This window comes from Undibacterium sp. RuTC16W, assembly GCF_049339445.1.
GTDB lineage: Bacteria > Pseudomonadota > Gammaproteobacteria > Burkholderiales > Burkholderiaceae_D > Undibacterium.
Genome location: NZ_JBMPPE010000012.1, coordinates 1 through 115,343 on the forward strand (window position 1 = coordinate 1; position 115,343 = coordinate 115,343).

The window sequence follows — 115,343 nt, forward strand, 5'->3', positions numbered from 1 at the left end:
TGCCCCGGATTATCGCGGACAAAATCGCCGAGCGCGATGCCTCAATTGTGATACAGGTGAAGAAAACGACGACCGAAATCGATGCGGACGATCCGTATGCCGCCTTCCAGATCCCCGATGACTTTACTTGGTAGCGTCCGACTGAGCTTCTCCTGAAATGTAGCAATTCAGCAGACACCCATATCATTAGAGTGCTTAAATTCATCCCTGAATTTCATATGTTGGCATGAGGTTTATGTCGGACTTAAAAAGTATTACGACGGTGATCCGTTTAGTTCTCCGACTTTGGGAACGATCCATTTGGACGGGTGTCAGCAAGTGTAATTAGTGGCCCCTATGGCCTATAGTCGTTATTTTTCGTTCGATGTTTACGTAGTAGCGGCGACAGAATCTGAAGCATTTCAGTATCAAGCAGGCTACGTTCCCTTTTGCCGGCAATTAGTTGAATTCGATTGAGGGTAAATGCAGCGAAATCGGCGAGTTGGATCGGGTAAATACTTGAGGATTGCGCAAAACATTGTTGGCGCGCAAACAGGGACGCTTCCTGAATAGTTCTGCCAGCCGCTCACTTATGTCTTCGTCGATCAGCACCATGCCCTTGCCGCAAGCGTCGCACTGGCAAGACGCCGGTTCATGACAGTGCGCCGCTTGCGGCAGTTCCGCCGGCAGTGGCTGGCGGCTTGCGCCGCTGCGCTTGCGCTTTGGTGTCTCGCCGTCCTGTGCATTGTCCTGTGGTCTCAGTTCGACCTAGATCACCAATAGATCGGCATCAACAGTCTCTTCAAATAGTTCGCGCTGCTCGCCGCTGAACTCTTCGCTCTTGTTGCCGAAGCGGATACGGCGGTAGTGCGCCAGTTCCAGCATGAGCACCACAATTTTGAAGTCCTTCTCTGCCAGCTTGGTATCGTTCTGCGCCTGCAGTTGTTTGGCTTTCTCGGCTTGCTCGAGCAATGCCCATACTTGTTATATCACGGCGGGATCGTGTTGGGGGTGAGTCAGTTCGCTGAGCAAACCCATTGGCAATATTAGCCAAGCTGAGCGACGTTTACAACTGCCAATACGCCGGAGGTTCTGCCGACAACCGCTGCCAATCGACCCCTGCGATCACGTTTGCCAACTACGTGCGTCGGGTTCCCGGCAACGGACTCGCTCTGGAGTTTCTTGCAGGCGCTATAACTATGCGTAGATAATTCTGGCTCCAACGGCTACCGCAATAGGGGCCGGCGCCAAAATTCAAATGTCACCTGAGCATAGTTGCGATCTGGACATCAGGGGGCAGACACGCCGATGCAGCCGAGTGTCCGGTCTGCGGCATTTATCGCCGATTAGCAAATGGCGCCCGGATTGTGGGCGCGCGTCCGCTTTGAAGACCAACACGACTGCCGCAAACTCGAACCGACAGCTGTCAGCGTGGCGAATCGCGTTTCAGGATGTCTGGGCAGCGTTCGAGATACTCGAACTAAAGCGCACGGATCACCTTGCCCTCGCCGCGAGCATGCCTGATCCGAGGAGAAGTTGGCTCGAAGACCGCAGCACTTACTTGATCCAAGGCGCCAAGAATGGCTTCTTGCAATCCTTCTGAGAGGGTAGGCAGCGCCTTGATCATTGTCATTTCTCAAGGATCTACCGGTGGCTGCGGCGCATTTACGGAGCTTTTCCAGCAAAAGCTTTTAGCTAAGATGTTGCGTTCGACCGGGCACCAATGACTAGCGAGGGGCAAGTTTTCGCAATTGAGGCACCATCTCCGAATCGAGTATGAGGCGTCCGTCGAGCCGGCCATTAAGACGGGTGACATAACTGGAAGCTTCTTCCATATGCTCTCGCATCAACTCACGAACTTTTTCAACGTCGCGCCGGCGAGCCGCCTCAGCGATTGCAGCATGGCAGCGCACGTTCGCGCAACCGAACTTGACATGTTCTTCCGCTGGCGTCTCAGTGCTAAATACCACCAGCTTCCTGAGCAACTCATTAATTAACTGGCAAATGAATCGTAGAAACGCGTCGGGGTTAGCTGCTGCGAGGATGTCGTGGAAATCCAGATCCGCCTGCCGCTGACTCAACAAGTTGCCATTGCCTTGAGGCGTCGGCTGACACGTCTCGATGTTGGCGGCAAGCGCATCCAGCTGTTCATCTGTGAGAAATGGTACTGCTCCGGCCGCCAGTTCGGGCTCAAGCAAACGCCGTGCTGCATAGACGTCCTTCATGCTGACGTCCTTGAAAAACAGGTAATTCTGCATGAGCTGCAGCGTTCTGTCCAATGGCACTTCACGTATAGTCCCCCCTCCTGAAGGTCCAGTGCTCACGGTGATAAGTCCTTGAACCTCCAGGGACTTCAGGGCTTCTCGGATTGTACTCTTGCTTACAGAAAAGAGTTCTTGCAGATCCCTCTCATTCGGAAGCCGGTCACCCGGTTTTAGGTTGCGCAACGTGATCAGGCGCTTGATGTCTTCGTTAACTAAGTCGGCGCGTTTCGCCTGCTTGAGGCGGGTGGGTGTGGGGACCAGGGTCATGCTCGTGAGCATTTTTCTTAACTCCTTTAGGTTCTTAATAATGTCCGCATTGCGCCAGGATAGGCATGGCAACACTTCCTTGACTTTTAAAAAGTCAGTATATACAATCATGTCAATCCTATCTATCATGATAAATAGTATAAATAGGATGAACATTAATAAAGCATAGGCGGATTCAATGACTTCCAGCAACATTAACAATGTTCCCACTCCAGTGTGGGCTGCTATTCCAACGCCCTTTCTGCCCTCGCTTGAATTGGATGAGGTCGGTCTGCGCAGTAATGTCAGGCGTTACATCGAGATTGGATTGCGTGGCGTTTTCTGCAATGGTTTGGTCGGAGAGGTTTGGTCATTGACGATCGAAGAACGGAAGCGCGTCGTAGAGATCCTCTGTGATGAGGGAGCGGGGAGACTGGGGGTGTCGGTAGTTATCTCGGGTACCTCCTTCAACGAGACATTGGCTCTGGGGAAGCATGCTAAGGCTATTGGCGTCGATCATGCCGTTCTGATGGTTCCGACCACGGGTCCACGGTCGGAGGAGCAGCAAGCCACATATTTTAGACTCGTTTGCGAGTACCTCGACATGCCCATCGTACTCTTCAATGCGGCGACTGCCGCCGGTAGTGCTCTGTCGCCTGAATCCTTCGGACAGCTATGCGATCTCCCCCAGATCACACTACTGAAGACTACAGCCTACGATGAGAACCTTGCCCTTCGCCTTGCAGCTCGCAACGGCGTGATCGTGTCTGACCCACTGGAAGAGCACTATTTTCAGAGCCGAGTAGAACATGGTCAACCAATTCTGTATGCCGATCCGGAGCCTTACTTGTATCAAGTCCCAGGAAACTGCCCTATCGCCCACTACATAGGGCGTCTAGACGCGGGTGTAGATGCCGCATTGGTACGAGAAGAATTCAATGCGTTGGCTCCATTGCGAGCTGTATTTAATAAATGGGTGATGAATCCACTTATGCGTGGTCACATGCCAAACGCAGCGTTAAAGCATTGGTGCGATCTCATCGGGCTTGCAGGTGGTTCGGTCCGCGCGCCGATCCGACAGCTCTCCGTTGGCGAGAAACTAGAATTAGAGTCAGACCTCATTCGATGCAATGCGCCAGGTCTCGTGGCACCTCTATTTGAATATTGATTTAACTGTCTTGCACTAACACATCCCCCCCAACTTCTACATTCGGAGATCATCATGAGTTCGAATTCTCTTGACCGTCGCACTTTTTTAAAACTCCTCGCGGCGTCCGGCGCCGTACCCTGTGCTTTTACGAGTGAATTCGTTCATGCAGCGGAGTCCCCGCTTGTAGTGGGGATCTTGTACTCCGGCTCTAAGCAGGACTATGGTTATAACCAGTCTCATGCGCTCGCAGCAGCAGAGCTAAAAAAGGTTCCTGGAATTAAGGTCGTCGAGGAAGAGCGTGTTCCTGAGACGATAGCTGCGCAGCGTAGCATGGAAGGCATGATCCGGCAGGATGGAGCGAAGCTGGTGATTGCGACTTCATTCGGCTACTTCAAGCCCCACGTTCAGGAGTTGGCGAAGAAATACCCAGATGTTACGTTCGCCCATGCGGGTGGGCTCTGGACGCCCGGTATGCCGGAGAACATTGGTACCTTCTATGGTTACATTTTTGCAGCTCAGTATATGTCCGGCGTAGTCGCAGGGCATATGACGAAGACGAGGAAGCTTGGTGTAGTTGCGGCCAAGCCAACGCCTAATCTTATCCGGAGTATCAACGCATTCACCATCGGTGCTCGATCCGTTGACCCGGCAATTCAAGTGCAAGTAATTTTCACGGGTGATTGGGTGCTGCCAGTGCGGGAGGCCGAATCGGCTAACTCGCTCGCCGACCAGGGGGTCGATGTTATCGCTTGTAACGTGGACAGTCCAAAGGTCGTCGTCGAAACTGCGGAGAAGCGGGGGGTCATGTCGATCGGCTATCACTCCAGCCAGGCAAACGTCGCGCCGAAAGGGTTCCTCACTGGCGCGGAATGGAATTGGATTGTGCCATATATGGAATTCGTGAAGGGTATTCGAGCGGGTCAGAAACCAGTTCACTATCTCCGAGGCGGAATGTCCGAGAAGTTTGTGAAGAATACTTTGTTCGGAAACGCAGTTTCTCCGAAAGCACGTGCTGCTGCCGAGCAAATTCGCGCGGAATTGCTGTCCGGCGCTCGTGTAATCTATGCTGGTCCGCTCAAGGACAACAAGGGTAACGTCGTCATCCCGGCTGGCACTGTGTATCGCGACAACGACAGAGCACTCGATTCAATTAACTACTTCGTCGACGGTGTAGTGGGCGAAGTGTAGGAGTGGCAATGAATCAGACCATCAGTATGAGGGCGGCTAACCTATTTGGGCGGCCGACCCCACTCCAAGTCAGCGTGGTTCTTCCAATCGTGGCAGTACTAATTGCTTCGACGCTGTTCGCAGGATTTGTCGCATTTCATGGAAAGAACCCGCTTGAGGTATTCAGCCTGATCTATCAAGGAGGGTTTGGCAGTGGCTTCGCATGGCAAGACACTTTGGCGCGTGCTGCTCCCTTGATTTTAGTGGGGCTAGCGGTAGCTCTTCCCGCGCAGGCAGGGATAGTGATCATTGGTGGCGAAGGAGCTCTGGTACTAGGCGGCTTGGCTGGAGCCGTCATCTCGCTGCCGTTCTCCGGCGCGGCACCATTGCCAATGCAGATCGTGATGCTTTGCGCTGGCGCGGTTGTTGGCGGCGTATGGTTCGGGATCGCAGGCGTGCTCCGTCAGTATCGCGGTCTAAATGAGACAATATCCAGCTTACTTCTCTCCTACATAGCGCTTGCAATTTTCCACCATCTGACCGAGGGACCATTACGCGATCCGGCGAGCCTCGACAAGCCGTCTACCCATCCCATTGATGCCGCTTACATGCTTCCGGTGATCCCGGGAGTGAACGTCCATGTCGGTCTGATCATTAGTGCAGCCCTCGCTTTACTGACATATTTTGTATTGCGCTACACCATTCTGGGCTTCTCACTCCGGGTTGTCGGCGGGAGCGCGAAAGTCGCGAAAATGGTTGGCCTATCTGTGAATCGCTGGGTGATTGGTACCACCGCGATTGCGGGAGGGTTTGCTGGACTGGCCGGCGCTATTGAAGTGACCGCTGTTCAGGGAACGGCAAATTCTTCACTCATTGTCGGCTACGGAAACAGCGGTATTCTCGTCGCCTTTCTTTCTCGGCACCACCCACTTGCCATTATCCCGGTCGCGTGCCTGATCGGGGGCCTGCAAGCGAGCGGCAGCCTACTGCAAAGGCGACTGGACCTTCCGGACGCCACCATCCTAGTGTTTCAAGGCCTAATTTTCGCGTGCGTACTCGTCGGTGATGCATTCGCACAAACGTTTAACGAGTCCAAACGGAGCTGACCCATGGACATAACCTCTATCGGCTGGGCCAGTTTGCCGCTAGCAATTGTTGGTGGCGCTATTCGAGTCTCCACCCCTTTCATTTTCGTGAGTCTGGGCGAGTGCATCACTGAAAAATCCGGCCGCATCAACTTGGGACTGGAAGGCAACCTTGTGCTCGGCGCGATGGCCGGATACGCGGTGTCCTATCTCAGTGGTTCGCCATGGCTTGGCGTGCTGACGGCTGGTTTCGCAGGGATGCTATTCGGCTTACTTCACGGTCTGCTGTGCAGCATCAAGCGGGTGAACGATACTGCCATAGGAATCAGCCTCATGGTTCTCGGTACCGGTTTGGCTTTTTTTTGGGGTAAACCTTTTGTTGAGCCCAAGGCGCCCTCACTGCCAACCATTAATCTAGGATTCTGGTCGGACATGTCGCAAGTCCGAGCCGCGTTGGATGTAAATGCCCTGTTCTTTATCGGTATCGCGCTCGCATTCATCGTGTATCTTTTTCTGAACCGAACTGGATGGGGACTGATGCTGCGTACAGTAGGAGATAGCGAAGACGCAGCGCGGGCCCTAGGCTTTCCCGTTCTTAGGACACGAATCTTCGCAACGATGGCAGGAGGCTTCTTGGCGGGAGTGGGCGGAAGCTTCCTTTCTCTGTCATATCCCGGAAGTTGGAGTGAAGGACTATCCAGCGGGCAAGGAATCATGGCTGTGGCCCTCGTCATTTTCGCTCGCTGGCGTTCACTGCGCGCGCTCGGCGCCTCGTTGCTGTTTGGCGGAGCCGGTGCGATCGGGCCGGCGCTACAAGGCATGGGAATTACCGGTTACTACTACCTCTTCAACGCGGCACCATACGTTTTGACGCTTGCCATCATGATCGCATCGACATCGCGGTCCGCGCCATTCGTCGATGCACCAGGCGAACTGAAACTGCACCGCTAAGCGGCTTCTATCGATCTCAAACGATCAAATGAGGGGAAACACATGAGTGCGCTAAAACTCGAATTATCGAATATGACGAAACGCTTCGGGACGACAACTGCGCTGAACCAGGTCTCGCTGGCAGTCCGCGCAGGCAGCGTTCACGCGTTACTGGGTGAGAACGGTGCGGGAAAGAGTACGCTTGTAAAGTGTTTGGTTGGTTTCTACCAACCCGATGAGGGCGCGATCTCGGTCGATGGCCAGTTGAAGCAGATTGCCTCGCCTAAAGACGCAGATGCTCTTGGTATCGGCATGGTTTATCAGCACTTTACGTTGGTCCCGTCCATGACGATCGCTGAAAACCTGATCGTCAGTGGTGCGAAGTTACCCAAGCTGATCGATTGGCGGCGCGAGTTAGAGCGACTGACCTCAATAACAACGACGTTGCCATTCTCGATCGATCTCAACGTTCGTACGTCTCAATTGTCGGCTGGGGAGAAGCAGAAGGCCGAATTGATCAAGCAACTTTACCTCGGACGGCGCTTACTAATTCTCGATGAGCCGACCTCCGTTCTTACACCTGGTGAGGCCGAACAAGTGCTTGGCTATGTACGCGAGCTTACAGAATCGGGCCGGCTCAGCGCGATCCTGATCACTCACAAATTCGATGAGGTCAGGCGCTATGCCGACGACGTGACAGTATTGCGTCGGGGGGCGGCGGTACGAAGCGGACCGGTCAATTGTCTTACCAATGGTCAAATGGCTGAGGCAATGATCGGAGCTCCACTGACGCAGGAGTCGGGACGTCGAGCCCGTCCGGCATGTAAACACAACCCGGTTTTTACTGTGCGAAACCTGACGGTCAAGGGAGACATTGGTCTGGACGCCGTGAAAGGCTTAGATCTCGACATCAATGAAGGAGAGATTGTCGGAGTTGCGGGCGTGTCGGGCAATGGCCAGATGGAGATGGTGGAAGCCCTCATGGGGCAGCGCGACCGCATTGGAGAGGTAAAAGTGCGCGGTACAGATTTCCGGGGTACCAGAAGCGAGATCGCAAGTCTGGGAGTCTACGGGTTGCCTCAGGAGCCTCTGAAGAACGCATGCGTACCGAGTATGTCTCTATCTGAGAATCTTGCGCTGCGCAACTTCGATCGCGCTCCGCTGCAAAAGGGCATATTCCTGGACCGCAAGGCACTCATGGAGCAAGCACAACACTTGGTCAAACAATTCAAAGTGAAGACTGGAGGGCTCGACTCTCGGATGAACACACTATCGGGCGGCAACGTCCAGCGAGCGGTACTCGGCAGAGAGCTTTCTCAGGACGTGCGTGTTTTGATTGCATCGAATCCCACATTCGGTCTCGACTTCCTGGCATGCGAAGAAACGCACCGTCGAATATTGGAGGCCCGTAATACGGGTGCTGGTGTTCTGCTCGTATCGGAGGATCTCGACGAACTCCTCTCACTCGTGGATAGGGTGGTTGTGATGAGTGCAGGACGAATTGTCTACGAAGTTTCGGCGGAGCAGGCAGAAAAGCAGGTCATTGGTAAGTACATGGCCGGTGAATCAGTTAATTGACTCAGAAAGGTAAATATCATGAAGACGATTGGCCATTATATTGACGGGCAGACCACTGTTGTAACGTCTGCCCGCACAGCTCCAGTTTTCGAGCCTGCGACCGGTCGCATTGCTGCTCAAGTGGCGCTAGCAACGGTTGCAGAGGTAAATGCAGCTGTAGAAGCGGCTACAGCCGCGTTTCCGGCATGGGCGGAAACATCGCCGTTGAAGCGATCCCGTATCATGTTCAAGTTCAAGGAACTGCTCGACAGGCACCATGCCGAGCTTGCAGCGACGATTACGCGAGAGCATGGTAAGGTTCACTCCGACGCAATGGGTGAAGTCACGCGTGGGATTGAGATTGTCGAGTTTGCCTGTGGTATTCCACATCTAATGAAGGGAAGCCATAGTGACAACATCGGCGGTGGCATTGACAATTGGAGCCTGCGTCAACCAATGGGTGTCGTGGCGGGGATCACGCCGTTTAATTTCCCAGTCATGGTGCCGATGTGGATGTTCCCACTAGCAATAGCGTGTGGCAACACATTTATCCTTAAACCGTCAGAACGCGATCCTTCCGCCAGCCTCATGCTAGCCGAACTCCTTCAAGAAGCAGGGCTTCCAAAGGGCGTCTTTAATGTCGTCCAAGGTGACAAAACTGCAGTCGATGCACTGATCGCGCATCCGAATGTCGACGCATTGTCGTTTGTCGGATCCACACCCATCGCACACTATATATATAGCGAAGGAACAAGGCTCGGCAAGCGCGTCCAAGCGCTCGGTGGCGCAAAAAACCATCTAGTAGTAATGCCAGACGCGGATCTCGAACAAGCCACTGATGCACTGATCGGCGCTGCGTACGGCTCCGCGGGGGAACGCTGTATGGCGATTTCGGTAGCGGTCGCAGTCGGAGACGTTGGGGACCTGCTTGTCGAGAAGCTCGCTGCCCGAGCGAAGAGTCTTGTCATTGGCGACGGCACTGATCAGACGTCCGAGATGGGCCCACTGGTCACCGCTGCTCATAAGGAAAAGGTCGAAAGCTATATTGCCAATGGCGTCAAGGAAGGTGCGAAGTTGCTGGTCGACGGGCGCGGCTTTGTGGTGGCTGAACGAGAACAAGGCTTCTTTCTCGGTGCTACGCTGTTCGATCATGTTACAACCAATATGACGATTTACCGCGACGAGATTTTCGGTCCGGTGCTTGCGATCGTGCGAGTGCCAGATCTATCCAGTGCTGTGAATATGATCAACGCGCACGAGTTTGGGAATGGCGTTTCCTGCTACACGACAAGTGGGGCTGTTGCTCGTGAATTCTCGCGCCGAATCAAGGTCGGTATGGTTGGCATCAACGTTCCTATCCCCGTACCGATGGCATGGCATAGCTTCGGGGGTTGGAAGCGTTCTCTCTTTGGTGATCATCATGCTTACGGCGAAGAGGGGATCCGCTTCTACACGCGCTACAAGAGCATAATGCAGCGCTGGCCTGATGCGATTGGAAAGGGTGCGGAGTTTTCCATGCCTGTAGCTAAGTGATCATTGCGCTGCCGACGCAGTGCTAACGCCTCATTTTTAGGCGCTCCCAATCTCGCCAAGCGAGATTGGGAGCCGAGGATAGATGCTCACCTAATTATGTCGCCGAAAAGCGGTCGTTCGATGTAACCTTGGCGAGACCGTCTCTTCATGGCCGATCGCACTCATTCAACTGTAATGCTTATATCGAATAGCTTCCTTGATACGATCAAGAAGCTTGAAAGAATGTAATGGAATCGCAGTGACGGTTTTCATGGTTTTAATACTGACTAAATGTATAGAATATCGCTGGAAAGCCAAGCTGCAATGGAGTTTTAAGAGTTTTTTCTTAAAATGTTATGTGACAATTGTCCGATTCGCCCGTCACGGTGACGGACATATCTAGTTAGGCTGCACAAATGCTCCCATCTCTTCTCGCAATTGCCGTTCTACATTGGGCTGTCCTGATCATCCCGGGGGTCAACTTTGTCCTCATCAGCCAACTCGCCGCCGGGGGTAGCCGTAGGGAAGCAATGTGCGCAGTCGGCGGCATGACGATCGGAACGCTCGCTTGGGCATTACTTGCGGTGGCCGGGGTTGGTGTCGTTTTCACGGCTCACCCGTCCGTCAGGCTTGCCGCCCAAAGTGTCGGTGGCCTGTACTTGATCTACCTTGCTTTCAAGCTCTGGCTAGCGAGTGACCAGGCCACCGCGTCGACACCGCCTGTTTTCGGGGGCTTGGCCGCGTTTCGCGCGGGCTTCACCACCAGCGCACTGAACCCGAAGCCCGCGTTGTTCTTTGGGAGCGTCTTCACTACGTCATTGTCGGCCAATCCCTCGCCCACTATGCTCGTTCTGGCCGTGCTGCTGGTGTTCGCGAACTCGGTTGTATGGCACTCGTCGCTCGCGCTGCTGCTGTCCCGCCCAAACGTTCAGCGGGCGTATCTGCGCCACAACCGGGCTCTGAACCGTCTCTCAGGTGTCCTCGTCGGCTTGTACGGCGCCAGGCTCATTGCAGCTACAGTGAGCGAAGTACGTTCACGCACCTCGTAGTGCAGCCTAACCCTTTGTATATAGATTCCCTCCAAAGTACAAGAAATTAACCAATATTGATGGCGCATGGAATAAGCCTGCAGTCGTTACGATTGGCAGGCGTGAAGCTGCTGGAAGCGCAGTTGTAACACCTTCGGCGCTCGATTATCTGGTTGCGCTCCGTTGTGCCATGATGGGTGATTAATCTCTACGCGAAGGCTGGTGGGGAAATCAGTATTTCAAATAATGTGATCAAGTTGGCATTCCATATGAAATTTTTTCTATTTTTTTGTTTAATCGTTGAATGCTTCTGTAATCCTCTCCATCGCGCAAAGTCGCATAACAAATGCTTGCCAGTTTGTTGGCGAATGCACATGCAGCCTTGTTCACAGTGAATGCTATCAAACCGAATGCCACGGTCACCGCGTCCTCTTCTGCAACGACGGCATCAGCTAAAGCATAGATCATTATTTCACCATCGTTCAAAAAAGTTTAAACTGCATACAGGAAGTGGGCACGCTGTTCGTCAACACCTAATATGAGTCCTTATTCACCCCATCCAAGTATCTTTATTCCCTGTGAGCAGGGGGGGATCTCCATTGACATTATTGACAATTGGTTCAGTAGTGAGGTACTCCCCTTGGAGCCGGCGCTCATGCGGCTTCTTCGTAGGCACTGGCGGTATTCGGACGAACATCATGATATTCGGCAAGATATCTATGTGCGCGTCTACGAATCGGCACGGTGCAATGGTCTACCCGAATCAACTACAGCGTTCGTATTTACTTGCGCTCGAAATTTACTTGTGGATCGCGTTCGCCGCGCTCAAGCGGTGTCATTTGAGTCCTTTGCCGATTTGGCAGACCTGCCAGAACAGCTGGAGAGTGACTTTAGCCCCGAGCAGTTTGCTAGCGCCCGACAGGAATTGAGATTACTACAACTGGCACTGAACGATCTCTCGCCGCGTTGCCGTGAGATAGTGGTCTTGCGCAAAATTGAAGGTCTTTCGCAGAAGGATATTGCTACACAGTTGGGCATAGCAATTGGAACTGTAGAAAAGCAAATTACCATCGGAGTGCGCGCACTCGCAGAGACCTTATACGCACAAGGGGTTGAAGCTGCAACCGCTTGGATGCAGCGCATGCGTCGTGGAAGGGAGAATTAATGAATAAGCAAACTCTACGTACCCCCGCCAATCATGAAGTCATAGAGGCAGAAGCCGCCTCTTGGGTAGCGAAACAAGATAATGTCGAAGCTTGGACACCTATAGACGAGACAACGTTGCAGGTCTGGCTAAGTCAGCATACTGCACATCGAGTAGCATGGCTGCGCCTACGCCAGTCATGGAATCGCGCCAACCAGATGCACAGATTGCCACCAGAAACTGCAAGGAATATCGATGATATTCAGACACTGGCTATTGTCGCGCCGCGGCGCCTTGGGATACGCTTGGTTACCAAGGCGGCTTATTTATGTGGTTTGGCATTGATAGGAATCCTGGCGTTCAGAGGTAACGAGACAAAGCAAAGTGAAGAGCGCTATGTCACGGCAGTCGGAGCGCGTCAGGAACTGACCTTAGAAGACGGCTCACACGTGATATTAAATACGCGCACTCGTGCACGTGCGGTAGTCAATGGCGATGAGCGAAAATTTTGGCTGGATGAAGGTGAGGCTTTCTTTGAGATAGAACACGATCCTCTGCATCCGTTCGTAGTGACTGCGGGCCAGGATCGAATTACCGTTCTCGGCACAAAGTTCAGTGTTCGACATGAGGGTGGTGTCACCCGAGTGGTTGTGGTGGAGGGTCGCGTTGCGGTAGATTCCGCCGATGCATCAACACTAAAAGGAGCTGCAAAATCGACGATGTTGGCGCGCAACGACAGCGCCGTGTCCGAGATGGGGAAAACCACCGTAGCGAAAGTGACTTCACAGATGAGGGAGCAAGAGTTGAGTTGGCGCGATAGTGTGCTGATATTCGACAATAAATCGTTAGCCGAAATCGCAGCTGAATTCAATCGCTACAACCGTCGCCAACTTGTTGTCAAAAGTGATGCCGGCACCCTAGTGGTAAGTGGGAAAATGGATGTTCACAATGTTGATGGCTTCGTGCGCTTGATACACACGGGATTTGGTGTGGTGGTGCGCGCTGAAGGCGATCAGATTTATCTTTCAATGAATTAATTTTTACATTTTCCTTGCCTTCATACGGGAAAACTCATCGACACTCGTCTCTATAGAATAGCGGCACTAAAGCCGCCAACAATTCGTTTCGGGAGAGGTCAGTGAAAAAATCCAAAAGAAGTTTTCGGTTCATGAAGTTGACGGCTGGCACCATGGCATTGTTGCTATCAATGACAGTTCATGCCAATCCGCAGAGTTTCAATATTCAGCCCAGTGATTTAAAAACGGCAATAGATGCTTATATCGCATTGACAGGCCAGCAAATTGTTTACAAAAGTGCGGATCTTAAAGGTCGCGCGAGCAAAGGTGCGCAGGGGGCCATGAATCATCAGCAGGCCTTGGAGCATTTGCTGGAGGGAACAGACCTGCAGCTACGACGAGACATCAGCGGTGCCATCGTCATCTTTCGCTCGGAAGTGATGGACAAGTCAGTCGACTTGGATGTGACTCCAGAGCCAATGGCACAAGTTGTTGTGCTGGGCAAGGCTTTATCCCACTTATCGGAGTTGGCTCGCACCGGTACGCGTACCGATGCTGATCCAATGACGCTGCCCTTGGCCGTTACTACGGTCAGCAACGAGCTGATCAAGCAGCAGCAGGCGTTCACGCTGCGCGACGCCGTCGCCAACGTGGCCGGCGTCAGCGAATTGAATGGCGATGGTTCGTTCTCCATGCGCGGTTTCGCCGCTGGCGTCATGCGAAACGGGAATCTATCGGTGAGTGGTGTTAGCTATGACCCTCCGATCATGGCGGTGGAGAAGATCGAAGTGGTCAAAGGACCAGAGGCCATTATCGCCGGGGTGACCACTGGTTATGGCGGGCTCATCAACGTCATTACCAAGACGCCGCAGGTAGCACCGATCACGGAATTAGCCAGCACAGTGGGTAGTCACGGCTACGCGGACGTAGAGATCGATATCGGACGAGCATTGACTCAGGACAAGCGCTGGCTGGCACGGCTGGTGGCGACTGAGGCACGTTCAGGCGACACTATGGTCGGTTACAAGGGTCCCGGCAAGACGTACATCTCGCCCTCCCTCACCTGGCGCGACAAGCAAATCGGCACCGAGATCACCACGCAATACGAATACCAGGCTGGACGGATCGCACCACCTCTTGAAACCTTCGCTTTCGGTGGTGCACTGAACGCCAGTCTGCCTCTGTACCGCTACGGTCCCGCCGAGAACGGAACCGAGATAAAGGGTAAGGTGGCTACGGTATCTTTCAAACAGCGGTTGGGCGAGAACTGGACGCTGTCCGGCCAATACACGGCAGATCGGCAACGCCGCGACGCGGTGAGGGACTTCACTGGACTGGGCACTGTCTTCGGCTTGCCTGCTCCCGAAGTCTTCTCTTTCCACTTGCGCAATGGCAGCGTCATCGATACCCGAACCGCTAAGCTTGAGTTGCGCGGTGCCATCGATACCGGACCTGTGGAACACAAGTTGTTGTTCGCCTTTGACAATATGTCCAACCATATCACCCAATACAACCAGTCTCTGGCGCTCAGGAAAGTAAACATGGCGACGGCACGGGTTACTGATATCACCGACGAGTTCGGCCCAATGCTGGGCGTACCCGGGCCGGAGTTGAACGCGGGACTAGCGCCGAAAGAACAGGGTGCACTGGTCTTGGATCAAATTTCTTGGAAGCAATGGGTGGCTTTGTTGGGGCTTCGCCAGATCACCTACAATCCGGACCAGAACTCCATGGATGTGCTAGGTGAGCTGATGCAGTTGCTGCCGTCATTGGGAATCGTGTACCGGTTTGACGATGAGCATTCTTTCTATGGCAACGTCTCGAAGGGTTTTGTACCGAACTTTGGCATCACCAGCTTCGGTGGCAATCCCGTACCCCCAGAGAACGCCCAGCAATACGAGATCGGTTTCAAAGCCATGTCGCTCAACCGACGAGTCGCCACTACCATTTCGCTGTTCGATATCCGCCAAAAGAACGTGGCGGTCACCGATCCTTTCCATAGCGAAATCGACTGTGGTGGCATGCCCTGCTATATCTCAGTGCCGGGCGTGCGCTCGCGCGGCGCGGAGGTGGAAGTATCAGGTGAACTGACCAGGCAATTTGGCTTGCGAGCCTCCTACAGCTATAACACCAAAGATACCGGGACGACGGATCAGGCCAACGTTCCATATGCCCGCCACGAGGGCAATTTGTGGGCCATCTACAAATTCAGCGATGAGCAATTAGGGCAATGGTGGCTAGGCGCTGGCGCTAATGCTCGTAGTATGCGCAATGAAGATCAACTCTTTGCGCACAACCCAGGTCAGGTTCGCGCCGATCTCAGCGCAGGTTACGACAACCGGAACTGGTCAGCAATCGCTGGGGTGAAAAATGTAGCGGATAAGCGCCTCTACACCATTAGCTCAGGTGTCCAGGGCGCGGCCGCGGTCGTTCAACCACGTGAACTGTATTTAACGCTCCGCTACAAATTCGACTAATCGGACGACAATGAAAAAAGAAACGAAACTGCCACCGAATGAGGTGATGCGGCTACTTCGACCATACTGGACCGAACCGGGAGGCAAGGCTGGCTTCGTGGCGCTGATTCTGTTACTGGCGGCCGTCCTCGGCGGCGCTGGCATGGGGGCCTGGTATTCCGGCTTCATCAAGGATTTTTACGACGCCTTGGAAAAGCGCAATGCCCCCGATTTCTGGAAGCTGTCTGCCGTCCTACTAAGCGTAACCGCGGCCATGGCCGTGGTCTCTACATTTGACACATGGTTACGTCAATGGCTTCAAATCCGTTGGCGTAGGGGGCTGACGGATTTCTTCGTCAAACGCTGGCTGACCGACAACGCCTATTATCGAATCGAGCGGCGCCAGAGTGCGGACAACCCCGACCAACGGATTGCCGAGGACGTAAAAATATTTGTTGAACAAACAATGACACTCGGGCTGTCTTTCTTAGGTACCGCCGGCACTGTGGTGTTCATGGGTGTTGTTTTGTGGCAGGCCGCGACACCGTTCGTTGTTGCGGGTATCAGTATTCCGGGATATTTGTTTTGGATCGCCGTGCTGTTTGGCGCGTTTCAGGTGGGAGCCGTTCATTGGGCCGGCCATCGTTTGGCATCGCTCACTATGAAACAGCAGGAGGCGGAGGCGGACTTCCGTTTCGCGATGATTCAGCAACGGGAAGCAGCCGAACAGATCGCGTTTTATCAGGGCGCGGCGGTAGAGCGTCAACGTCTTGTGCATTTCTTCGACCTGATCGGACTGAACTGGTCTCACCTGATGTCCAACTTCGTGCGCATGAATTTCGTCTCGCAGGCCTTGACCACTGTCGGCAGTTTGATTCCCATGTACGCGTTGGCACCCAAGCTGTTCGCCGGCGAAGTCACTATCGGCACGCTGATGCAATCACAAGGTGCCTTCCTGTCGGTGTCCATGTCGGTCGCCTGGTTCGCTAGCAGTTATACCCAATTGATCACGTGGTCCGCGGTGACGCGGCGTCTGATCGGCTTGAATCGGAGTATCGATGAACCGGAAGTGAGCGGCGTCACCGTGAGCAGTGGCGTGCAGTTGGAAATGCAGATCAGTTCCTTAACACTGGAACTACCGAAGGGAAACAAGCTGGCAGCAATCGGCAACTGGACGCTGGCACGCGGCGAGCGCTGGCTGGTGCGCGGGTCATCGGGTGTCGGTAAAAGCACCTTGTTGCGAGCCGCTGCAGGGATCTGGCCATATGGCAGCGGTACCGTGGTGGTACCCGCGAACGCGAAGATGATGTTCTTGCCTCAAAAGATCTATATTCCGACTGGTCCGCTGAAAGAGGCGCTGTGCTACCCAGCGTCTGTCGATACCTTTGACGACAGCATTTGCGAACAATGTTTGGTCGCCTGCCACTTGCCGCATCTGGTGGACGAGCTGCACTCGGTGTCACGTTGGAACCACCGCCTGTCTGGTGGTGAGCAGCAGCGCATTGCTTTTACGCGCGTGCTGCTGGCAAGACCCGACTTTCTGTTCATGGATGAGGCCACCAGTGCGCTCGACAATGCGACCGAGGCAGCCCTGTATGAGCTAATTCACAGCAGCTTGCCAAACACCGCCATAGTTAGTGTGGCGCATAACGTGACACTAGAACGCTTTCACGACTATGTTCTTGACCTTAAGGTTGGTGAAGCCGCACAACAGTCTATGTTGAAAATAGCGGCGTAATGATTGCGACCCTAATAAATTATTAAAGAGAATCCAAAATGACCAAGCAAATAATCGTTGTGAATCAAGAAAACTATGAGAAGGAAGTTGTGCAGAGTCAAGTGCCTGTATTGATCGATTTCTGGGCACCGTGGTGTGGTCCATGCATGAGCCTGATGCCGGTGCTGGAGGCACTTGCACCCATGTATGAAGGACGATTAAAAATAGTGAAGATCAACGCCGACGAAAACAATCAGTTGATTGAACAATTCGGTGTGCGGGGGCTGCCGCAAATGTTTATTCTGAAAGGCGGGGTGAGAATGGGGCAGCCAAAAGAACGGTCACGCACCCGGCTCTCGATTGAGCTGGATACGTTGCTCGACTAAACCTTCTTCACTATTTTCAAGGACTTTTATATGACTATCTCTGCGTTCCATGGCGATCCTGCCTTGAAAGCCGAACTCATTAACCCACTGCGCGCACGTTGGGCCGCCAATGAATTGCTACCCGCTTCGATCCTGAAATGGATGCCGGAGGAGCGCATCTATTCCCTGTGTGGTGCCATGGTCGAAAGCCAAGACAAGGATGTATTCCAACAACGCACCGGCATCCCGCTTGAATTGGCGATGCTGAGCGAAGCACTGATTTCCGCCAGCATCGAGGTGACGGGAGATCCATCCAATCCACTCGGATTCATCATACGTGGCGACAACGTCATTCTTGCCTTCGGCATGGAATGGCTAGACGCCGTGCGCCCCGGTGCGGATCTGACTGACGTTGTGCCGCGCTACGCGGTGCAATTGCTACAATCCATGCTGCGTCCAGATTTCGTGCTGTCCGAGCACATCGAGCCAGCGCTCGCCGCCGTGGCGGCTCGCTTGCTCGATCTGTGGCAGCGGGAACTCGCCGGGCAGAGCGTCGACGCACAGGAGTGGCGCGCGGTGCGCGCTGCAGCATTACAAGTGTCAGAAGCTTACGAAACGCCTTGGGGTTTTCCTATTACTATGTTCGTCGAGTCGATGGGCTGGCCGATCCGCTCCATCGCAGGTGAATTCGTGGGTCTGTTCCAACCGCTGGCACAAACCTGGTTGAACTATCTCCGACTACCATTTTTCGAAGAGCAAGACCGTGCAGATCAAACCCTGTCCATGATCGGTTGGCACCGGCTATGGCTAGCGGAACGCGAGGGCGAACTGGACGAAGCAGCAATGAACTCATTCTTCGACGACATGCCGGACATCAACCGCGCGATGCACGCGCTCGGCGACGCCGATACCCGTGAGCGCCTGCGTGCGGCGCGTGTCAGTGCCAATGTGGTGACGACGCCAATGATAAGGCAGCAGATGGATTTGTTGCTGAAATTGATTGCAAGCGCTTGAGGAGCCGTGATGATAATGACAGAAACAACACTGATTCCGCGCGCCACCCTGTTTGGCAATCCTGAACGTGCTGGCTGCGACATCAGCCCTTGCGGTCGCTGGCTGGGATTTGTCGCGCCGCTTGATGGCGTGATGAACCTGTGGGTGTGCGAGTGCGGCGACGATCTTCAACAATCGCTGACAAACGCGCGCCCGATTACTAAAGATAATCGTCGCGGCATTTACAGTTTCTCGTGGGCCTATGACGGCATTCACCTGCTGTATCACCAGGACAGCAATGGTGACGAGAACGATCACCTGTTCGCGGTGACAGTATCTGGCGGTGCCGCACGCGACCTGACACCGTTTGACGGTGCAAAGGCAGAGCTACAGAAAATCAGCCGCAAACAACGTGACGCCGTGCTGGTCACGATCAACCAGCGCGATCCGCGTTTCTCAGACCTGTTCCGGGTTGAACTGGATAGCGGCAAACTCACACTTGTTCGTGAAAACCCCGGATTCTTCGCCTTCATTACCGATGATGATTACCAGGTACGCTTAGCGTTTTCCCCACAGAACGACGGCGGTCGCGCACTGCTGCGGCCGGACGGTGATAGTTGGCAGCCCTGGTGGACCATTACGGACGAAGATTCAGCCAACAGTTGGCCGCAGGCTTTAAGTACCGATGGCAAAACCATGTACATGGTCGACAGCCAGGGCCGCGATACTGCGGCATTAGTCAGTTGTGAACTGGATGACCCTGTCGCGGTTCCGACTGTCATCGCGGTGCATCCAAAGGCTGATATAACCGGCATGTGGCCCGATAACGACAGCAACCGGCCGCTGGCCTGGATTGCGACTTACGAGAGGCGGGAGATTCACCTGTTGGACGATAGCCTGAGGGCAGACGTGGCGTTCTTGGACAGCCAGGGACTGGGTGAATGGACAATGACCAGTCGCACCGAGGATGACAAACTGTGGCTGGTAGGCGCATACACAGATCGCAGTCCCTCGAGTTTCTACTTCTACAAACGGGCGCAGAAAAAACTCATCAAGCTCTATGATGTACGGCCGGCGCTGAGGGGCGCACCACTGACGCGCATGCAGCACACCACCATCGAGACGCGTGATGGACTAGACATGACTAGCTACCTGAGCTTGCCGGTACACGCTGACCACATTGATACACCGCTGACAAGCACTACACCGTTGCCGCTAGTGCTGCTGGTACACGGCGGCCCGCATGCCCGCGATAACTGGGGTTACAACTCGGAGCATCAGTGGCTGGCCAATCGCGGCTACGCGGTATTGAGTGTGAACTTTCGCGCCTCGACCGGGTTTGGTAAAGCGTTTGTCGCTGCCGGTGACGGGCAATGGGGTGCCAGGATGGACGATGACCTGGTTGATGCAGCTCGTTGGGCAATCGCCAAAGGTATTGCCGATGAACAGCGTATCTGCATTATGGGTGCCAGCTATGGCGGCTACGCCACGTTGTGGGGCATGAGCGCGCACCCCGAGTTGTATGCCTGCGGTGTCGACATTGTCGGCCCATCCAATCTGGAAACACTGGTCGAGTCAATCCCTCCATATTGGGAGGCGGCTAAGTCGCAGTTGTTTCGTATGTTGGGTGACGGTGACACCAAAGTTGGTCGAAAATTGATGAAAGAACGTTCGCCTGTTTATCATGCCGCGCAGATCGCCAAACCATTGCTGATCGGCCAAGGTGCCAACGATCCGCGCGTGAAGCAGGCTGAGAGCGATCAGATGGTTGCCGCCATGAAGCACAACGGCGTACCGGTTACTTATGTACTTTATCCAGACGAAGGACATGGTTTTCAGCGTCCGTCCAATTCGATCAGTTTCAAGGCTATTACCGAGCAGTTCCTGGCGAAGTTCCTAGGTGGGCGCTGTGAGCCGCTATCCGTTGGCGAGGTGGAAGGCAGCACTGCGGTGATGGTGGAAAACGGCCATCAATCTGAAGAATAAGGTCATGACGATTGTGACCCCTTGCACAGCGTCATTATGAGTTAAACGATGGCGCAGATATTCAAGTTGCTTAAGCGTGGCTGCAAGTAGAAGGTTACTTAGATATCACCAATTGGGAGTTTCTAGAAATCCTTTAATCGAGAGGCTAAACGAAATTAGCAAGTTCGACTCAGCAATAAGTCGGTATTGCGAGATTTCGACACTTTGCAATAATCATGAAGCGATACGTTTGAGTATAGATTTCCTAGAAGCTCACATTGAGGATGCTCCAGAGTTATCCACGATGAGCACAGTGCTCGGTATGAACGGTGGACCTATTGTGAAGGACTTGTATACGCCTTTACCGACAAGCACCTGCAATCAAAGACCGGAAAACGTGCACACATGACAGTAGCGCAAAGTAGCGAAACCCAAACTGATGAAGGTTATAACACTCTCGATTTTTCTTCTTCATCTATTTTTATCGCTACCAATCAACATCAAAAAAATCGGCTGAACCTCGTTCCAAAAAATTGAGTGATGTGGATATCCACAATATCAAATGAGTAAAGGTTAAAACATGCTTCTGATGCTATAAAAAATAACTCAACAAGAGACAAATCAAGACACATTCAAAGAATGCTTAATATGAATCTATTGGATTTATATTTGATTCATTTCCTCGGTTTTCAGAGAAAGTCTTGACAAAAAATTACTTTGATATTGACAAGTAAATTCGCATTTATGTAGCTTATTTTACTAAATCCGTAAGTGACTGGCCAAGCAATCGAGTATGGTTGAACGACAAACCACGGCTCATTCCTTAGTATTTGTGAACCTAGGAACATACTGTGACCGAGACACCCATTTTAAATATACTTGTGCTGGATGATCAGGGACTGGTACGTGCGGGGATGACGGAATTGATTAGGATATCCGAGCCTCGTGCCAAGGTTTTTGAGGCATCCAATTATGCGATGACCATTGCCCTGCTTGACAAGCACTATTTCCAATTCGCCTTCTTGGATTTCGATCTGAAGGCCGAATTCAGCGGACTTGATGTACTCAAATATCTGCATGAACAGGAGATGGACACCCGTGCAGTTATGTTGTCTGGTTGCCTTGAGCAAGATGTTGTATTTCAATGTTTGAATGCTGGTGCGTGTGGATATATCCCGAAAGACATGAGTAATAACGGTGTTTTTCGAAGTGCACTTGATACGGTACTGCAAGGAGGTATTTTTTTGCCGGAACCTATTGCTGGGTTTAACATCTATTCCAACAAATTATTCCCATCACTCACTGACCCTTCGCCGGAATCTCTAGGTATAAACGGACGATGTCTCGAAGTTCTTGTCTATCTTTGTCAGGGCTTATCGAATAAAGCAATCGCACGAAAAATGTGTGTCGAAGAGGGAACTATCAGAAAAGACTATGTACCGAAATTATTTCGAGTGTTTAAGGTAACGCGACGCACAGAACTTTTATTTGAAGTATCTAAACGTCGTATTAAGCTTCCTAAGCTGTAGTTCAATTTTGTGCAGTCAGACACAGTTGACGAATTTTGTTGAGCAACGCATTTGGGTCAGCCGGTTTGAACAGGATATGGGCCGATATGTTTTTTCGAACAGCATCAAAATTGTCGCTTTTTCCAGTAAGCACGATGGTAGGAATATGTCGTTCAAATTCTGCATAGGCTGCCTTGAGTACATCGCTGGCCGAATAATTCTCAGAAAGAGAAAAATCAGTTAAGATAAGATCTGGCATGCGCTCCAGTGTGGACAATTTCTTTGTCAGCGCCTCAAAGGATTTTGCTGTTTCATACAAAATGCCATATTCCTGGAACAGCGCTTCAGTCGACATTCGTACCAAAAGATCGTCCTCGACCAGCAAGACGTATAAACCCGACAGATCCGCCGCCATCGTATTGACTGAAGTCAGTTGTTGCGTCTGAATAGGAGTAAGCCCTGGTGCTCTTGGAACTGAGATGGAAAATCGCGTACCTTTGCCTTCTGTCGAACGCATACGAATACGGTGATCCTCCAGCAAAAGAAAAATTGACTGGACGATAGATAATCCAAGACCCTGACCTTTTTCTCTATCGTGCTCCAGATTATGTATTTGGTAAAACGGACGGAAGATATTTTTTTGTTCGTTGTGGGGAATGCCAATGCCGTTATCAATGATGTCGATGCGGTACCGGTCTGGTAATGAGATGACGCTGATGATGACGCATCGATACTGGCCTTTAGCCGGATCTGCGTACTTGATGGCATTCGTCAATAAATTGTCTATGACACGTTGCAGAAGATGCCGGTCGCTATGTGCGAACATATTTTTTTCTGCCTTGAATCGCGTACGGAGCTGTACGCCGTGTTCAGCAGCCGTGGGCATCAACGGAATGCAGATATCATTGATCAATTCAATCAGGTTAAACGACACATAGTCGGCCTCCATCAGGCCACTCTCAAGTCGCGATATTTCCAGCACAGAATCAAAGGACTTGCGCATGATCTGTGTGGCGGATTGCGTCAGATGTATCAGTGCCTGAGCTTTCACCTTATCTTCTCTGGCATTGGCGTGCTTAGCCGCTTCCAGCAAATTTCCAATTGCTTGCAAGGGCTGACGTAAATCGTGTGCGGCATCTGCCATGAACTTGGATTTGTCCAGATTTTGCCGGATCGCCAATTTACGCAATTTTTCTTTGGACCGTAGCAAAATAATGCCAATCACCACGATCATGATCAGGAGCAAAGCGCCAAAGGCACGTTGCAAATTCTTAATCTTGATTTCTTCATTTTGCAGCCGGTTCTGTTGTTCCAGTAAGCTGATTTGCTTTTGCCTCTCACTAGCGTCAAATTTTGCTTGCAATTCCGAGACGGCACGGTCACGGTCAGCCTGAAACATTTCTGCGCTCAGAGTGCGCTGCTCTTGCAAGGTCTTCACTGCCTCGCGGAACATACCGGCTTTTGTATATGCGTCAACGATCTGTCCTAGCGCCGCCTCCAGATTTGGTTTGAGTCCGGCTTGCCGCATGATGCCCAGACTGCGCTCAACCTCATCGTTGCCCAGCGCAGTGGCTCCCAGATTGATATGACATAAGCCAAGGGTCAATTCGGCATTTGCCAAAGGAATTTTATATTGTATCTTTTGCAGGATATTTTTTGCTCGTTGCGCATAGTCTGCACAGGTAGTGAAATGTCCTTGTTCAAGAGCCAGTCCGGCAAGGCTCCCAAGCGCAGTCGCCTCTTCAACGGGATCTGACGCCTTCTGCGAAGCAGACAGCGCTTCAGTATAAGCTTTAGTCGCTTCTGATTTTTCGCCCATGTTGGCATACGCATCGCCGCGGCTATTTGCCAGGGCGGCGATGATTCTTAAATTGTGATATCGCACGGCTAGTTCAAGTGCCTTCGCATTGTAATCTAGCGCGAGATGCGGATCCTTCAGATCCAAGTACAGGTTGCTGATCAAATACAGTGCGGTAGATCGCTTCGACAGGGTTTCATGATCATCGCCATCTAATGCGTTCATCGCAATAAACAGGTGTTGCAGTGCGGTTTGAAAGTCGCCAATATTTTCGTAGATAGTCCCTGCCAGCATATTGGAGCGAAACGTCAATTTCTTATCGTTCACTCGTCCAGCTATGTATAGCGTTTGTTTGATTGCTGCGATGGCGTCCTCTTGTTTGCCTTCGATTTGTAGCATTCTGGTCTGGTGATATAGCGCCAGCGCAATTGCAAGGTCATCGTGATATTGCAGGCCGAAGGCTCTGAGCGTCGTGTTGTTTTTTACAGCATCATCGACCTTCCCCACGGTGATCGACAGTTCAACCAGATAGGACAAGACGATGCGCCTGTCGTCCTGTGACGCATCGGGTGGAAGATGTTGTTGTAGCTCAAGCATTTGACTCAGGGCATTGAGCTGCTCGGTCTCAAAGAGCTGATATAGCCTCTTTGCCTGGCTTTGAACAGGAGATAACACAGGCTCCGCGGCAATAGAACAAAGGGGCAACAGGTAAAAAAATATAACGAACACACAACATGACGATCTGACGATGCACGTCAATAGTACAGAGCGTATTGCCCGCATCAGGATGAATGGAGTTGTGTTCTGCATGAGTTGATGTCGTTCGCTAAGTGATGATTCTGACGATGAACCACGCCAGGAGAAATAGCCAGAGCGATGACTCCATACCCGTTCACTCATCAGTAGTGGCATATTCCTGATCTCTTTGAGGATCAATTTGTATACAGGACGACGCAAAATAACAAGTTGCTAACGACCATGTGCAGGGAGTTTCTAAAAATCCTGTAATCGATATTTCATGAAACTGCTTACACCGCCCTAGCATTTTCTCTGTATCTCCGTGTTTCTGTGATGAGAGTTTGTAGTTTTTACCTGAGTCCTTACTGAAAACCTCTGTAACAGTATCTCAAATGGCGAATGAGAGGCTATCCGACATTTGTCGGATTGTGGGTTTTGACTGTATTTGGGACTATGCACAAAACAAATTCAGTATGCCATCAACAATGAAGAAAATTGTCCTTTTCGGAAGCGGATCGAAAACAGGTCGGGAGCTAATCAGACAGGCCTTATTGCGTGGACATTATGTCGTCGCCGTTACCAGCGATCCGAAGTGCATTGCTATGACGCATCCCAGGTTATATCTGGCACACGGAGAGATCGCTGATCCTCAATTTATCCGTACGGTCATCGGTGACTCGACTGCAGCGATCTTAGTGTCTGACGATTGTGAGGATGGTGTATCGGACAAGGTCCGCGCTGTCGAAGCGCAATGTATTGTTGAGGCACTTGTTTTGCAGGGTGTGCGTCGCTTAATCAGTAACTCAGCATGTGGAGCGAATAGTTATTTGGGTTTTTTCGCATTCTGGAAGCATTTTTTCTGGCCATCGGCAATGAGCAGATCTGCTGCGATACAGGTTGACCTGGTGGAGAAGGTGATTGTGAATTTTGGGCTGGACTGGACTATCTTGCGACACCCTCGGTTGACCGATAGTCTGCAGACTAGCCAATATTTTTTAACGACGATTCGCCTGCTTCAGCAGCGCTCTACACTGGCCCGTGCGGATTTGGCCGCAGCTATGCTCAATCAACTGAATTCCGATAAGTTTTTGTACCGGGCGCCCTATGTCTATGAATAGAGTCATGACGGGTTAAAAGCAATTAAATAAATGCGACATTATTTTTGCCTGAATCTGATGTCAACAAAATATACGGTATCGCGCTCTGGCTGATGTTTGATTGATGAGGGTATGCGATATACGCCATATGCAGCATAGGAGGAGCCGATTTCTTTTATGCGTTTCATCATATTGACAGACATCAAGGAGGAGAAGACTGATCGCACATTACTAACAATCATTCACACCAGGATCCAGGTGCATCACACAATGTAGTTGAATGCGTTGTCTGGATTTATTTTATAAAAATCAGGGAAATAATCATGAAAACATGGAAAGTAAAAAGTAGTAAAAAGATCGCAGCCACCTGTATGTCTGCACTGATCGCCAGTTCTTTGGTGGTGCCTAGTGCGCATGCGTATGATGAGCCGCAATTCGCTCTCAGTGGAATCTGGACACAAGCCAAACTATTAAAAGAATATATAGACTGGCGTTCTTCTGCAGGCTGGGGAACCATGGGCGCCGCTAACATATTAATAACTAAAATGTCGGGTGGAACGGATGGGCAAATGACGAAAGCTGTTTTCTCGGCCATATGTGGTACTGCTGCTTCCGGTTTGATGGCTAATTGGAAACCTCTATCCGAGCCCACTGCGGCATCTCATTTCAAAGCGATTGTCAAATCGGCCAGCATTGTCGGCGCATCGTCTACATGTGGATGGGTATCTCAATTTGCGTTTAATAAAATCAACCAAGAAATTCCGAACGCACAAAAATACTTGAATCAAAATGCTTCGCAAAGAGAAAAAAGTGATGTTGCCAACGATGCGGCGGATGCAAATAGCCATTTGCTAGAGATGGAAGCAGCTTTTAAAGCCTTGTCTCAAACAAGAGCTTCTATTGATTTCTATGGGAATAAAATGAATGCAAACAACTGCACTAATATCGCCAATATTAATTCGTTTGTATGCACAGATTCTAAACGTCTCCAGAATGAGGCCCGGGCGAATTTTGACACACTTATGGCTAAAATAAATTTCAGCGGTAGTAAGTTATGGGGTGACTTGTCGGGAATAAATGCAGAAATCCATTCTTGATGGTTTGCAATGAGAATAGTTGCGAAATGAATGTTCTCTAACTACCTGGAGTTTCATCTAAGGGTGAAACTCTAATTTAAAAACCATATCGAGATAATGATGAAGACTTTTTTACAGTCACGTAAAGTACGCGGATTAATTATTCTAAGTGTGCTGGTATTGGTCGGATATGCTGTCTTTACGCCAGAAGCTGTTTTGCCTGTGACTAAGAATGTAGATACACCATTATTTGGAAACTCATCTGATCAAGAGCATCGTAACGCAAGTGGCTTAGGCATGTTTGCCTGGGGAGGAGTCGAGGTGCGTAAAAGTGATTACGCTAACCTAGATCCTAAACAGTTTGCATTAAAAGAAACCGCTTACGGCGGCCATCCTGCTTATAGTAAGGCTATGTACTATAAAGTTTGCGCAGATTATTTCGAAGCGAGCAAAGACACTGCTCAGGATCTAGAAGATCAACGACGATCAGATCCATCCGGGAAATCGGAAGACTTCGCCAGATGGCAACTCACAATAAAAGAACAGCAATGTAAAAATGTATCTAAGGCCGATCTGCAAAAAATCGATGCATTGATGCATGAAGCTGCAAAAGCAGGTGATATCTCAGCACAAAGCTATGAGCTCAATAAAACAGCGGCTAGCTTGATTGCTGTCTATCGTGCAAAGCTCAAAGAAAATCCGGATCAAATTCCCTTTGTCGGAGAAGAAGAAAAAAACCTGCTGGGCAGCGCCACGGCACTTGCCGAAAAAGGCGATAAAGAAGCGGCTTTTCTTGCTGCGAGGTTAACCGCCACTGACCGTTTCGGACAAAAAGACGTCACGACATCTGCGGCATGGGCTCTGGTCGGGATACAGCAAAAAGGAGAGCTCTTTAGCGCATCAAATCGCGTTTTCGAAGACGAACCGTATTCAGCACTGGCGACAGAGCAACGCCAGGTAGCAGCTCAACGAGCACAAGAGATATACAACCGGTGCTGTTATAAGCGCTGATCATTCGTCATCCATGAGTCAGTGAGAACCGCAACATCCAGAGGATCAAATTTTTGATTTTCCGGTCATCCAATTGAACAGAAATAGGTACCATGCCCTCAAGAAAAATGCTTTATTTCTGTTTTAAAGGTGTTGCTTGCAGAGAGGCTGAACTTTTTAAATCCTATGTTCGCGTATTGAATGTGAATTTAAAACACAAATGGGTGTACAGCGAGGTAACACCGGATCTGATCATTTATGGTGAGGCGGCAAGTGAAATTATTTTGCAAAAAAACCTGAGACTACCATATTCGCTTGTGTTGACTTCATGCGATATTCAAAGCGAACAGCACCTGCATCTGCCTTTAAATTCTGCTGCAATTGCTATTGCATTCAATCGTATTGGCACACTGATTAATGGTGTTGCCGAGGTTGGCAAGGTGGCTCCTTGGTCTGATTTAGATACTAGTCGGTGTTATCGCATGTTACGGTGGCCGCCTACTCATCTGCTCCGCTCCCGTGATCGTATGCGCCTGGCTACTGTGATGACCAGGCAGGCAATGTCGATCACTGCCTTGAATAAGAACTCTGGTGTGGATATAGCATTGTGCAAGTCATTTGTGTTTGATTTATATGAGTCGGGGATAGTAGTCGAGCAGTCGAATGACATGAGTGTAAAAGACTTCACCAGGCAGATAACTGCAAGCTCTGTGCAATCAGGAATTTTCTCGCGCATACGCAACAAACTTTCTCGATTGACGAAAGGTAACTGACGGTGGAATACAAAATATTGTTCACCGGTCCGATGGGGGCAGGTAAAACAACCGCCATTGGCGTGGTGAGTGAAGTACTCGCCTTGAGTACGGAAGTACAAAATACGGATGCCAGCGTTAAAAAAAACACGACTACCGTTGGGTTTGACTACGGAGAATTGACACTTGATAACGGTGACAAATTAAGACTGTACGGCACGCCCGGTCAACAAAGGTTTGATTTTATGTGGGAGATATTGGCACGCGGCGCTTTGGGATTAATTATTTTGATTGATAACCGCCGACCTGATCCTCTGTCTGATTTAGACATGTATTTAGATGGTTTTAAACGTTTGATTAGTGAGACGGCATGTGTTGTCGCCATTGGGCATATGGATGCACATCCGGAACCGGGGCTTGAGCGTTTTTCCGCACATCTCAATGCACGTGGTTTACTGTATCCGGTCCTGTCGACAGATGTTCGCGAGACGATGTATGTTGCGGAGTTATTGGATTTATTGATGCTTCAGCTGGAAGTAAGACAGGATGTGAATACGTATGATGATTAAACAGGAATTAAGGGATCGCGCAAAAATAGCCGCTGATTTTATTCATTTTCAGGCCAAAGGGATAAAGGCTGTTGTAATTTCCACTGAAGATGGTTTTGAGGTTGCTGCTCGTGTTGAGAATACGGCACAAATAACGCGCCTGTCTGCGATGGCTAGTTCGTTTGCTGCTTTGGGAGCTTTAGCCGGAGAAGAAAGCAATTTGGGCCAGTGTGACGATGTCATTGTAGAAGCGAGAGAGGGTGTCATATTGATACTCCAAATTCCCGGAGAGACAGCGACCTTGATCATGAGTGTTGTCGCTGGACGTGACGCTGTCGTGGGACAAGTTCTCTACTTCGCAAAACAGGCAGCGCGTACTTTGCAAAGAGTTTAATCCGTTTTTCTCTAGCCCTATTTTTCCTAACAGATGTCGTTTCTGGCGCCGCGTCGTTTGTTATTGTTTATCTGGCGTCGGTTTTTGGAGTTTTACATGGCTAATATTAATCAATCTGTACAGAATTTAGTGAGCATCGATGGTGCACTGTGCGCCGCTCTGGTGGATTCAGGCAGCGGCATGATTTTAGGGCAAGCAGGGTCGGGGGTAGATCTTGAAGTGGCAGCTGCGGGTAATACAGAAGTAGTGCGTGCCAAGCTAAAAACAATGCGGTCTTTGGAGCTGAACGATACGATTGAAGACATTCTGATCACGTTGGGTAAGCAGTATCACATTTTGCGTCCATTGGCTAAACACGATGGTTTGTTTTTGTATGTAGTGCTGGATAAAACTAAATCCAATCTGGCATTAGCGCGACGTAAAGTGTCCGACGTAGAAACTGCATTAGAGATGTAATACGCGTTGATTGTTTTAGTACGTACTGCACACTATATATGTCCGTTGCGATAGCGGGCATATAGTCATAAATAAATACTATTTACGGGAAAACTGATTTGAGTTGGAGGCACTGTCCTCATTTTTACAATGAGTACTTAGCAATTCCTGTCTGATTATTTAAGTCAAAGATTGCCCGGTTATCCGGAGGAACAAATTTGTGTGTCTTCCAGCAAGATTCATTGTCATACATCATGAAAAATTTCAACTATAAAAAGTCTGTCCCCCCCGTTTTCTTCAAGCGTCGTGGTATTTTTTCTTTGCCTCTCTTAGGCTTTCTGCCTGCGTTGGTATTCTCACAATCAGCACGTGCTGAGGTACTAGCGCTGTCTACTGCGATCAATCGTTCTGGGCGGATTCGTGCACTTTCGCAACGTCTTGCAAAAGCACACATCCAAATTGCACTTGGCGTTTTGCCCGGTAAAGCACAGGAAATCGTGATAACGGCTCAGGCCCTCATTCTGCGCAATCTCTCCGATCTAAAAACCGTACAAAGCTTCGCTCCTGTACTTCTTGCAAGAGTAGAAGCAGATTCTAAAACATTGATAAATGCGGTGAATCAGACGCCATCGAAAGCAAGTTCACTCGAAGTATCGGATCTATCTGATGTGTTACTTGCATCGGCAGAAAAATTAACTGCCGCATTTGAGGGGCAAGGAAAAAACAATTCTGCCAAGTTAATCAATACCGCAGGTCGGCAGCGAATGTTATCGCAACGCGTTTCAAAATTATATTTTCTATCAAGTGCCGGCCATAGCAATCCAACAGTAAAAAGGGAAATGGAAAACGCACGAGCTCAATTTAAGACTGGGCTGATGACATTGGCAAGTGCGCCGGTTACTACACCAAATATCAAAGCCTTTTTAGAGCTCGGTCGCACGCAATGGATGTTTATGGAAGATGCGCTAACCAAGCCAACTGACGCAGTTCAGATGCGTAACGTTGCAACCTCTAGCGAACGAGTTTTAGAGGTAATGAATGACTTGGCTGATGAATATGATCTTGCTTTAAAGGAGATACTTGGTTTGGCTAGCAACTCAACGACTCAATTCGCTATGTTGAATTTACGAAGCGTATGACGTGCATCTGAAATCGTCAATTACCTTTGATGAGCGCTGCACAGAACACAAGATATGCCTCCCAGTCAACATTCCGGCAATATGTTATGTGAACAAACAACATCACATTTCACTTACTTTAGATGAGGCGTACACAATTGTCAGATGTGATGCAAAAAAGAAATTTTTTGGCGAATATATTGACGCTTAAGTAGTAATTTTGATGCAAACGGGTTCGATAATTTTTGTTAAAAGGAGGGTTTTCATAAAAATTAAAGTACCATTTAAGCGTCGTTCGTCAATCCGATTAATGCATTGTTTTTACATTTCTTAAACTGATCATCAGATTATGTACTCAAATTAAAAATGAATAGCGTTCAGTAGAGCGCATTTTGTTAATGCCAGTGACGGGTGATTGATGAGGTAAAAGTTAATCTGTAGCTGACAATAATTGTTCAAAAATGGAGACCCAGATGAACATGTCAAATCTAAAAATTGCGGCCAGAATGGGACTTGGGTATGGCGCTATATTGTTAATTCTGGCGATCATCGCTGGAATTGGTATTAATGGTATGAGTCGCACGAATCAAGCCTTGCACCATATTGTCGATGTCAATATTTATAAAATGGATTTGCTGGAAAATATGTCAGGGTCTATCCATGTCGTTTCCAGAGTGATGAGAACGATTGCACTACTGGATGATCCGGTGATAGCGAGCATAGAAAGAAAGAAAATAGATGATGCTCGTGATAAGTACAACAAAGCTTTTGATGCATTAGAAAAAATGCCCTTGGATGACGCAGGTAAATCTTTGGTCGCTAAAATAAAAGAGGGCCAACTAGTAGCGCGTCCCTTAAACAATAAATTCATGGATCTTGCGAAAGAGGATAAAGCGGCAGCGACCCAATTTTTGTTGAAGGAGGCGGGACCAGCAACAAGCAAATGGCAAGAGGCCCTGCATGAGTTTATCGACTTGCAAAAGCAAAAAAATAAAAATGACGAAGAACAAGCGCAAGTAGCCTATAGCAGCGCCTTGTCGCTGATGCTCATCATGTCTGGATTAGCTATTGCCACTGGCGGGCTTGTGGCCTGGCTGAGTGCACGATCCATTACACGACCTATTATTGAAGCAGTGAAGATCGCTCAGACGGTCGCTTCCGGCGATTTAACCAGCCGTATTGTGGTGAATTCAACGGATGAATCCGGCCAGTTATTACAAGCATTAAAGGCGATGAACGATAGTTTGTTTCATATAGTGGGACAAGTTCGTAGCGGCACAGAGACCATAGCGACGGCATCCGGTCAAATTGCATCAGGTAATCTAGATTTATCATCCCGCACCGAAGAGCAAGCTAGTTCGCTCGAAGAAACTGCTTCCTCGATGGAGGAATTGACCAGCACCGTCACGCAAAATGCGGACAATGCACGGCAGGCTAACCAACTGGCAGCATCTGCATCAGACATCGCGATAAAAGGTGGGGTAGTCGTTTCACAGGTTGTTGATACGATGGGGGCTATTAATGAGTCGGCACGGAAAATTGTTGACATTATTAGTGTCATTGACGGTATCGCATTCCAGACCAATATTCTGGCCCTGAATGCCGCAGTGGAGGCTGCACGAGCTGGCGAGCAAGGCCGAGGTTTTGCAGTGGTGGCGTCGGAAGTCCGTAATCTTGCGCAGCGAAGTGCCGCCGCCGCTAAAGAAATCAAAATATTGATTGGTGATTCGGTTGAAAAAGTTGATGCGGGTAGTAAGCTGGTTGATCAGGCTGGAACGACGATGGAGGAAGTCGTTCAAAGTGTTCGACGCGTGAGTGATGTTGTCAGCGAAATTACCGCGGCAAGTCAGGAGCAAACAATTGGCATTGAGCAAATCAATCAGGCAATCGCGCAAATGGATGAAGTCACACAGCAAAACGCAGCTTTAGTGGAGGAGGCCGCCGCCGCTGCGGCATCACTTCAGGAACAAGCCGATAAATTGGCTCAAGTTGTCGGCGCTTTTAAAATCGACAGCTTGACTACAGCATTACCTGCCAGTGAAATAAAGAGAAAAACATCAACCTCAAATTTGCGTCTTATTGCAAAGTAAACTGCGCCACGATGGTTGATTTACTTTGCGTTTTACCTTTCATTAAGAATGTATTTCTCTTAGAGATGTTATTTTGTACGGTTAATATTTACACACCAAATCTCCACCAGGCGAAGCTGATGAGATATCTTCGTTACCCCAATTATGTCGCATAGTTTTTATTTATTACTTGATGTCAGATAGCTCGTGTTCTAAGGTGTTAAAGCTGTGTTTAATCGTTGAAAACCAAATGGGGAGAATAGAGAAATGAAAAAAAGAATGAGCACTGCGGCCATTGGCGCCATGATCACAATTTCTGTGAATCTGGCTTATGCCGAAGGGCATGCAGAAAAACCGCACTGGAGCTACCAAGGAAAAACAGGCGCTACACATTGGGCTGAGCTGGAAGAATCTAACACTGCCTGCAAACTCAGCAAAGAGCAATCACCAATCAACATTGTAGAAAGTAAAACTAAGAAGGCTACTTTGGCCGCGCTTGATTTCAAATACCAGAACGGAACTGCTGAAGTCGTCAACAATGGGCATACCGTACAAGTAAATTTGCCTGCAGGTAGCAGTCTTAAGACCGGGGACGAAGAAACTAAGCTACTGCAGTTTCACTTCCATACACCGAGTGAAGAACAAATTAATGGTAAAAATTATTCGATGGTTGCACATTTTGTACATAAAAATACAGATGGCAAACTGTCTGTCGTCGCTGTTCTGTTCAAACCTGGAAAAGAAAATGGCACATTAGCACCAATATTTTCCAACCTGCCTAAAGAGGGGCAGCCCAATCAACTCGCTAGCTTCGATCCGGCAGCAGTCCTGCCAGTTATGCGTACTTACTTTAAGTTCATGGGTTCATTGACAACACCCCCGTGTAGTGACGGTGTACGTTGGCAGGTATTGAAACAACCTGTGGAACTTTCGAAAGAACAAATCGCTGCTTTCAAGAAGCTCTACACCATGAATGCGCGTCCAGTACAGCCTTTGAATGGCAGAGTAGTGGAAGTAAGCGAATAGGACGTAGTGGTATTTTGCTAATCGTAGCAAGTTCAATATTATGATGGAAGAAGCGCTTTCGCCTTGAAGGCGCTCTTTTCGATAGATCCGTACGTAGAGTGTCTTTCATCTTAGATACTGGTTGCGATGCCTCACGAGATTGATACCAATTATCAAACGACTGCCTAGTGTGCTTCACTAAGATTTAATCGCACCTGTACCATTAAACTTACTAATACTATGTTTAATATCGTCACTCAGGCTTGCTGACAATCACAGCTTACCACCTCATCATCTTTCATATGAAAATCTTCCTTTTTTTAGCACCGCTTTTACTGTGTACTGCATGTGCTTCTACCAGACAAGGTGGCGATCAGCATGCTAAAGCGGTTGCGACTGATGTTCGTCCGGGTGAGAGTCGTACTCAGCAAGTGGGGAGCGCATTGACTGCGCCGCTGAGTGATTTTAATTTGATACAGACGACGATTCCGCCTGTGCTGATGGATGCGCAGAACAATCCGTATCGCGTCAGCACGGATGACACTTGTGCCAGTATTGAGATGCAGGTTGTGGCGCTGGATGCGGTGCTTGGCTCTGATCTGGATAAGCATGCTGAGGGTAATGATCCCAGTGCGATGGACAAAGGTGTGAGCGCTGCGGAGAATGCGTCGATCTCGGCTTTGCGACGGACGACTGAGGGTGTGATTCCTTTTCGTGGTTGGGTGCGTAAGCTGACAGGTGCTGAGCGTCATTCGGAAAAAGTGCTGGCATCGATTGCTGCAGGGACGATACGTCGTGGATTTTTAAAAGGGGTTGGTTACGCCAAAGGCTGCCAATATCCTGCCGCACCTTTGCCGCCGCTGCCTCCTGCTGTAGTAACACCTGTGCCAAAAAAATGATTACCTGGACTGCCTTAGTTGATCTGGTACACCGCTCTTCATTAACGAATTCATTAAGAAATTCATCAACAATTTCATAAAAAACCATCGCAAAATCACTGCGTGATGGATGACTTAAATCCTCATGTAAGTCATCACGCAAAGCCCCAATCAACAAAAACTTCAAGACTATTCTTGAACGGAACACATAAGGAATGCGATGGAAACTCCCTTGAGTATCAAGACCTTCTGGTTTGGTGATCAAACAGATGATGCACTGACTGCGGCGTCGCAAGCCAAGCTCTGGTGGTCAAAAAATCCTGACATAGATCAGCTGATGATCCAACGCTTTGCTATGGTGACAGAGCAGGCAGCAGATGGTGCACTTGATGCCTGGAAGGCGACACCGGATGCATGTTTGTCCCTGATCCTGGTGTGCGATCAGTTTCCTCGCAATATGTTTCGTGCGACTCCGCGCTCATTTGCTTATGATGCGCTGGCACGTCATGTTTGTCGTGATGGTTTGGCACAGGGCTTTGATCAGCAACTCAGGTTGATCGAGCGGATATTTTTTTATTTGCCACTGGAGCATTCTGAGTCTATGGAAGATCAGGATCAGTCGGTATCCTTGTTCAGAGCTTTATTGGCGGCTGCGACAGCGCAGCAAAAATCCCTATTTGAAGGGTATGTGACTTATGCGGTCAGACACCGTGATGTGATTGCCCGGTTCGGGCGTTTTCCTCATCGCAATCAGATACTTGGTCGTGTTTCTACGCCGGAAGAATTGCAGTTTTTGTCGGAACCGGGATCGTCGTTTTGATCTGAGGTGTGAGTCGCGGTAGTGCGTCTGCTTATTTACATTTCCCTGTCACCGCTGCGAATGCGATGACAGGGATTAAAAGTAAATTGGTGCTTTGGGAATATCTCGGCTTTATGCAGTCTTGAATTTTGGCTTTGTCTGCTTCGGTCTGGAACTGCTCATATCTGGTGACGACAGGCGTAGTCATTTCTTTCCTGGTGTTGTCTGCCATTGCCTGTATCTCACTTTGGCTACTTTTATAGGCTTTGCGAATGGCTTGGCTGTCAGTCACTAGGAGCGAGGTGGACGGCGTCGTCAACATAGGATCTGGATTGACCTTGTTCGTATTCTTCTCTCTATCCGCTATTGAGTCTGATACGTTGACGGGTACATGAAGCGCGTGAGTCTTTTCAGTTGTGCTCTGGGCTGATAGCGGCGAGGTGGCGCGCGATGTCGTCGCTTTTTTTGCGCGTATCCGGTTTGCCTGACCTTGTGCGGAGATCGTCTGTTGTTCTGTTTGTTGCGGTACTTGCTGATGCGGTGGTTCCATCAACATGCTGACCTGAATTTCTGAAGTAGGGCTGGTAACATAAAAACTTGGCCGGTGATTGAGTTGCATCAGCATGACAATACTGATGCAGGCTGCCAGCAAAGCGGATGTCAGTCGCTGACCCGTGCTTGTCGTTTTCCAATGTGGCTGCAGATGACCGTAGTGCCAGGAGCCGAGCATGAATATCCTTATTGATGATCAGATGGTTGCGGTTAATTACAGATAACTGGGCAAAGATAAATACGTATTTTTGACGGCAATGTAGACAATAAGTTCAGAGCAGGCTGGAGATAGATATGGATTGTATGTCGCAATGTTTATGCGCCTTTCCAGCCATTATTGGCTTGGGGGGCGCATAAATACTGCGTGATGAGGTGAGGAGATTTTTAACAATCTCCCACATTTCCACATCGATGGACTTACGCAACAACCAAGACCTCTCATCACAGAGCCTCGGAGGCACAGAGAAAAGGCAGAAATAGTAGAGGCCGCAGCAGTAAGTATTTTCATGAAAGATCGATTAAAGTTTTTTGGGAGTTTCCATGAGGGATTGTCTAAAAACTATAAGAGAATTTTTAAAAATATAGCCGAACGTATCGCGTCGTTCTATGGCTGCTCGTTAAACTTGGCAATACTGACGTATTGCTGTGTTGAGCTTGTTTAGCCTGCGCGCTGCATTGTGAATAAACACTCTTAGAGGTCTCAATAAGCTGTTTGAATCGGCTCAATTCAAACAGATAAACAACTTATCTCAGGCCGATCGAATCATGACTGGTACACACTGTAATTATTTTTGCCTGATTTTTTGACTGCGTACATCGCATCATCTGCTTCTCGAATAATCTCGTTTTTATCAAAGTTGGCCTGTGCCACGTAGGTGATGCCGATACTGGCACCGATGCGGATGACAATATCCTTGTCCAGCGTGAGTGCGGCGCTGGTCTGATCGATGATTTTTTGTGCGATTTCTTTGGCTTTGTCGATTTGCTGCAAGTCTTTGAGCAGAATAATAAATTCATCACCGCCGAGACGGGCAATGAAATCAGATTTTCTCAGTGTCTTGGTGACGATCTGCGTAAAGTGGCACAGTACTTGATCGCCGATGTCATGGCCGTAATGATCGTTGACCTCTTTGAATTTATCCAAGTCGATCAGCAATAAGAAAAATCCTGTCACGTTGCCACGTTGCATCTCTTGTTTTAAGCGGGTGATTTCTTTATCAAAGCCGAGACGGTTAAACGTACCGGTCAGATGATCGGTGACGGCAAGCTGGTTTGCCTCTTCTTCGCCACTTTTGCGGTCGGTGATGTCATTGAGCAGGCCTTGCAGTACGCCTTCTTCGACCGGACTCATGACGACATGCAGCCACTTTCTCTGCGGCGGTTGACCGACTTCGATAGAAAAATCTTCGGACAGGACATCGTCCTGATTGGTCGCCTTGTCGATCATCAGATGCAGACGTAGCTCTTGGCCTTCCAGCGCCTTGGTTAAGGCTGTATTAATCTTGTCTTCGGGGATGTTTTCATCCACTGCCAGCAGACGTAAAAAAGCGTGGTTGTATGAAATGACCTCACCTGACGTCTTTAATAAAAAGATGCCTGTTTCTGCATTATTAAAAATGGTCTGGAATTTTTTCTCACCGATTTCATGCTTGATGCGCAGTTGACGTTCGTCATCCAGTATATGGACAAGCTTGCCGACGATTTCATTGACGTCACCGACCAGTTGGCCGATTTCATCTTTTTCATTGCCGGCTGGCAGGGCGAGTTTGATACCGCTCTCGGGTGTCAGACGGTGTAGCTGATCCGAAATGGTTTTGATCGGGCGGATAATGATGGTGAGAACGATATACACGACTGCGCAGGCCATAAGCAGGGCTTGCAGCATCAGGAGGTAGCCGATAAATCTAGCCTTGTCGTCGACTTGCTGGCGTATGAATAGCAGATTAGGCTCGAGCTCGATCTGGCAGACTTTTTCTTTGTCATTAAACGGAGAGAAGACATCGCGCACCGTCGGTATTGCCTTGTCTGGAATCACGATGTTGTTGACGACTTTGGTCTCTTTGGGGCCAGTGTTTTTGCTCATGTGCGCCAGAACGCTCGAGCCGGAAAAAATCTTGATACTGGCGACGTCTGCGTTCTTTAGCAGCCCGCGGCTGACTTCGGAGGCGAGATTCATGTCGGCGAGGTAGCAGGCAATACTGGTGGTACTCTCGACTGTGCTGAGCAGATCCACCATGCGACTATTGGCCCTTTCCTGTTCGACGTGCGAAGTCCAGTAGTAGGTGAATACGGCAAAAAAGCTACCCACCAGTAAAGAAATACCCAACACAATAAATGCGCTGCGATAAACAATACTGGTACGGAATAATTGGGACATAGTGTGCAATAGAGTCCTGACGGGCTTTGCTGTAGTTGCTGGTGGCGGCAATTCGTTGATCAGGCTGTGTTACCAAGGATAGAGAATATCTGCGACGGTAGACCTGATGAGCGTATTTTATAACGGCTTTATTGGGATGCGTCAAAAACGACTTTGACACGTTTGTCGACTTTTTTCTTATCAATATACGCGATCGCTCCTTTGTTGTTGCTGACGATATCGATAATCTCTTCCACGCTGTCAACCTGGCGCGGCGGTGAGCCTTGACCTGAAAACATTAGTCGCGCCCAGTAAGAGTTAATCTCGGGCAGTTCTTTATTGACCATACTGGAATAGAATTTACTTTTTTCAGATACCGGATTAGCCAGGTCAAGCGGTTGTGCACTGATGCCTGAGGCAAGTTTGCGATAGCGGCCCATATAGATGTTGATGACATCATCTTTACTCATTTTTTCTATGCCGCTATTTGGATTGGCGATGACAACGAAGTCGGCAGCACATACGCGGGCACAGACAGTGAGCGCCAGAATCAGTGGTGAAAAACGAATAAGGGTGGCGAGAGTCGTCATAGCGCTCGCCTAGAATATGAAGTTGACCGAGACGCTGAGGAGTGTTGCCTTGCCATCCCAGCCCGGTTGCTGATTACGCACCAATAATCTTTGCTTATTGTTGATGTGATCAAGTTGAATTTTCAGATCTGCCTTATCAGTCAAGTCGTAACGCATACCGAGGGAGATAGTCGTTTGCTCATTCAACGAGCTATGTGCGACGTTATAGCTACCAGCAATAATCGCATCGACATAGGGATTGACCCCCGCCGGCAAGCCGGTGCTGCCATCGCTGTCTCTATGCAGGGGGCGCGCTTCCGAATAAGTGGCATAGTGCGTCCATTTGCCGGTTCGGTAGCCGACGGTGGCATAGCCAGCCGCATAGCCGGGGAAGCCAAGCGTATCTGATTTGGTCGAGCTCAGCATGAATTGCGCTTGCAACGGTCCTTCATCATAGGCCAGACCTGCGGAGTAATATTTGATCGTTTTATCCTGAAAGCCGATTTCATTAGCGACTTTCCCTGCTTGTGGACTCAGCGCGAGAATCGCCGGATCGCGTAGCCCGTTAATGAGTGCAGGCAGGCCGGGAAATTCGTTTTTAAACCGTAATTGGCTGTAGCCAAGCCGGTAAGACCAGGACTGGGTCTGATATTCCAGATGAGCACCTAACACATCGGAACCGTTCAGCGAAAAATACTCATCTGGCCCCCCGGTAGAGCTTTTTTCACGGGCTTTACCGGCAAATGTCTTGATGCGGGCCACACCATTACCTAGCGGGTACTTTAGCACCAGGTCGGTGCCGTCAATATACGAAACAATGATACTGCCGAAATAATCGACGGGAGGACGAACCCAGAGGTAAGAATAGGCGACATTACGTGAGTCGGCGAGCAGATAGACATCAAAACCTAATCTGCCGGCACGGAACTGAATATTGTCATTCGGGGTGTAGCGGGCGAATGCCCAGGTGATTTCAGGATTAAATCCGGTTTGCGAGCGACGGCTGACGACCTGTAGTGTCGCATCGAGGTTATCCAGAGGGGCGGCGGTGAGTTGCAGACCGAGCAGGGAATCGACGCCGAAGTCGAGTTTGCGGGTATAGCCGACACCTTCTGGTTGTAACAGGTCGCGGATAAAGTCAGCTTGCCTGTTCGAGTTGTAGACGGCTCCTAAGGTGCCGAAACCACTCAGGGAAAATGAGGGTTTGTCACCATCCTCTGCGAATGCTGGCAGGCTAACGGCAAGCAAGCAAAAAGCGGTAAAACATCGTCGCGCAATCAAATCCAGCATGGGATCCGGAGTCCTATCGAACAAGTTTTGTAACTGATGTGCCCAGCTTTATCTTACACATTTGAAAACAGACTTACAACCTTCTCAGTCAGTATTGCTGAATATAGGCAAATTTTGATGTTGATCCGAAAAAAGACAAAAAGCTGGCGTCAAGCCAGCTTTTTGTCTTGATGCATGCCGGTATCGTGGTGAAACGACTTCAGTACCGGAAAAAGCAGACTTATTTCTTTTTGCCGTCGGCTTTTTGCTTAGCAATCACCAGATCTTTGATGCTGTTGTAGGCATCTTCGGGAATGATTTTTTTATTCAGCAAATCATCTTTGCCCTTGTACGGACGACCTTTGATGATGGCATCCGAACGGGCATCACCTATTTTTGGCAATTCAGACAGTTCTTTTTTAGTGGCACTATTTAAATCAAGTAAGTCAACTTTTGCAGAGGCGGACACGGAAGCTGACGCTGACGCGGAGGCTTTTTTGGGTTCGTCTTTGGCATAGGCTGAACTAATGGCCAGCATCGCCATACTTGCGATTAAAATGGATTTCAACAGTTGATTCATCATGATTCCTTTATGTGGTACCCGCCTTGGAGACGGGTGGTAGACATTGAAAAGACAAGCAAATTAACGGCACTAAAAATTACCCGAGTTAGCCTATCATATTATTGTGTTTGCACCACTGAATTGATAAAAATCGCGGTCGTCGGTACGTCGCTTGAGTTGGTGGCGACGGTCTTAAACTTGTCCATGATATCCAGACCCGTCACAATTTTGCCAAATACGGCATATCCGGGATTGCTCGTGCTGGTGTAGTCGAAGCCGGTATTGCTGGCAACGTTGAAGTAAAACTGCGAAGTTGCCGAATCGACTGCACTGGTGCGTGCCATGCCGATAGTGCCGCGTACATTGCTCAAACCGTTATTGGACTCTAGCTTAATCGCTGCGAAAGGCGGTGTCGGTTGCTGCAAATCGCTGGTAAAGCCGCCACCCTGAGCAATCGAGAACGATGTGCTGTTGACGACGCGATGGAAGATCTTGTTCACATAAAAACCATTCTCTACATAATTCAGGAAATTATCGACGGAGATTGGTGCTTTGGCAGGGTTGAGTTCAATGACGATATCGCCCAATGTTGTTTTCATGGTGACTTGCGGCTGTGCTGCCAGAGGGATAGTCAGTGAACCGGAATATAGCGATGCGCTGTCACCAGCGGTGATCGATACGGCAAATGTTCCTACGGCGACCATTTTGCAGGCAAACACGCGCTGCGTCGAAGTGCCACCGGCGACTTCCGTAATTTTGAGACAGCCTGGATTGGAGATATTGATGCCCAGATCGAGATTCTTGCCAACGACAGTCATATTGGTGACCTTACGGTAGACCAGTTGATCAGTCGTCACCGAGGTGACGGATACCGTTGACGCTGTGCTGGTAGAGCCGCTGCTGCCACCGCCGCATGCCGTTAACAAAGTGATGCTTGCGCAGCTCATCGCGATCCAGGGTAGTAATTTCAATCTGTTCTCCTAAAAAATAATCAAGTGGTGATAGTAGTTCTGGTGATGCTAAAAAATAGTGCCCGATTTGTAGATAATAGTAAATCGCGTGATGCCATATATGACAATGCAAAATCAGTATAGCGACACGCGATAGTCTGGCTGATTGTTGTAATAATTTGTTACCTGTTTGAAGTGTAACTTATCTTCATGACCTAAATTACAGCAAGCCTTCGAACAGCAGAATATCGACTTTGTCACCTGCACTCACATTGCCCTGGTCATGGGGCAGCACGACCATACAGTTGGCTTCTGACATAGAGCGCAAAATACCTGAGCCTTGCGAACCGGTGATGGCGACCTGGAGTTGTCCGTTTGAGGATACTGAAGCGATGCCGCGTTGGTACTCAGTCCTGCCAGGGCGCTTACGCAGACTAGCCAATGAGACTGCGGGAACTAAGGGAAGTTCAGGAATAGTGGCGCCCATCATGTGAAGCAGGGCACTTCGCGCAAAAAAATAAAAAGTCACCATGACAGCGACGGGATTGCCGGGCAAGCCGAACAGATAGGCGCTTTTTCCGGCAGAGTGAATTTTTCCAAATGCCATAGGGCGACCGGGGCGCATTCCTATAGCCCAGAAGGCGACATCTCCGAGTTGTGCCATCATTTGTTTTGTGTAGTCGGCGGCACCGACCGATACGCCACCGGAAGTGATGGTGGCGTCGGCATTTTCGGCGGCAGAGCGAAATGCAGCTTCCAGTGAAGCCGGATCATCTTTGACTACGCCCATATCAATAATGTCGCAGCCTAGCCGTGTCAGCATGCCATGCAAGGTGTAGCGGTTGCTGTCGTAGACGCATCCCGCATCTAGTGTTTCGCCGAGCGAGCGCAACTCATCACCGGTGGAAAAAAATGCGACTCGTAATTTTCGTTGTACCGGTACTTCTGCGACGCCGAGAGAGGCGAGTAATCCTACATCCGCGGGACGCAGTATTTTTCCTTTGAGGAGTGCGGTCTTGCCTATAGCCAGATCCTCCCCTTTGAGACGCCGGTTGTCACCTGCCGTAACCTTGCCGGCAGGGACATCTACTTGAGCCGCGGAGGCGTTGAGCGTGAACTCTTGCGGTATGACCGTATCGCATGACTCGGGCATGACCGCGCCCGTCATAATGCGTATGCATTCCCCGGTGTTGACTATTCCCTCAAAGGCCCGGCCGGCATAAGCTGTGCCTTTGATTGTTAAGGTAATCATCTGATTTGCGGACAGATCGCTGCCACGCAGGGCATAGCCATCCATTGCCGAATTATCATGCGATGGCACGTTGATACCGGAGACGATATCTGTTGCCAGAACCCGCCCTAATGCCTCGCGTATCGCCACTTTTTCGATGGACGATATGGGCGTAATAAATTGCTGAATAATCTGCTGTGCCTGGGCTACTGGTACGGCATCAGGGTCATAGCCGGAGATGCAGCTGACGACTTCGTGCAGGCTGTTCGGTGGAGGTGTGGACGTCATGTGAAGGTTTAATTGTCGAATTGTCGCAGGTCTTGCAGAGTGTTGATATTGCGGAAGGCAGCAACATCGTCAAATACGACTTCGACGATGTTTAAGGATGCGTACCATGCATCTACTTTGCGTCCGCCTTGGTGTAGAAAGTCGCTCAGATGAGTCAGCACGGAGGACTTCATGAGCGAGAAGACCGGATGTGCTTGTTTGGCGACCGTTTCCCCATTGGATTCCATGGTGATGGCTACCGCCAGATCTGCGTCCTCTAAGGCTAACGCACCTGACAGACGTTCGACCAGATCTGCGGGCAGAAATGGGGAGTCGCAGGGCACGCTGACCAGGTAGGGTGTTTTACAGTGATGTAAACCCGTTTGTAAGCCTGCCAGCGGACCTGCAAAGCCATCAATTTCATCCGGCCATACCTGTGCCCCAAAAGCTGCATAGGCTGCCAGATGCTGATTGGCATTGATGATGATCTGTCCAACCTGTGGTGATAAACGTAAAAACGCATGCATCGCCATTGGTGACCCGCGAAATACTTGCAGGCCTTTGTCGACGGTGCCCATACGTGTGCCGCGACCTCCTGCCAGGATCAGTCCGGTAATGAGTTGTTTATCTATGCGTGTCATGTTTAACGAGGTATCCGGTGCTGCGTACGACATTGTCAGGTAAGAGGAAAGTGAAGATGAAGTGGATTATTTTTGACCAGTCACCGCTCGCCCGTTGGTTTGGTACCGGTGTTTGTCGCCGACTGCGATTGACTTATCATCGCCATCGAAAAATAGTCTGCGTGATCTGCGTATCAACCACCAATATACGACATTTCTATTTTCTTTCTGCTCTTGACTAACTCGTCGGTTTGCTGACTGCGCAATTCGGAATAACGGTCTGAGCGTTTTTTCCATAGTTGTGCAATGACGTTAGAAATGGCCAGATCGGAATGCAAGTGATGTTCATCACGTAGCAGCGATCTCAGGTCATGTCCATGTGTAGCAAACAGGCAGGTATACAATTTTCCTTCGGTAGAAAGCCGTGCGCGGCTGCACTCATGACAAAAGGTTTGTGTGACGCTGGAGACGACGCCTACCTCTCCGCTTCCATCCAGGTAACGCCAGCGCTCCGCAGTCTCTCCTGCGTAATTTGCCTGGGTTGGTAGCAGCGATAATCCGACATCGTTTAAGATTTGTATGACTTTGGCTGATGGGATGACTTCATTCAATTTCCAGCCATTAGAAGCGCCGACGTCCATATATTCGATGAATCTGAGTATATGAGGCGTCGCTTTGAAGTAGCGTGCCATCGGAATGATTTCACTGTCGTTCAAACCGGCTTTGACGACCATGTTTACCTTGACTGGCCCTAGTCCCGCTTGATGTGCCGCATCGATGCCGTCGAGTACATCTGATACAGGGAAGTCCACATCATTCATTTGCTTAAAGGTAGCGTCATTCATGGAGTCAAGCGACACGGTCACTCGCGATAACCCTGCATCTCTGAGGCTCTGTGCTTTGCGTGCTAGCAGAGAGCCGTTGGTCGTCAGAGTCAGGTCAATATCGCTGCCATCACTTGCCTTCAGCTTACTCAGCATCTCAATCAGCTTCTCTATATTTTTGCGCAGCAGCGGTTCTCCGCCAGTGAGGCGAATTTTTGTGACGCCATGGGCAACGAAAATTTTTGCGATACGGGTAATTTCTTCAAAACTGAGTAACGAAGTTTGCGGTAAAAAGCGATAGTCCTTGTCGAACATTTCTTTCGGCATGCAATAGACGCAGCGGAAATTGCAGCGATCCGTTACTGATATACGCAGATCGTGCAACGGGCGCTGCAAGCTGTCCCTGAGTTGGCCGTCAGGCTCTACTAAACGACCAGGAACCGTTAGAGCTTGTTCGCGCTGCCGGTAATCCGTCAGAGGGATAAATTTTTCAGACATGAAGTTCAGACAAAGTAGATATTGCAAAGTAATTCAGCACACTAGACCGAAAAGATACCACGAGTAGCGATAACGAGTTTGTGCAAAAAAATAACCCGGCAACATTACTGTTGCCGGGTTATTTCATTCAGATAATTGCACCAGATTGACCAGTTTTATATTGACGAATTTTATGTTCGCCAGCTTTTGATTTAAAAGCTTCAGATGTCTAAAAACTCAGTAAATCAGTGTGCTTGATTACTTCTTGGTTTCAACCATTACCAAAGGTTCACTGGCAACGCTCGTAACCGGCTTGCGTTCACGTGGGGCACGTGGCGCTGCAGTAGTAGTTGCTGCTGATGCTTGTGCGGCACGCAGTTTTTCAGGGTTAGTGCTGGCCAATACCAGACCTGCCTGTTCCAGCATGACATTCAAACTTTCTACTGGCATGACAACCGCTTCTACCGGTTTTGATGCCGCGACTGGTGCCGTTGTAGCGGCTACTACCGCCGCTGCTGGCGCTTCCGTCGTTGCCGGAACACTAAATGCTGGAGCAGATGCAACTACCTGAATTGTCTCCGTTGCTGTTGGTGTGACAGGGTCAATTACTGGAGCAATCACCGGAGCAATCATGTCATTCGCAACATTGATTGTCACCGCTGGTGCCAGAGCCGGTGTCAGATCCAGATGTGCCTGAACTGGTGCCGCGACTGTTGTTACGGCGATTGACTCTGCTGGTACCTCAGCTTGCGCCGGAGCCGGAGCTGCAGATACTGCTTCAACGAAAACAGGTGTTGCTACGACCTCAGCCGGCGTTACAGGCTGAACCGCAACAGGCGCTGGCGTTACTTCGGCTGGCACAGGATGGTTTGCGACTGCGACACTTTCAGAAGTTTCTACAACGGTTTCCGCAATTGCAGCTACAGCGTTGATTGGCATGACTGGCGCTTCTTCGTGTGACACGAATTCATTGCCAGAAACTGCATCACCATTTTCCGTATTGTCACCAGCCTCACGGTCACGACGGTTACGGTTGCGGCCACCACGACGACGACGACGACGAGCTTCACCTTGTTCTGCGTTTTCGCCTTCTACTGTGTTCGGAGTTAAAGACTTCGTATTGTCTGCCACGTCGTTTGTCACAGTAACCAATGGTACGGCGTTCGCAGCCAGAGCCATAGTATTCAGGTTGGCATCAGCAGATTTTGACTCGCCCTGAGTTTCCTTGCGCTCTTCGCGTTGACGTTGCTGACGATCACGACGAGTTTCTTGCTTAGGTTCTTGCGGATCGCGCTCTTCCCTTGGAGGACGTGCTTGTTTTGGCGGGCGTGGAGCTTGTTCCTGAGGTACTGGCTTTGCGGAATCATCCTTCTCTGCACGATTAGTCGCAGGACGTTCTTCGCGGTCTTCACGATCGCGTCCACGGCCATTACGGTTGCGATTACGCTGACCACGACCATTACGGTCACGTTCAGATCGTTCGCGGCTTTGCGGTTTCTCTGCCACTGCCGGTACTTCAGCGATTGCTTCTGCTGGTTTTGAGCGGAACAGGTTAAACAACTTGCTGAAGAAACCTTCTGAAACCGGCTTGGCAGCAGCGACTAATACTGGCGCTGCAACGGGAACTTCTTTGCGCTCTACGATCGGTGCAGTATCTGGAGTGATACTTTTTACCATCGCTTCCTGGCGTGGCTTGACATCTTCTTTTTGGCGTTTGCTATAGCCGATGTCTGTATCTGCCTGCTCAGCCATCGCATAACTGGCGTGATGCTCCTCCAAACGTGGATCATCTGTTTTCAGACGATCCAGTTTGTAGTGAGGCGTTTCCAGATGCGTATTCGGAATCAGAATCACAGTGACGCGATGGCGTGTTTCAATTTTCAGAATTTCGCCGCGTTTTTCGTTCAGCAAGAATGCCGCGACATCGACCGGTACTTGTACGTGGATTGCTGCGGAGTTTTCTTTCATCGCTTCTTCCTGGATAATACGCAGGACTTGCAATGCAGAAGACTCGGTATCGCGGATGTGGCCAGTGCCGTTACAACGAGGGCAGGTCACATGACTGCCTTCGGATAAGGACGGGCGCAGACGCTGACGGGACAATTCCATCAGGCCAAAGCGGGAAATCTTGCCCATCTGGACGCGTGCGCGGTCATAGCGCAGTGCATCTTTGAGACGGGTTTCAACTTCGCGCTGATTCTTGGCGTTTTCCATGTCGATAAAATCGATCACGATCAAACCACCCAAGTCACGCAAGCGCAATTGGCGTGCGACTTCTTCAGCTGCTTCGCAATTGGTATTGAAAGCGGTTGTTTCAATATCGCCGCCACGGGTTGAGCGCGCTGAGTTCACGTCAACTGACACCAAAGCTTCAGTGTGATCAATCACAATTGCGCCGCCTGATGGCAATGGCACAGTGCGGCTGTAGGCAGTTTCAATCTGATGTTCGATCTGGAAACGAGAAAACAGTGGCACGTCGTCGCTATAACGCTTCACACGATGCACCATGTCTGGCATCACATGGCTCATAAATTGCTGAGCCTGTTCGTAGATTTCGTCAGTATCGATCAGGATTTCACCGATATCTGGCTGGAAGTAATCACGGATCGCGCGAATAACTAGGGACGATTCCTGATAGATCAGGAAGGCGCCGGCAGAAGATTTGCCTGCGCCTTCAATGGCGCGCCAGAGTTGCATCAGGTAGTTTAAATCCCATTGCAATTCGTCGACATTGCGGCCAATACCTGCTGTACGCGCAATCACGGACATGCCAGTAGGCAAGTCCAGTTTATCCATGGTTTCGCGCAATTCCTGGCGATCTTCACCCTCAACACGACGGGAAACACCACCACCGCGAGGATTGTTCGGCATTAATACCAGATAGCGGCCTGCCAGAGAGATGAAAGAAGTCAGAGCAGCACCTTTATTGCCGCGTTCTTCTTTTTCGACCTGGACCATAATTTCCTGGCCCTCACGCAACGCATCTTTGATGGAAGCATTGCGAACATCAATACCTTCTTTGAAGTAGCCGCGGGCTACTTCTTTAAATGGTAAGAAGCCGTGACGTTCTTCGCCATAGTTGACGAAACAGGCTTCGAGGGAGGGTTCGATGCGGGTGATGACGCCTTTGTAAATATTGGACTTACGTAATTCACGTCCGGCGGTTTCGATATCGATGTCGATGAGTTTTTGCCCATTGACAATCGCAACGCGCAATTCTTCTTGCTGCGTCGCATTAAATAGCATGCGTTTCATGGTTCTGCTCCGTGACCTTTTGGTCATCTTGTGTTGTTGCCCTGTTAGTGCAGGGCAAGCAACTTGCGTACATTGGGATGTATGCGAGAACGGAGAGTCTGATGGGGCGGGAATGCCTCTGGCGCAACAGAATCAATATTACTGACGAGATATTCGACATGTCTGACAACTATGTCTGAAAGCGACTGGCAGAGTTGATGCCGTCCCTGAATATGATCGCTAGCTTACTTCCGTTGCGCGCCAGGCGCGGATGACTTTAACTGTGGATCGAGTGAACATGTCCCCCGCGTTGTCTGATTCATGTTTTATCGTACAAAACATGAATACAACGCCAGGCGATGAGCAACTTGTTGAGTGCCAAACCATCTTTGATTAATTGTATTTGGCGAAATCGATCACACTGGTCAAAATCATCAACCGGCAAGCACGGCTGTAATAAATATACAGACGTCTCTTGCTGGACTGATCCTTACTATTCAAACTTTCTGATCCAAATCATTACATCCTGTCCGATTGCCACAATTGGTTGCAACCCTGACCAATATAATGATGTGCATACACATCTTTTCCATCGAATTTGCAAATTGGCGAGGCCGATGAACATGCCCCTGTGTAGAATACGCGTTTATTCATACACCAGCTAAAGCCTAAAGCCGAAGCGAAAACGATTATATATTCAAAATGAAGGACTTAGCGATAAATTATAGGAAGCCACCTGAAAAACAGGGGCAAAACAGTGCTTCCAGCCATCCTTCTCATGCGTCCTCGCAAGTGCCGCCTCAGGTTCAGCTCGTTACCATCGCTGAAGAAGATGCGGGGCAGCGGATAGATAACTATTTAATACGAATATGTAAAGGCGTGCCAAAAAGTCATGTTTACCGGATTTTACGATCCGGTGAGGTGCGGGTAAATAAGGGGCGGATTGATCAGCTCTATCGCTTGAAGGAGGGCGATATTGTTCGTATACCGCCAATCCGTGTTGCAGAAACTTCTACGCAGGCCGTCCCGGGAGCCGAGTTCGACATCGTATTTGAGGATAAGTACCTGCTCATTATTGATAAGCCGGCCGGCGTCGCTGTGCACGGCGGGTCTGGAGTTAGCTATGGTGTTATTGAACAACTTCGGGCATCCCGGCCAGAGGCCAAATTTTTGGAACTGGTACATCGACTGGATCGAGAAACTTCCGGTATTTTGTTACTGGCCAAGAAACGTACGGCCTTAACTAATCTGCATGAACAAATGCGTGACGGTTTGACCGATAAACGTTATCTGACCTTGGTCCATGGCGACTGGAAAAATGCACGTCAACACGTTAAGTTGCCATTGCATAAATACACAACCGCTGACGGAGAGCGGCGCGTCAGAGTACAGGCCGATGGCATGGCATCCCATACCGTGTTCTCACTGAAGAAAAAATTCCATGAGTTCGCATTGCTGGAGGCTGAATTAAAGACTGGTCGCACGCATCAGATTCGCGTGCACTTATCGTCCAGCGGGTTTGCGATTGCAGGTGATGATAAATATGGCGATTTTGCACTTAACCGTGCTTTGCTCAAGCCGACGGAGCTGCGCGGCGTTCTGAAGAGAATGTTTCTACATGCTCATCAAATTACTTTTACTCATCCTGAAACCGGTCAGGAAATGACGCTCAATGTACCGTTGCCAGCGGATTGCCAGAGCTTTCTTAAAAGCCTGGTTTAGCGCGTAAAAACTTAATCCTTTATTAAGGGTAAAATAGTTACTTCGATTATTTAGGATACTGGCAACGCACTGCGTCAGACAGGTTTGTGGTGAAGAAAGAATATGGCAAAAAAGCAATTTGATTTTATTGTGTTTGATTGGGATGGCACATTGATGGATAGCACGGCAACTATCGTGCAATGTATCCAGGCAGCAGCAAAAGATCTTGGTTTACCTGTTCCGGACGAAAAAGCAGCCGCTTACGTCATTGGTTTGTCGCTGGCAGATGCGATGCAGGCTGCCTTGCCAGATATTGATCCAAAATATTATCCCCGCATGGTAGAGCGCTACCGTCATCATTATCTGGCGCGCGATCACGAGCTACCTTTGTTTCCGGGTGTCAGGGAAATGCTGACTGAGTTATCTCAGGACGGTTATTTCCTTGCTGTAGCAACGGGAAAAAGTCGTGTTGGATTAAGTCGGGCACTGCATACAGCAAAGTTATTATCGGTTTTTGATGCGACTCGTTGTTCCGATGAAACATTCTCCAAGCCGCATCCGGCTATGTTGCAAGAGCTGACCCGAGAGCTGGGGCAGGACATGGAGCGTACCCTGATGATCGGAGATACGACGCATGACTTGCTGATGGCGAGCAATGCAGGCGCGGCAGCAATTGCCGTTGAATACGGCGCACATGATGCAGCGACATTGCACTCGCATCATCCTCTCTATTCAGCCAAGACAGTCGCAGAATTGCATGCATGGCTTAGTCAAAATGCCTGAGGAGATCAAACATGACTGAGATCAGGATCTGTGACTCATCTGAATTGATCGAGGGTGGTAAAGGCATTCGCTTTCCGGTAACGGCGGGACATGAAGATGCAACAGGCTTCGTCGTGCGTTTTGATGGCACGGCACACGCCTATCTGAACCGTTGCGCCCATGTGCCGATTGAGCTTGACTGGAGCCCGGGTGAGTTCTTCGAGTCCAGTGGCTTATACATCATGTGTGCAACTCATGGCGCTATTTACACGCCGGAAAATGGCCATTGCACAGGCGGACCTTGCCGAGGTGCACGGTTGCGCAAAATTGAGATTACCGAAAAAGACGGCCAGATAGTCTGGCATCCGGACGATTACATTACGCCAGTCGTCGCTTAACATTGATATTGCATGATGGAAAATCCAATAAATACGGGGTCAACTAATTCAGCGCCAGGCTGGGAGCGCGAATTGCTGGAAAAGCTGGCGATAGAGTCCTTGAAAGAGCAGCGTTTGCGTCGTCGCTGGGGTATCTTTTTCAAGTTGCTATTTCTTGTTTTCATTCTCTTTAGTTTTTATTTATTCAGTGATTATCGCTCTGCCGAGATGGAAAATCCCGGACGCCATACGGCGCTGGTAGATATCAATGGCACCATTGAGTCTGAGGGAAATGCGAGTGCACATGCCATCATTCCTGCACTAAACCGTGCTTTCTCTGATTCTGGTTCGGTTGCTGTGATTCTGCGTATCAATAGCCCGGGAGGTAGTCCTGTCCAGGCCGGGATGATCAATGATGAAATTCTGCGCTTACGCAAGCAATATCCGCAGAAAAAGCTGTATGTCGTGGTTGATGAAATGTGCGCCTCCGGTGGCTATTACATTGCCGCCGCAGCGGATAAAATTTTTGTGAATAAGGCGAGTATTGTCGGTTCGATTGGTGTCCTGATGGATAGTTTTGGTTTTACAGGATTGATGGATAAAGTGGGGGTGGAACGCCGCTTGATGACTGCCGGTGAAAACAAAGGTTTTATGGATCCGTTTTCCCCGCAAACCGCGAAACAAAAAGCGTTTTCACAAGAGATGCTGAATGAAATTCACCAGCAATTTATTGACGTCGTGCGTCAGGGACGTGGGAAACGTTTAAAAGAAACTCCCGAGACCTTCTCTGGATTATTCTGGGTCGGTAGTAAGGCTGTGGAGATGGGGCTGGCTGATGATTTTGGTACCACGGCGAGCGTTGCACGTGATGTTATCGAAGCGGAAGATATTGTTGATTACACCGAGAAAGAAGGCCTGCCAGAGCGTGTACTGAAGAAGTTTGGTGCATCGATCGGCGGTGGGGCAATCTCCGCGATGACGAAGCTTAATGTGCCAGGAATTCACTGACGAAATGAGATAGTGCATAGCACTGATAGATCCAAATGGTTTAGTTAATTTTTTTAATCCTGATTCAAAAGCGATAGTTATATTTTTCTTCTTCTGCGCCTGACATTGGCCTATATTAGGGTTGTAACTGGTTCAAAAGAAGGAGGTCGATATACAAGGACTAATTTGTATCCAAGACGGATGGAATTTGAGCTCCGGTTCTCTTTAGTGATCCGGTTATGTGCGAAGTGAAAACAGGTAGCACCTAAGTCGTATTTGAAGCAGTCTCAATCACAATTTGTGTAGTATCTCTCCGTGATGTCAAGCGGATCCGAGGTCTCTCTGATTCCTCACAATGTCGCCAGTACAGGGGCAAAAAAGCGGTGGTGCAATGCCACCGTTTTTTACGTTTACGGCTTGAATTATTGGCGATTTTCCTCAAAAATAATTTGAGTTGGTGACCGTTTTTTAGAACAAATCTTGTTCCATATCAAGAATGCCGATTATTAATTCCTTAAGATAAAAATATCGTCTTTCTATACGTCATTGTCATGGCTATCGCAGTTACTTCTTTTTTTGCAGGATTATTCCCAGGCTTGCGCTCGGAGGAGAAAATTGCCTGCTTTCATTGCGATGAGCTAATGCGAAAACTGCAGGTGGTCGAAGTAAAATTTGACGGTGAAATACAACTGGTATGTTGTCACGGCTGTGCCGCCGTTCTGAAAGCGATTGAGCAAGCTAATTTAGTTGCTCAGTACCGACAGGCACGTAACAAGCCAAATTATCGGATTGCATCCATAGATGTGACATAAGTGATCCCTTTACAATGACTTCACATCAGCCAACGGACAGCGATACAACGACTCAACATGGCAAACTGAGTTTGTCCGGAATGCGCTGTGCTGCCTGTGCTCAATTAATTATCTTTCGCGTGCGCCAGTTGCCGGGCGTGACGAGTTTTCATATTAATGCCGCGAGCCATAACGCAGATGTGGCCTGGCAGCCGCATCGCACTTCGCTAAAAAAAATTATTCAGTCAATTATTGACTTGGGCTATGGCGCTTTTCCTGCCGGACAGACTCAGGACGAAGTTCAGCAACATGAAAATAAAATGGCGTTGTGGCGCTTGTTTGTTGCCGGTTTTGCGATGATGCAAATCATGATGTACGCTTTTCCGGCTTACCTGGTTCCGGTGCCGCAAATTGATGGTGATCTGACGCCTGATGTGGACCGTTTACTAAAAATCGCCAGCCTTATTATTACGATCCCAGTCGTCGGATTTTCAGCGATGCCATTTTTTACAGCAGCCTTGCGAGATATTCGTAATCGCCACGTCGGGATGGATGTTCCGGTGTCGCTTGGCATACTTTTCACGTTTGTCGCGAGTGTCTGGGCCACGTTTCATGGTGGTGCAGTCTATTTTGATTCAGCAATTATGTTTGTATTTTTACTGCTGGGCGCACGTCTGATTGAGACGCGGGTTCAACATAAAACGACAGCGGCATTGCGCGTATTGACGCAGCTGAATCCGATGCTTGCTCAACGTCTCATGCATTATCCAGATAACCGTCAGGCAGTAACTATTAGCGCAGACGAAGTACAAACAAATGATGTACTGATGATTGCTGCGGGTGAGCAAGTGCCTGCGGATGGGGTGGTGATTGAAGGACAAAGTGATTGTGATGAATCACTGATGACAGGAGAGTCACACCCGCTCCCTAAATCATCGGGTGATCAGCTGATGGCTGGTTCGATGAATTTAAGCGGAGTCCTGCTAATGCGGGCTCAGCAAGTCGGTAACGACACAAAGTTATCGTCACTGGTCAGCATGATGGAAAGTGCGGCAAACGAAAAGCCACCACTCGTACGGCTCGCCGACAAACACGCGAGCCGCTTCCTCGTAATTATTTTAATCGTCGCTGCGCTCACGGCATGTATCTGGTGGCGTATTGATCCTGATCGCGCCTTGTGGATTGCGATCAGCGTTATTGTCGTGACTTGCCCTTGCGCTTTATCTCTGGCGACTCCGGGGGTAATGTCTGCGGCAATAGGGCAAATGGCTACACATGGGGTGCTGGTTGCCAAAGGCAAAGCAATTGAATCAATGGCGAAAGCCACACACTGTATTTTTGATAAAACCGGCACACTGACTTTCGGAAAGTTACGACTCCTCAGTACAGTTTATTGTGCGGGTCGGGAGCAACATTCATCCCAGCTGGCGGCGGCAAAGGTGGATGCCATTAGTCTGGCTATGACATCGAATTCGATGCATCCTGTATCGAAAGCAATTGCGGATGCCATCTCATCAAACAATGGTGCTAGCACTGACAATACCTCGGATGAAGTAGCAGTCACTCATCTGCTTGAGTTGGCCGGTGGTGGTATTGAGGCGCGTATTGAGGGCAAAAAATATCGACTGGGTCGCTATGATTTTGTAGCTGAAATATGTCCCCAGCTTTGTCCGCTTCCGTCTCACTTTGAGGATAGGACGATCTCGGTTCTTGGCAGTGAAGATGGTTTTCTCGCGATGTATGCTTTGGAGGATACCTTGCGTAAGGATGCCGCTGACGTGGTGCAAGGTATTCAGCAAAGCGGCAAGAAGATATTGTTATTGTCCGGTGATCGTGAAGAAGTTGTGCAGTCTGTAGCGCAGCAATGTGGTATCGCTAATGCGAGAGGTAATCTTAGCCCTGCTGATAAATATGCAGTCGTTCAGAACCTTCAGCGTCAGGGAGCGATCGTCATGATGGTTGGCGATGGAATGAATGACGGGCCAGTATTGTCGCTCGCAGATATCTCTGTGGCGATGGGGCAGGGTGCACCGGTTTCGCAGTCTCGCAGTGATTTGCTCTTGATGTCGAACCGGCTGAGCGATCTGGAATTTGCGATGACGATTGCCGCTAAAGCCATGCAGTTAATCCGTCAGAATCTGATCTGGGCGATTGTTTATAATCTGATCGCAATTCCAGCTGCGGTGACAGGTTTATTAGAGCCCTGGCATGCCGCTGTTGGAATGTCCGTCAGTTCTTTGATCGTTGTGCTGAATGCTTTGCGTTTATTGCGAATGAACCGGCCTGTGACATTTGATTTGACGACACTATATCAGGAGCAAGTTATGACTGTGCGGACTGCCTGATGAATACCGCCTAGCCTACTCAGCTATATAGCGGCACACCAGAACTAAAGCAAAGCATCACTTCAACATGTCGCTATAGCGAATGGAACGAATCCATGGATATTCTTTATCTGTTAATCCCTCTCAGCGTCGCCCTCGTATTCGTGATTGGCGGTGTATTTTGGTGGGCATTAAATAATCGCCAGTTTGACGAACTGGATCAGGAAGGGCAGCGCATTATTGATGATGAGGCGGGCTAACGTGGTTTGATATGGCCCGATGCGGCCTTTGCTTGTTCTCAGTGAAGCGCGCTTTCTTCATAAAATTATGCGTATTGTATATGAGACTGCGCTTGTTTACTATGATGCCGTTTTACCGCATCGGTCAGACTATTCTGACCATTCAGACAGAAATTCCATACTGAAGAAAATTACTCCGCACTCAGGATCAGTTTTGCTACGGTAGTAAAGTCATCGTCGCTAATGCCTTGCAGGTGCAGCGTCTGTGCCTGCGGATATTGGATAAAATTTTTATCAATAGAGCGTATGTAGACCGGATCGTAATGCCTCTCCAATAACTGCGTTACCAGCTCTCGCATTTGCCCCTCGTTCGCATGTTGTTTCCATTGCTGGATTTTTTCTTTGCCATGCAGGCTGACCAGACAATCGAGTTGCCGGTTTAGTCCTTCGGGATTTTTTACAAAGTGGGCGTATTCCTGCATAAGCAACTCGACGCGATCAGACATCGTTAAATGTAGCGCGAGACAAGGCGCGCCGCGCATTGTCTGGATGACTTGGTCGGGAACTCGCAGGTTGCCGACTTTTTTACTTTCTGACTCCACATATACCGGACGTTTTGTGTCAAATTCACGCAAAGTCTGCCAGATCTGGCTTTCAAAATATTTTTGTGAAGGCTGAGCCAAGTCCGGCAAGCCGCCGAGCACAGAGCCTTTATGTGCGGCGATTTGCTCCAGATCGAGTACTTGTGCGCCTTGCTTATGTAAGGTTTGCAGCAGGCGACTTTTGCCACTGCCCGTCGTGCCGCAGATGACGCGCCATGAGATGGTATTGGCGATCTCTGGTAAGTATTGATTGACGTGCTGGCGATAACTTTTATAACCACCGTCTAACTGCACTACCGGCCAGCCGATCTTGGCAAGGATGTGCGCCATTGATCCGCTACGATTGCCGCCACGCCAGCAATAGATCAGCGGCATCCAGTCTTTTGGTTTGTCCAGAAAATGTGTTTCTATATGTTTGGCAATGTTTTTTGCAACCAGCGCTGCGCCGACTTTCTTTGCTTCAAAGGCATTCACTTGTTTATACATCGTACCGACCCGGATACGCTCTTCATCATCAAGTACCGGACAATTGATCGCATGGGGTAGATGGTCTTCTGTAAATTCGCCGGGACTGCGCACATCGATAATCGAATCAAATTCCGCCAGTCTCGGCAGTACATCGGAAAAGCTCAGCAGCTCAGGATATTTCATCGACTCATTTCGCGCTGGAGGTCAGCAAAGGGTATAAGTGTGGCCAGACATTATCCAGCATCATCGGGTGCGCGTCGGCAATCAGGTGAATCCGGTCAGGCTGAAATAGTTGTGGTTTGTCGGCGACGCCTTGCAGTAAAAATGGTACCAGCGCAGTTTTGCTCTCCTTAGCGATCTTGCCGTAGATTGAAAAAAAACGCTCGGTGTAATCGCGCCCATAATTTGGCGGGATTTGCATGCCAACCAGGAGTACTTTGGCTTTGGCTGTGCTGCTCATCGCCACCATGTCGCGGAAATTAGTTTCCGACGCACCGAGTGCCAGGCCACGCAGTGCATCATTGCCGCCCAGCTCAATAATCACGACATCGGGCTGATATTGCGTCAGCAGCTTTTCTAAGCGCGCCTTGCCACCGCTGGTGGTTTCGCCGCTGATACTGGCGTTGATGACATTGGCCGCGATTTTTTTCTCTTGTAAGCGGCGCTCCATCAAGGCGACCCAACCTGTGCCGCGCGCCAATCCATATTCTGCTGACAGACTATCGCCAAGCACGAGCACGGTTTTTGATGCAGAATGACTGGCCGCCTGTGCGAATGCTGGCGTAAGGCCGTATGCGATGGTCAGTACGATACTGAATAACGCATAACGGCAAAACTGCTGTACTAATTGCAGCCTATTTTTTTTATTCCAAAAAAGCATGAATCTTCCTAAAGAATTAAGCAGTGAATTGACCAGTGCAGCGACCACAAATAAGCTGGCCAGTCGCCAGGCAATTGACGTCAGCCATCTGGCGAAGCAGGTGACGGACGCGACCGGTACCTTGAGTATTTTGCGTGACATCAATTTTACCGCGCAAGAAGGAGAGACGCTTGCGATAGTTGGTGCTTCTGGTTCGGGTAAGTCAACTTTGCTGGGGATACTGGCGGGATTGGATACGCCAAGCGAAGGCAAGATCGTACTGGACGGCGTGGATATTTTTGCACTGGATGAGGACGGTAGAGCGCAATTTCGAAAAGAACGACTGGGTTTTGTATTTCAGTCGTTTCAATTGTTGAGCCATTTAAATGCGCTTGAAAACGTCATGCTGCCGTTGGAATTGCGCGGCGATACGCAAGCCAAAAGTAAGGCGGCCGAGATGCTGGAGCATGTTGGCCTGGGTAGTCGCTTGCGCCATTATCCCAAGTACTTGTCCGGTGGCGAGCAGCAGAGGGTTGCTCTGGCGCGCGCATTCGTGACGCAGCCGCCATTGTTATTTGCTGATGAGCCTACCGGTAGCCTGGATGCGGCGACTGGCGAATCGGTAATCCAGTTAATGTTTGCGTTAAACCGTGAACGCGGCTCGACGCTGATCCTGGTAACCCATGATTTGTCGATTGCGGCGCGCTGCGGACGGACATTGCGTATTACTGCGGGTCGTCTTGAGGCGGAACAGTCGTCCCTCTGATTGGGACCTGTGCAAAATCGCTTTGTCCATGTAGGTATCTGGCTAAGCCAGGCGTGCAGGTGGTGCTAACTAACTAATTCGGTGGGCTGAATATGCTAACTGCGCTGGCTTCGCTGCTGTATTTCACAGGAACAGTTTTGGCTGGATGAAATACATTGGCAGGGGGGGAGTATTTTTCAATCACTACGTTAACAAAGCGGTTAAGGTATTGTTTTTGATTATACTCATCCCTAGTATATCTAACTCAGCGTTCTGGACGCCTGGAGTAGTGATTGATGCAATCGCGAATCGCCGGGATTAATTCGCTGGCGGTCATGCCGATCGGGCCTCTGCCGCGAGCGACCCATTGATCTGCTGCTTTACCGTGCAGCCATACTGCGATATTGGCCGCTTCGTGGGTAGCCATCCCTTGCGCCAGCAGCGCGCCACATAATCCCGCTAACACATCGCCAGTACCAGCTGTCGCCAGAGCCGGGTTGCCGCTGGTGTTGATGATCAATGTTTCGTCTGGCGTGGCGATGATGCTGCCAGAGCCTTTTAGTACAATCGTCGCGTTGAACTTGTCGGATAAGGCCCGGGCGCTACGCAGGCGATCTGCCTGTATCGTGTCGGTCGAGGTTTCCAGTAATCTGGCGGCTTCTAAAGGGTGCGGTGTCATGACGGTACGCAGAGCCTTACCTGCCGGGTCTTTGGTGTGAGAGCGCTGATTCACCAGTTTTTGTAAGGACGTATCGCTGGCAATCAAATTCAGCGCATCGGCGTCGATGACCAGCGATTCTGCCTGCTTCAGACTATCGATTAACAATGTTTTTGCCAGTTCAGACGCACCAAGACCTGGGCCAATCACCACTGTAGTATCAATAAAGTGCACATCCTGCGCCCGGCAGCACATTAATTCAGGATTGCGGCTATCAAATGCGGGAGGCGCGCTCAGGAAGCCTGCAAATACCCTGCCAGCACCGCTATGCAAAGCTGCCCGTGCCGACAATATAGGGGCACCTGCCATGCCTTCTTCTCCGCCAATCACGAAGACATCACCGTAGCTACCTTTGTGGCTGTTATGCGGACGTGGTTTGCTGGATGCCAGCAGCACTGCCGCGTTGCTGAGGACGGCGACAGGCGCGGGGAAGAGCTGAGATGCAATCGCCAGATCGGCAACCTTGACCTGTCCGGCATAGTCTTTACCTGCGGCGGTGTGCAGCCCTGGTTTGTTCGCAATAAATGTGATGGTATGGCTGGCGCGTATGGCAATTCCCTCGGTACCGACTACCTGGCCGGTATCCGCGTTCAATCCGCTGGGTACATCAAGTGCCACCACCGGCACACCGGAGAGCGCTGTGTAGCGATTGACTTGTTCAATCAGCTGGAACATCTTGCCTTTAACAGGGCGAGTCAGGCCAATCCCAAACAGTCCGTCAATGATCAGAGTCCATTGCTTTCCAGAGGTTTTTTGCAGATAGTCGAGGCCAAAAAAATGTGCCTGACTTGATTGTGCTTTCAGCAGGCTTTCTTTGGCTTCGGCTGAATAATGTTGTATTCCTTCTGCGATGATGACGGAGACACGATCACCTGCGGCCGCGAACAGATAAGCCATTTCCAGTGCGTCTCCGCCATTATTGCCAGGACCAGCAAGTACCAGTATTTCAGCGCTGCCGGAGGGGACAAGATTGCGTGCGAATACCGCGGCTGCCTGACCCGCAGCGCGCATCAGGGAACCAGAGGTCAGCGTGGAGTGCGCTTCTTGTTCGACGCTACGGATATCTGCGATGGAATACAGGGTATTCGTCGAAAACGGCAGTGGCAAAATCATGGGAATTCTCAGCTAGCGATGAGGAGGTGTGGTGATTCCCAGTGATAATATCGCTTCTAAGCCGTATTGAAAAAGATTTTCTATCGGTAACATCAAATAAGGCAAAATCATCCCTAGCATCAGAAAGCCTACGCCTATCGTTATCGGAAAACCGATACCAAAAAGGTTTAGTTGAGGTGCGGCCCGCGTCAAAATCCCCAGCGCGATATTGGTAATCAGCAGTGCCGCCACAATAGGTAAGGACAATCGCATAGCGGTACTGAAAATTTCTTGCCCCCAGATGGCGAGGCGCTGAAAACTAAAGCCCGCAGTGAGCGAAGTAGAGATCGGGATGGTAGTGAAGCTTTCGACGAGCGTTGCCAGCATCGATAAATGTACATTCAGCGTCAGGAACAGCAGGGTTGCTACCAGCACCAGAAACTGACTGATTGCCGATGATCGTCCTTGCGTCTGCGGATCAAAAAAAGTGGCAAAACCCAGACCCATCGTCAGCCCGATCACTTCCCCTGACATTTCGATACCCGCAAAAACAACCCGCATCATAAATCCCATCGCCAGTCCGATCACGAACTGCTGCATCAGTATCATCACACCTGTGAGTGACACCGGGTCGGCTCCTGTCAAGGGCGGTATGGTTGGCGCAACAATCAACGCCAGCATGACGCCTAAGGCTAGCTTGACCTGAACAGGTACGCTGTTATTACCGAATGGAGGAGCAATTGCAATCAGGCCGAGTATTCTGGTCAGTGGCCAGATAAAAGACGCGATCAGGGCGATCAGTTCATTTCCAGAAAAGGACACCATAGCTTGGGAGGGGGAGTATAAACGTGAGGGCTTGGTACCAGCTATGTTTCTGTATCAACTTGCCATCGTCGCGATGCTGGTGAACATCTGGCGCATGTAATCCGTCAGTACCGACAACATCCACGGACCGGCAACGATCAGGGTGACAAAGATACCAATGAGCTTCGGTATAAAAGACAAGGTGGTTTCATTAATTTGTGTCGCTGCCTGAAAAATACTGACAATCAGGCCGATTCCCAGAGCGACCAGCAGAAGCGGTGCCGACACCATTAAGGTGACTTCCATTGCCTGACGGCCGAGGGTCATGACGCTATCTGGTGACATATTGTGCTCCCTAACTAAATTTAATAATTCTCAACAACACGCGACTGAGCAGCCTGTAGCACTAAGCGAGATTGATTAAACTGATCAATCGCTCATATCAGTCAACTTCGCCAGTCAACTTCTTATGCAAGCAGCACCATAGTCGTCGCTAATAAAAACTCTGTGCCAGAGAGCCGATCAGTAATTGCCAGCCATCGACCAGCACGAACAGCATTAATTTAAACGGCAATGACACAATCGACGGCGACACCATCATCATTCCCATCGACATCAATACGCTGGCGACGACCATATCGATAATCAGGAACGGGATAAAAATCGCAAAGCTGATCTGGAATGCTGTCTTCAGCTCACTGGTTATAAATGCCGGGATCAAAATGCGTAAAGACACATCTTCAGGTCCACGCAACTCGGGTGTATTGGACAACTTGACGTACAGCGCCAGATCGCTTTGCCTGGTTTGCTTCAGCATAAAGGCTTTAAGCGGTGCGGCACCTTTATCCATGGCCTCAGACATCGACATTTTGTTCTCTGCAAAAGGCTGATACGCCTCGGCATAAATTTTGTCGAATACCGGGCCCATTACAAACAAGGTCAGAAATAAAGCGAGGCCAACCATCACCTGATTCGGCGGTGCTGACTGCGTTCCCAGGGCCTGGCGCAACAAGGACAGGACGATAATGATGCGTGTAAAACTGGTCATCATTAACAAAATCGCCGGGATGAAGGATAGCGCCGTCAGAAATAACAGCGTCTGTATGCTTAACGAATAATTTTGACCACCGCCTGCTGCTGGTGTCGAGGTAATCGCTGGTAAGCCGCCCGTAGTTTGTGCATGTGCCTGCTCAGGAAAAATAGATGTCAGCATGAGCAGGATGAACATCAAGATCACCGGTGTTTGCAGAACGGAAGGAAGACGCAAGTTATTCATACTAATGGTTGGTGTACGGCGCATTATTCTGCTGCTTTATCTGCAGAGCGTTTATCCATCGTGCGAGCCAGCCAGCCAGCGAATGGATTCGTTGCAGCATTAGCTGCGGCGGATATTTCCGTTTGCGCTTGTTTTGGCATTGTTGACAGCGTTGTGATTTGCTGTGCGGTGACACCAACGACGATCCACTGATCTGCAACTTCGACGACCATGATACGCTCGCGATTACCCACGTTCACACCACCTACGATGGTCACAGGTACTTTATTCGCAGTGGTAACAGGGCCAAGCCGTTTAAAAAAACAGGCAGCAAAAGCCATTAATGCGAGTACTGCGACCAGGCCAAGAAAAATTTGTAGCAAGCCCGTAGTTGGTGAGATGGCGGTATTGTCGGCGGCAACTGCCAGGCTGCTTGACGTCAATAGCAGCGCAATACTGACATTGACACTCAGACCCACATTCATAATCACGCTCAGTGCAGTGATATTTTGTTTGCCAGTCGGTCTGCGCATTATTTATTCAGCTTACGGATACGTTCAGCCGGTGTCACGATATCGGTCAGGCGAATACCAAATTTATCATTCACTACCACAACCTCACCCTGGGCAATCAGGCAGCCATTGACCAGTACGTCCATCGGTTCACCTGCCAGCCCATCTAATTCAACCACCGAACCTTGTGCCAGTTGCAGCAGGTTCTTGATTGCGATTTTGGTGCGACCTAGTTCGACCGTCAGTTGTACCGGGATATCGAGAATGAAATCGATATCATTGTGGGTTTCGGTTTGTGAACCTTTTCCGGAGAATTCTTTAAAGATAGCCGGTTCTGCAGCAGGCGTGCTCGCTGCCGCGGCAGCAGCGGCAGCGTCAGCTTTTTCTTGTTCGGCAATCGCCGCACCCCAATCATCTTCACTGATCGGCGTATCGTTATTATCGTCCATGATTTTCTCCTTGCGTCGCTTCTTGCGCGACTTCGTTGACGCTGGAACTCAGCAGTTTTTCTACGCGCAACGCATATTGCCCATTGAACACACCGTATTTGCATTCCATGACGGGTGTGCCATCTACTTTTGCCGAAATAATATCCGGAACGGAGAGGGGGATCACATCACCTTCTTTCATGTTCAAAATATCCCCCAGCGTAATTTTTGTTGTACCCAGATCTGCCACGATCTCTACTTCCGCGATCTGGATTTGCTGTGTCATCAGACGCACCCAGCGCTTATCTACTTCCAGCGTTTCGCCTTGCAGGCTGCTTGTGAGAATGTCCCGTATCGGTTCTATCATCGAGTAGGGCATGCACATATGTAGCTCGCCGCTGACAGGACCTAATTCAATTGTGAACGTCGTGGATACTACAACCTCGTTTGGCGTCGCAATATTCGCAAACTGGGTGTTCATTTCAGAGCGGATATATTCGAACTCAACAGGATAGACAGGCTCCCAGGATTTGGCATAAGTTTCGAAAATAATTTCCAGAATCCGTTGAATAATCCTTTGTTCTGTCTGTGTAAAATCGCGTCCCTCAACCCGGGTATGGAAGCGTCCGTCACCGCCAAATAAATTGTCGACCAATAAGAAGACCAGTCCCGGATCCATGACAAATAACGACGTCCCGCGCAAGGGTTTCATGTGCGCGAGATTCAGATTGGTTGGCACCACCAGATTCCGGATAAATTCGCTGTACTTGGATACTCTGACCGTACCAACGGAGACTTCAGCACTACGGCGTAAAAAATTAAACAATCCGATACGCAATAAGCGGGCAAAACGTTCATTGATAATTTCCAGCGTCGGCATGCGGCCACGGACGATACGCTCTTGCGTAGCAAGATTATAGGGGCGAACGCCAGAGGTATCCTCTTGCGATTGCGAATCGTCCTGATCTCCCGTGACGCCCTTTAGCAGAGCATCGACTTCTTCCTGGGAGAGAAAATTATCAGACATGGTGTATGCAGATCCTTGGTATTAACATGATGGTTTGAGACTATTGAATCACGAACGAGGTAAAGAAAACGCCAGACAATTTTTGCGGCTCTCCTTTTGGTGAGAACGGTAATTTAACCTGGTCGACAATTTCTCCCGCCAATTGTTCTTTGCCCTCAGAAGTCAGAATTTCGCTTGCCTGCTTGCTTGACAATAGCATTAACAGACGACTACGCACCTGAGCGTTATTCGCCTTGATCAGATTCACTTGCTCTTCGTCCTGAACTTGTAAGGTCATGCTGACTTGCAGATATTTATCACCGTTTTCAGACTGTAAGTTCACTGTAAAAGGTTCTAATGCCAAGAATACCGGTGCTTTTGCCGGTTCCGCTTTGTGTTCTTTTTCTTTAGATGCAGCATTCTTTTTCGACAGGAAAATCGCAGCACCACCACCGACACCTGCCAGCACTAATACACCTGCCACTATCATGATGATCAGTTTTTTCTTGGATTTGCCTGCAGGTGCTGCATTTGCTTCTGCTGCCTTCGCTGGTGCTTTAGACATTTTTTCCTCTCAAACGATGCACTTCGTTCATGCATCTATCATGTTTCACATTATCTGCAATAGTTGATCAATGACATCCAAGAAACAGAGGGCATATTCCCGCTCATCTTTTCATTTCTCATGATCGCCGGTATTGCTCGTTTAGTCAGATTGGTCTTGTGTTGTGTCTTCAAAATAGCGATTTTGAAGTGCTCGCCGCTTTTATGGGCGCCGTATTTCGATGGTATCTGATCATCGACAACATAACTGACATTGAAAGACCATTCTCAGACTATTTTACATGCGAAAGATCTGCTTACAGAGGTGCACAGCGTATTTGCGACAGAATTGTCCGTTCGCTTAGTGCTAAGGTGTGAATTGTCGACTGCGGAGAAATTTATGTTCCAGCTCAGCGGGGAAGTGGCAGAATTGTCTGCGCTTCCTTTTTGATCAGATAACGGCTTATTGCTCGATGAAATCCTTGCCAGGACTAGGCAAAGGTATCGACACCACCGATTTTTGCCGTATTTCTTTTTACTATCGTTGTTGTCGCGCTGGTGTCAGTCTCGTTATTCCCGTTTGTCTGACGTGAGGCACTAAGGCCTGAGCGACTCTCAGGTTGTTGATTGTTTTGTTGTGAGGCCTGTGAGTTAACCGAGAAGCCAGATAATTGCACACCTGCATCATTCATCATTTGCTTTAATCTTGGCAACGCGGCCTCCAAAGCTTCCCGCACTTCTGGCTGAGCTGAACTGAAGGTCGCACTGGCCTGATCATTGCTGACACTTAGAACAATTTGTAATGGTCCGAGGTCTGGTGGATTAAGTGTCAATTCGGCAGTCTGTTCGCCGCCAGCGACCATCCAGACGACTTTTTGACCTACTGCCTGATCCCAGGCTGAGCTGCCTACCCGCGGCGATAGATGCTCCGCGGCCATGGTGCTGGCGACCTGGTTCGTGCTGATCGCAAATTGTTGGGCAAAGTTATGTGATACCTGAGGAATTGCCGGTGCGGCATCCTGCAATTTTTCTAAGGAGGTATTTTTCCCTGTCACACTATTTTTAACTGAGTCAGCCGCGAATTGCGCTACTGTCTTCGGCGAATTTTTTTCGTTGGCAGATAGTGCAGCTTCTGCCAGAGGCTCAGCTTTGTCTTTTGTTTTGCCTTGAGAAAGCTGCTCATCTGCCAGTGTCAAACTGGTTTTATCTTCAGGCAAAATACTCTGCTTCAACTCAGCTTGATTGTTTTCACCCGTTTTTACCAGCGTGGCTGTACCGATTTTGCCAGTCGCTGTTAAGTTGGCGTCAGGCAGGTCTTTGGTATTGGTACGCAACTGCGCTGCCACCGCGCCGGATGTGTCGACGATTGCCAGAGCCGGATCGTTTGTTTTGGCTTCATCTTTGATACTAGCGTCGACTTTGGCTGTGTCCGTTGAAAATTGTCCAATATTGCCGACCAGCGCAATGAGCTGTGCATTATTTGCCTGCTCTGCGTTGTCAGCTTTGTCGATATTGCTATGGTCGTTCGCTGCCTGATCGTCGCCGCTATTGGCGCTGGTTTTGTTTTTATCGACTTTATTGTCGTTGTTACTTGCCGTGTCTGATTTTGTCGCTTGTGCAGTGTTGGATGCCGGCGTCTGGTTATTGGCAGATTTATTTACGTTGCTGGCTGCAGAAGTTATGTTTTTTTGCGGAGGTGTTGGTACGTTTGCGACCTCTTTGGGTTTTTGCTGAGTGATTTCTTTGTTCAGAAATTGATTAAATGAGGTGCCGGAACTGGCGCTGCTGGATACGTTATTCTGTTTGGCAGAATGAGAAGCAGAAGTCGAGATGGTATCAGTCGAGCTTGGAATGAGTGCTGTTTGCATATGGTCACCAACATTATCATTAAAAGAAAACTCATCTATCGGTCTGAGTACAAAGTGGCCTGCTGACCTTATGTAATCTCATTCATTTGCATTGATGAACTGGTGTGCAGTCAAGATTTGTAAAAATAACTTCTTGCTGCATGTTCATCCGTTTGTTTCTGGTCCAGCTTGTTTTCTTTTTTCAGCACATCGGCTTGTGCCCGGTTATGCAAAATGCCGTAAGAAAGTCGTTTTTTTTCACATTCCTGCCAAAGACTTCGTGCCTTACTGACGCGATATTCGGCGTCTTTAACAATTTTTTTTTGCCCGTCAACTGCGCTATCCAGCTTGTATATAAACGATTGAAAATTCATATACTGTCCTGCACTCAACCCAGCCGCTGCACCATTCTGAAATCGCACAACATAATCATCACGGTATTGTAGGAGTAGCGACAATTGCTTTTCTGTTTCCTCCAGAGCACGAATTGCCTTGCCTATATTTTTGGCAGCGTCATCCGTATCTTTTTCAGCCAGTTCAATCAATGTGCTGATGGGAGACTTTTTTGTCATTTCAATCTAAGTATAGTGGAGATGAAGCGAAATCTAAGCGTTGAATAGAGCTGAAAGTCCCTGCAAGCTCTCGGTTATGGTCGATTTTTCAAGAATGTCTTGTTGTAAAAACGCGTTGATATGTGGATACAGTCGTATTGCCTCATCCAATAACGGGTCTGACCCGGCAGAATAGGCACCAACACTGATCAGATCACGGCTGCGCTCATAGCGTGAGTATAGTTGTTTTAATTTTCTTGCGAGTTTTTGATGTTCTGGCGACGTAATACTGTGCATTGCACGGCTGATGGATTGTTCAATATCAATCGCAGGATAATGACCACTCTCTGCAAGAGTACGATCCAGAACGATATGGCCGTCGAGAATCGCGCGGGCGGCATCGGCGATCGGATCTTGCTGGTCATCACCCTCGGTGAGTACCGTGTAAAAGGCTGTAATAGAACCGCCGCCTTCAATACCATTGCCAGCACGCTCAACCAGAATCGGTAACTTAGCAAAGACGGAGGGTGGGTAACCTTTGGTTGCGGGCGGCTCACCGATCGCCAGGGCGATTTCACGTTGTGCCATGGCGTAACGGGTCAGTGAATCCATGATCAGCAAGACGCTTTTGCCCTGATCTCTGAAATATTCTGCAATCGTCGTCGCGTAGGCGGCTCCTTGCAGGCGCAACAGTGGCGGGGCATCGGCTGGTGCCGCGACGACTACAGCTCTTGCCAGGCCTTCCTCGCCCAGAATTTGCTCAATGAACTCTTTGACTTCGCGACCACGCTCACCAATCAGACCAACTACGATGACATCCGCCGTGGTGTAGCGCGCCATCATGCCCAGCAAGACACTTTTACCCACGCCAGAGCCTGCAAACAAACCCAGGCGCTGACCACGGCCTACGCTCAGCATGCTATTAATGGCACGGACACCAACATCCAGCGTGTCAATAATTGGAGCGCGTAATAAAGGATTGTAGATGCGCGATCCTAACGGGGCTGATTCTGTTGCCATCAGCGGACCAAGTGAATCTAAGGGCTTGCCGTTGCCATCGAGGACGCGGCCAAGTAATTCGTAGCCGACTGGCAAGTGTCTAGTCCGGTCGCTAGGTCGTCTCCGAGGGTGTTTACTATTTCCTAGAAACAGGGCCTCTTCTGCATAAACAGGTGTGCCTGGTGTTACGCCACTGAGATCGCTGTGTGGCATTAAAAAGAGGCGATCGCCATCAAATCCGACGACCTCTGCATCAATAGTTGAGCCGCTTTGTAAATGCACACTGCAAGCGCTGCCAACGGGCAGTTTTAATCCGACAGCCTCCATGACCAGACCTGTGACTTTAGTCACCCTGCCTGCTGATAGCATTGGCTGTACATGAGCAAGCTGATCTTTGCTGTTGTCGATCAGTTTTTGCCAAGACTCGGATAGTGGGGGGCGCATGGTGTCGATGATATGGCGATTACGGCATTGATTTTTTGACGGCTTCAGCAATACGGCGCCAGCGTGTTTCTACTGTTGCATCAATCAGATTTTGAGCGGTTTCAATCTTACATCCACCTCGCTCAATATGGCTGTCTGCATGAATGCGCCATCCTGCGTTGATGAGTTCATCTCCGGTACGAAGCTTGAGAACTTCTGCATCAGCAGGATTAACAAAAATTTGCGCTGGTTGCTGCATAGAGGAAAGGGAGTCAATCGCCTCTCTGACAATGGGAAGAATCGCTTCAGGATCAATGTCAATACGGGTTCTGAGCATACGCTCAGCGAGCTCCAGAGCCAAGCCCAGTAATTCCGAGCCCATTACGGTGCTTGCGGTGTTGATTTGTTCCGATACGCTTTTCGTGAGTGACTGAAGTTGAAGTGCTTCGGTCTCTATCAAGGTTTTTGTATCCGCGTAGGCAGCGTTTTTACCTTCTTGCAGTCCGCTGATATATCCTTCTTCATAGCCATTTGCGTAGCCGTCTTTATGTGAGCTTTCTTTCAGACGCTGAATTTCTTCCAGATTAATTTTTTCAGCCAGGGTTGACGCTACTTTTTTTTCGGCTTGATGCGAAGGACGGTCGTCGCCAAAAGATGCCATTTCCCAGCGCTGGAAAGGGGAGAGACTTCCTTTAGAAATGACGCTAGACATACGCGTCCTCACCTTTAGCTCCCAGCATGATTTGACCTTCATCTGCAAGGCGTCGTACGATCAGCAGAATTTGTTTTTGTTGCGCCTCTACTTCAGATAAACGTACCGGACCTTTTGACTCCAGATCCTCGCGCATCATTTCGGCAGCGCGCTGAGACATATTTTTAAAGATTTTTTCGCGCATATCAGGATTAGCACCTTTCAATGCGACGATCAAGGAATCTGACTGTACTTCACGCAGAAGAAGCTGAATGCCCTTGTCATCGATTTCCAGAATATTATCAAAGACGAACATTTCATCCATGATTTTTTCTGCCATATCACCATCGTACTTACGTAAATTCTCCATGACTGAGGCTTCATTGTCACCACTCATGAAGTTAAGGATTTCTGCTGCAGCACGGACGCCGCCGATAGATTTTTTCTTCAGGCTTTCATTGCCAGTCAGGAGTTTTGTCAGTACATCATTTAATTCGCGAAGGGCAGTTGGCTGAATACCATCGAGCGTCGCAATACGTAATACGACGTCGTTACGTAGTCGTTCTGTAAACTGATTCAGAATCTCACATGCCTGATCGCTTTCCAGATGTACGAGAATCGTGGCGACGATTTGCGGATGTTCATTTTTGATCAGGTCAGCTACCGATGGCGAGTCCATCCACTTCAGGCTCTCGATCCCGCTGGCATCTTTGCCACCTAAAATACGGTTCAGCAAAGAGGAGGCTTTGTCATCGCCGAGCGCTTTGGTCAAGACATTACGAATGTATTCGTCCGAATCCAGCCCTACTGAAGAGCTCAGATCCGCTGCCGCCCTGAATTCCTCAAGAACTTTGGCAATATTTTCATGCGGAATGGCGCCGATGGTTGCCATCGCAGCACCAATTTTTTGTACTTCTCTAGGGCCAAGATATTTCATCACTTCTGCCGCGCCGTCTTCCCCCAGCGCCAGCATCAGAGTAGCCGCTTTTTGTACGCCCTCGTCACTCATTGGTCACCCATGTCTTGATTACGTTCGCTACGATTTTCGGATCTGTACTGGCCAATTGTTTGGCCAGATCTAAATTCGATTCGTATCCTGTCGACGCCTTAATGATATTGCCATCTGCGTCTTTGGATAAATTGACTATAGCTGCCTCTTCTTCTTCCTCTTCTTTTTGTTTAGCCAGGGCTTTTTCATTTTCTATTGCCAGCGCCTCTTCTTGCTCACGTTTTTTGGTCTTTTCGTCTCTGCCCATCATTTTGTATAACATTGGGCGCAGGTAACCAAAGAACAGATAGGCGAGGGCGATTGCGGTGAGTAGGTATTTGCCTGCTTCTTTCGCCATCTGGATGCTGTCTGGTTGTTTCCAGATCGGTATATCCACTATAGATTCTTTTTCTGGACCGGCAAATGGGCTGTTGACAACATTCAGCGTATCGCCACGCTCTTTGTTGAACCCCATGGCCTCTCTGATCAGATCAGTTAGCTGGTTTTTTTCTACATCGGTGAGAGCTCTGGTAGTGACTTTGCCGTTCTTGTCTGTTTCTGATTTGTAGTTAATCACGACCGCGACGGATAGACGTTTTACCCCCCCCATAGCTTGCTGCGTGTAGCGGATGGTTTTATCAACTTCATAATTAACGGTGGAGTCTTTTTGCATCAGACCTGCATTCGACGCACCGGTACTTTGAGCCGCCGCACCGCTGGCAATGATTGGTGCCGTAGCCGGTACGGGCGGCTGATTGCTCAGGGCGCCTGGGATGCCAGACGCATTAGCTGTTTTATTATAGCTTTCGCTCGACTGCTGACTACGTATCGTTGAGGATTCTGGCGGAGAGTTAGGGCGATAACTTTCGGCAGCTTGCTCGCTACGCGAAAAATCAATATCAGCAGTTGCTTCTGCCCTGACATTATTGGTGCCTACGATGGGTGAGATGATGGACTCTATGCGTTTAATAATATTTTGCTGGAAATCCTGTACGTATTTGAGTTGTGCCGGATCAAGAGTGTTATTGCCCATTTGTTTTGTCGGGTCGGACAGCAGATTGCCATTTTGATCGACAATGGTGACGTTTTTGACGTTTAATTCAGGCACACTGCTGGCGACCAGATGTAAGATTGCACCGACTTGCTGCTGATCGAGATTGCGGCCCGGATAAAGATTCAGTAGCACGGACGCTGTGGGTTTTTGCTGGTCGCGGATAAATACGGACGATTTAGGAATGGCTAAATGTACCCGAGCCGCCTGCACTGAGGAGACCGCCTGAATGGAGCGCGCTAACTCACCTTCGAGCGCACGTTGGAAATTGACTTGCTCCAGAAACTGGGAGATGCCGAGTTTTTGGTTTTCCATGAGTTCAAAACCGACATTGCCGCCTTTGGGCAATCCCTGAGACGCCAGTTTTAATCTGGCGTCATGAACTTGATTTGCCGGAACTAAAATCGCGCTGCCACCCTCAGAATATTTATATGGGATATTCATTTGCTGCAAGGATGCAACAATGGCTCCCCCATCACGATCATTGAAATTTGAGAACAGGACTTTGTAGTCAGGCGTCTGGCTCCAAAGCCAGATACCTATCATCATGGCAAGCGTAATGGCTGCACCGACACCTAGTATGATGTTTCTCAGACCCGGTGTTTGCGGAAAACCCAAAAAGGTAGGTAAGTCCGCTCCTGGCGCAGTCAGAACCGCTTCATTAGCTGTTGCCATGGTCAACCTCGCGTCGGGATATCATCAAATCATCGTGTTGCATATTAAATCCATGTTGGGGTTTTTCCTTGATACTGATTGTGATGCGATTTTTAAAAATCAATCCAAGGAAAAAGACATATTTTGTCCCTCTTATCAACGCTACGTTCTTGTTGGTGGCTGCTAAGGTAGCGCAATGGCTTATTGCGACTGAATCGGAGCAAAATATGAAATTAGGCGGAATTGACAACAGTCAGATTAATGCCATGGTGGCACAGCTTAAAGCGGCAGCAGCGCGTATGGAGTCGGCGGTGCCGACCGCAGCCAGTGGCGTTGGTGGTATTAATGGTGAGCCGATAGCACCGGCAAAATTAGATTTTGCGGATGCATTAAAAGCCTCATTAGATCAGGTAAATAATGTACAGATGACTTCTCAGGAGCTGGGAAAGAAATTTGCTCTGGGTGACGATAAGGTCAGTTTGTCTGACGTGATGATATCGATGCAGAAAGCCAATATCTCATTTCAAACAACAGTGCAGGTCAGGAATAAACTGGTGTCTGCTTATCATGACATCATGAATATGCAGATATAGAAATTTCTTTGAATATCAGGAATCAGTGGCGACAGGAACCTGCTGGTCAACGCCAGATCAATGCCAGGTTAGAAGCTCATTCTTCTGTACTCCAGTCATTGCAACTCGCCTGCGCGTAAAGTAGCTTATCGTATTCCGGTCAGTTTGGAGTTGCGTTCTCTCTCGAGCTTCATAATATAGCGCTGAATACTGGCCAGAACAGTGCTGGACAGATTCAGGAATTGACAGCCAAGACGACGGTTCGTTTTGCCGTTCAGCAGTATCAAGTCCTGCGCATTTCTGATTTGCAGATCGACGTCAATTAAACCGATTCCCGGGAAGTCGATTTTGCAATGTTCGTAGGTTGTTCCGATATTGCTATCGAGGAGCTTTTTTTCATCCAGAATAGCAATGCCGCCGCAACTAATATCAACCAGCGAAAATTTGACGGCCTGCGACATGCCTTCATCTTCAACAAAAATCATGCATCGAATAGGATTTGATAGTGGTGTGTTAATCCGGTAATACTCACGACGCTGCAAACGAATGACATTTGTCGGCATGCCGAGCTGTAAAGCCGGGCGATTATCAAATGTAGCTCTTTGCACACCTGAAGACGAAAACTGAATACTGATACGGTCCAGCAAACCTTCAAAAGAAACTCTGGGTGCTTCAACGATGCGTTGATTCGCAAGTTGCCCAGGTGCGCTGTCGATAATTAAACTATTATTTCCGTCGTCAACTTCCAGTATCGATGTAATAAATACTTCCGAGCCTCCATTAATCATCATACTGATTAATTGGTTACTTTCTTTCAGTCCTCGCAACAAGGCAATAATCTCGCGACGTGAGTCGACTTGATAAGGACTTTGATTCTCAGTACCTAGTACCGGAGGAGAAGATTGCATGTTATTAGTATGATTTTGATTTGGGAAGTGACAGTTATTTTTTCTGATCGAGATATATCGTCTGTGTCTCCGACTTCTCAGATTCTATATGGTAAAGCCAAGCGAGCAGTTCTGCAACCGCTCTATATAGCGCTGGAGGAATATCTTTGTCCAGTTCTACCTGCATCAGGAGAGAGACCAATTCTTTTGACTGATGGACAAAAACACCATGCTCCTTGGCTCTGGCGATAATTTGCTCCGCAATCAGCCCTTTTCCTTTTGCGACGACCCGCGGTGCTGAGTCGCCGTTCTGATAGGCTAGAGCTACCGCATTTTGCAATGTTGGCTTAGGTGTTGTCATCTTGTTTGACTGATATGGCATCTAAAGAGGTGCCTGCGCTTTTTAATGAATCGGCTAGTTGAGCGGTATAAGTTTTTAATAGCTCGGCAGTATCTGATTTACTGGTGCGTACATAAAGTTGAATATGTTCACCTCTCAGATGGATCGTTGCTGAGACTGCGCCTAAATGAGGCAACTCAAAACGGACGGTACTTTGCCATGCGTTATCGCTCTCTGCTATGGGGCCATTTTGTTCTTGTTGATCTCTTACAATTTCCCACTGCATGGGTAAATTAGGTAAGAGATTTCCTTGCCAGACGATTTTTTGCTGCTCTAGCGCATCCAGTTGCAAATGGATTAACTGAGTAAGCTCTGTGTTGACAACAGGCTTAGTGGAGACGGAGATGAGTTGATCATCGGGGCTGGTCTGGACGGCTTCTTCGATTTGAAATGATTGTAATGCTTGTGGTTCTCGTCGTATATCTGCCGTAGTGAGCTTGCCTTCTGCCAGATCGGCTAAATGAGATTCGTAAAACAGCCCGCTGGAGGAAATCGTTTTTTGCAACTGAGAAGATAAGTCGGCTGGCGATTTTAATATGTCGCTATGCTCAGCGAGTGGTCTTGTTCCGATCAGGCTATTGGCAGTGCCTTTTTCCTGAGCAAGATGCAGGATGCTATCGATTAGTTTCGCTGTCTGGCTAATTGTAGTCGGGGTGCTCGTTGATGCTGCCAGATCAGGCAATATTTTTGGGGAATTATTGGCTGCTTTGGATAAGTCTGCTGAAATTGTTTCAGCATGATTGCTTGTTATGTCGAGAAGGGTTTGTCCAAGTAGCGCTTGTTTCGGGAAAGTCGCTATAACAGTCTGATTACTTTCGCCAAGTAAAAAGCTAGGGCGGGGATCGACGGTAAGTAGCTTTAAATTTAGAAGATCACCTGCTTTACTGTCAGCAGGAAGATTCATTTTTGCAGTTGTTCCTGCAATTCTCACTAAGAAGCTACCATCATTTAACCGGGAAAGCACTTCGCCCTGTACTTGCCGGCCAATAACCAGCTGAGATAACTTACTGACTGCCTCTTGTCTTGCCTCCCCAAGGGTGGCAACAGCAGACGGCGCTTCAATAGCGACAACGGGCCTTAGCAAATTATCGACCCTTGGCAACATCAGTATTTACCTTATAAATTAGCTCGAACCGTAAGTTCGCGACAGCTTACGATGTGATTCTGAGCTGCGCATGACGTTTGCGAGCTGTGCCATCCAGGGCTCAGTTAAGTTACGGATTTCCTTATCATCAGCGAGGATTTTTCTGATGATCTGAATTTTTCTAGTTCTCAAATCAGGTGACAGTTCTTGCTCAACCTCCCGGATTCGAAGAATTTGTACTTGAGAGGTGCAGTCGCTCTCTAATTTGGACAAAAGATCCCAGTCACCATTGCGTGCCGCACTTAGCATTTGATCGGTAATTGTTGCGACATTCTCGTATATCGAGATCATTTCCATGCTATCCATCATCAATCAAGCCTCAAGAAATTTAGCAGAACGTGGTGCGAGTGCATCGGTGTTTAATACAGGAATTTGAGCAGCAGGCGCTGCCGGTGCAATTGCCTCCCATGAACCGCGCAAATCTTTTAATAAATTCTGTACCTCAATGAGCAGATTTTCATCGTTGTTGATGTTTGCCAGTAACAGACGATTGTTCATGTATTCGTATAACGCATCCAGGCTTGACGCTATTTCACCACCAGCTTTTTTATCAAGACTTGCACGTAGGCCATTATCGATAATAGAGATGGCTTTTGAAATGGACTTGCCTTTGGCCGCAATCTCTCCTGCGTGCATATGTTGAATTGCATTACCTATAGAGACAATCGCACCATCAAACAGCATCACAATCAATTTATGCGGGCTGGCAGCAATGACTCCAGTTTCAATGCCGACTTTAGCGTAAGCATTGGCACCGTTTATTTGAGATGAGCCAAACATAGCGGTTAATCCTCTCTGATATTTTCTAAACTATTATTTTTGTAAATGATTCACTGAAAACTATTTGGTGCTTGCAGTTAATGCCGCTAATTGCTGTGTCAAAAATGAGCTGGTGTTATTGAGATTACTGATAATACTGTCCAGTGCTGTGAATTGCGCCCTATAACGTGCTTCCACGTCGAATAACCTGCTGTTTAATGTGTCGCGTTGATTGCCAATGTCTTTGATGCTGCGGTTGACTCCGTCGGATGCACTTGATATCGATCCGGCTGTCCCTACGACGGTTGACAGCAAATTAGTGATTTGTGTCGCATAGCCTTTAGAGAAGTTGACCGTACCACGAGCACCGACAGAGCCTCCGCTGATTAATATTTTTAGGCCTTCCACAGCCGTTCCCGTGGCTCCGGTTAACGATTGACCTGATCCGGTTGCGCTGACCCCATTGAGCTTGCCTGCCACGTTGATACCTGCCGTGCCTGAGAGCGTGGTGCCTGTCAGGGTAGCTGCACTGGTTCCAGTATTGTCTGCGAGAGAGACATTGGAGGTGCTGCCATAAAGTGTTGATTGAATCTGTAAAAAACCGCTGCTATTGATGGAAGCTATAACAGTAGAGCTGTTATCTTTAAACGTCGTAGTTCCATTGATGGAGGTCTGGATCAGTGTCGCCAGATTAGTCGCACTGTAGGACCCGGCAGCGAGTGCAACAGAGGCTGTCTTGCCGTCCAGGGTAACGTCAATTTTTGTATTGGCAGCGATTGTCGTGTTGCCGGTATTTAAATTAAGATTGCCCAGCAAGCCACCCTGAGCCGCTAACGCGGAAACTTCAACTGAATAGGCACCTTGCTGAGTTGCAGTAGTTGAACTGCTATAACTGATTAAACTGTCAGTTGCCTTGCCAACAGAAGCAAATAAACCACTAATTTCACTGTAGTTATTGTTTAGTGCTGACTGTAATTTGGAGGAGTCAATGGCTAGTGTGCCGTCTTTCTGGAAATTAATACCAATACTGGCAAGTGTGGTGATATTGCCACCCAATCCATTAACCCCCGCAGTTAGGGTCGATCTGATTTGGCTTTGGATATTGCGAGCAGTAGCGTCACCGATTAATATCCCGCCTTTTTTGGAGCTCGCATCATATCCTGTCAGGTTTTTTAGCGTGGACTGTAAATCGTTAAAACCTTTTACAAATCCATTAATTGACGACTGAATGCCACTGGTGTTGGTCGTAAGTGTAAGATTGGTACTACCTATTTTGGCTACATTGACGGTGGTGCCCTGAATGGCGCCGGATACGGCATTTGAGGCGCTGGAAATAGCAATGCCATTGACGGTCAGTGCAGCATTTTGGGCATTCGTAGTCTCAGTCAGGTTTTGGGTGCCTGCCGGATCATAATTCAGCAGATTTTGGATTGTCGCATCGCCTGATGCACTGATTTTCAGGCTGGATGTTGCACCGGTTTTACTAGAGGTAATGACGAGATGGTAGGGCGTAGCACTACCATCGCCAACAATCGTTGCCGTTGCGCCTACGCTGGCGGCATTGATTGCATCACGTATTCCTTGAAGAGAATTGTTTGCGCCATCAATAGTGACCGTCCCAGTTGCTTGCGTAGCATCTTGTGTAAAAGTTGATCCTGTGTAAATGCCGTTGGCAAGAGCTCCTCCGGTAATCGTCCCGAAGTTAAAGCTGATCGTAGTACTGGCACCGCTGCCGATACTCGATGTTGTACTGACTTGTCCCGCACTGGAAATTGTCTGCGCCTGAGCGAGCTTGGTAACATTAATGTTGTAGCTGCCTTGGGTAGAAACACTAGTTGTCGTCGCAGAAAGAATTGACGTGTCGCCAGAGCTGGCCGTCAAGGCCTGAAAGGAACCAAGATTATTTAAGCCGGTCACGTTTGACTGAAATACGCTGAGTGCGCTGTTGAGCGTGCCGTACGCAGACAGTTTGGCTTGAAAACTAGCCTCTTTTTTTGCTAATGTGGTCAGGGGCTGACTTTCAACCTGCATTAACTTAGTAATGAGGCTGTTGACGTCCAGATTCGAGCCGATGCCTGTAGATTGTATGCCCACTTTATTTCCCCTTTTCAGACCGTACTTTACTAAATTAACGGCAAAAGCAAACTAGACTTTAGAGGGGAATTTACCTGCCAATTTAAAATTTAGGCAAATAGCCTGATATGTCGATTATGCCTGTTGTTTAATCAGGAGGCCTTGCAGCTTATCCAGAGAGCGAGATATTTCCAGCACTTCTTCAGACGGTATCTGACGCAACACTTCCTTGGTTTGCTGGTCAACGACCTTCACTACGACGCGATTGCTGTGCTCTTCAACACTGAACTCCAGATCTTGTGACAAAGACTGTATCGTCTTATTAATATCATTGACTGCCTTGGTCACTTTTTCTATGTTTGTCGCAGAACTGGCTGGCGAAGTTGCCTGAACGGCATCTACGGTTTGCGTTGCTGTAGCTGAGCGCTTATATATTGCCGATGTCTCAGGGGTAGGCGAGCGGTCAGTGATCAGTTGTCCTGATTGAGAAGCACTCCCTATCGATCGGATGTCCATGATCTTTCCCTTCAAGAAAAATACCCCTGATCAAGATTTGATCAGGGGGTATGCTTTACACTTTAAGTATAGACCTTATTTACATAAGCCTGCTGTTGTTAACCACGCAACAGGGCCAGAACACCGTTAGGCAAGGCATTAGCCTGAGCCAAAATCGCCGTACCAGCCTGTTGCAATACCTGACCGCGTGTCAGTGCCGCAGTTTCCTGAGCGAAGTCTGCATCACGGATACGGCTGCGGGATGCTGTCAAGTTTTCAGAGTTAGTCTGTAAGCTTGCAATCGCGGAAGAGAAGCGGTTTTGATACGCACCCAGAGAAGCGCGGGAACTATTGATTGACTGTAACGCCGCATCAATAGTCGTCAACGCGGCGGTGGCCCCGGCAGCAGTACCCAGATTCAGCGAGGATACACCCGCACCGACCGTGACCGAAGCCGAAGTGAAGCCGCCGGTCAGGTTGGCAGCTGTCAAACCAGTACCAGTACCGTTAGCCAGAGTGATACCTGCTGAACTAGTAGAGGTCAGGGATAGTGTCGAGGTGCTGACGTCAGTTGCACCGGTTGCCGATACCGTGATACCCGTGTTGGCAGCAGCAGCAGCAGCATTGGTGCTGGCTGTAATAGTGATGTTACGACCATCCGCAGCAGCCAGTGCAACCGCACCAGTTGTTGTATTGAATGTCGCTGTAACACCGGTTTGAGTGCTGATTGCATTAACAGCTGCTGCTACTTGGGCGCCACGTTGTGCGCCGGAAGTCGAAGCGTTCAAGGCACCCAGATTTACGCCGTTAATAGTAACGTCGCCGGAAGCAATTGCTGTTGCAGATGTGCTTGCCGTACCTGCAATAGTGGTGGAGCCTACCGTTGCTGTAACGCCTGTGCTGCCACTGACCGCATTGATTGCTGCTGCTTTGGCAATACCGCTGCCTGTGGAGTTGGAGAAAGATACGCCGTCAGCAGCGGATGCGCCAACCTGGAAACCGTTGATGGACAGGTCGCCAGCAGCCAGAGCTGTGGTAGTCACTGCACCGGCACCGGCTACTGTAGTAGCGTAGCTGGAAGATGCGCCAACACCCAGAGCGCTTGATTTTGCGCTGGAGATGGACGCGATACTGATTTGGTCGTTTGATGTGCCGTTGGCGCCAACCTGGAAGGCTTGTGCTGTGAAGCTGCCGTCCAGCAGATTGACGCCGTTGAAGTTGGTGCTGCTGGCAACGCGATTGATCTCAGAGATCAACTGACTTGCTTCGTTGTTCAGAGCGGCGCGGTCAGAAACGCTGTTGGAGCTGTTGGCAGATTGCACGGCCAGGTCACGGATACGTTGCAAGTTGGAGCCGATCTGTGACAGCGCGCCCTCAGCGGTTTGCGCTAAAGAGATACCGTCGTTGGCGTTACGTGCTGCCTGATTCAGGCCGCCAATTTGCGAGGAGAGACGTTCGGAGATAGCTAAACCCGCCGCGTCGTCTTTTGCACTGTTAATACGCAAACCGGACGACAAGCGTTGGAGGGATGTATTCAGCGCAGATTGAGAAGTGGTCAAATTGCGTTGCGCATTGAGCGATGCAATATTGGTATTGATGACAGTCATGATGTTACTCCTTACCTAAGTTATTCAATTTGGCGAGTTAGCCTTAAACTTTGGTCTGTCTTGATGACTAGTGGACCGCCGTTGAAATTGGTAACGGACAAGAGCTGGAAAATATTAGCTAGTTACCGTAAATAAATATTTATTTTTTTACTCAAGAAATTTGTCTATTCCCGTTAAACGGCAGTATTTAAAAATACTTAAGGGCTAATTTAGCTAAAAATTACCGTCCTTTTCATCACATGCTTTCATAAAAATTACTTTTAAAATACATAAAAATAAAAAAAGGCCTTTCCAATTAAGGTAAATTTGACATCGTATAAGATCGCATCAAATAAATAATTGTAATATCAGTCAGTAATTGCAACAGTCTGCAATAGACTAGGGCAGACTAGTGAGTAACTAGTGAGTATCCACAGAAAGAATAGCGATGAGTAAAGCGGGTTTTAATCCACGAGAGGCATTGCGTCAGGCGAAGTCTTTTCTTAAGTCGGGCAAACTTGCTGAAGCCAGGTCAACCGGACTTCGGATACTCCAGCATTTCCCGCTTCATCAGGACACGAATTACTTACTTGCCCAGATTAGCTGTGATGAGGGGCAATATCCGCACGCAATACAGTACTTACAGTCTGCATTTGCCAGTTCGGCCAACATGCCTGTGGATAAGCTGGCTTACTACAATGTATTGAATAAATACTTGCTCTCCAGGCAGTATGATTTGCTGGAGGAAGCGAGCCTTTGGTTAACTAAATTCATGCCTCGGGATGGAATTGCCTGGGACTATCTGGGTTTGAGTTTGATTGAGCAGGGGCGTTACGCCGATGCCCATGCCGCTCTCTTAAAAGCGATCGCGCTGCTGCCAAACAATCCCCATGTTTTATGTAATCTCGGTAATGCATTAATTTCTCTGGAACGATGTGCCGAGGCGGTGCCTATTTTGCGCAAAGCGATCAGTTTATCCCCCAATATGGTCGTGGCGCATAACAATCTTGGTAATGCTCTGAGATTTATTGGCAATCCCAAAGGGGCAATCGAGAGTATCGAGACGGCGATTAAACTAGATCCGACGGTTGCCTACCTCTATAACAATATCGGACTGGCTTATCGGGAAAGTGGATTGTGTGCGGTGGCAATTGACAACTACTACAAAGCACTGGAGTTACAGCCTGACCTGATACAGGTCTATCCCAATTTAATCGATGCACTGCGGCAAAATGGTCAGGTGCAGGATGCTATTGATTGTAGTCAGAACGCAATGCAAAAATGCGAGCAATTGCCTGAATTTTGGGGTGGATTTGGTGATGCCTTGAGAGAGGCAAATCATCTCGATGCAGCAATCGAGGCCTACGTCCGTGCTCTTGGGTTTAAGAGCGACACTCAATCTTCATTTAACCGTCGCATTTATACCAATTTGTTGTTTTGTCTAAATTATCATCCAGACCTGAGCGCTGAGCTTATTTATAACGCATACCATGAGTTTGATCTGCGTTTTGGACAGCCACTTAGGAGTACGTGGAAGTCATTTAATCATCTGCGTGACCCGTTAAAGAAACTCAAAATTGGGTATGTCGGGCCTGTTTTTTATAATCAGGTCTGTAAGTATTTTTTAATTCCTTTGCTTGAACATCATGACCGTAATCAGGTAGAAATTTATGCCTATGCCGGAATGCCGTTCGAGGATGACACGACGCAGTATTATAAAAAACTGACAGATCACTGGATTCCCACCCGAGAACTGACGGATGAGCAACTGGCTGACCGTATTCGTGCAGACGAAATCGATGTGTTGATTGATCTGGCGGGGCATACGAACAATAATCGCTTGCCGGTATTTGCCAGAAAGCCTGCGCCGGTCTCTCTGCACTGGTTGGAGTATGGTTATACGACGGGGTTGAGCGCAATTGATTACTATCTGACGGATAAGCCTAGCGTGGCTGGCCAATGTGACCATTTGTTTGCTGAAAAAATCTGGTGTCTTGATGGGCCTGCGTATGTTTATCGTCCTGATGTCCGCAGAGCAGAGCTAAATGAATCGCCTGCCAGCCAAACCGGTATTGTGACCTTTGGCAGTTTGTCCCGCTCGACCAGGATTAATCATCGGGTTGTTAAGTTGTGGGCGACCATTCTTGATGCGATGCCCAATTCGCGCTTGATGATCAATAGTGGTGATTTTAAAGATGTTCAGGTACAAGAGGAGATGGCATCACGGTTCATGCGATATGGCATTGACAGATCGCGTCTTGAGATCGGCTTTAGTACCCCATCATGGGAGGTGTTGAAGCATGTCGATATCGGCCTGGACTGTTTTCCTCATAACTCGGGCACGACCTTGTTGGAAACTTTGTATATGGGAATTCCTTTTGTGACATTGACTGAAAGGCCTTCTGTTGGACGTATCGGTGCCAGTGTGCTGACCGGGATGGGGCGGACGGAATGGATCGCCAGTACTGAAGAAGAATATGCGCAAAAAGCGATTGTTCTGGCGCATGACATTGACGGGCTGGTTCACATGCGCAAAACCATGCGTCAGGAGATGGAAGCCTCCGCTTTGATGGACGAACCAGCTTTTGCGCGCTCGGTTGAAAAAGCCTACCGCATGATGTGGCAGCGTTACTGTGAGGAACCTGAAGTATGAAAGCCGTGATACTTGCAGGCGGCCTCGGCACGCGAATTTCTGAAGAGACTCATTTAAAACCAAAGCCGATGATAGAAATTGGCGGGCATCCTATTCTGTGGCACATCATGAAAAGCTACTCAGCGCATGGCGTCAATGATTTTGTCATTTGCTGTGGCTACAAGGGATATTTAATCAAAGAATATTTTGCCAATTATTTTTTGCATATGTCCGATGTGACCTTTGACTTGCAAAATAATTCGATGGAGGTGCACGAGCGTCATGCTGAGCCTTGGAAAGTCACTCTGGTGGATACCGGAGAGGACACAATGACGGGTGGGCGCCTGAAACGCGTCGCTCGCTACGTACAGGATGACGAGGCATTCTGCTTCACTTATGGTGACGGGGTATCCGATCTGGATATTGCGGCGTCTATTGCTTTTCATCGTGAGCACGGCAAATTGGCGACGGTAACAGCAGTATTGCCGCCCGGACGTTACGGCGCTCTGGAGCGGGATGGTGATCAGGTGGCTGGCTTTATTGAAAAACCAAGAGGTGACGGTGGCTGGATAAATGGAGGCTATTTCGTTTTATCGCCCAAAGTATTGAATTTTATTGCTGGCGATACGACTAGCTGGGAAGCCGATCCTCTCTCAGCCTTGGCGCGGGACCAGCAATTGATGGCCTTTGAGCATGCGGGTTTCTGGCAACCTATGGATACCTTGCGTGAAAAAAATCTGCTGGAAGATTTATGGCAATCGGGAATCGCGCCGTGGCGAATCTGGTAGACGTTGCGGCATTTTCTGCGCCTGAGCCAGAGTTTTGGCGTGGTAAGCGCGTGCTGTTGACCGGGCATACCGGATTCAAAGGTGCATGGCTGGCATTCTGGTTGCATCGCATGGGAGCGCAAGTGACCGGACTGGCATTGACGCCGAATTCCTTGCCTAACCTCTTTGATGCCCTGGCGGTTGCTAGTCTCGTGCGTAGTTATGTAGGTGATATTCGCGATTCTGATCTGGTGCGCAGAGTAGTTAGTGACAGTCAGCCCGAGATTGTTTTGCATCTGGCGGCGCAGGCGCTGGTGCGGGCGAGCTATAAAGATCCGGTCGGAACGTTTGCGACGAATATGATAGGGACGGCGAATATTCTGGACGCCTTGCGTGATCTGGCCAGTGTGCGTGTAGCGTTGATGGTAACGACAGACAAGGTGTACCGGAACCGCGAGTTATTGACACCTTATCCGGAGACTGCAGAGCTAGGCGGACATGACCCGTATAGTGCAAGCAAAGCGGCATCTGAGCTATTGATCGCCAGTTATCGCTCCTCGTTTCTTGCTGCGCAAGGGGTCAGTGTCTGTGTCGCCAGAGCCGGAAATGTGATCGGTGGCGGCGATTGGTCGGAGGATCGTTTGCTGCCCGATGCTGTGCGGGCGTGGCAAAGTGGCGAGGCGTTGCAGATCCGTCGTCCTGACGCAGTGCGTCCCTGGCAGCATGTGCTGGATCCCTTATCTTCGTATCTGGTTCTGGCACAAAAGGCGTATCAATTCACCACCTTGAGTCAGGCATGGAACTTCGGCCCTGATGGCGCTGCAAGTGTCCGTGAGGTGATTAAGCTGGCACGCTCTGCTTATGGATCGGGTGAGGTCGATTTTGCAACACAAGTAACCGGGCCACATGAGGCGGGATTGCTGGCACTGGATGTGACCAAGGCCCGCCAGGAATTAGGTATTCGTCCACGTTGGGACTTGCAGGTCGCTGTGTCTCGCAGCATGCACTGGTACCGTGATTTTCATGAGGGTGTTGCCGCAAGCGAGTTATGTACGCGTGATCTGGATGCGTATTTGTCTGTACGTTCCTGATGGTTTGACGCTTCGTTTTATGCGCAAAATATGTTTTTCGTACATTTGAATTGACATTGATTTTTGTGAGAGATTTTCATATACATCACCCAGTATATTTTTTTTGATCAGTGTTAATAAGCGAATTGCGATGTTGTCATATTTATTTCTGGGGAGTATATGAGTATTGTGCGATATCGCTGGTGCTCTTATGTATAAATAATCGATGAAAATTTAAATTCTGTAAGTATTTATGACACTACGTTTTGATCTGTTATCTACACCTTTAGCTGGTTTGCATTTATTGCAGCGTAAACCGCTGACAGATGCGCGAGGCTATTTGCAGCGGCTGTTTGATGCGGAAGAATTACTGGCATGTGGATGGACGCAGGCAATTGCGCAGGTGAACCATACGCAAACGCTGCACTGTGGCAGTGTGCGTGGTTTGCATCTGCAATTGCCGCCGCAATCAGAGATGAAATTGATCACATGTTTGCGTGGTGAGGTTTGGGACGTCGCGGTTGATCTGAGAAAAAAATCGCCGACTTTTCTACATTGGCATGCCAGCTTGCTGTCAGCCGAGAATAAACGATCCTATTTAATTCCTGCTGGATTTGCTCATGGTTTTCAGGCGCTGACAGACGAGGTTGAGATGATGTATTGCCATAGCGCGCCATATGCGCCATCCTGCGAGATGGGTTTGAATCCATTAGATCAGGCGCTGGCGATTACCTGGCCTTTAGCCATTACTGAAATGTCGGATAAAGATCGTCACTGGCCTATGCTGGAGAGTCAATTTGAGGGAGTCAGCGTATGAAGTGCAGGCATTGCGAACATCCTTTGACACAATCGTTCCTCGATCTTGGGTCAGCTCCGCCATCTAACGCATATTTACGTGACGATGCTTTGCATCAGGCCGAAGTCTGGCTTCCGTTGAAACTGATGGTCTGTGACGCTTGCTGGCTTGTACAAACGCTGGACTTCACGGGGCGCGACAATTTATTTGATGCAGAGTATGCCTATTTCAGTTCATGCTCATCTAGCTGGCTGCGACATGCTGAAAATTTCGCTATCTCGATGCGCCAGGAACTATCTCTGAATTCGCAGAGCAAGGTAGTGGAAGTCGCCGCGAACGACGGCTACTTATTGCAGTACTTTCAGGCTGCAGGTATTCCTTGCTTTGGCGTTGAGCCGACCGCCAGCACGGCCGATGCGGCGCGTGCCAAAGGAATCCGGATTGTTGAGCGTTTTTTTGGTAAAGAGCTCGCATTGGAGCTGGTTGCGCAGGGAGAGGCTGCAGACCTGGCAGTGGCAAATAATGTTTTAGCGCACGTACCGGATATCAACGATTTTGTCGCCGGGTTTGCGCAGATATTGAAACCACATGGTGTCGCCAGTTTTGAGTTTCCCCATTTGGTGAATATGGTGCAGCAAAACCAGTTTGATACGGCTTACCACGAACATTATTCGTATTTATCTTTGCATGCAGTACAGTTGATTTTTTCCAGTAATGGTTTGCAGATCTACGATGTACAGGAATGGCCAACGCACGGAGGCAGCCTGCGAGTGCTTGCTCAGCGCAGCGATGTCCAGACCCGCCCTGTAAGTGCTAGTGTTGCTCAGCTATTAGATAAAGAGCAGGCCATTGGACTGACTAGTAAAGATTTTTATCAGAATGTTCAGATCAGGGCTGAGCAAGCTAAATTCGGGTTGCTGGAATTTTTATTGGACTGCAAGAAGGCAGGTCTTAAGGTCGCAGCTTATGGTGCGGCGGCAAAAGGAAACACGCTGTTAAATTTTTCTGGTGTGCGACCAGATCTACTGCCTTATGTCGTTGATATTAATCCACATAAACAAGGTAAATATTTGCCAGGTAGCCGGATACCTATCGTCAGTTTGGCACATTTGCTAAAAGATCGACCGGACAGAGTACTGATTTTGCCATGGAACTTGCGCGAAGAGATTGTGTTGGACCTGATGCAAATTCGTGAGTGGAATGCCCGTTTCGTTGTGGCGATTCCTGAACTGCATATTTTGTAAAGGTATCCCCGCCATGATAGACATTCATCCAGACGCACGTATTTCCAGATGGACTGATATCGAAGATTCTGTCCGTGGCAGTTGCATTGTGATCGGTGCGTTTTCGAGTATCGACAGTTTCGTGAAGTTTAAACCTGCGGGCGGTAGCGGAGATATCATCATCGGCGAGCGTAGCGTAATTAATTCTGGTTGCGTACTTTATACGGGCAATGGCATACGCATTGGTAATGATGTTGCTGTTGCGGCGAATTGTACGTTTGCTCCGGTTAATCATGCGTATCAGGACAAGCATCGACGTATTAATCAGCAAGGTTTTTCTCCCGGTAAGGGGGGAATCGTGATCGAGGATGATGTGTGGATTGGTGCTAACTGCATCATTCTCGACGGTGCGATTTTGCGTCAGGGTTGCGTTATCGGTGCGGGTTCGGTTGTTCGTACAGAAGTTGCCGCATTTTCGATCAATGTCGGCAATCCTTTACGGCAAGTAGGCGAACGAACATGAGTGGAGCCGCGCATGCGAGCCTGATTGGCGGCCAAGGGTTTATTGGCAGGCATTTACAGGCCTATTTACTAGAGTCTGGCTGGTCTTGCTATGTAGCAGAAAGAGAGGATGCAGCGCTTTATCAGGCTGATCTTGGACATGTATTTTATTGTGCTGGTTTGACGGCAGATTTTCGTCAACGACCTTATGCAACTGTTGAGGCGCATGTGCAATTGCTGGCCTCGATCTTGCAACAGAGTCGATTTACCACGTTGACTTACCTGTCGAGCACCAGGGTATATGCAGGAGCAACTGCAACGGATGAGAATGCGAGCTTGGCGGTACGATCACATGAGCCCGGTGATTTGTATAACTTATCGAAATTGCTGGGAGAAAGTTTGTGTCTGAGTAGTCAGCGACCTGTGCGTGTCGTCAGACTGTCAAACGTTTACGGAGAGAATATGTCCGGGCAAAATTTTTTATCCGAGGTGCTAGCTGCGGCAAAACAAGGGTCTGTGCGTTTTCGCAGTGCACCTCATTCTCAAAAAGACTATATCGCTGTTCAAGATGTAGTGCACTATCTCCCTTTGATTGCCTTACAAGATAAGTCAGGTATCTACAATCTGGCTAGTGGACGAAATTTAAGCAATGCCGAGATTGCCGCAAGCTTACGTGATCAGGGGGTGGACTGTGATTTTGAAAAGGACGCACCTGTCATCACTTTTCCGGTAATCGATATTGCGAAACTTCGCGCTGAATTTGGCGCACCTCAACATGATCTGGCAAATGATTTGCCTCAACTTTATTCACACTATTGCGAGACATTATGAATCCCATTCAGCAATTCGAGTCCGAACGTGAAGCGCGTATAGAGCAGCTAGGAAAAGATCTGGAGTTTCAGGCACAGTCGCGTGAATGGCTTGAACAAAGTATGCGTCGCCAGTATGTTTATAATTTTTCGTGGCTGGGTCGCCCGATTATACAAAATCCGATCGATATGATGGCTATGCAAGAACTGATGTGGACGGTACAGCCAGATCTGATTATTGAGACCGGCATTGCTCATGGAGGGTCGATTATTTTTTCTGCGTCAATGCTGGAATTGATCGCTGCGTGCGGTGGCAATCCGGAGGCGCATGTGCTGGGGATTGATATCGATATTCGTGAACACAATAAGCAGGCAATTTTGCAGCATCCTATGTCGAAGCGCATCACGATGTTACAAGGATCAAGTGTCGCGCCAGATATGGTAGCTCAGGTACATGCCGCAGCCAAAGGCAGGGAGCGGGTTATGGTATTTCTGGATTCAAATCATACGCATGAGCACGTACTGGCAGAATTAGAGGCTTATGCACCACTGGTCAGCAAAGGGAGTTATTGCGTCGTGTTTGATACCTTTGTAGAGGATGTGCCTGCTGATGTGTTTGACAATCGTCCGTGGCAGCCTGGTAATAGTCCTAAAACTGCCGTACATCAGTATTTGCACTCACATACGGAATTCGAGATTGATAAAGCGATGCAGCACAAGTTGCAAATTACTGTTGCCCCCGACGGTTTCCTTCATCGTATCCGCTAGCTTCTGTTGTTGTACGTTGTCATGATCAGGAGATGGCAGCAAAGGGAATTTCTAAATTCCTCCCCACTTTTTTCATTTTTAAGCCATCGAATTAATCAGCGTGATTGTCAGCTCAGAGTTTTTTTGGGGAAGCGCTAAAGCCGATGTCAGCGCGTTTTCTGAGCTGACGCGCAGTTTGATGTGGGTAGCCAGTGTCTGATGTCGGGCAGCATCTTATGCAGCCTTCACCACACGGTTTTTACCAGTTTTCTTTGCCTCATACATTGCTTTATCTGCACGCTTAACGACCGCTTCTTGTGCTTCGTTCAAGGCTCTTAATGCGACACCTGCGCTGAATGTGATGAACAGGCGTTGCTCATTGGCAGTGAAAAAATGAGTTGTCAATTCGCGTTGCACCCTGGTCATAGCAGAGGCGGCTTCATCCAGGTTTGTTTCTGGCATGACGATCAAAAACTCTTCACCACCATAACGCGCTATGACATCAATGGAGCGGAGTGTTTTTTTGACGATGCGCACCAGATGCACCAGGGCTTCATCACCCGCGGCGTGCCCATGCGTATCGTTGAGTTTTTTAAAGTTATCCAGGTCCAGCATGGCCGCACAGAGCGGTGTGCCACGGCGGTCGGCGCGATCCGCTTCGCGTTCAAACACATCGTCGAGTCCGCGCCGGTTAAGGCTGCCTGTCAATTGGTCTTCACGCACTAATTCGCTCATGTGGGCGAGTTTGTCTTCGAGTTCTTTAATTCGAACTTCCGCTTCTTTTACTTCTTTTTGTGCGACGATCATCATCTCATGCGACCGCATGGTTTCTGTCTGTACTGTACGGGTTTCATCCAGTATAGATGCAATGAGTTGGTCAACTTCGATCACATCTTTGCTTTGACGAATCTGATCTGCATAGCCCCCCATTTTGCTGTGGTAGGTTTCTGTGCTGACCGTCATGACACTGAGGCGATCAATAAAGGTCGCCATCATATTTTTAACGGACGTCTTCGATTCATCGATGCTGTGTTTGAGCGCACCTTGCTTATAAATGACATCTTTGAGACTTCTGGTGGCCTCTTGTAAGGCGCGATGATCTATCGGCCCGGAAATCAGGCTTTGCACAACTTCGATCTGACCGCGTAGCCAATTATCTTCATCGAGTAATTCATGGACGTTGTCCAGAAGTAAACTGAATAGTCTTAGCAGTAACTCTTGCTGCTCAGCGGTGTCTCCACTGCTCAATTCAATTTGAAAACACAGATGCTTGAGTCGTGACGCGACTTGATTCAGCGCGGTTTCGCTTTCTGCATCTCTGACGGCGATTCCCAGTGATTCGGATTCTGTAGCAAGCGAGGGATTCGGCTTGAGTACGGAGGCGAGAGCTAAAGTCAGAGTGCGATACAGCAAGTCTTTTAAAATTTTTGGGCGACTGTCTTCGACGGGAATATCGTCAACCAGAGAAATAGAGTTACTGGTTGTATTTGCGACTGGTACGGGAATTGGATCTACCAGGCTAATGGAATTACTTGGTTTACTAAGTGTTTTCTCTGCTAATTGCGTCAGACCTTTGCTGTAATCGTCCCAGTTGCCTGATTTGATTGCGCGGCTGAACCGATGACCAAAGTTACCTAGATCTCCTGGTGATTGCTTCAGACTTTCTGCGAAGCCGAGCAGCAATTTTTCAGCGGCAGACGGTTCTATGTCTTTAGTCGATTCAAGTGATCCTGCCGGAGAGTCAGATTTTGTCTCAGGTGTTTCATCAACGACACCGGATATTTCCTGATATAGCTTGCGGTAGGCGTCGGGAGTTGGCGCAATTCTTTGAATTGCCAGTCGCCGGAAGGTTTCTCTGGCGATGTCAGTGGGTGTTTTGAACTGTGAATTATTAGGATTGTTTGACATGGTGCTTCCGCGCTTGAACTATCGAGGATCAGGAGGAGCTGCTGGTAATGGTCATATTGGATTCTAGTGTTTTTTTATGTCTTTGCGGACTTATTCGACAAGTTGATTTTTGATCGCGTAATGCGTCAGTTCTGCATTGTGACGTAATTTCATTTTTAATAATAAGCGTGCCCGGTATTCGCTGATAGTTTTGACTGACAGGGACAGTTCTTTAGCGATGTCACTGACGGTTTTGCCAGAGGCGATCATCGTCAATGTCTGGTACTCGCGATCAGACAGTGTTTTGTGCAGTTCGCCTTCATGCTCTTGATTGAGGTTGTTCGCAAGTTCTTGGGCTAGTTCGGGACTGATGTATTTCAATCCAGATGCAATTTGGCGTATGGCTTGCAAAATTTCAGTTGCGCGGGCTTGTTTATTTAAATAGCCAGATGCACCGGATTTATGCGCCCGTATCGCATATTGATCTTCTCTGTGTATCGAAAACATGAGGACGGACACTTGCGGCGATTCTTTTTTTATTTGCTTAAGGATGTCGATGCCGTTTTTATCTGGTAGGGAAATATCCAGCATCATGATGTGATAATCGAGTTGCCGTGAGAGTTTGATTGCATCCAGGCCATTTTCGGCTTCTCCCACAATGCATATGTCTTCTGTGCTGCCGATAATTTGTTTTAAACCCTCACGTACGACGGCATGATCGTCGACGATGATAAGTTTGATGGCTGCGCTCACTGTCATGCATATACCTTGATCTAAAATAATTTTGTTACGGATAGAGTCTGGCGGCAATGACTATTGCCGTATTTACTGGTGTCTATTCTATAAGGCTTGCTCGTGTCGTGGTGCGCATCAGAGTATATTTTTGTGCATCTCCGCTACAATGCAGGAATGAATAAAGCATTTGTCAAAGAAACCGAGCAGGATGATGATCTGGAATTTGGTGTTCCTGAGATTCCTGCTGGCGTTAAAAATTATATGACGCCACAAGGTCATCAAAGAATGAAGGAGGAGTTCTTGCATCTGATGGACGTCGAGCGCCCTGAGATCGTCAATATCGTTCACTGGGCAGCATCAAATGGTGATCGCTCTGAAAATGGGGATTACATCTACGGCAAGCGCCGCTTGCGTGAAATCGACCGGCGTATCCGGTTTTTAACCAAACGACTTGATATCGCAGAGGTTGTCGATCCGCGCGTTCATCACGGGAATGATCAAGTCTTTTTTGGCGCAACGGTAACTTATGAAAACCAGCAAGGTGACGAGGTCACGATTACCATCGTCGGTGTTGATGAGTTCGACCCGCTGGCGGGCAAAATTAGTTGGGTATCGCCAGTGGCACGGGCGCTGACCAAGGCCAGGGAAGGTGATGCCGTCGTATTAAAAACGCCGGCAGGTATTGATGAACTGACGATTATTGCGGTGCAATATCCTGAGTAATATGTTCAAGAACTATGTGAAGAGTTTAATTCAACCGTGCTCGCGCCAGATCTTGGCGACACCATTGAGATGCTTCACATTGCGCATCAGTCTGGCGAGGTGAGTGCGATCCTCAATCTGGATGGTGAAATGGATATTGGTCATGTCGTTGGCCTGACCATCTTCCATGCTGACGTGACTGATATTGGCGTCTGACTCGCCAATCTCTGCTGCAATCCTTGCCAGCGCACCTCGCTCGTTATTGACCATCACGACGACGCGACTATCAAAGCGACGGTTCAGGTCTTCACCCCAACTCACGTCAATCCAGCGGTCAGGTTCTTTCACTTGCATGCGTTTAGCATTGTCGCAATCATCGGTGTGCACCACTAATCCCTGATCGCGCTTGAGTTGACCAACAATCCCGTCACCGGGAATCGGTAAACAACACGGCGCCAATTGAACCGAAACGCCTTCACTGCCATAAATAATGACAGGATCTCGTTTGGTATTGAGTTTGTCGCCAGCAAATTGTTGGAAAGGAATCGATGGAGAATCGTCCTCCACCAAATCCAGAATATGCCGGGCGACCAGTGCCGCCATGCGTTTGCCAATCCCGATATCAGTATGAATTTCTTCCAGTGATTTGGCGGTTGATTCATTAAGTAATTTGTCGACCAGGCTATCCGGCAATTCTGGATTTAGATGTACTGCGACCAGGGCCTGTGCCAGCAATTGACGGCCGAGTTCTGTCGATTCATTCAGGTTGATGGTGCGCAGATAATGGCGGATAGCCGAGCGTGCCTTACCTGTGCGTACATAGGTCAGCCAGTTTGGTGTCGGGCGAGAGTTTGGCGAGGTAATGATTTCAACGATGTCACCATTTTTTAATTCGGAGCGTAACGGAACCGGCTCATGATTAATCCGTGTCGCAATCGCCTGATCGCCGATATCGGTATGAATGTTGTATGCGAAATCGAGTGCCGTTGCACCGCGTGGCAGGGCGATAATTTTCGATTTTGGTGTGAATACATAGACCGAATCAGGAAACAGATCGACTTTGACATGCTCTAAAAATTCAGCAGAATCCCCGGTCTGCTTTTGAATATCCAGCAAGGATTGCAGCCAGGCATGGGTACGCTGCTGGAGATCTGTCAGATTGCCGTCTTCATTTTTGTAGAGCCAATGTGCGGCGACGCCAGACTCGGCGACTTGATTCATTTCTTGCGTGCGGATCTGAAACTCAACTGGTGTACCGTAGGGGCCGATCAGCGTGGTGTGCAGAGATTGATAACCATTCGTTTTGGGAATGGCGATGTAATCTTTGAATTTGCCCGGCATCGGCTTATACAGAGCATGCAAAGTGCCGAGGGCGAAATAGCTATTCGGAAAATTATCAACAACGATACGGAAACCGTAGACATCCAGCACTTGTGAAAAGCTCAGGTGCTTATCGTGCATTTTGCGATAAATGCCATACAAGGTTTTTTCACGGCCAAAAACCTGGGCCGCAAGTCCGGCTTCTTTCAACGCAGTTTTTACTGCTTCCATGATCTTATTGACGACTTCGCGACGATTGCCGCGCGCCGCTTTGACGGCTTTAGCGAGTGTGCGATAACGCATTGGATATAAATGCGCAAAAGCCAGATCTTGTAACTCGCGATAAATATTATTCAAACCGAGCCGGTGTGCGATCGGCACATAGACTTCCATCGTTTCGCGAGAGATGCGACGCTGTTTTTCCGGTTTCATTGCACCCAGGGTGCGCATATTGTGCAGCCGGTCAGCCAGCTTGACCAGAATGACGCGCACATCGCGCGCCATCGCCAGCAGCATCTTGCGGAAATTTTCGGCTTGCGCTTCGATCTGGCTTTGGAATTCGATTTTTTCCAGCTTTGACAAACCGTCAACCAGCACCGCAACTGGCGCACCGAAGCGTTCAATCAGCTCTTCTTTTTTGACATCCTGATCTTCCATCACATCATGAAGTAATGCCGCCATGATTGCCTGAACATCGAGTTTCCACTCCGCGCAGATCTCAGCTACCGCAATCGGGTGCGAGATATAAGGCTCACCCGAGCGCCTGACTTGTCCCAAGTGCATTTCATCAGAAAAGCGATAGGCTTCCTTGACTAGCTTTAAGTCAGCAGGCGAGAGATATTCAGCTAAGCGAGTGGTCAGTGCGGTGATAGAGGCAACACCGGTCGCTGGTGTGCGTGGAACAGGATTTTCTGGCAAGGAGGGCGATACAGAAGAGGACGATGAGGTCGATTTTGAGGATGATCGTCGTGGGGCGGCCTTCTCAGGAGAGACCGCGGCTGGAACAGAAGAATTGCTGTCTATAAGATTCATTCCGTTTAGTTCCCAGCCGTTTCACGGTAGTAGCGCTACAGAATTAAAGAGGTACTTTTTTCAACATTTCAATGCCAATTTTACCTTCTGCGATTTCACGCAGGGCAACAACGGTTGGTTTGTCTTTTGAGTCCACTTTTGGTGTGTGACCTTGCAATAATTGACGCGCGCGATACGTAGCGCACAGGGTCAATTGAAAGCGATTAGGGATGTTTTTCAATGAGTCTTCAATAGTAATACGTGCCATTTTCTTTCTTTCTATCATGGGTTGGCATGGATGCCCAGTTGGGCAAACAGCGCTGCATTGCGGCTTGCTTGCTGCGGGAAGCGGCAGCGGGTTGCCTTGACGACTGCATTGAGTTCTGCCAAGGCGGTTGCAAACTCTTGATTAATAATAACATATTCGAACTCGGGAGCGTGCGCCATTTCACCGCCAGCGGCTAGAATTCGACGGGTAATGATGTGCGGTTCATCTTGTCCGCGCTTTTTCAGTCGTTCTTCCAGTGCCGGGATTGATGGCGGCAAGATGAATATCCTGACCGCGTCCGGAAATTGCTTTTTAACCTGTTGCGTCCCTTGCCAGTCGATTTCCAGCAAAATATCGGTACCGGCCTGCATTTGCTGTTCAATCAGGATACGGGAGGTGCCGTAGTAGTTGCCATGGACTTCGGCTGATTCGAGAAACTCGCCCTGCGCCTTGCGTGCCAAAAAATCCTCTATCGTCGTGAAATGATATTCGCGACCATCCTGCTCACCTGGGCGCGGTGGGCGAGTAGTGTAAGAGGTGGATAGCTTGATGGCGGGTTCTTGCGCCAATAAAGCATTCACCAGGGTCGATTTGCCCGCACCCGATGGGGCGGCAACCATAAACAGACTACCTGCAGTGGCTTTGGATGCGGACATAATGGTTCTCAAGCTTCTCAATTATGATTTTTTGGGGAGTATGCTTTAAAACTAGGCAGTTTGCGCAAGCTTTACCTAGTGATTAAAATATACTGGCAGTAGTATAAAGAAAAGTTCCGGTCTATTCAAGATTCTGTACCTGTTCACGCATTTGTTCGATCAGCAACTTTAATTCCATGGAAGCATCGGCCAGTTCTTTCAGTGCGGCTTTCGATCCCAGGGTATTTGCTTCGCGGTTAAGTTCTTGCATCATAAAGTCGAGACGCTTGCCGACTTGTCCACCTTTTTTCAGGATATGTCGAGTTTCGGTCAGATGTGCTGACAAGCGTGACAATTCTTCTGCGACGTCGATGCGGATGCCGTACAAGGTGACTTCCTGCCGGACTCTGTCGAGGATCTCTTCGCGCGAGATGGTTTGAGCTGCTGTGTTGGTGCTGGCTTGCGACAGACCCAGTGCCTCTTCCATGCGGCTGATAGCTTTTTGCTGGAACTGCTGTACAACCTGTGGCACCAGGGGGGTGATTCTGGTCACGATGGTTTCCATCGCGTCGATACGGTCGGTCAGGACTTGTGCCAGCGCGGCACCCTCCCGTTCGCGGCTGATGATAAATGCTGTCAATGTCGTGTCAATGCCGTTGACGATCGCAGATTGCAGAGCGTCGGCATTGATTTCGGCCTCTTCAATCACACCCGGCCAGCGTAGTAATTCGTTGCTGGTCAACGGCGCAGCGTCAGGGAATTGCTGGCGTACTTGTGTTTGAAATGATGCGATTTGAGCCAGAACGTCTGCATTTAATGCCTTAGAATTGCCGCTGCTGGTTTTTTTGCCGAAACTGAAGCGACATTCGACCTTGCCACGTGCCAGTTTGCGGGAAATCGCCTCGCGAAATAGCGGCTCTACCGACCTGAAATCGTCATTGATACGGAATTGCAAGTCCAGAAAACGTGAATTCACGCTCTTGATTTCTAGCGTGATGGTGCCGGCATCGGTTTCATGGGTCTGGGCGGCATAGCCGGTCATGCTGTAAATGCTCACGTAATTTCCTTGTAATGCGGTAAGTTAAAAAATAAATGCAAAATAAATGCAAAGCTAGTGCAAATTGAATACGTTTAATACGTTCATATAGGTTGAACCTTGCACAGAATGTTGCATTGTCCGGCGCAGTGCGTATTAGCACGGAGGGTTACATTTGGCGACAATATTGCAGTAGGGAAGCAGTTTGCTTTCTTGTTATCCTTTACAAAATCACCAAACATCAACACAATCCTCTCTATCAACGGATTTAGGACGATATGGCCGCACAAAATAACGCACCCTTGCCAGACGGGCTGGAGATTGCTGGATATCGCATTGTAAAGAAAATTGCATCCGGCGGGTTCAGTATTGTTTATCTGGCGTCGGACGAGGATGGCAATGCAGTTGCCATCAAAGAGTATTTGCCAAGCTCGCTGGCACTGCGTCAGCAGGGCGAACTGGTACCTGCGATTTCACCGGAAAATTTACCGATCTACCGTATCGGTCTCAAATGTTTTTTTGAGGAAGGTCGTGCACTGGCGCGTATTGCACATCCGAATGTGGTCAGCGTCATCAATTTTTTCCGTGCCAATGAAACGGTGTACATGGTGATGGCCTATGAGTCTGGCCGCTCGTTGCAAGAACATATCTTGCGTCGCCGTGATAAAGGTGAAAAACCGCTGGTGTCGGAACGCTTCATTCGTCGTATGTTTAATCACGTGATGAATGGCTTGCGTGAAGTTCACACCAACAAGCTGCTGCATCTGGATTTAAAACCGGCGAATATTTATCTGCGTCTTGACGGGACGCCGATCTTGCTGGATTTTGGCGCCGCACGGCAAACCCTGAAGACCGATCTGCCTAAGCTGTATCCGATGTACACACCGGGTTTCGCCGCGCCGGAGCTATATTCAAAAAATGGCAATCTAGGACCGTGGACTGATATTTACAGCATAGGCGCATCGATTTTTGCCTGCATGGTCGGTGCACCGCCGCAGCCATCGGATCAGCGTAAAAATGGCGATAAGATGGAAAACCATTATCGCAAACTTGATGGTTTGTATTCTCCCGAATTGATTGAAGTGGTGCGCTGGTGCCTGAAAATGGATCCGCTGGAACGGCCGCAAAGTGTGTTCGCGCTACAAAAAGCCTTGCAGTTACAAAAGCAGCCGCAGAAAGAACTGACTATGCTGGAAAAAGCCACGCAAAAACTAACATCCTTATTTGCGCCAGCCCGAAAGAAGCCTGTCGAAAGCGACCACACAACGATACAAGACCATACCGTACATTAATGCCGGATCCAGTCTGTCCATGTACGGGTCTGGCATGGATTGTTTGATTTGGTTCGCCTCAGTTATGCCGGTATGTTGCCAATGACCTTACTTGTTTTTAGAATTTAATCCATGCGTTTTTCCGTTTATCAAGAAAGTCATATTGGTGGCCGCAAGGTCAATCAAGATCGCATGGGCTATAGCTTTACCCGCGATGTGATCCTGTTGCTGCTGGCTGATGGCATGGGCGGTCACATCATGGGTGAAATGGCCGCAACTATCGCAATGCAAACGATCGGTAATTTATTTCAGCAGCAGGCCCATCCGATGATAGGGCGCCCGGAACGCTTTCTGGAAGACAGTTTTTTTGCGGCTCATCAAGAGATTCATCGTTATCGTGAACTGCATAATTTACCTGAGACGCCGCGTACCACCATCGTTGCATGTCTGATTCAGAATGGTCATGCATATTGGGCGCATTGTGGTGATTCGCGTCTGTATTGGATGCGTCAGGGCCAGATTTTATTGCGCACTAAAGATCATTCGCGTCTGGAGACTTTGATCGCTCAGGGTAAAGTTGATCCGTCGGAGCGTCATACCCACCCTGACCGGAATAAATTGTTTAACTGCCTCGGTGCGCCGAATGCACCGATTGTCGAGTTATCCCGTCGCGCCACCTTGCAGGCAGGCGATCTGATCTTTTTATGTTCGGATGGATTATGGTCAGTCTTGCCGGATCATATGCTGGCACAGCGTTTAAACGATCACACCATCGTGCGGGCCGTGCCTGAGCTGATCCGTTCCGCAGTCGATATCGCGGGCAAGCAAAGCGATAATGTGACGGCTCTGGCAATGATGTGGGAAGGCGATGACAGGTTAGAAGACTCTTCCATCATCTCGACCAATACCTTGCCGATAGGATCGATTACGACCACGATACAAGCGCCTGCTCCCGGCGAGCAGGACAATGTTGAAGCCGACGCATTCAACGAAGCCGAAATTGAAAAAGCGATTGCGGAAATCCGCAATGCGATTCATAAATCATCCCGCGTTACTACTAAACCTTAAATTATTCACTCCTATGCCTCATTCTATTCGTCCAAGCGGACGTGCGCCGGACGCATTGCGTCCCGTCGTGATCAGCCGCCATTTCACTAAACATGCCGAAGGTTCGGTATTGATCGAATTCGGCGATACCCGCGTCATTTGTACCGCCAGTATCGAAGATAAAGTTCCTGGTTTTCTGAGGGGCAAAGGGCAGGGCTGGCTGACTGCGGAATATGGCATGCTGCCTCGCTCTACGCACACCCGTATGGACAGGGAGGCGGCGAAAGGCAAGCAATCCGGTCGCACGCAAGAGATACAGCGCCTGATTGGCCGCTCACTGCGCGCCGCATTTGATCTGGAAGCTTTCGGTGAGCGTACCTTGCATATTGATTGCGACGTGATCCAGGCTGATGGCGGCACCCGTACGGCAGCGATTTCCGGTGCCATGGTTGCGGCATATGATGCATTCTCAAAACTGGTTGAGCGTGGCGTCATTGCAGCCGTGCCGGTAAAACATTTTGTTGCAGCGATTTCAGTCGGGGTCTTTCAGGGTATGCCGGTATTGGATCTTGATTATCCAGAAGACTCTGCTTGCGATACCGATATGAATGTCGTGATGACTGAGCAAGGGCAGTTTGTTGAAGTGCAGGGTACTGCTGAGGGCGTCGCGTTTGATCGTGCTACGATGAATCGTTTGCTGGATCTGGCGCAGGAAGGGATCGCGGATCTGATCGACTTACAAAAACAAGTATTGGGATTGATGTAGCCATGATGTCTGAGATTGCACCTGCTATGAGCGTAAAAGTCAGTGGAAAGCTCAGTGGAAAAAAAATTGTGCTTGCCTCAAATAATCAAGGCAAGCTGAAAGAATTTTTCCATGTACTATCGCCCCTGGGTATTTCATTGCATGCGCAATCTGAATTTGAAGTGCCCGAAGCAGAAGAGCCCTATTTCACCTTCCTAGAGAATGCCCTGGCCAAAGCGCGGCATGCGGCGCGACTGACGGGCTTGCCGGCTCTGGCAGATGACTCTGGCATTTGTGTGAATGCTTTGCAAGGTGCTCCTGGCGTATTGTCCGCTCGTTTCGCTGGCGAGCCAAAATCCGATGCGCGAAACAATCAGCATTTGATACAGCAACTGGCAGGATTTGCAGATAAGTCGGCTTATTATTATTGTGTCTTGGTGTACGTCCGCTCAGAGCATGACCCTCAGCCTGTGATTGCCGATGGTTTATGGCATGGTGAGATCATTGATCAGCCAAAAGGGGCGCACGGTTTTGGTTACGATCCGCATTTCTGGATTCCAGCTTTGGGCAAGAGCGTTGCGGAATTGACGCCCGCAGAAAAAAGTCAGTTGTCGCACCGTGGGCAGGCCTTGCGTATCCTGCTTGAAAAGCTGGCCTGAACAATTTGAGGCACTGGTGTGCCGATGTACCTGCGGTATCGTTGCCGGTGTTGGAGGAGAATTTTCAATAGTGCGCTGTCAGTCCTGTGAGCTCATTTCATTGTGATTGTAAAATTCAACCCGCAATGCTGGTGCGCCTTCTGGCCTTAAATGCCTCTGGAAGCTTTACCTAGCCTGCAGATTCTCTTTCTGATCTGTTACGCAGCTCCCCGTTTAGCGTCAAATCTACGTGTGTAAGAAACTACCATGATTCCAATCAAACCGATTTCTTCGGTTCCTGTATCGCAGAAAAAGACGGTCTTATCCGCTGTGCCACAAGACGTGGCAAGCCACTTTCTGGGTGCCGGTCAGTTCAATTTCACTAGCTTGCCGCCACTGTCGCTGTATATACATTTTCCCTGGTGCGTCAAAAAATGCCCTTATTGCGATTTCAATTCGCATGAAGTAAAAACCAGTTTCGATGAAAACCTCTATCTGGATGCTGTACGTGCAGATCTTGAAGCGGCTTTGCCCCTGATCTGGGGACGTAAGATTTACACGATCTTCATTGGTGGCGGGACGCCTAGCCTGATGTCGGCCGCCGGACTGGATCGCCTGATGTCAGATGTGCGCACCTTATTGCCAGTTGACGGCGCGGCTGAAATTACCTTAGAGGCCAATCCCGGCACCTTTGAAACGGAAAAATTTCGTTCTTACCGTGATAGCGGCATCAATCGCTTGTCGATTGGCATCCAGAGTTTTAATTCGCAACATTTGCAAGCGCTGGGTCGTATTCACAACGGCGATGAGGCCAGGCGTGCGATCGACATAGCACAACAATATTTTGAGAACTTCAATCTTGATCTGATGTTTGCCTTGCCCGGACAGACGCTGGAACAAGCGAAAACAGATGTAGAGACCGCTATCGCCTGTGCGCCGCCGCATCTGTCCTTATATCATTTGACGCTGGAGCCAAACACCTATTTCGCCAAGTTCCCGCCAGTGATTCCGGATGATGATCTGAGTGCGGAGATGCAGGAGTTGATTCAGTCCAGGATGCTTGCTGCCGGTTACGGTAATTACGAAGTCTCTGCGTATGCGAAGCCAACCCGCGAATCACGCCACAATCTGAATTACTGGAATTTTGGCGACTATCTCGGTATCGGTGCAGGAGCGCATTCTAAGTTGACGTTTCCGCATAAAATTGTTCGTCAAATGCGGTACAAGCAACCGAAAATATACATAGAGGAAAGTTTGCGCGGTGCAGCAGTTCAGGAGACTGTGGAAATTCAACGACATGAGGTGGGTTTTGAATTCATGCTCAATGCCTTGCGACTGAATCAGGGTTTCGCTGTGAACTTATTCAACGAACGGACAAGTTTGTTGTTGAACGATCTGGAAAAAGAATTGACGATTGCGGAGCAAAAAGGCTTGCTCAGCAGGGATCACCAAACAATTCGCCCTACCGAATTAGGCCGTCGGTTTTTGAACGATCTGCAAACCTTATTCCTAAAGGACGAGCCCTGACAAAAAATATTGATCACAATCATTGCCGGTGTATTTTTTTACGTCACACAACTTAAAGTAAAACTTTAATTGATGTTGCAACTTTACAAGTTTCAACTTAGTATTTCGTGATGACTTAAAAACTACTCCAAGAGTAAAAACCAGCCCATGACAAACGCGAATGGTTTTAAATTACCGGTTACACCTCTTTCTCCTGTCGTCAATCATCAGCAACAGCTTGCCGCGTTGAGCATGCATTTTGAGGCGAACTCTGTTGCACAGTCTCTTCAGTTATTGCAGCAATTCAAGCAATGTGAATTTTTTGAAAAGCTGCTTGAAATTTTCTTATTTATCCCCATCGACGATCCTGCAGTATTGCCCGCGGATATTGATGAGCGTATCGGCTCATCCAAAGTAGCTCTTCTGATCCCTGAGACGGCATGTGTTGATAAAGACGTGCAAACCAGGCTCAACTATCTCGCGAGCAAAGGTGTGCGTCTGGTGGTTGACGACTTCGCTTCACGGTCAGAGTTGACCTGGGAAGATACCGCAGCAGTCGCAGTCGATTGTCATGCCGGAGTGCCGTTCTACATCAAGCCCTGGTTATCCGGTTTGCAAAGCGGCATGCGTGTCGCCAAAAAATTAGAAACATCGGCGCAGCTACAAGAAGCCCTTGACGCAGGGTTTAATCTGTTTGCAGGTGACTATGCGTTTCATCCTGCTTCCGGCGGCAAATCCGGTGACGCCGGTGCCAGAACACGGTTGCTGAAATTATTAGGCTTGGTATCACGTGATGCAGAATCCAGGGAGTTGGAGGAATTGTTTAAGCAGGACAGCAGTTTGTCTTTTATGCTGTTTAAACTGGTCAGTTCTGCCGCCTTTGCACAGACGGTCAAGGTCACTAGTTTTGGACAAGCGATTAATCTGCTGGGACGCCGGCAATTGCAACGCTGGTTGCAATTACTGTTATACGCCCGTCAGCAAGATAGCGGCGGTGCGCTGAATCCTCTCATGTTGCGTGCGGCATTTCGTGCCAGCCTGATGGAGGCGTTGTGTCAAAAAAACGGCGGTAACAGGGATGAGCAAGATTGCGCATTCATGGTCGGTATGTTCTCGTTGCTGGACATCTTGTTTGGCAGTCCGCTCAGTGAAATTCTGCAGCCTCTGAACTTGCTAGATGAAGTGCTTGCCGCATTGCTACAGCGCGAAGGTGTATTAGGACAACAACTGGCGCTCGTTTGTTGTGCTGACCGTACACATTGTGATGATGGCGCAATGGATAGTGAGCGCCTGGCGGCGATTGGTGTCACTGAGGCGGACTACTATGTGGCCATGATCAAGGCCTATGTCTGGGTGAATCAGGTTTGTCAGGACATGTAGATGAACCAGACCAAGACGCTGACAGAGTTTAGTTTGGGTGCGTCGCTTGGCGAGGCGGTCTTATGTATGCAGGGTCATCATCTCGACCAAGAATTAACACGTATCGCTCAGTCGATCGTCAATTCTCCCGGGGTCAGGTTTGTGCCGCAACTTACTGAGACCATCAGCGCAGAGCATGAGCTTTGCCAGGTTTCGGCCGAAGCCTTTTATGTGCTATCCGGTAAGAAGGGTGAATACTCCGACTCCGATCTGGCAAAGCTGGCGATTCTGGCGCAACTTACGGCTAAATTGTTAGCGGCCAAAGCGCAGCTGGACCAGCGCTTCAAAGCCTCTGCCGAAACCCAGTTACAGCAATCGCAAATTCTCGATCAGATTCACGAGTCCGTGATCACGATGGATCTGGCGGGTTTTATTATCAGCTGGAATCGTGGGGCAGAAAATTTGTTTGGCTACAGCGCCAGCGAAGCCATTGGTAAAAATATCTTGTTTCTTTACGACGAGGAAGAAGTTGATGGCTTGCGCTTATTCGATTCTTTTCTGGAGGATGGCGGGCGTGAAATGGAAGTCCGCCGCCGTAAAAAATCGGGTGAAGTTTTTTGGGCTAGCCTGAGTCTTTCACCTTTATGTGACTCCAATACGCAGCCGATAGGGATGATCGGTTATCTTAGTGATATCACCGAACGCAAACGTGCTGAAGAGCAGATTAATCATCTCGCTTATTATGATCTGCTGACCGATCTCCCGAATCGTACTTTGTTTAAAAAACTGGTCGATAAGGCCTTGCTGCAATCGCAGCGGAATAATTCGATAGGCTCACTCTTATTTATCGATCTGAATCGCTTTAAGCCGATTAACGATACGCTGGGCCATGCAATCGGTGATCTCTTGCTGAAACAAGTCGCAGAACGGTTTCGTCTGGCATTGCGTGAAAATGATGTGATTGCACGCTTAGGTAGCGATGAATTTGCGATTGGTTTGCTCGACATACCTCAGGATATTCATGCCGGTCTGGTGGCGCAAAAATTATTGACGACCTTAGATCAGGCCTTTCTGGTTGAAGGTCATGAGCTGCGTATCGGTGCAAGCATCGGCATCAGTATTTATCCGCAAGACGGCATGGAGGCGGACCAGTTGCTGCAAAAATCAGATATCGCGATGTTTAAGGCAAAGCGCAACGTCGAGCGCGCCAGCGGTAGTTATGCCTTTTACGATAACGAAATGAATCGCACCATTGCTGGCCGGTTATATCTGGAATCAGGTTTGCGTCGCGCCTTGCAGCATGCAGAATTCTCCCTGCTATATCAGCCTAAAGTGAATATTCTGACCGGTCAGATGATTGGCGTTGAGGCTTTGCTGCGCTGGAATCATCCTAAAAAGGGCATGATATCGCCAGCCGAATTTATCCCTGTTGCAGAAGAGACGGGATTGATTTTGCAGATTGATGCCTGGGTTCTGGAGACCGCCTGCGAGCAAGCCAGACAGTGGCAGGTAATGGAGATTGCGCCTTTCAGAATCGCGGTTAACGTCTCGGCTAAAGAGTTCACATCAGCCTTGCCGAGCCGGGTTCGTGAGGCGCTGGCCCAATTCCAGATATCACCAGCATGGATAGAATTAGAAATTACCGAGAGTATGCTGATGCACAGCGCCGAGAGCGTCGTCACGATCATGGATGAAATTGCCGCGCTGGGCGTGACGCTGTCGCTCGATGATTTTGGTACTGGCTATTCAAGTTTGTCGTATCTGAAGCGGTTTCCTATCAATACGCTGAAAATTGATCGCTCGTTTATTCAGGGCGTACCCACGGATAATGATGACTGCGCGATCGCCGGTGCGATTATCAGCATGGCGAAGAAATTGCGTCACAAAGTGATTGCAGAAGGCGTCGAGAATTGGGAGCAGCTATCATTTTTAAAAGACGCAGGTTGCGATGAAGTGCAGGGATATTTGTTTTCGCGACCAGTGAGTCCTGAGCAGATCACAGAGATGCTAACTGAAGGTTTTCATTTTTCTGTTTGATCGGATTAAAATAAATGCCGCAAACCTACAGAACATTGCTATAATAACGGGCTTGGAAGGTTGGTGCCGTTTGTGTTTGTGCTAATCTGAAGATTGATAGTAAGTACGGAAGTGTGGCCGAGTGGTTGAAGGCACCAGTCTTGAAAACTGGCGAGGGTGTGAGCCCTTCGTGAGTTCGAATCTCACCGCTTCCGCCAAAAATTTAGCAGGATCTAAGCCCACGTTGCTCTTTTGAGAACGTGGGTTTTTTGTATGTGGGTTGCCTGTTCACCTTTTTCCTATCCCTAATGCCCCTCATGTTGCTCAAAAAAATTGCGTGTCAATTATCCCGTGTTTGCTCGTCCTTATTAGTGTTGTCACTGCTGTCAGCTTGTGTCTCGGCGCCGGTTCAGGTGGTTGCGCCGCCTTTGCCTCTCCCTGTGGTGAAGGTGCCTAAAACGATACGTATCGGACTCGCTCTGGGTGGTGGTGCTGCGCGCGGGTTTGCGCATATCGGAGTCATTAAGGCGCTGGAATCGCAGGGTATTAATGCGGATATCGTGGTGGGTACCAGTGCGGGCAGTGTTGTCGGCGCGATGTATGCTGCCGGGAATAATGGCTTCGCCTTGCAAAAAATGGCGCTGGATATGGATGAGGCGACCATTTCTGACTGGTCTTTGCCTTTGTTTGCTAAAACTAGCGGTGTGTTGAAGGGCGATGCGCTACAGGCTTACGTGAATAAATCGGTAGGGCAAACACCTATAGAAAAATTGAAGAAGCCATTCGGTGCGGTTGCGACGGATTTGCATACTGGCTTGCCAGTCTTGTTTCAGCGCGGGAATACGGGTCTGGCGGTGCGGGCATCGTCCGCAGTGCCGGGCGTATTTCAACCAGTCAAAATCAATGACAGGCAATATGTTGACGGTGGTTTGGTGTCGCCGGTGCCGGTGCGCTTTGCGCGCGAGATGGGGGCGGATTTTGTTATTGCGGTAAATATTTCTTCGCAGCCAGATTCGCAGGCTGCATCCAGTTCTCTGGAAGTATTGATGCAAACTTTTACCATCATGGGCCAAAGTTTGAATCAGTTTGAATTAAAAAATGCCGACGTCGTGATCAAGCCTGAGCTGGCGAGTATGAAGGGTAGTGATTTTGCCGGACGTAACCTGGCGATTCTGGCGGGGGAAAAAGCGGCAATGTCGGCGATGGCTGACATTAAGCAAAAAATTCGTCTGATGCAGGAAAAATAACGGTTAGTTAAGTAGTCAGCTAAGTGTTTGGTTTCTTACTGAAATCATATACTCCCACTAAGTATATTTTTGTCGCGGCGCAGAAGCTGCGGGATAAGGCAGGTTTTTGATGAAAATAGGGGGAGTCTAAGTTTAAGGCTTGCTGTCTTGCTTTTTCTCTTCTTCGTTGATTCGTCTGGCGCCGTTAAAGCGTTTTTTCCAGTACGCGATGTCCATGCTCTCTATCCGCACTTGCCCGCCAGCGGATGGTGAGTGAATAAACTTGTTATCCCCGAGATAAATACCGACGTGAGAGAAGCCACGGCGCAGCGTGTTATAAAAAACCAGATCGCCAGGTTGTAAATCTTTTTGCTCTACGGTTTCCCCGACTTTGCTGATCTCATGAGAAGTTCTTGGCAATTCTGCACCCAGCGCATCTTTAAAAACTAGTCTTACAAAGCCACTGCAATCAAGGCCATTTTCAGGTGTATTGCCGCCACGCTTGTAGCGTATGCCCAGCATATCCATTGCCTTGACGGTCAGATTGGATGCGCGTTCACGTAGTTCCTGAAATTTCAGATAGGCAGTAGATGATTCTGGGAAGGGGTTTTCTGCGGCTTGACTAGATGTGCAGAGAGTAAGCTGCAGGGCGCTGGCGAGTAGTACAGTAAGGACTAATTTTACTTTCCTTGGATGTCGGGAAATTGTTATTAGCATCGTTGCACCTAGTTGGAAAAACCGCCCAACTTTAAGCGAACTATTGTGGAATGTAAACTCGTCAATTGTAATAATTAACTAAATGATATTTATTTTGAGATGCATTTTGATCGAAATCCCGGCCGGAAACTGATCAAATTGTTAAAACAGTTTGTATACTTAAGCGAACTGGCTTGACGTACAATCCGCTCACATTTCTACCTGGAGGCAATGATGCAAACTAAACCCGTATTAACTTTGGACGATGTAAAGACAATCGCAGCAGCAGCAGAGGCTGAGGCGAAGGCGAATTCCTGGGCGGTTGTCATTGCGATTGTTGACGACGGCGGTCATTTGATGTGGTTGCAGCGTCTGGATGGTGTGGCGCCTATCTCCGCACAAATCGCACCTGCCAAGGCGACTACGGCAGCGCTTGGTCGTCGTGAATCCAAAATTTATGAAGATATTATTAACAATGGTCGCTTCTCTTTCTTGAGTGCGCCGTACATTGAAGGCATGCTGGAAGGTGGTGTGCCAATTATGGTGGACGGACATTGCGTTGGTGCTGTTGGTGTCTCAGGCGTTAAGTCGTCAGAAGATGCGCAGATTGCAAAGGCTGGCATTGCCGCCTTGCAGGCCTGATATTTTCATGCGATCAAGCTCCCGCTAACAGGCTAATGAGCGGATTGATTAGCTATTCGGTATGGCAGGTGTTTAAAGCAGAAGGGTGCAAATTGGCATGGTGATTCATGTGATTTGCGCCCTTTTTCTATGATTCTGGTTTGCCCGAGAGGCGTATTTGCGCTATAATTCGAGGGTTTAGCCAATCCAAATCCCGTCGTATCGCATACCCAAATCCACATCGCACCTTAAAATCGTCCCCAGCTACGCGAAGATTGTGCGTGGGCATTCATGACGAGTATTTCGGCGCAGCGTAGCGACGGTAACAATACAGGAGTTACCCTTGCTGCCATTTCCGCAGTCTTTACGTCCCCAACAAGATGCCATCGCCATTCTTGCCCTCGCAGACGGGACAATTTTTACCGGTGTATCCATAGGCGCTTCAGGACACACCATCGGTGAAGTCGTTTTTAATACTTCTATGACGGGTTATCAGGAAATCCTGACGGACCCAAGCTATAGCTCCCAGATCGTTACCCTGACTTATCCGCATATCGGTAATACCGGTGTGAACTCAGAGGATGTCGAGTCTGACAAAATCCATGCAGCCGGTCTGATCATCAAAGACTTGCCGCTGCTGGTATCGAATTTTCGTTCCGAACAATCGCTTGCCGATTATCTTAAGTCGCAAAACATCGTAGCCATCGCCGGTATCGATACGCGTAAATTGACGCGGATTTTGCGGGAAAAAGGTGCGCAGGGTGGCGCTATTCTGGTTGGTAACGATGCAGAGAAAGCCATCGCGTTAGCGAAGTCATTTCCAGGTTTGTCAGGAATGGATCTGGCGAAAGTCGTATCGACTACCAAGTCTTACAACTGGACTGAAGCGGAATGGGCGCTCGGTCAGGGTTATGGTGAGTTGGCTGATCCGCAATTTCATGTGGTGGCTTTCGACTTCGGTGTTAAACGCAATATCTTGCGTATGCTCGCGCAGCGTGGTTGCAAAGTGACGGTACTGCCTGCTCAGTCTTCGGCTGCTGATGTGTTGGCACTGAATCCAGATGGCGTATTTTTGTCTAATGGTCCTGGTGATCCGGAACCGTGTGACTATGCGATTGCTGCTGCCACAGAATTGATCGAAAAAGGTATCCCGACTTTCGGTATTTGTCTTGGTCATCAAATTATGGCGCTGGCGTCTGGCGCTAAAACTTTGAAGATGAAGTTCGGCCATCATGGTGCGAATCATCCCGTGCAGGATTTAGATACTAAGCAAGTGTTGATCACATCGCAAAATCACGGCTTTGCTGTTGATTCTGCCTCACTGCCGGCAAATTGCCGCGTGACGCATGTGTCCCTGTTTGACGGGTCCTTGCAAGGTTTTGCGCGTACTGACAAGCCGGCATTTTGTTTTCAGGGACATCCCGAAGCATCGCCGGGACCGCATGATATCGCCTACCTGTTTGACCGCTTTACCCAATTAATGAGTGCCGCAAAAGCGCAGGCAAAAACAGGAGAAAAATAAAAATGCCTAAACGTCTCGATATAAAAAGTATTCTGATCATTGGTGCCGGTCCTATCATCATCGGACAAGCATGTGAGTTCGATTATTCCGGTGCACAGGCTTGCAAAGCCTTGCGTGAAGAGGGATACAGAGTCATCCTGGTCAATAGTAATCCCGCAACGATCATGACAGACCCGGAAATGGCGGATGTCACCTACATTGAGCCGATTACATGGCAAGTCGTTGAACGTATTATCGCGAAAGAAAAACCAGATGCGATTCTGCCGACGATGGGCGGCCAGACCGCGCTGAATTGCGCACTTGATTTGCACAAGCACGGTATCTTAAGCAAATACAATTGCGAATTGATCGGTGCCTCGCCAGAAGCGATTGACAAGGCCGAAGACCGTTCCAAGTTTAAAGATGCGATGACCAAGATCGGGCTGGGTTCGGCCCGCTCTGGCGTGTCGCACACCATGGACGAATCATGGGCTGTACAGCGCACGCTGGGCTTCCCGGTCATCATTCGTCCATCGTTCACCATGGGCGGCACCGGCGGTGGGATCGCCTACAACGAAGAAGAATTTGAAACTATCTGCAAACGCGGTCTGGAAGCATCTCCGACCAGTGAATTACTGATTGAAGAATCATTAATTGGCTGGAAAGAATACGAGATGGAAGTCGTGCGCGATAAAGCGGATAACTGCATTATCGTGTGCTCGATTGAAAATCTGGATCCGATGGGCGTACACACCGGTGACTCAATTACCGTAGCGCCAGCGCAAACGTTGACGGATAAAGAATATCAAATCATGCGGAATGCTTCACTGGCAGTTTTGCGTGAAATTGGAGTGGATACTGGCGGCTCTAACGTGCAGTTTTCCATCAATCCAGCGGATGGCCGCATGATTGTGATTGAGATGAATCCGCGTGTATCGCGCTCCTCTGCATTAGCGTCTAAGGCAACCGGATTCCCGATTGCCAAGATCGCTGCGAAGCTGGCGGTTGGCTTCACTCTCGATGAACTACGCAATGAAATTACGGGTGGCGCAACACCAGCGTCTTTTGAACCATCAATCGATTACGTGGTAACTAAAATACCGCGTTTTGCTTTTGAGAAATTTCCTCAGGCGGACAGTCACTTAACGACGCAAATGAAATCGGTCGGTGAGGTCATGGCGATTGGACGTACGTTTCAGGAATCGTTCCAGAAGGCCTTGCGCGGCCTGGAAGTTGGTGTAGACGGGATGAACCAGAAAACTCTGGACCGTGAGGTGATTGAGGAAGAACTCGGTGAGCCTGGGCCGGATCGTATCTGGTATGTAGGTGATGCATTCGGCCTCGGTTTTACGCTTGAAGAAGTGCATCAATTGACGCATATTGATCCGTGGTTCCTGGCGCAGATTAAAGATATCGTTGATATCGAATTGTGGCTGGATCATCAGACTTTAGACAGCCTTGATAAAGAAGTGCTGTTAAAAATAAAGCAAAAAGGTTTCTCTGACCGTCGTCTCGCAAAGTTGTTGAAAACAACCGATAAGGCAGTGCGCGAACGTCGTCATGCGTTGAATATCCGTCCTGTTTATAAACGTGTAGATACCTGTGCCGCAGAGTTCGCAACCAAGACTGCGTATATGTATTCGACATATGAAGAAGAGTGTGAGTCTGCACCGACGGATAAGAAAAAAATCATGGTGCTGGGCGGTGGTCCCAATCGTATTGGTCAAGGTATTGAATTCGATTATTGCTGCGTACATGCGGCGTTTGCAATGCGTGAAGATGGCTATGAGACGATCATGGTCAACTGTAATCCCGAAACAGTTTCTACCGACTACGACACATCGGATCGTTTGTATTTTGAGCCCTTGACATTAGAAGATGTACTGGAAATCGTCGATAAAGAAAAACCAGTTGGCGTAATCGTTCAATACGGCGGACAGACGCCTCTGAAACTTGCTCTGGATCTGGAGGCGAATGGTGTGCCGATCATCGGTACGTCACCGGATATGATTGATGCCGCAGAAGATCGCGAGCGTTTCCAGCAAATGTTGCATACCTTAGGTTTGCGTCAACCGCCAAATCGTACCGCCCGCACTGAAGAGCAGGCTCTGGCTCTGGCGCAGGAAATCGGTTATCCGCTGGTGGTTCGTCCATCGTATGTATTGGGTGGGCGTGCGATGGAGATCGTGCATGAACAACGTGATCTTGAGCGCTACATGCGTGAAGCCGTCAAGGTGTCGCATGATTCTCCTGTGTTGCTAGATCGTTTCCTGAACGATGCAATTGAGGTGGATGTTGACTGTATCTCTGATGGTGAACACACCTTCATTGGTGGTGTAATGGAGCATATCGAGCAGGCAGGCGTGCACTCCGGTGATTCAGCGTGTTCATTGCCGCCATATTCCCTGGCAGCCGACACAATAGATGAACTGAAACGCCAGACCTCTTTGATGGCAAAAGGTTTGAATGTTGTTGGTTTGATGAATGTACAGTTCGCAATTCAACAACAGGATGGTAAAGACGTTGTCTATGTGCTGGAGGTAAATCCGCGCGCATCCCGCACGGTGCCTTATGTTTCTAAAGTCACAGGCCTGCAGTTAGCTAAAATTGCTGCACGTTGCATGGTAGGGCAATCACTGGCTTCGCAAGGTGTTCACAAAGAAGTTGTGCCATCCTATTTCAGCGTCAAAGAAGCCGTATTCCCGTTCGTTAAGTTCCCGGGTGTAGATACGATTCTCGGGCCAGAGATGAAGTCCACTGGCGAAGTCATGGGAGTTGGCAAGACGTTTGGCGAAGCTTTTGTGAAATCGCAACTCGGTGCCAGTATCAAGTTGCCGACATCAGGCAAGGTGTTCCTGAGTGTGAAAGGCAGTGACAAGCCGCGGGCAGTAAAAGTCGCAGCCGATCTGGTCGAGATGGGCTTTAGCGTAGTGGCGACCAAGGGTACGGCCGCAGCCATTGCCGCGGCAGGCATACCGGTTGGCACGATTAATAAAGTTGCTGAAGGTCGTCCGCACGTAGTTGATATCATCAAGAACCACGAAATCGCTCTGGTCATCAATACCGTTGAAGAGAAGCGTAGCGCAATTACCGATTCACGTGCTATTCGCGTGTCATCGTTAGCCGCTCGTGTGCCGACGTACACGACAATTGCGGGAGCTGAGGCGGCAGTGCAGGGCATGCGTCATCTGGATGAATTGCATGTCTATGATTTACAAGGTCTGCATAAAACCTTACACTAAGCAACTAGCTTAAACTTCGATACAGAGGTCACAGACGGCGTCCAGTCCGGATGCCAGATGTGGCCTCTGTATTTTTACTTTATGAGTGTGAATGAAATGAGTACAGTACCTCTTACCAAGTTCGGCGCAGAATTGCTGAAGCAAGAATTGCATAATCTGAAGACGAAAGAGCGTCCAGACGTCATTAACGCTATTGCTGAAGCGCGCGCTCAGGGCGATTTGTCAGAAAATGCTGAATATGATGCGGCGAAAGAGCGTCAGAGTTTTATCGAGGGACGTATTGCTGAATTGGAAGGTAAGCTCAGCGCCGCACAAATTATCGACCCTTCAACTCTGGATGCAGAAGGTCGTGTCGTGTTTGGAGCAACAGTGCGTTTGGAAGATCTCGAAACAGAACAAAAAGTCAGTTATCAGATCGTTGGTGACGATGAGGCTGATATTAAACTAAGTAAAGTTTCAATCAGTTCACCGATTGCACGCGCTCTGATCGGTAAATATGCCGGTGACGTCGTCGGTGTTCAGGCACCTGCCGGTGTTCGTGAGTACGAAGTGCTGGATGTTTTGTACATCTAAATAAAAAAGACCAGACTGATCAAGGTCTGGTCTTCTATTGATTTGCAGCGAAATGCTGCATTTGCTGTATGATCAGGCATTACCCAAAGCAGATTTCTTCGCGCTGGATTGACGTGGTTTAGCACGCTTGATCGAACCACCTTGTGTGACGCGCTCATTGCCTTTAACCATGACTTTCGAAACCGTAGGTTTTTTGGTGCCGCTGGCGCTAGGTTTAACGATCGTAACCTCACGCATACCTTTGCCTTTTTTAACTAACTTGGTTTCTTTGATGCCGTCGACTTTGGGGCGATAAAGAACCAGTAATTTACCGATATGCTGGACTGGCGCTGCTTTGAGCGACTCGCAAATCGTGTCATACATTGTAACGCGTGCTTCGCGGTCATCGCCAAATACGCGTACTTTAATCAATCCATGAGAGCTGAGACCAGCATCGATTTCTTTCATCACGGCGGGCGATAAACCGGCTTCACCGATCAGAACGATAGGTTTCAGGGCATGGGCTTCGGAGCGCAATTCGCTACGTTCAGCGGGCGTGAGTTTCAACATATAAATTCCTTTAAAAGCAGTATTTTACGCGAATGGCAAAAAATAAATTCAATCAAAATTGGGTGCACGACCATATTAACGATCCTTATGTCAAATTGGCACAGAAGGAAGGTTATCGTGCGCGTGCCGTTTATAAGCTGAAGGAAATCGATGAAGCGGAAAAATTGATCAAGCCAGGACAGATTATCGTCGATTTAGGGGCAACACCAGGTAGTTGGTCGCAATATGTACGTAATAAATTAGCAGGCAAAGACGGCGGCGGTATCTTGGGTGAAATTTTTGCACTGGACTTATTGCCAATGGATCCCATTGCTGATGTCCAATTTATTCAGGGCGATTTCCGTGAGGAAGAGGTACTGAGTCAACTGGAGGCTAAATTGCAAGGCCGTAAATTAGATCTTGTATTATCTGATATGGCACCTAATCTATCAGGCAATTCTACTGTGGATGCTGCACGTATCGAGTATATTCTTGAGCTGGCAGTGGAATTTTCTAACGCGCATCTAAAGCCGACAGGAGCTTTACTGGTGAAGTGTTTTCATGGTCCTGCTTACAATACGATTGTGACCATGTTTAAAACACAATTTAAAACTGTCACTAGTAAAAAACCAAAAGCCAGCAAAGACAAGTCATCTGAGATATTTTTGCTTGGTCGCGGGCTGAAAAATGATTAAAAATCCTTAAATAGATCAAATATAGCCAAATTGTCAGCCAATCAGACCTTGATAATCATCAAAGTGGGCTGCATATGCGCTCTAGCAAGCTCTATCCAATGCGGGTAAAATGCAAAATTACAGTGTGTACAGGCGTGCTTATACGTCCAAGGAGTTCTCGTGAATAATATGTTTTCAAAAGCAGCCATTTGGGTCGTTATTGCCTTGGTGCTTTTTACTGTGTTCAAACAGTTTGATAAGGGCATTTCTTCTGGTGCCTCCGCAATGCCATATTCCGAGTTTCTGGATGAGGTTCGTGCTAAACACATCAAAGACGCAACGATTGATGATGCAAACCGCACTGTCACGGCGACGACACTGGACGGTAAAAAAATTAAATCTCAACTGACGATATTTGATCGCGGTCTGGTTGGCGATCTGGTAAACAACGGTATTAAATTTGATAATAAACCACCCGAAGAGCAATCGTTCTTGTCGCAGGTGTTTATTTCATGGTTCCCGATGCTGTTGTTGATCGGCGTTTGGGTATTCTTCATGCGCCAGATGCAGGGCGGCGGCAAGGGCGGTGCTTTTTCTTTTGGTAAGTCCAAAGCCAGAATGCTGGATGATACCAATAACAATGTCACTTTTGCCGATGTCGCCGGTTGCGATGAAGCGAAAGAAGAAGTTGGTGAAATCGTTGATTTCTTGCGTGATCCAAGCAAGTTTCAAAAACTTGGTGGACGTATCCCGCGTGGCGTATTAATGGTAGGCCCTCCGGGTACAGGTAAAACTTTGCTGGCTCGTGCAATTGCGGGTGAAGCCAAGGTGCCATTTTTTACTATTTCAGGCTCAGACTTTGTTGAAATGTTTGTCGGTGTAGGTGCTTCCCGTGTTCGCGATATGTTTGAAAATGCGAAAAAACATGCGCCATGCATTATCTTTATTGATGAGATCGATGCTGTCGGACGCCATCGTGGTGCTGGTATGGGTGGCGGTAATGATGAGCGTGAACAAACATTGAATCAGATGCTGGTTGAGATGGATGGCTTCGAGGCTAATTCTGGTGTAATCGTGATCGCAGCGACTAACCGCGCTGACGTATTGGATAAAGCCTTATTGCGTCCAGGTCGTTTTGATCGTCAGGTTTCTGTGGGCTTGCCAGATATTCGCGGTCGTGAACAAATCTTGAACGTACACATGCGCAAGGTCCCTATTAGCACTGATGTTAAGGCGGATATTCTGGCTCGCGGAACTCCTGGTATGTCTGGCGCTGATCTGGCGAATCTGGTGAATGAAGCCGCATTGTTTGCTGCGCGTCGTAATAAGCGTCTGGTAGAAATGCTGGATTTTGAAGATGCAAAAGATAAAATCTTCATGGGTCCAGAACGTAAATCCATGGTGATGCGTGAAGACGAACGTCGTAACACGGCTTACCATGAATCTGGTCACGCAGTCGTGGCAAAGTTGTTGCCCAAAGCAGATCCTGTGCACAAAGTCACCATCATGCCGCGTGGTTTTGCATTAGGATTGACTTG

The 115,343-nt window shown here is 49.0% G+C and carries 106 protein-coding genes and 1 tRNA gene (1 of these 107 running past the window's edge); 61 read left to right on the forward strand and 46 right to left on the reverse strand.

From position 1 onward, the window contains the following. The coding region (locus tag ACO0K4_RS18015; protein WP_422958161.1) for a DUF2058 family protein at nucleotides 1-134 on the forward strand (134 nt) is incomplete at its 5' end. A 613-nt stretch (nucleotides 135-747) separates the two neighbouring features. Here ACO0K4_RS18015 and ACO0K4_RS18020 read toward each other — a convergent pair. After that, nucleotides 748-951: a transposase domain-containing protein gene (locus tag ACO0K4_RS18020; RefSeq protein WP_422958061.1), complete on the reverse strand. Its 204-nt coding sequence runs from the start codon at nucleotides 949-951 to the stop codon at nucleotides 748-750. A gap of 755 nt (nucleotides 952-1,706) precedes the next feature. After that, nucleotides 1,707-2,522, reverse strand: coding sequence for a FadR/GntR family transcriptional regulator (locus ACO0K4_RS18025; RefSeq protein WP_422958162.1), 816 nt, complete (start codon nucleotides 2,520-2,522; stop codon nucleotides 1,707-1,709). A 166-nt stretch (nucleotides 2,523-2,688) separates the two neighbouring features. Between ACO0K4_RS18025 and ACO0K4_RS18030 the strand changes: the two genes are divergently transcribed. From ACO0K4_RS18030 to ACO0K4_RS18060, 7 genes are all read left to right on the forward strand, one after another. Continuing rightward, nucleotides 2,689-3,657, forward strand: a complete 969-nt coding sequence (locus tag ACO0K4_RS18030; protein WP_422958062.1) for a dihydrodipicolinate synthase family protein — start codon at nucleotides 2,689-2,691, stop codon at nucleotides 3,655-3,657. A gap of 54 nt (nucleotides 3,658-3,711) precedes the next feature. Beyond that, complete coding sequence (locus ACO0K4_RS18035; RefSeq protein ID WP_422958063.1) at nucleotides 3,712-4,827, forward strand: BMP family ABC transporter substrate-binding protein; 1,116 nt, start codon at nucleotides 3,712-3,714, stop codon at nucleotides 4,825-4,827. Nucleotides 4,828-4,835: 8 nt separating this feature from the next. Further along, nucleotides 4,836-5,912, forward strand: a complete 1,077-nt coding sequence (locus ACO0K4_RS18040) for an ABC transporter permease (protein WP_422958064.1) — start codon at nucleotides 4,836-4,838, stop codon at nucleotides 5,910-5,912. A 3-nt stretch (nucleotides 5,913-5,915) separates the two neighbouring features. Beyond that, entirely contained in the window at nucleotides 5,916-6,842 is a 927-nt protein-coding gene (locus ACO0K4_RS18045) for an ABC transporter permease (RefSeq protein ID WP_422958065.1), read from the forward strand. Nucleotides 6,843-6,884: 42 nt separating this feature from the next. Further along, nucleotides 6,885-8,399, forward strand: coding sequence for an ABC transporter ATP-binding protein (locus tag ACO0K4_RS18050; protein ID WP_422958066.1), 1,515 nt, complete (start codon nucleotides 6,885-6,887; stop codon nucleotides 8,397-8,399). Nucleotides 8,400-8,417: 18 nt separating this feature from the next. After that, nucleotides 8,418-9,911 (forward strand): CoA-acylating methylmalonate-semialdehyde dehydrogenase, encoded by a 1,494-nt coding sequence (locus ACO0K4_RS18055; protein WP_422958067.1) that lies wholly within the window; start codon nucleotides 8,418-8,420, stop codon nucleotides 9,909-9,911. Between the two features lie 395 nt (nucleotides 9,912-10,306). After that, nucleotides 10,307-10,939, forward strand: coding sequence for a LysE family translocator (locus ACO0K4_RS18060; RefSeq protein ID WP_422958068.1), 633 nt, complete (start codon nucleotides 10,307-10,309; stop codon nucleotides 10,937-10,939). Nucleotides 10,940-11,170: 231 nt separating this feature from the next. Here the strand turns inward: ACO0K4_RS18060 and ACO0K4_RS18065 are convergent, their stop codons facing one another. After that, nucleotides 11,171-11,386 carry a hypothetical protein gene (locus tag ACO0K4_RS18065; protein ID WP_422958069.1) on the reverse strand — a complete coding sequence of 72 codons (216 nt, stop codon included), beginning with the start codon at nucleotides 11,384-11,386 and terminating at the stop codon, nucleotides 11,171-11,173. Between the two features lie 187 nt (nucleotides 11,387-11,573). Here ACO0K4_RS18065 and ACO0K4_RS18070 point away from each other — a divergent pair, with 187 nt between their 5' ends. The 8 genes from ACO0K4_RS18070 (at nucleotide 11,574) to ACO0K4_RS18105 (ending at nucleotide 22,103) form a co-directional block, all read left to right on the forward strand. Beyond that, nucleotides 11,574-12,083 carry an RNA polymerase sigma factor gene (locus tag ACO0K4_RS18070; protein ID WP_422958070.1) on the forward strand — a complete coding sequence of 170 codons (510 nt, stop codon included), beginning with the start codon at nucleotides 11,574-11,576 and terminating at the stop codon, nucleotides 12,081-12,083. Continuing rightward, complete coding sequence (locus tag ACO0K4_RS18075) at nucleotides 12,083-13,099, forward strand: FecR family protein (RefSeq protein WP_422958071.1); 1,017 nt, start codon at nucleotides 12,083-12,085, stop codon at nucleotides 13,097-13,099. The genes ACO0K4_RS18070 and ACO0K4_RS18075 overlap by 1 nt, the downstream gene beginning before the upstream one ends. 101 nt (nucleotides 13,100-13,200) lie before the next feature. Then, a complete protein-coding gene (locus ACO0K4_RS18080; RefSeq protein ID WP_422958072.1) occupies nucleotides 13,201-15,555 on the forward strand; it encodes a TonB-dependent siderophore receptor in 2,355 nt (784 codons plus the stop codon). A gap of 10 nt (nucleotides 15,556-15,565) precedes the next feature. Beyond that, nucleotides 15,566-17,272, forward strand: a complete 1,707-nt coding sequence (locus ACO0K4_RS18085) for an ABC transporter ATP-binding protein/permease (protein ID WP_422958073.1) — start codon at nucleotides 15,566-15,568, stop codon at nucleotides 17,270-17,272. A 38-nt stretch (nucleotides 17,273-17,310) separates the two neighbouring features. Next, nucleotides 17,311-17,637: a thioredoxin family protein gene (locus ACO0K4_RS18090; RefSeq protein ID WP_422958074.1), complete on the forward strand. Its 327-nt coding sequence runs from the start codon at nucleotides 17,311-17,313 to the stop codon at nucleotides 17,635-17,637. 30 nt (nucleotides 17,638-17,667) lie between these two features. Further along, nucleotides 17,668-18,630, forward strand: a complete 963-nt coding sequence (locus ACO0K4_RS18095; RefSeq protein WP_422958075.1) for a hypothetical protein — start codon at nucleotides 17,668-17,670, stop codon at nucleotides 18,628-18,630. Nucleotides 18,631-18,639: 9 nt separating this feature from the next. Next, nucleotides 18,640-20,595: a S9 family peptidase gene (locus ACO0K4_RS18100; protein ID WP_422958076.1), complete on the forward strand. Its 1,956-nt coding sequence runs from the start codon at nucleotides 18,640-18,642 to the stop codon at nucleotides 20,593-20,595. Between the two features lie 830 nt (nucleotides 20,596-21,425). Next, on the forward strand, nucleotides 21,426-22,103 hold the full coding sequence (locus ACO0K4_RS18105) for a response regulator (RefSeq protein ID WP_422958077.1): 678 nt from the start codon (nucleotides 21,426-21,428) through the stop codon (nucleotides 22,101-22,103). 1 nt (nucleotide 22,104) lies between these two features. Here ACO0K4_RS18105 and ACO0K4_RS18110 read toward each other — a convergent pair whose 3' ends face one another. Then, nucleotides 22,105-24,477, reverse strand: coding sequence for an ATP-binding protein (locus tag ACO0K4_RS18110; RefSeq protein ID WP_422958078.1), 2,373 nt, complete (start codon nucleotides 24,475-24,477; stop codon nucleotides 22,105-22,107). A 626-nt stretch (nucleotides 24,478-25,103) separates the two neighbouring features. Here ACO0K4_RS18110 and ACO0K4_RS18115 point away from each other — a divergent pair. From ACO0K4_RS18115 to ACO0K4_RS18170, 12 genes are all read left to right on the forward strand, one after another. Beyond that, entirely contained in the window at nucleotides 25,104-25,736 is a 633-nt protein-coding gene (locus ACO0K4_RS18115; RefSeq protein WP_422958079.1) for an NAD(P)-dependent oxidoreductase, read from the forward strand. A 302-nt stretch (nucleotides 25,737-26,038) separates the two neighbouring features. Then, nucleotides 26,039-26,812, forward strand: coding sequence for a hypothetical protein (locus ACO0K4_RS18120; protein WP_422958080.1), 774 nt, complete (start codon nucleotides 26,039-26,041; stop codon nucleotides 26,810-26,812). A gap of 96 nt (nucleotides 26,813-26,908) precedes the next feature. After that, on the forward strand, nucleotides 26,909-27,802 hold the full coding sequence (locus ACO0K4_RS18125; RefSeq protein WP_422958081.1) for a hypothetical protein: 894 nt from the start codon (nucleotides 26,909-26,911) through the stop codon (nucleotides 27,800-27,802). 92 nt (nucleotides 27,803-27,894) lie between these two features. Further along, entirely contained in the window at nucleotides 27,895-28,554 is a 660-nt protein-coding gene (locus tag ACO0K4_RS18130; RefSeq protein ID WP_422958082.1) for a hypothetical protein, read from the forward strand. 2 nt (nucleotides 28,555-28,556) lie between these two features. Continuing rightward, nucleotides 28,557-29,102: a GTP-binding protein gene (locus tag ACO0K4_RS18135; protein WP_422958083.1), complete on the forward strand. Its 546-nt coding sequence runs from the start codon at nucleotides 28,557-28,559 to the stop codon at nucleotides 29,100-29,102. After that, on the forward strand, nucleotides 29,092-29,475 hold the full coding sequence (locus ACO0K4_RS18140) for a roadblock/LC7 domain-containing protein (protein ID WP_422958084.1): 384 nt from the start codon (nucleotides 29,092-29,094) through the stop codon (nucleotides 29,473-29,475). Before ACO0K4_RS18135 ends, ACO0K4_RS18140 begins: the two co-directional genes overlap by 11 nt. A 96-nt stretch (nucleotides 29,476-29,571) precedes the next feature. Next, nucleotides 29,572-29,931: a hypothetical protein gene (locus ACO0K4_RS18145; protein ID WP_422958085.1), complete on the forward strand. Its 360-nt coding sequence runs from the start codon at nucleotides 29,572-29,574 to the stop codon at nucleotides 29,929-29,931. Between the two features lie 233 nt (nucleotides 29,932-30,164). After that, nucleotides 30,165-31,049, forward strand: coding sequence for a type IV pili methyl-accepting chemotaxis transducer N-terminal domain-containing protein (locus tag ACO0K4_RS18150; protein WP_422958086.1), 885 nt, complete (start codon nucleotides 30,165-30,167; stop codon nucleotides 31,047-31,049). Nucleotides 31,050-31,501: 452 nt separating this feature from the next. Next, nucleotides 31,502-33,118, forward strand: coding sequence for a methyl-accepting chemotaxis protein (locus tag ACO0K4_RS18155; protein WP_422958087.1), 1,617 nt, complete (start codon nucleotides 31,502-31,504; stop codon nucleotides 33,116-33,118). 246 nt (nucleotides 33,119-33,364) lie between these two features. Beyond that, nucleotides 33,365-34,123 (forward strand): carbonic anhydrase, encoded by a 759-nt coding sequence (locus tag ACO0K4_RS18160; RefSeq protein ID WP_422958088.1) that lies wholly within the window; start codon nucleotides 33,365-33,367, stop codon nucleotides 34,121-34,123. A gap of 281 nt (nucleotides 34,124-34,404) precedes the next feature. Beyond that, the gene (locus ACO0K4_RS18165; protein WP_422958089.1) at nucleotides 34,405-35,001 is read left to right on the forward strand and encodes a hypothetical protein; all 597 of its coding nucleotides are present in this window, start codon (nucleotides 34,405-34,407) and stop codon (nucleotides 34,999-35,001) included. A gap of 199 nt (nucleotides 35,002-35,200) precedes the next feature. After that, nucleotides 35,201-35,800 carry a DUF924 family protein gene (locus tag ACO0K4_RS18170; protein WP_422958090.1) on the forward strand — a complete coding sequence of 200 codons (600 nt, stop codon included), beginning with the start codon at nucleotides 35,201-35,203 and terminating at the stop codon, nucleotides 35,798-35,800. A 31-nt stretch (nucleotides 35,801-35,831) separates the two neighbouring features. Here ACO0K4_RS18170 and ACO0K4_RS18175 read toward each other — a convergent pair whose 3' ends face one another. The 10 genes from ACO0K4_RS18175 to ACO0K4_RS18220 all read right to left on the reverse strand — a co-directional run bounded on the left by ACO0K4_RS18175 (nucleotide 35,832) and on the right by ACO0K4_RS18220 (nucleotide 48,711). Then, entirely contained in the window at nucleotides 35,832-36,509 is a 678-nt protein-coding gene (locus ACO0K4_RS18175) for a hypothetical protein (protein ID WP_422958091.1), read from the reverse strand. A gap of 585 nt (nucleotides 36,510-37,094) precedes the next feature. Further along, on the reverse strand, nucleotides 37,095-38,708 hold the full coding sequence (locus ACO0K4_RS18180; protein WP_422958092.1) for a diguanylate cyclase: 1,614 nt from the start codon (nucleotides 38,706-38,708) through the stop codon (nucleotides 37,095-37,097). A 128-nt stretch (nucleotides 38,709-38,836) separates the two neighbouring features. After that, complete coding sequence (locus ACO0K4_RS18185) at nucleotides 38,837-39,277, reverse strand: hypothetical protein (protein ID WP_422958093.1); 441 nt, start codon at nucleotides 39,275-39,277, stop codon at nucleotides 38,837-38,839. A gap of 9 nt (nucleotides 39,278-39,286) precedes the next feature. Beyond that, nucleotides 39,287-40,546: a porin gene (locus tag ACO0K4_RS18190; protein WP_422958094.1), complete on the reverse strand. Its 1,260-nt coding sequence runs from the start codon at nucleotides 40,544-40,546 to the stop codon at nucleotides 39,287-39,289. Nucleotides 40,547-40,766: 220 nt separating this feature from the next. Further along, entirely contained in the window at nucleotides 40,767-41,108 is a 342-nt protein-coding gene (locus ACO0K4_RS18195) for a ComEA family DNA-binding protein (RefSeq protein WP_422958095.1), read from the reverse strand. Between the two features lie 98 nt (nucleotides 41,109-41,206). Then, nucleotides 41,207-42,058: a peptidylprolyl isomerase gene (locus ACO0K4_RS18200; protein ID WP_422958096.1), complete on the reverse strand. Its 852-nt coding sequence runs from the start codon at nucleotides 42,056-42,058 to the stop codon at nucleotides 41,207-41,209. A gap of 199 nt (nucleotides 42,059-42,257) precedes the next feature. Next, entirely contained in the window at nucleotides 42,258-43,556 is a 1,299-nt protein-coding gene (gene glp, locus ACO0K4_RS18205) for a gephyrin-like molybdotransferase Glp (protein WP_422958097.1), read from the reverse strand. Nucleotides 43,557-43,564: 8 nt separating this feature from the next. Continuing rightward, a complete protein-coding gene (mobA, locus tag ACO0K4_RS18210) occupies nucleotides 43,565-44,176 on the reverse strand; it encodes a molybdenum cofactor guanylyltransferase MobA (protein WP_422958098.1) in 612 nt (203 codons plus the stop codon). Nucleotides 44,177-44,349: 173 nt separating this feature from the next. Then, a complete protein-coding gene (gene moaA / locus ACO0K4_RS18215; protein WP_422958099.1) occupies nucleotides 44,350-45,477 on the reverse strand; it encodes a GTP 3',8-cyclase MoaA in 1,128 nt (375 codons plus the stop codon). 237 nt (nucleotides 45,478-45,714) lie between these two features. Next, the gene (locus tag ACO0K4_RS18220; RefSeq protein ID WP_422958100.1) at nucleotides 45,715-48,711 is read right to left on the reverse strand and encodes an Rne/Rng family ribonuclease; all 2,997 of its coding nucleotides are present in this window, start codon (nucleotides 48,709-48,711) and stop codon (nucleotides 45,715-45,717) included. Nucleotides 48,712-49,392: 681 nt separating this feature from the next. Between ACO0K4_RS18220 and ACO0K4_RS18225 the strand changes: the two genes are divergently transcribed. From ACO0K4_RS18225 to ccoS, 7 genes are all read left to right on the forward strand, one after another. Further along, nucleotides 49,393-50,412 (forward strand): RluA family pseudouridine synthase, encoded by a 1,020-nt coding sequence (locus tag ACO0K4_RS18225; RefSeq protein WP_422958101.1) that lies wholly within the window; start codon nucleotides 49,393-49,395, stop codon nucleotides 50,410-50,412. Nucleotides 50,413-50,514: 102 nt separating this feature from the next. Then, nucleotides 50,515-51,174 (forward strand): HAD-IIIA family hydrolase, encoded by a 660-nt coding sequence (locus ACO0K4_RS18230; RefSeq protein ID WP_422958102.1) that lies wholly within the window; start codon nucleotides 50,515-50,517, stop codon nucleotides 51,172-51,174. Between the two features lie 11 nt (nucleotides 51,175-51,185). Next, the gene (locus ACO0K4_RS18235; protein ID WP_422958103.1) at nucleotides 51,186-51,551 is read left to right on the forward strand and encodes a Rieske (2Fe-2S) protein; all 366 of its coding nucleotides are present in this window, start codon (nucleotides 51,186-51,188) and stop codon (nucleotides 51,549-51,551) included. 15 nt (nucleotides 51,552-51,566) lie between these two features. Continuing rightward, nucleotides 51,567-52,538, forward strand: coding sequence for a S49 family peptidase (locus ACO0K4_RS18240; protein ID WP_422958163.1), 972 nt, complete (start codon nucleotides 51,567-51,569; stop codon nucleotides 52,536-52,538). A 530-nt stretch (nucleotides 52,539-53,068) separates the two neighbouring features. Further along, nucleotides 53,069-53,329 (forward strand): heavy metal translocating P-type ATPase metal-binding domain-containing protein, encoded by a 261-nt coding sequence (locus ACO0K4_RS18245; RefSeq protein ID WP_422958104.1) that lies wholly within the window; start codon nucleotides 53,069-53,071, stop codon nucleotides 53,327-53,329. A 14-nt stretch (nucleotides 53,330-53,343) separates the two neighbouring features. Then, nucleotides 53,344-55,653 (forward strand): heavy metal translocating P-type ATPase, encoded by a 2,310-nt coding sequence (locus ACO0K4_RS18250; RefSeq protein WP_422958105.1) that lies wholly within the window; start codon nucleotides 53,344-53,346, stop codon nucleotides 55,651-55,653. 95 nt (nucleotides 55,654-55,748) lie between these two features. Continuing rightward, nucleotides 55,749-55,892, forward strand: a complete 144-nt coding sequence (gene ccoS, locus ACO0K4_RS18255) for a cbb3-type cytochrome oxidase assembly protein CcoS (protein ID WP_422958106.1) — start codon at nucleotides 55,749-55,751, stop codon at nucleotides 55,890-55,892. Between the two features lie 170 nt (nucleotides 55,893-56,062). Here the strand turns inward: ccoS and mnmH are convergent, their stop codons facing one another. Then, on the reverse strand, nucleotides 56,063-57,124 hold the full coding sequence (gene mnmH, locus ACO0K4_RS18260; protein ID WP_422958107.1) for a tRNA 2-selenouridine(34) synthase MnmH: 1,062 nt from the start codon (nucleotides 57,122-57,124) through the stop codon (nucleotides 56,063-56,065). A 4-nt stretch (nucleotides 57,125-57,128) separates the two neighbouring features. Next, nucleotides 57,129-57,821, reverse strand: coding sequence for an arylesterase (locus ACO0K4_RS18265; protein WP_422958108.1), 693 nt, complete (start codon nucleotides 57,819-57,821; stop codon nucleotides 57,129-57,131). Between ACO0K4_RS18265 and ACO0K4_RS18270 the strand changes: the two genes are divergently transcribed. Further along, the gene (locus ACO0K4_RS18270; RefSeq protein ID WP_422958109.1) at nucleotides 57,820-58,566 is read left to right on the forward strand and encodes an ABC transporter ATP-binding protein; all 747 of its coding nucleotides are present in this window, start codon (nucleotides 57,820-57,822) and stop codon (nucleotides 58,564-58,566) included. The genes ACO0K4_RS18265 and ACO0K4_RS18270 overlap by 2 nt on opposite strands. 244 nt (nucleotides 58,567-58,810) lie before the next feature. On the opposite strand, the gene ACO0K4_RS18275 is transcribed toward ACO0K4_RS18270, so the two are convergent. The 14 genes from ACO0K4_RS18275 to fliF all read right to left on the reverse strand — a co-directional run bounded on the left by ACO0K4_RS18275 (nucleotide 58,811) and on the right by fliF (nucleotide 72,128). Continuing rightward, the gene (locus ACO0K4_RS18275; RefSeq protein WP_422958110.1) at nucleotides 58,811-60,376 is read right to left on the reverse strand and encodes an NAD(P)H-hydrate dehydratase; all 1,566 of its coding nucleotides are present in this window, start codon (nucleotides 60,374-60,376) and stop codon (nucleotides 58,811-58,813) included. Nucleotides 60,377-60,388: 12 nt separating this feature from the next. Further along, the gene (gene fliR, locus ACO0K4_RS18280) at nucleotides 60,389-61,180 is read right to left on the reverse strand and encodes a flagellar biosynthetic protein FliR (protein WP_422958111.1); all 792 of its coding nucleotides are present in this window, start codon (nucleotides 61,178-61,180) and stop codon (nucleotides 60,389-60,391) included. 54 nt (nucleotides 61,181-61,234) lie between these two features. Beyond that, a complete protein-coding gene (gene fliQ / locus ACO0K4_RS18285; RefSeq protein ID WP_422958112.1) occupies nucleotides 61,235-61,504 on the reverse strand; it encodes a flagellar biosynthesis protein FliQ in 270 nt (89 codons plus the stop codon). 148 nt (nucleotides 61,505-61,652) lie between these two features. Beyond that, complete coding sequence (fliP, locus tag ACO0K4_RS18290) at nucleotides 61,653-62,387, reverse strand: flagellar type III secretion system pore protein FliP (protein WP_422958164.1); 735 nt, start codon at nucleotides 62,385-62,387, stop codon at nucleotides 61,653-61,655. Between the two features lie 71 nt (nucleotides 62,388-62,458). Continuing rightward, nucleotides 62,459-62,947, reverse strand: coding sequence for a flagellar biosynthetic protein FliO (gene fliO / locus ACO0K4_RS18295; RefSeq protein ID WP_422958113.1), 489 nt, complete (start codon nucleotides 62,945-62,947; stop codon nucleotides 62,459-62,461). Next, nucleotides 62,947-63,375 (reverse strand): flagellar motor switch protein FliN, encoded by a 429-nt coding sequence (gene fliN / locus ACO0K4_RS18300; RefSeq protein WP_422958114.1) that lies wholly within the window; start codon nucleotides 63,373-63,375, stop codon nucleotides 62,947-62,949. Before fliN ends, fliO begins: the two co-directional genes overlap by 1 nt. After that, nucleotides 63,365-64,381 (reverse strand): flagellar motor switch protein FliM, encoded by a 1,017-nt coding sequence (gene fliM, locus ACO0K4_RS18305; RefSeq protein WP_422958115.1) that lies wholly within the window; start codon nucleotides 64,379-64,381, stop codon nucleotides 63,365-63,367. Before fliM ends, fliN begins: the two co-directional genes overlap by 11 nt. 40 nt (nucleotides 64,382-64,421) lie before the next feature. Beyond that, the gene (fliL, locus tag ACO0K4_RS18310) at nucleotides 64,422-64,925 is read right to left on the reverse strand and encodes a flagellar basal body-associated protein FliL (protein WP_422958116.1); all 504 of its coding nucleotides are present in this window, start codon (nucleotides 64,923-64,925) and stop codon (nucleotides 64,422-64,424) included. A gap of 469 nt (nucleotides 64,926-65,394) precedes the next feature. Next, the gene (locus ACO0K4_RS18315; RefSeq protein WP_422958117.1) at nucleotides 65,395-66,771 is read right to left on the reverse strand and encodes a flagellar hook-length control protein FliK; all 1,377 of its coding nucleotides are present in this window, start codon (nucleotides 66,769-66,771) and stop codon (nucleotides 65,395-65,397) included. A 110-nt stretch (nucleotides 66,772-66,881) separates the two neighbouring features. Beyond that, entirely contained in the window at nucleotides 66,882-67,295 is a 414-nt protein-coding gene (gene fliJ, locus ACO0K4_RS18320) for a flagellar export protein FliJ (RefSeq protein WP_422958118.1), read from the reverse strand. Between the two features lie 60 nt (nucleotides 67,296-67,355). Then, a complete protein-coding gene (fliI, locus tag ACO0K4_RS18325; protein ID WP_422958165.1) occupies nucleotides 67,356-68,669 on the reverse strand; it encodes a flagellar protein export ATPase FliI in 1,314 nt (437 codons plus the stop codon). A gap of 94 nt (nucleotides 68,670-68,763) precedes the next feature. Continuing rightward, nucleotides 68,764-69,435 carry a flagellar assembly protein FliH gene (locus ACO0K4_RS18330; RefSeq protein WP_422958119.1) on the reverse strand — a complete coding sequence of 224 codons (672 nt, stop codon included), beginning with the start codon at nucleotides 69,433-69,435 and terminating at the stop codon, nucleotides 68,764-68,766. Next, entirely contained in the window at nucleotides 69,428-70,423 is a 996-nt protein-coding gene (fliG, locus tag ACO0K4_RS18335; RefSeq protein WP_422958120.1) for a flagellar motor switch protein FliG, read from the reverse strand. Before fliG ends, ACO0K4_RS18330 begins: the two co-directional genes overlap by 8 nt. After that, nucleotides 70,416-72,128 carry a flagellar basal-body MS-ring/collar protein FliF gene (gene fliF, locus ACO0K4_RS18340; protein WP_422958121.1) on the reverse strand — a complete coding sequence of 571 codons (1,713 nt, stop codon included), beginning with the start codon at nucleotides 72,126-72,128 and terminating at the stop codon, nucleotides 70,416-70,418. The genes fliG and fliF overlap by 8 nt, the downstream gene beginning before the upstream one ends. 206 nt (nucleotides 72,129-72,334) lie before the next feature. Between fliF and fliE the strand changes: the two genes are divergently transcribed. Next, nucleotides 72,335-72,700, forward strand: coding sequence for a flagellar hook-basal body complex protein FliE (gene fliE, locus ACO0K4_RS18345; RefSeq protein WP_422958122.1), 366 nt, complete (start codon nucleotides 72,335-72,337; stop codon nucleotides 72,698-72,700). Between the two features lie 125 nt (nucleotides 72,701-72,825). Here fliE and ACO0K4_RS18350 read toward each other — a convergent pair whose 3' ends face one another. The 8 genes from ACO0K4_RS18350 to ACO0K4_RS18385 all read right to left on the reverse strand — a co-directional run bounded on the left by ACO0K4_RS18350 (nucleotide 72,826) and on the right by ACO0K4_RS18385 (nucleotide 80,044). Then, a complete protein-coding gene (locus ACO0K4_RS18350) occupies nucleotides 72,826-73,587 on the reverse strand; it encodes a flagellar brake protein (protein WP_422958123.1) in 762 nt (253 codons plus the stop codon). 34 nt (nucleotides 73,588-73,621) lie between these two features. Then, complete coding sequence (locus ACO0K4_RS18355) at nucleotides 73,622-73,927, reverse strand: EscU/YscU/HrcU family type III secretion system export apparatus switch protein (protein ID WP_422958124.1); 306 nt, start codon at nucleotides 73,925-73,927, stop codon at nucleotides 73,622-73,624. Beyond that, nucleotides 73,914-75,071, reverse strand: a complete 1,158-nt coding sequence (locus ACO0K4_RS18360; protein ID WP_422958125.1) for a flagellar hook-length control protein FliK — start codon at nucleotides 75,069-75,071, stop codon at nucleotides 73,914-73,916. The genes ACO0K4_RS18355 and ACO0K4_RS18360 overlap by 14 nt, the downstream gene beginning before the upstream one ends. An 18-nt stretch (nucleotides 75,072-75,089) precedes the next feature. Further along, nucleotides 75,090-75,407 carry a flagellar protein FliT gene (locus ACO0K4_RS18365; RefSeq protein WP_422958126.1) on the reverse strand — a complete coding sequence of 106 codons (318 nt, stop codon included), beginning with the start codon at nucleotides 75,405-75,407 and terminating at the stop codon, nucleotides 75,090-75,092. Nucleotides 75,408-75,422: 15 nt separating this feature from the next. Continuing rightward, nucleotides 75,423-75,890, reverse strand: a complete 468-nt coding sequence (fliS, locus tag ACO0K4_RS18370; protein ID WP_422958127.1) for a flagellar export chaperone FliS — start codon at nucleotides 75,888-75,890, stop codon at nucleotides 75,423-75,425. Nucleotides 75,891-75,950: 60 nt separating this feature from the next. Continuing rightward, entirely contained in the window at nucleotides 75,951-77,963 is a 2,013-nt protein-coding gene (fliD, locus tag ACO0K4_RS18375) for a flagellar filament capping protein FliD (protein WP_422958128.1), read from the reverse strand. A 114-nt stretch (nucleotides 77,964-78,077) separates the two neighbouring features. Further along, complete coding sequence (locus ACO0K4_RS18380; RefSeq protein ID WP_422958129.1) at nucleotides 78,078-78,458, reverse strand: flagellar protein FlaG; 381 nt, start codon at nucleotides 78,456-78,458, stop codon at nucleotides 78,078-78,080. Between the two features lie 98 nt (nucleotides 78,459-78,556). Then, nucleotides 78,557-80,044, reverse strand: a complete 1,488-nt coding sequence (locus ACO0K4_RS18385; protein WP_422958130.1) for a flagellin — start codon at nucleotides 80,042-80,044, stop codon at nucleotides 78,557-78,559. Between the two features lie 427 nt (nucleotides 80,045-80,471). Between ACO0K4_RS18385 and ACO0K4_RS18390 the strand changes: the two genes are divergently transcribed. From ACO0K4_RS18390 to ACO0K4_RS18425, 8 genes are all read left to right on the forward strand, one after another. Beyond that, nucleotides 80,472-82,676: a tetratricopeptide repeat protein gene (locus tag ACO0K4_RS18390; protein WP_422958131.1), complete on the forward strand. Its 2,205-nt coding sequence runs from the start codon at nucleotides 80,472-80,474 to the stop codon at nucleotides 82,674-82,676. Next, nucleotides 82,673-83,443: a glucose-1-phosphate cytidylyltransferase gene (gene rfbF, locus ACO0K4_RS18395; RefSeq protein WP_422958132.1), complete on the forward strand. Its 771-nt coding sequence runs from the start codon at nucleotides 82,673-82,675 to the stop codon at nucleotides 83,441-83,443. The genes ACO0K4_RS18390 and rfbF overlap by 4 nt, the downstream gene beginning before the upstream one ends. Continuing rightward, the gene (rfbG, locus tag ACO0K4_RS18400) at nucleotides 83,407-84,513 is read left to right on the forward strand and encodes a CDP-glucose 4,6-dehydratase (protein WP_422958133.1); all 1,107 of its coding nucleotides are present in this window, start codon (nucleotides 83,407-83,409) and stop codon (nucleotides 84,511-84,513) included. The genes rfbF and rfbG overlap by 37 nt, the downstream gene beginning before the upstream one ends. 232 nt (nucleotides 84,514-84,745) lie before the next feature. Continuing rightward, nucleotides 84,746-85,309: a dTDP-4-dehydrorhamnose 3,5-epimerase family protein gene (locus ACO0K4_RS18405; protein WP_422958134.1), complete on the forward strand. Its 564-nt coding sequence runs from the start codon at nucleotides 84,746-84,748 to the stop codon at nucleotides 85,307-85,309. Beyond that, nucleotides 85,306-86,532 (forward strand): methyltransferase domain-containing protein, encoded by a 1,227-nt coding sequence (locus ACO0K4_RS18410; RefSeq protein ID WP_422958135.1) that lies wholly within the window; start codon nucleotides 85,306-85,308, stop codon nucleotides 86,530-86,532. The genes ACO0K4_RS18405 and ACO0K4_RS18410 overlap by 4 nt, the downstream gene beginning before the upstream one ends. A 13-nt stretch (nucleotides 86,533-86,545) precedes the next feature. Beyond that, entirely contained in the window at nucleotides 86,546-87,034 is a 489-nt protein-coding gene (locus ACO0K4_RS18415) for an acyltransferase (RefSeq protein ID WP_422958136.1), read from the forward strand. After that, nucleotides 87,031-87,843, forward strand: a complete 813-nt coding sequence (locus ACO0K4_RS18420; protein ID WP_422958137.1) for an NAD-dependent epimerase/dehydratase family protein — start codon at nucleotides 87,031-87,033, stop codon at nucleotides 87,841-87,843. The genes ACO0K4_RS18415 and ACO0K4_RS18420 overlap by 4 nt, the downstream gene beginning before the upstream one ends. Further along, nucleotides 87,840-88,589 carry a cephalosporin hydroxylase family protein gene (locus ACO0K4_RS18425; RefSeq protein ID WP_422958138.1) on the forward strand — a complete coding sequence of 250 codons (750 nt, stop codon included), beginning with the start codon at nucleotides 87,840-87,842 and terminating at the stop codon, nucleotides 88,587-88,589. The genes ACO0K4_RS18420 and ACO0K4_RS18425 overlap by 4 nt, the downstream gene beginning before the upstream one ends. A gap of 213 nt (nucleotides 88,590-88,802) precedes the next feature. On the opposite strand, the gene ACO0K4_RS18430 is transcribed toward ACO0K4_RS18425, so the two are convergent. Together ACO0K4_RS18430 and ACO0K4_RS18435 are read right to left on the reverse strand one after the other, a co-directional pair. Beyond that, nucleotides 88,803-90,476 carry a GGDEF domain-containing protein gene (locus ACO0K4_RS18430; RefSeq protein ID WP_422958139.1) on the reverse strand — a complete coding sequence of 558 codons (1,674 nt, stop codon included), beginning with the start codon at nucleotides 90,474-90,476 and terminating at the stop codon, nucleotides 88,803-88,805. 90 nt (nucleotides 90,477-90,566) lie between these two features. After that, the gene (locus ACO0K4_RS18435; RefSeq protein ID WP_422958140.1) at nucleotides 90,567-91,214 is read right to left on the reverse strand and encodes a response regulator; all 648 of its coding nucleotides are present in this window, start codon (nucleotides 91,212-91,214) and stop codon (nucleotides 90,567-90,569) included. Between the two features lie 150 nt (nucleotides 91,215-91,364). Between ACO0K4_RS18435 and greB the strand changes: the two genes are divergently transcribed. Then, on the forward strand, nucleotides 91,365-91,913 hold the full coding sequence (gene greB, locus ACO0K4_RS18440; protein ID WP_422958141.1) for a transcription elongation factor GreB: 549 nt from the start codon (nucleotides 91,365-91,367) through the stop codon (nucleotides 91,911-91,913). 30 nt (nucleotides 91,914-91,943) lie between these two features. Here greB and ACO0K4_RS18445 read toward each other — a convergent pair whose 3' ends face one another. From ACO0K4_RS18445 to ACO0K4_RS18460, 4 genes are all read right to left on the reverse strand, one after another. After that, nucleotides 91,944-94,244, reverse strand: a complete 2,301-nt coding sequence (locus ACO0K4_RS18445; protein WP_422958142.1) for a RelA/SpoT family protein — start codon at nucleotides 94,242-94,244, stop codon at nucleotides 91,944-91,946. A 43-nt stretch (nucleotides 94,245-94,287) separates the two neighbouring features. Continuing rightward, entirely contained in the window at nucleotides 94,288-94,491 is a 204-nt protein-coding gene (gene rpoZ / locus ACO0K4_RS18450; protein WP_262838389.1) for a DNA-directed RNA polymerase subunit omega, read from the reverse strand. Nucleotides 94,492-94,505: 14 nt separating this feature from the next. Further along, a complete protein-coding gene (gmk, locus tag ACO0K4_RS18455; protein ID WP_422958143.1) occupies nucleotides 94,506-95,147 on the reverse strand; it encodes a guanylate kinase in 642 nt (213 codons plus the stop codon). A 121-nt stretch (nucleotides 95,148-95,268) separates the two neighbouring features. Beyond that, entirely contained in the window at nucleotides 95,269-96,168 is a 900-nt protein-coding gene (locus ACO0K4_RS18460; protein ID WP_422958166.1) for a YicC/YloC family endoribonuclease, read from the reverse strand. Nucleotides 96,169-96,440: 272 nt separating this feature from the next. On the opposite strand from ACO0K4_RS18460, the gene ACO0K4_RS18465 reads away from it, so the two are divergent. From ACO0K4_RS18465 to ACO0K4_RS18505, 9 genes are all read left to right on the forward strand, one after another. Then, the gene (locus tag ACO0K4_RS18465; RefSeq protein ID WP_422958144.1) at nucleotides 96,441-97,454 is read left to right on the forward strand and encodes a serine/threonine protein kinase; all 1,014 of its coding nucleotides are present in this window, start codon (nucleotides 96,441-96,443) and stop codon (nucleotides 97,452-97,454) included. A 111-nt stretch (nucleotides 97,455-97,565) separates the two neighbouring features. Further along, complete coding sequence (locus tag ACO0K4_RS18470) at nucleotides 97,566-98,501, forward strand: PP2C family protein-serine/threonine phosphatase (protein WP_422958145.1); 936 nt, start codon at nucleotides 97,566-97,568, stop codon at nucleotides 98,499-98,501. A 13-nt stretch (nucleotides 98,502-98,514) separates the two neighbouring features. Further along, a complete protein-coding gene (gene rph / locus ACO0K4_RS18475; protein ID WP_422958146.1) occupies nucleotides 98,515-99,246 on the forward strand; it encodes a ribonuclease PH in 732 nt (243 codons plus the stop codon). Between the two features lie 2 nt (nucleotides 99,247-99,248). Continuing rightward, on the forward strand, nucleotides 99,249-99,884 hold the full coding sequence (rdgB, locus tag ACO0K4_RS18480; protein WP_422958147.1) for an RdgB/HAM1 family non-canonical purine NTP pyrophosphatase: 636 nt from the start codon (nucleotides 99,249-99,251) through the stop codon (nucleotides 99,882-99,884). Between the two features lie 246 nt (nucleotides 99,885-100,130). After that, nucleotides 100,131-101,390 (forward strand): radical SAM family heme chaperone HemW, encoded by a 1,260-nt coding sequence (gene hemW / locus ACO0K4_RS18485; RefSeq protein WP_422958148.1) that lies wholly within the window; start codon nucleotides 100,131-100,133, stop codon nucleotides 101,388-101,390. A gap of 147 nt (nucleotides 101,391-101,537) precedes the next feature. Next, nucleotides 101,538-102,749 (forward strand): EAL and HDOD domain-containing protein, encoded by a 1,212-nt coding sequence (locus ACO0K4_RS18490; RefSeq protein WP_422958149.1) that lies wholly within the window; start codon nucleotides 101,538-101,540, stop codon nucleotides 102,747-102,749. Further along, entirely contained in the window at nucleotides 102,750-104,765 is a 2,016-nt protein-coding gene (locus ACO0K4_RS18495; protein ID WP_422958150.1) for a putative bifunctional diguanylate cyclase/phosphodiesterase, read from the forward strand. It begins immediately after the preceding gene. 107 nt (nucleotides 104,766-104,872) lie between these two features. Beyond that, nucleotides 104,873-104,962: transfer RNA gene (locus ACO0K4_RS18500), tRNA-Ser, on the forward strand. A 90-nt stretch (nucleotides 104,963-105,052) separates the two neighbouring features. Next, entirely contained in the window at nucleotides 105,053-105,991 is a 939-nt protein-coding gene (locus tag ACO0K4_RS18505; RefSeq protein WP_422958151.1) for a patatin-like phospholipase family protein, read from the forward strand. 132 nt (nucleotides 105,992-106,123) lie between these two features. Here ACO0K4_RS18505 and ACO0K4_RS18510 read toward each other — a convergent pair whose 3' ends face one another. Further along, entirely contained in the window at nucleotides 106,124-106,687 is a 564-nt protein-coding gene (locus tag ACO0K4_RS18510) for a C40 family peptidase (RefSeq protein ID WP_422958152.1), read from the reverse strand. Nucleotides 106,688-106,900: 213 nt separating this feature from the next. Here ACO0K4_RS18510 and ACO0K4_RS18515 point away from each other — a divergent pair, with 213 nt between their 5' ends. The 4 genes from ACO0K4_RS18515 (at nucleotide 106,901) to greA (ending at nucleotide 112,603) form a co-directional block, all read left to right on the forward strand. Next, nucleotides 106,901-107,308: a GlcG/HbpS family heme-binding protein gene (locus ACO0K4_RS18515; protein WP_422958167.1), complete on the forward strand. Its 408-nt coding sequence runs from the start codon at nucleotides 106,901-106,903 to the stop codon at nucleotides 107,306-107,308. A 325-nt stretch (nucleotides 107,309-107,633) separates the two neighbouring features. Further along, a complete protein-coding gene (gene carA / locus ACO0K4_RS18520; RefSeq protein ID WP_422958168.1) occupies nucleotides 107,634-108,809 on the forward strand; it encodes a glutamine-hydrolyzing carbamoyl-phosphate synthase small subunit in 1,176 nt (391 codons plus the stop codon). A gap of 2 nt (nucleotides 108,810-108,811) precedes the next feature. Continuing rightward, nucleotides 108,812-112,030, forward strand: coding sequence for a carbamoyl-phosphate synthase large subunit (gene carB, locus ACO0K4_RS18525; protein WP_422958153.1), 3,219 nt, complete (start codon nucleotides 108,812-108,814; stop codon nucleotides 112,028-112,030). A 96-nt stretch (nucleotides 112,031-112,126) separates the two neighbouring features. Beyond that, nucleotides 112,127-112,603, forward strand: coding sequence for a transcription elongation factor GreA (greA, locus tag ACO0K4_RS18530; RefSeq protein WP_422958154.1), 477 nt, complete (start codon nucleotides 112,127-112,129; stop codon nucleotides 112,601-112,603). 72 nt (nucleotides 112,604-112,675) lie between these two features. Here the strand turns inward: greA and ACO0K4_RS18535 are convergent, their stop codons facing one another. Beyond that, nucleotides 112,676-113,152 (reverse strand): YhbY family RNA-binding protein, encoded by a 477-nt coding sequence (locus ACO0K4_RS18535; protein ID WP_422958155.1) that lies wholly within the window; start codon nucleotides 113,150-113,152, stop codon nucleotides 112,676-112,678. A gap of 32 nt (nucleotides 113,153-113,184) precedes the next feature. Here ACO0K4_RS18535 and ACO0K4_RS18540 point away from each other — a divergent pair, with 32 nt between their 5' ends. Together ACO0K4_RS18540 and ftsH are read left to right on the forward strand one after the other, a co-directional pair. Then, on the forward strand, nucleotides 113,185-113,826 hold the full coding sequence (locus tag ACO0K4_RS18540) for an RlmE family RNA methyltransferase (protein WP_422958156.1): 642 nt from the start codon (nucleotides 113,185-113,187) through the stop codon (nucleotides 113,824-113,826). Nucleotides 113,827-113,985: 159 nt separating this feature from the next. Next, nucleotides 113,986-115,343, forward strand: the 5' portion of a protein-coding gene (ftsH, locus tag ACO0K4_RS18545) for an ATP-dependent zinc metalloprotease FtsH (protein WP_422958157.1). Its footprint extends 529 nt past the window's final position; the window shows 1,358 of its 1,887 coding nt (coding positions 1-1,358); the start codon lies at nucleotides 113,986-113,988; the stop codon falls past the right edge of the window.

Bases quoted from the DNA above. Each gene is read 5' to 3' on its own strand.
- ACO0K4_RS18025 (WP_422958162.1), bottom strand. From the start codon at position 2,522: ATGCTCACGAGCATGACCCTGGTCCCCACACCCACCCGCCTCAAGCAG.
- ACO0K4_RS18030 (WP_422958062.1), top strand. From the start codon at position 2,689: ATGACTTCCAGCAACATTAACAATGTTCCCACTCCAGTGTGGGCTGCT.
- ACO0K4_RS18035 (WP_422958063.1), top strand. From the start codon at position 3,712: ATGAGTTCGAATTCTCTTGACCGTCGCACTTTTTTAAAACTCCTCGCG.
- ACO0K4_RS18040 (WP_422958064.1), top strand. From the start codon at position 4,836: ATGAATCAGACCATCAGTATGAGGGCGGCTAACCTATTTGGGCGGCCG.
- ACO0K4_RS18045 (WP_422958065.1), top strand. From the start codon at position 5,916: ATGGACATAACCTCTATCGGCTGGGCCAGTTTGCCGCTAGCAATTGTT.
- ACO0K4_RS18050 (WP_422958066.1), top strand. From the start codon at position 6,885: ATGAGTGCGCTAAAACTCGAATTATCGAATATGACGAAACGCTTCGGG.
- ACO0K4_RS18055 (WP_422958067.1), top strand. From the start codon at position 8,418: ATGAAGACGATTGGCCATTATATTGACGGGCAGACCACTGTTGTAACG.
- ACO0K4_RS18060 (WP_422958068.1), top strand. From the start codon at position 10,307: ATGCTCCCATCTCTTCTCGCAATTGCCGTTCTACATTGGGCTGTCCTG.
- ACO0K4_RS18065 (WP_422958069.1), bottom strand. From the start codon at position 11,386: ATGATCTATGCTTTAGCTGATGCCGTCGTTGCAGAAGAGGACGCGGTG.
- ACO0K4_RS18070 (WP_422958070.1), top strand. From the start codon at position 11,574: ATGCGGCTTCTTCGTAGGCACTGGCGGTATTCGGACGAACATCATGAT.
- ACO0K4_RS18075 (WP_422958071.1), top strand. From the start codon at position 12,083: ATGAATAAGCAAACTCTACGTACCCCCGCCAATCATGAAGTCATAGAG.
- ACO0K4_RS18085 (WP_422958073.1), top strand. From the start codon at position 15,566: ATGAAAAAAGAAACGAAACTGCCACCGAATGAGGTGATGCGGCTACTT.
- ACO0K4_RS18090 (WP_422958074.1), top strand. From the start codon at position 17,311: ATGACCAAGCAAATAATCGTTGTGAATCAAGAAAACTATGAGAAGGAA.
- ACO0K4_RS18095 (WP_422958075.1), top strand. From the start codon at position 17,668: ATGACTATCTCTGCGTTCCATGGCGATCCTGCCTTGAAAGCCGAACTC.
- ACO0K4_RS18100 (WP_422958076.1), top strand. From the start codon at position 18,640: ATGATAATGACAGAAACAACACTGATTCCGCGCGCCACCCTGTTTGGC.
- ACO0K4_RS18110 (WP_422958078.1), bottom strand. From the start codon at position 24,477: ATGCTTGAGCTACAACAACATCTTCCACCCGATGCGTCACAGGACGAC.
- ACO0K4_RS18115 (WP_422958079.1), top strand. From the start codon at position 25,104: ATGAAGAAAATTGTCCTTTTCGGAAGCGGATCGAAAACAGGTCGGGAG.
- ACO0K4_RS18120 (WP_422958080.1), top strand. From the start codon at position 26,039: ATGAAAACATGGAAAGTAAAAAGTAGTAAAAAGATCGCAGCCACCTGT.
- ACO0K4_RS18125 (WP_422958081.1), top strand. From the start codon at position 26,909: ATGATGAAGACTTTTTTACAGTCACGTAAAGTACGCGGATTAATTATT.
- ACO0K4_RS18130 (WP_422958082.1), top strand. From the start codon at position 27,895: ATGCCCTCAAGAAAAATGCTTTATTTCTGTTTTAAAGGTGTTGCTTGC.
- ACO0K4_RS18140 (WP_422958084.1), top strand. From the start codon at position 29,092: ATGATGATTAAACAGGAATTAAGGGATCGCGCAAAAATAGCCGCTGAT.
- ACO0K4_RS18145 (WP_422958085.1), top strand. From the start codon at position 29,572: ATGGCTAATATTAATCAATCTGTACAGAATTTAGTGAGCATCGATGGT.
- ACO0K4_RS18150 (WP_422958086.1), top strand. From the start codon at position 30,165: ATGAAAAATTTCAACTATAAAAAGTCTGTCCCCCCCGTTTTCTTCAAG.
- ACO0K4_RS18155 (WP_422958087.1), top strand. From the start codon at position 31,502: ATGAACATGTCAAATCTAAAAATTGCGGCCAGAATGGGACTTGGGTAT.
- ACO0K4_RS18160 (WP_422958088.1), top strand. From the start codon at position 33,365: ATGAAAAAAAGAATGAGCACTGCGGCCATTGGCGCCATGATCACAATT.
- ACO0K4_RS18165 (WP_422958089.1), top strand. From the start codon at position 34,405: ATGAAAATCTTCCTTTTTTTAGCACCGCTTTTACTGTGTACTGCATGT.
- ACO0K4_RS18170 (WP_422958090.1), top strand. From the start codon at position 35,201: ATGGAAACTCCCTTGAGTATCAAGACCTTCTGGTTTGGTGATCAAACA.
- ACO0K4_RS18175 (WP_422958091.1), bottom strand. From the start codon at position 36,509: ATGCTCGGCTCCTGGCACTACGGTCATCTGCAGCCACATTGGAAAACG.
- ACO0K4_RS18180 (WP_422958092.1), bottom strand. From the start codon at position 38,708: ATGTCCCAATTATTCCGTACCAGTATTGTTTATCGCAGCGCATTTATT.
- ACO0K4_RS18185 (WP_422958093.1), bottom strand. From the start codon at position 39,277: ATGACGACTCTCGCCACCCTTATTCGTTTTTCACCACTGATTCTGGCG.
- ACO0K4_RS18190 (WP_422958094.1), bottom strand. From the start codon at position 40,546: ATGCTGGATTTGATTGCGCGACGATGTTTTACCGCTTTTTGCTTGCTT.
- ACO0K4_RS18195 (WP_422958095.1), bottom strand. From the start codon at position 41,108: ATGATGAATCAACTGTTGAAATCCATTTTAATCGCAAGTATGGCGATG.
- glp (WP_422958097.1), bottom strand. From the start codon at position 43,556: ATGACGTCCACACCTCCACCGAACAGCCTGCACGAAGTCGTCAGCTGC.
- mobA (WP_422958098.1), bottom strand. From the start codon at position 44,176: ATGACACGCATAGATAAACAACTCATTACCGGACTGATCCTGGCAGGA.
- moaA (WP_422958099.1), bottom strand. From the start codon at position 45,477: ATGTCTGAAAAATTTATCCCTCTGACGGATTACCGGCAGCGCGAACAA.
- ACO0K4_RS18220 (WP_422958100.1), bottom strand. From the start codon at position 48,711: ATGAAACGCATGCTATTTAATGCGACGCAGCAAGAAGAATTGCGCGTT.
- ACO0K4_RS18225 (WP_422958101.1), top strand. From the start codon at position 49,393: ATGAAGGACTTAGCGATAAATTATAGGAAGCCACCTGAAAAACAGGGG.
- ACO0K4_RS18230 (WP_422958102.1), top strand. From the start codon at position 50,515: ATGGCAAAAAAGCAATTTGATTTTATTGTGTTTGATTGGGATGGCACA.
- ACO0K4_RS18235 (WP_422958103.1), top strand. From the start codon at position 51,186: ATGACTGAGATCAGGATCTGTGACTCATCTGAATTGATCGAGGGTGGT.
- ACO0K4_RS18240 (WP_422958163.1), top strand. From the start codon at position 51,567: ATGGAAAATCCAATAAATACGGGGTCAACTAATTCAGCGCCAGGCTGG.
- ACO0K4_RS18245 (WP_422958104.1), top strand. From the start codon at position 53,069: ATGGCTATCGCAGTTACTTCTTTTTTTGCAGGATTATTCCCAGGCTTG.
- ACO0K4_RS18250 (WP_422958105.1), top strand. From the start codon at position 53,344: ATGACTTCACATCAGCCAACGGACAGCGATACAACGACTCAACATGGC.
- ccoS (WP_422958106.1), top strand. From the start codon at position 55,749: ATGGATATTCTTTATCTGTTAATCCCTCTCAGCGTCGCCCTCGTATTC.
- mnmH (WP_422958107.1), bottom strand. From the start codon at position 57,124: ATGAAATATCCTGAGCTGCTGAGCTTTTCCGATGTACTGCCGAGACTG.
- ACO0K4_RS18270 (WP_422958109.1), top strand. From the start codon at position 57,820: ATGAATCTTCCTAAAGAATTAAGCAGTGAATTGACCAGTGCAGCGACC.
- ACO0K4_RS18265 (WP_422958108.1), bottom strand. From the start codon at position 57,821: ATGCTTTTTTGGAATAAAAAAAATAGGCTGCAATTAGTACAGCAGTTT.
- ACO0K4_RS18275 (WP_422958110.1), bottom strand. From the start codon at position 60,376: ATGATTTTGCCACTGCCGTTTTCGACGAATACCCTGTATTCCATCGCA.
- fliR (WP_422958111.1), bottom strand. From the start codon at position 61,180: ATGGTGTCCTTTTCTGGAAATGAACTGATCGCCCTGATCGCGTCTTTT.
- fliQ (WP_422958112.1), bottom strand. From the start codon at position 61,504: ATGTCACCAGATAGCGTCATGACCCTCGGCCGTCAGGCAATGGAAGTC.
- fliP (WP_422958164.1), bottom strand. From the start codon at position 62,387: ATGTTCATCCTGCTCATGCTGACATCTATTTTTCCTGAGCAGGCACAT.
- fliO (WP_422958113.1), bottom strand. From the start codon at position 62,947: ATGCGCAGACCGACTGGCAAACAAAATATCACTGCACTGAGCGTGATT.
- fliN (WP_422958114.1), bottom strand. From the start codon at position 63,375: ATGGACGATAATAACGATACGCCGATCAGTGAAGATGATTGGGGTGCG.
- fliM (WP_422958115.1), bottom strand. From the start codon at position 64,381: ATGTCTGATAATTTTCTCTCCCAGGAAGAAGTCGATGCTCTGCTAAAG.
- fliL (WP_422958116.1), bottom strand. From the start codon at position 64,925: ATGTCTAAAGCACCAGCGAAGGCAGCAGAAGCAAATGCAGCACCTGCA.
- ACO0K4_RS18315 (WP_422958117.1), bottom strand. From the start codon at position 66,771: ATGCAAACAGCACTCATTCCAAGCTCGACTGATACCATCTCGACTTCT.
- fliI (WP_422958165.1), bottom strand. From the start codon at position 68,669: ATGCTATCAGCAGGCAGGGTGACTAAAGTCACAGGTCTGGTCATGGAG.
- ACO0K4_RS18330 (WP_422958119.1), bottom strand. From the start codon at position 69,435: ATGTCTAGCGTCATTTCTAAAGGAAGTCTCTCCCCTTTCCAGCGCTGG.
- fliG (WP_422958120.1), bottom strand. From the start codon at position 70,423: ATGAGTGACGAGGGCGTACAAAAAGCGGCTACTCTGATGCTGGCGCTG.
- fliF (WP_422958121.1), bottom strand. From the start codon at position 72,128: ATGGCAACAGCTAATGAAGCGGTTCTGACTGCGCCAGGAGCGGACTTA.
- fliE (WP_422958122.1), top strand. From the start codon at position 72,335: ATGAAATTAGGCGGAATTGACAACAGTCAGATTAATGCCATGGTGGCA.
- ACO0K4_RS18350 (WP_422958123.1), bottom strand. From the start codon at position 73,587: ATGCAATCTTCTCCTCCGGTACTAGGTACTGAGAATCAAAGTCCTTAT.
- ACO0K4_RS18355 (WP_422958124.1), bottom strand. From the start codon at position 73,927: ATGACAACACCTAAGCCAACATTGCAAAATGCGGTAGCTCTAGCCTAT.
- ACO0K4_RS18360 (WP_422958125.1), bottom strand. From the start codon at position 75,071: ATGTTGCCAAGGGTCGATAATTTGCTAAGGCCCGTTGTCGCTATTGAA.
- ACO0K4_RS18365 (WP_422958126.1), bottom strand. From the start codon at position 75,407: ATGGAAATGATCTCGATATACGAGAATGTCGCAACAATTACCGATCAA.
- fliS (WP_422958127.1), bottom strand. From the start codon at position 75,890: ATGTTTGGCTCATCTCAAATAAACGGTGCCAATGCTTACGCTAAAGTC.
- ACO0K4_RS18380 (WP_422958129.1), bottom strand. From the start codon at position 78,458: ATGGACATCCGATCGATAGGGAGTGCTTCTCAATCAGGACAACTGATC.
- ACO0K4_RS18385 (WP_422958130.1), bottom strand. From the start codon at position 80,044: ATGACTGTCATCAATACCAATATTGCATCGCTCAATGCGCAACGCAAT.
- ACO0K4_RS18390 (WP_422958131.1), top strand. From the start codon at position 80,472: ATGAGTAAAGCGGGTTTTAATCCACGAGAGGCATTGCGTCAGGCGAAG.
- rfbF (WP_422958132.1), top strand. From the start codon at position 82,673: ATGAAAGCCGTGATACTTGCAGGCGGCCTCGGCACGCGAATTTCTGAA.
- rfbG (WP_422958133.1), top strand. From the start codon at position 83,407: ATGGCAATCGGGAATCGCGCCGTGGCGAATCTGGTAGACGTTGCGGCA.
- ACO0K4_RS18405 (WP_422958134.1), top strand. From the start codon at position 84,746: ATGACACTACGTTTTGATCTGTTATCTACACCTTTAGCTGGTTTGCAT.
- ACO0K4_RS18410 (WP_422958135.1), top strand. From the start codon at position 85,306: ATGAAGTGCAGGCATTGCGAACATCCTTTGACACAATCGTTCCTCGAT.
- ACO0K4_RS18415 (WP_422958136.1), top strand. From the start codon at position 86,546: ATGATAGACATTCATCCAGACGCACGTATTTCCAGATGGACTGATATC.
- ACO0K4_RS18420 (WP_422958137.1), top strand. From the start codon at position 87,031: ATGAGTGGAGCCGCGCATGCGAGCCTGATTGGCGGCCAAGGGTTTATT.
- ACO0K4_RS18425 (WP_422958138.1), top strand. From the start codon at position 87,840: ATGAATCCCATTCAGCAATTCGAGTCCGAACGTGAAGCGCGTATAGAG.
- ACO0K4_RS18430 (WP_422958139.1), bottom strand. From the start codon at position 90,476: ATGTCAAACAATCCTAATAATTCACAGTTCAAAACACCCACTGACATC.
- ACO0K4_RS18435 (WP_422958140.1), bottom strand. From the start codon at position 91,214: ATGACAGTGAGCGCAGCCATCAAACTTATCATCGTCGACGATCATGCC.
- greB (WP_422958141.1), top strand. From the start codon at position 91,365: ATGAATAAAGCATTTGTCAAAGAAACCGAGCAGGATGATGATCTGGAA.
- ACO0K4_RS18445 (WP_422958142.1), bottom strand. From the start codon at position 94,244: ATGAATCTTATAGACAGCAATTCTTCTGTTCCAGCCGCGGTCTCTCCT.
- rpoZ (WP_262838389.1), bottom strand. From the start codon at position 94,491: ATGGCACGTATTACTATTGAAGACTCATTGAAAAACATCCCTAATCGC.
- gmk (WP_422958143.1), bottom strand. From the start codon at position 95,147: ATGTCCGCATCCAAAGCCACTGCAGGTAGTCTGTTTATGGTTGCCGCC.
- ACO0K4_RS18460 (WP_422958166.1), bottom strand. From the start codon at position 96,168: ATGACCGGCTATGCCGCCCAGACCCATGAAACCGATGCCGGCACCATC.
- ACO0K4_RS18465 (WP_422958144.1), top strand. From the start codon at position 96,441: ATGGCCGCACAAAATAACGCACCCTTGCCAGACGGGCTGGAGATTGCT.
- ACO0K4_RS18470 (WP_422958145.1), top strand. From the start codon at position 97,566: ATGCGTTTTTCCGTTTATCAAGAAAGTCATATTGGTGGCCGCAAGGTC.
- rph (WP_422958146.1), top strand. From the start codon at position 98,515: ATGCCTCATTCTATTCGTCCAAGCGGACGTGCGCCGGACGCATTGCGT.
- rdgB (WP_422958147.1), top strand. From the start codon at position 99,249: ATGATGTCTGAGATTGCACCTGCTATGAGCGTAAAAGTCAGTGGAAAG.
- hemW (WP_422958148.1), top strand. From the start codon at position 100,131: ATGATTCCAATCAAACCGATTTCTTCGGTTCCTGTATCGCAGAAAAAG.
- ACO0K4_RS18490 (WP_422958149.1), top strand. From the start codon at position 101,538: ATGACAAACGCGAATGGTTTTAAATTACCGGTTACACCTCTTTCTCCT.
- ACO0K4_RS18495 (WP_422958150.1), top strand. From the start codon at position 102,750: ATGAACCAGACCAAGACGCTGACAGAGTTTAGTTTGGGTGCGTCGCTT.
- ACO0K4_RS18505 (WP_422958151.1), top strand. From the start codon at position 105,053: ATGCCCCTCATGTTGCTCAAAAAAATTGCGTGTCAATTATCCCGTGTT.
- ACO0K4_RS18510 (WP_422958152.1), bottom strand. From the start codon at position 106,687: ATGCTAATAACAATTTCCCGACATCCAAGGAAAGTAAAATTAGTCCTT.
- ACO0K4_RS18515 (WP_422958167.1), top strand. From the start codon at position 106,901: ATGCAAACTAAACCCGTATTAACTTTGGACGATGTAAAGACAATCGCA.
- carB (WP_422958153.1), top strand. From the start codon at position 108,812: ATGCCTAAACGTCTCGATATAAAAAGTATTCTGATCATTGGTGCCGGT.
- greA (WP_422958154.1), top strand. From the start codon at position 112,127: ATGAGTACAGTACCTCTTACCAAGTTCGGCGCAGAATTGCTGAAGCAA.
- ACO0K4_RS18535 (WP_422958155.1), bottom strand. From the start codon at position 113,152: ATGTTGAAACTCACGCCCGCTGAACGTAGCGAATTGCGCTCCGAAGCC.
- ACO0K4_RS18540 (WP_422958156.1), top strand. From the start codon at position 113,185: ATGGCAAAAAATAAATTCAATCAAAATTGGGTGCACGACCATATTAAC.